96 protein-coding genes and 1 pseudogene (1 of these 97 running past the window's edge) are annotated in these 115,343 nt (G+C 66.0%); 55 read left to right on the top strand and 42 right to left on the bottom strand.

From position 1 onward, the window contains the following. The first annotated feature begins 108 nt into the window (after nucleotides 1-108). The 3 genes from LGM56_RS04015 (at nucleotide 109) to LGM56_RS04005 (ending at nucleotide 3,133) form a co-directional block, all read left to right on the top strand. Nucleotides 109-522: a MarR family winged helix-turn-helix transcriptional regulator gene (locus LGM56_RS04015; RefSeq protein ID WP_089442277.1), complete on the top strand. Its 414-nt coding sequence runs from the start codon at nucleotides 109-111 to the stop codon at nucleotides 520-522. Nucleotides 523-542: 20 nt separating this feature from the next. After that, nucleotides 543-2,330: a chloride channel protein gene (locus LGM56_RS04010; protein ID WP_226202958.1), complete on the top strand. Its 1,788-nt coding sequence runs from the start codon at nucleotides 543-545 to the stop codon at nucleotides 2,328-2,330. Between the two features lie 467 nt (nucleotides 2,331-2,797). Then, a complete protein-coding gene (locus LGM56_RS04005) occupies nucleotides 2,798-3,133 on the top strand; it encodes a hypothetical protein (protein WP_046196524.1) in 336 nt (111 codons plus the stop codon). A gap of 90 nt (nucleotides 3,134-3,223) precedes the next feature. On the opposite strand, the gene LGM56_RS04000 is transcribed toward LGM56_RS04005, so the two are convergent. Together LGM56_RS04000 and LGM56_RS03995 are read right to left on the bottom strand one after the other, a co-directional pair. Beyond that, nucleotides 3,224-3,544, bottom strand: a complete 321-nt coding sequence (locus LGM56_RS04000) for a pyrimidine/purine nucleoside phosphorylase (RefSeq protein ID WP_006478890.1) — start codon at nucleotides 3,542-3,544, stop codon at nucleotides 3,224-3,226. 209 nt (nucleotides 3,545-3,753) lie between these two features. Further along, on the bottom strand, nucleotides 3,754-4,656 hold the full coding sequence (locus LGM56_RS03995; RefSeq protein ID WP_089496759.1) for a LysR substrate-binding domain-containing protein: 903 nt from the start codon (nucleotides 4,654-4,656) through the stop codon (nucleotides 3,754-3,756). Between the two features lie 181 nt (nucleotides 4,657-4,837). Here LGM56_RS03995 and LGM56_RS03990 point away from each other — a divergent pair, with 181 nt between their 5' ends. From LGM56_RS03990 to LGM56_RS03980, 3 genes are all read left to right on the top strand, one after another. Continuing rightward, nucleotides 4,838-6,022: a M20 aminoacylase family protein gene (locus LGM56_RS03990; protein ID WP_226202956.1), complete on the top strand. Its 1,185-nt coding sequence runs from the start codon at nucleotides 4,838-4,840 to the stop codon at nucleotides 6,020-6,022. 43 nt (nucleotides 6,023-6,065) lie between these two features. Then, nucleotides 6,066-7,385 carry an MFS transporter gene (locus tag LGM56_RS03985; protein WP_089496757.1) on the top strand — a complete coding sequence of 440 codons (1,320 nt, stop codon included), beginning with the start codon at nucleotides 6,066-6,068 and terminating at the stop codon, nucleotides 7,383-7,385. A 229-nt stretch (nucleotides 7,386-7,614) separates the two neighbouring features. After that, nucleotides 7,615-8,157, top strand: coding sequence for a cysteine hydrolase family protein (locus LGM56_RS03980; protein WP_226202954.1), 543 nt, complete (start codon nucleotides 7,615-7,617; stop codon nucleotides 8,155-8,157). 84 nt (nucleotides 8,158-8,241) lie between these two features. On the opposite strand, the gene LGM56_RS03975 is transcribed toward LGM56_RS03980, so the two are convergent. The 5 genes from LGM56_RS03975 to LGM56_RS03955 form a co-directional block, all read right to left on the bottom strand. Beyond that, nucleotides 8,242-9,348 carry a porin gene (locus tag LGM56_RS03975; RefSeq protein ID WP_046548031.1) on the bottom strand — a complete coding sequence of 369 codons (1,107 nt, stop codon included), beginning with the start codon at nucleotides 9,346-9,348 and terminating at the stop codon, nucleotides 8,242-8,244. Between the two features lie 63 nt (nucleotides 9,349-9,411). Next, nucleotides 9,412-9,831 carry a DoxX family protein gene (locus LGM56_RS03970; protein ID WP_089429075.1) on the bottom strand — a complete coding sequence of 140 codons (420 nt, stop codon included), beginning with the start codon at nucleotides 9,829-9,831 and terminating at the stop codon, nucleotides 9,412-9,414. A gap of 185 nt (nucleotides 9,832-10,016) precedes the next feature. Beyond that, nucleotides 10,017-11,294: a cytochrome c gene (locus LGM56_RS03965; protein WP_089496755.1), complete on the bottom strand. Its 1,278-nt coding sequence runs from the start codon at nucleotides 11,292-11,294 to the stop codon at nucleotides 10,017-10,019. Between the two features lie 2 nt (nucleotides 11,295-11,296). Continuing rightward, entirely contained in the window at nucleotides 11,297-12,916 is a 1,620-nt protein-coding gene (locus LGM56_RS03960; protein WP_226202952.1) for a GMC family oxidoreductase, read from the bottom strand. Further along, complete coding sequence (locus LGM56_RS03955) at nucleotides 12,916-13,422, bottom strand: sugar dehydrogenase complex small subunit (protein ID WP_089442267.1); 507 nt, start codon at nucleotides 13,420-13,422, stop codon at nucleotides 12,916-12,918. Before LGM56_RS03955 ends, LGM56_RS03960 begins: the two co-directional genes overlap by 1 nt. Nucleotides 13,423-13,726: 304 nt before the next feature. Between LGM56_RS03955 and LGM56_RS03950 the strand changes: the two genes are divergently transcribed. Both LGM56_RS03950 and pbpC read left to right on the top strand, forming a co-directional pair. Further along, nucleotides 13,727-19,789, top strand: coding sequence for an alpha-2-macroglobulin family protein (locus LGM56_RS03950; protein ID WP_226202949.1), 6,063 nt, complete (start codon nucleotides 13,727-13,729; stop codon nucleotides 19,787-19,789). A gap of 10 nt (nucleotides 19,790-19,799) precedes the next feature. Further along, nucleotides 19,800-22,046: a penicillin-binding protein 1C gene (pbpC, locus tag LGM56_RS03945; RefSeq protein WP_226202947.1), complete on the top strand. Its 2,247-nt coding sequence runs from the start codon at nucleotides 19,800-19,802 to the stop codon at nucleotides 22,044-22,046. 23 nt (nucleotides 22,047-22,069) lie between these two features. Here the strand turns inward: pbpC and LGM56_RS03940 are convergent, their stop codons facing one another. Both LGM56_RS03940 and LGM56_RS03935 read right to left on the bottom strand, forming a co-directional pair. Further along, entirely contained in the window at nucleotides 22,070-22,696 is a 627-nt protein-coding gene (locus LGM56_RS03940; protein WP_089496751.1) for a LemA family protein, read from the bottom strand. Between the two features lie 81 nt (nucleotides 22,697-22,777). Beyond that, nucleotides 22,778-23,857 (bottom strand): TPM domain-containing protein, encoded by a 1,080-nt coding sequence (locus LGM56_RS03935; protein ID WP_226202945.1) that lies wholly within the window; start codon nucleotides 23,855-23,857, stop codon nucleotides 22,778-22,780. 70 nt (nucleotides 23,858-23,927) lie between these two features. On the opposite strand from LGM56_RS03935, the gene LGM56_RS36910 reads away from it, so the two are divergent. Then, complete coding sequence (locus LGM56_RS36910; RefSeq protein WP_226202943.1) at nucleotides 23,928-24,116, top strand: hypothetical protein; 189 nt, start codon at nucleotides 23,928-23,930, stop codon at nucleotides 24,114-24,116. Nucleotides 24,117-24,515: 399 nt separating this feature from the next. Continuing rightward, a complete protein-coding gene (locus LGM56_RS03925) occupies nucleotides 24,516-25,217 on the top strand; it encodes a hypothetical protein (RefSeq protein WP_226202941.1) in 702 nt (233 codons plus the stop codon). Nucleotides 25,218-25,256: 39 nt separating this feature from the next. Here the strand turns inward: LGM56_RS03925 and LGM56_RS03920 are convergent, their stop codons facing one another. Together LGM56_RS03920 and LGM56_RS03915 are read right to left on the bottom strand one after the other, a co-directional pair. Next, the gene (locus LGM56_RS03920) at nucleotides 25,257-25,778 is read right to left on the bottom strand and encodes a GNAT family N-acetyltransferase (protein ID WP_226202939.1); all 522 of its coding nucleotides are present in this window, start codon (nucleotides 25,776-25,778) and stop codon (nucleotides 25,257-25,259) included. Between the two features lie 21 nt (nucleotides 25,779-25,799). Continuing rightward, entirely contained in the window at nucleotides 25,800-27,053 is a 1,254-nt protein-coding gene (locus LGM56_RS03915; RefSeq protein ID WP_047849804.1) for a multidrug effflux MFS transporter, read from the bottom strand. A 301-nt stretch (nucleotides 27,054-27,354) separates the two neighbouring features. Between LGM56_RS03915 and LGM56_RS03910 the strand changes: the two genes are divergently transcribed. Continuing rightward, nucleotides 27,355-27,894: a hypothetical protein gene (locus tag LGM56_RS03910; protein WP_226202937.1), complete on the top strand. Its 540-nt coding sequence runs from the start codon at nucleotides 27,355-27,357 to the stop codon at nucleotides 27,892-27,894. 75 nt (nucleotides 27,895-27,969) lie between these two features. Here LGM56_RS03910 and LGM56_RS03905 read toward each other — a convergent pair whose 3' ends face one another. Beyond that, entirely contained in the window at nucleotides 27,970-28,866 is an 897-nt protein-coding gene (locus tag LGM56_RS03905) for a glutamate/aspartate ABC transporter substrate-binding protein (RefSeq protein ID WP_226202935.1), read from the bottom strand. A 421-nt stretch (nucleotides 28,867-29,287) separates the two neighbouring features. Between LGM56_RS03905 and LGM56_RS03900 the strand changes: the two genes are divergently transcribed. The 3 genes from LGM56_RS03900 (at nucleotide 29,288) to LGM56_RS03890 (ending at nucleotide 35,251) form a co-directional block, all read left to right on the top strand. Further along, complete coding sequence (locus tag LGM56_RS03900; protein WP_226202933.1) at nucleotides 29,288-30,940, top strand: S8 family peptidase; 1,653 nt, start codon at nucleotides 29,288-29,290, stop codon at nucleotides 30,938-30,940. Between the two features lie 719 nt (nucleotides 30,941-31,659). Continuing rightward, nucleotides 31,660-34,425 (top strand): magnesium-translocating P-type ATPase, encoded by a 2,766-nt coding sequence (mgtA, locus tag LGM56_RS03895; protein ID WP_226202932.1) that lies wholly within the window; start codon nucleotides 31,660-31,662, stop codon nucleotides 34,423-34,425. Nucleotides 34,426-34,507: 82 nt separating this feature from the next. Further along, nucleotides 34,508-35,251, top strand: coding sequence for a transporter (locus LGM56_RS03890; RefSeq protein WP_226202929.1), 744 nt, complete (start codon nucleotides 34,508-34,510; stop codon nucleotides 35,249-35,251). Between the two features lie 58 nt (nucleotides 35,252-35,309). Here LGM56_RS03890 and LGM56_RS03885 read toward each other — a convergent pair whose 3' ends face one another. After that, a complete protein-coding gene (locus LGM56_RS03885) occupies nucleotides 35,310-35,594 on the bottom strand; it encodes a transcriptional regulator (RefSeq protein WP_089496740.1) in 285 nt (94 codons plus the stop codon). A 79-nt stretch (nucleotides 35,595-35,673) separates the two neighbouring features. Further along, a complete protein-coding gene (locus LGM56_RS03880) occupies nucleotides 35,674-36,549 on the bottom strand; it encodes a LysR family transcriptional regulator (RefSeq protein WP_089496739.1) in 876 nt (291 codons plus the stop codon). 51 nt (nucleotides 36,550-36,600) lie between these two features. Between LGM56_RS03880 and LGM56_RS03875 the strand changes: the two genes are divergently transcribed. From LGM56_RS03875 to LGM56_RS03850, 6 genes are all read left to right on the top strand, one after another. Beyond that, the gene (locus LGM56_RS03875) at nucleotides 36,601-36,900 is read left to right on the top strand and encodes a hypothetical protein (RefSeq protein ID WP_226202927.1); all 300 of its coding nucleotides are present in this window, start codon (nucleotides 36,601-36,603) and stop codon (nucleotides 36,898-36,900) included. A gap of 241 nt (nucleotides 36,901-37,141) precedes the next feature. Beyond that, nucleotides 37,142-38,242 (top strand): serine hydrolase, encoded by a 1,101-nt coding sequence (locus LGM56_RS03870; protein ID WP_089496737.1) that lies wholly within the window; start codon nucleotides 37,142-37,144, stop codon nucleotides 38,240-38,242. 44 nt (nucleotides 38,243-38,286) lie between these two features. Then, on the top strand, nucleotides 38,287-38,520 hold the full coding sequence (locus tag LGM56_RS03865; RefSeq protein ID WP_089496736.1) for a hypothetical protein: 234 nt from the start codon (nucleotides 38,287-38,289) through the stop codon (nucleotides 38,518-38,520). 73 nt (nucleotides 38,521-38,593) lie between these two features. Then, nucleotides 38,594-39,049 carry a MarR family winged helix-turn-helix transcriptional regulator gene (locus LGM56_RS03860; protein ID WP_226202925.1) on the top strand — a complete coding sequence of 152 codons (456 nt, stop codon included), beginning with the start codon at nucleotides 38,594-38,596 and terminating at the stop codon, nucleotides 39,047-39,049. A 67-nt stretch (nucleotides 39,050-39,116) separates the two neighbouring features. Then, on the top strand, nucleotides 39,117-39,680 hold the full coding sequence (locus LGM56_RS03855; protein ID WP_226202923.1) for an isochorismatase family protein: 564 nt from the start codon (nucleotides 39,117-39,119) through the stop codon (nucleotides 39,678-39,680). Further along, nucleotides 39,677-41,131, top strand: a complete 1,455-nt coding sequence (locus tag LGM56_RS03850; RefSeq protein WP_089496733.1) for a DHA2 family efflux MFS transporter permease subunit — start codon at nucleotides 39,677-39,679, stop codon at nucleotides 41,129-41,131. Before LGM56_RS03855 ends, LGM56_RS03850 begins: the two co-directional genes overlap by 4 nt. Nucleotides 41,132-41,182: 51 nt before the next feature. Here LGM56_RS03850 and LGM56_RS03845 read toward each other — a convergent pair whose 3' ends face one another. Next, nucleotides 41,183-41,782 carry a LysE family translocator gene (locus LGM56_RS03845; RefSeq protein ID WP_089496732.1) on the bottom strand — a complete coding sequence of 200 codons (600 nt, stop codon included), beginning with the start codon at nucleotides 41,780-41,782 and terminating at the stop codon, nucleotides 41,183-41,185. A gap of 95 nt (nucleotides 41,783-41,877) precedes the next feature. Here LGM56_RS03845 and LGM56_RS03840 point away from each other — a divergent pair, with 95 nt between their 5' ends. Further along, complete coding sequence (locus LGM56_RS03840) at nucleotides 41,878-42,753, top strand: LysR substrate-binding domain-containing protein (protein ID WP_226202921.1); 876 nt, start codon at nucleotides 41,878-41,880, stop codon at nucleotides 42,751-42,753. A gap of 12 nt (nucleotides 42,754-42,765) precedes the next feature. On the opposite strand, the pseudogene LGM56_RS03835 reads toward LGM56_RS03840, so the two are convergent. Then, nucleotides 42,766-44,485: pseudogene (locus tag LGM56_RS03835) on the bottom strand (SulP family inorganic anion transporter). A gap of 492 nt (nucleotides 44,486-44,977) precedes the next feature. On the opposite strand from LGM56_RS03835, the gene LGM56_RS03830 reads away from it, so the two are divergent. Next, nucleotides 44,978-46,228, top strand: a complete 1,251-nt coding sequence (locus LGM56_RS03830; RefSeq protein ID WP_175237610.1) for a mechanosensitive ion channel family protein — start codon at nucleotides 44,978-44,980, stop codon at nucleotides 46,226-46,228. A 54-nt stretch (nucleotides 46,229-46,282) separates the two neighbouring features. Here LGM56_RS03830 and LGM56_RS03825 read toward each other — a convergent pair whose 3' ends face one another. After that, nucleotides 46,283-47,704 carry a PLP-dependent aminotransferase family protein gene (locus LGM56_RS03825; RefSeq protein WP_226202919.1) on the bottom strand — a complete coding sequence of 474 codons (1,422 nt, stop codon included), beginning with the start codon at nucleotides 47,702-47,704 and terminating at the stop codon, nucleotides 46,283-46,285. Between the two features lie 155 nt (nucleotides 47,705-47,859). Here LGM56_RS03825 and LGM56_RS03820 point away from each other — a divergent pair, with 155 nt between their 5' ends. The 4 genes from LGM56_RS03820 (at nucleotide 47,860) to LGM56_RS03805 (ending at nucleotide 52,463) form a co-directional block, all read left to right on the top strand. Continuing rightward, entirely contained in the window at nucleotides 47,860-50,184 is a 2,325-nt protein-coding gene (locus LGM56_RS03820) for an FdhF/YdeP family oxidoreductase (protein ID WP_226202917.1), read from the top strand. Between the two features lie 12 nt (nucleotides 50,185-50,196). Further along, entirely contained in the window at nucleotides 50,197-51,117 is a 921-nt protein-coding gene (locus LGM56_RS03815) for a bestrophin family protein (RefSeq protein ID WP_226202916.1), read from the top strand. Nucleotides 51,118-51,468: 351 nt separating this feature from the next. Continuing rightward, nucleotides 51,469-52,002, top strand: a complete 534-nt coding sequence (locus LGM56_RS03810; protein ID WP_226202914.1) for a hypothetical protein — start codon at nucleotides 51,469-51,471, stop codon at nucleotides 52,000-52,002. A 206-nt stretch (nucleotides 52,003-52,208) separates the two neighbouring features. Next, the gene (locus tag LGM56_RS03805; RefSeq protein ID WP_226202912.1) at nucleotides 52,209-52,463 is read left to right on the top strand and encodes a hypothetical protein; all 255 of its coding nucleotides are present in this window, start codon (nucleotides 52,209-52,211) and stop codon (nucleotides 52,461-52,463) included. A 352-nt stretch (nucleotides 52,464-52,815) separates the two neighbouring features. Here LGM56_RS03805 and LGM56_RS03800 read toward each other — a convergent pair whose 3' ends face one another. Then, nucleotides 52,816-53,667, bottom strand: a complete 852-nt coding sequence (locus LGM56_RS03800; RefSeq protein WP_144023097.1) for a hypothetical protein — start codon at nucleotides 53,665-53,667, stop codon at nucleotides 52,816-52,818. A gap of 317 nt (nucleotides 53,668-53,984) precedes the next feature. Continuing rightward, entirely contained in the window at nucleotides 53,985-56,015 is a 2,031-nt protein-coding gene (locus tag LGM56_RS03795; protein WP_089496726.1) for an FUSC family protein, read from the bottom strand. 145 nt (nucleotides 56,016-56,160) lie between these two features. On the opposite strand from LGM56_RS03795, the gene LGM56_RS03790 reads away from it, so the two are divergent. The 7 genes from LGM56_RS03790 to LGM56_RS03760 all read left to right on the top strand — a co-directional run bounded on the left by LGM56_RS03790 (nucleotide 56,161) and on the right by LGM56_RS03760 (nucleotide 63,841). Beyond that, the gene (locus LGM56_RS03790) at nucleotides 56,161-57,063 is read left to right on the top strand and encodes a LysR family transcriptional regulator (protein WP_226202910.1); all 903 of its coding nucleotides are present in this window, start codon (nucleotides 56,161-56,163) and stop codon (nucleotides 57,061-57,063) included. Between the two features lie 395 nt (nucleotides 57,064-57,458). Beyond that, nucleotides 57,459-59,018: a DHA2 family efflux MFS transporter permease subunit gene (locus LGM56_RS03785; protein WP_226202908.1), complete on the top strand. Its 1,560-nt coding sequence runs from the start codon at nucleotides 57,459-57,461 to the stop codon at nucleotides 59,016-59,018. Nucleotides 59,019-59,192: 174 nt separating this feature from the next. After that, a complete protein-coding gene (locus LGM56_RS03780; RefSeq protein WP_089496724.1) occupies nucleotides 59,193-59,522 on the top strand; it encodes a hypothetical protein in 330 nt (109 codons plus the stop codon). A gap of 257 nt (nucleotides 59,523-59,779) precedes the next feature. Beyond that, nucleotides 59,780-60,121: a sugar ABC transporter ATPase gene (locus LGM56_RS03775; RefSeq protein WP_089496723.1), complete on the top strand. Its 342-nt coding sequence runs from the start codon at nucleotides 59,780-59,782 to the stop codon at nucleotides 60,119-60,121. 136 nt (nucleotides 60,122-60,257) lie between these two features. Then, nucleotides 60,258-61,847, top strand: coding sequence for an ABC transporter substrate-binding protein (locus LGM56_RS03770; RefSeq protein ID WP_226202906.1), 1,590 nt, complete (start codon nucleotides 60,258-60,260; stop codon nucleotides 61,845-61,847). Nucleotides 61,848-62,017: 170 nt separating this feature from the next. After that, complete coding sequence (locus LGM56_RS03765) at nucleotides 62,018-62,560, top strand: class I SAM-dependent methyltransferase (RefSeq protein WP_089496721.1); 543 nt, start codon at nucleotides 62,018-62,020, stop codon at nucleotides 62,558-62,560. A gap of 27 nt (nucleotides 62,561-62,587) precedes the next feature. Further along, a complete protein-coding gene (locus tag LGM56_RS03760; RefSeq protein WP_226202904.1) occupies nucleotides 62,588-63,841 on the top strand; it encodes a hypothetical protein in 1,254 nt (417 codons plus the stop codon). Between the two features lie 19 nt (nucleotides 63,842-63,860). Here the strand turns inward: LGM56_RS03760 and LGM56_RS03755 are convergent, their stop codons facing one another. Together LGM56_RS03755 and LGM56_RS03750 are read right to left on the bottom strand one after the other, a co-directional pair. Next, entirely contained in the window at nucleotides 63,861-65,168 is a 1,308-nt protein-coding gene (locus LGM56_RS03755) for an Nramp family divalent metal transporter (RefSeq protein WP_226202902.1), read from the bottom strand. An 84-nt stretch (nucleotides 65,169-65,252) separates the two neighbouring features. Beyond that, entirely contained in the window at nucleotides 65,253-66,509 is a 1,257-nt protein-coding gene (locus LGM56_RS03750; protein ID WP_089496718.1) for an oxalate decarboxylase family bicupin, read from the bottom strand. A gap of 432 nt (nucleotides 66,510-66,941) precedes the next feature. Between LGM56_RS03750 and sapR the strand changes: the two genes are divergently transcribed. From sapR to LGM56_RS03705, 9 genes are all read left to right on the top strand, one after another. Next, a complete protein-coding gene (gene sapR / locus LGM56_RS03745; RefSeq protein WP_226202900.1) occupies nucleotides 66,942-67,823 on the top strand; it encodes a sap1 transcriptional regulator SapR in 882 nt (293 codons plus the stop codon). A gap of 24 nt (nucleotides 67,824-67,847) precedes the next feature. Beyond that, a complete protein-coding gene (gene ddpX / locus LGM56_RS03740; RefSeq protein WP_226202899.1) occupies nucleotides 67,848-68,411 on the top strand; it encodes a D-alanyl-D-alanine dipeptidase in 564 nt (187 codons plus the stop codon). 46 nt (nucleotides 68,412-68,457) lie between these two features. Beyond that, entirely contained in the window at nucleotides 68,458-70,059 is a 1,602-nt protein-coding gene (locus LGM56_RS03735) for an ABC transporter substrate-binding protein (protein WP_226202897.1), read from the top strand. Between the two features lie 10 nt (nucleotides 70,060-70,069). Next, the gene (locus tag LGM56_RS03730) at nucleotides 70,070-71,140 is read left to right on the top strand and encodes an ABC transporter permease (protein ID WP_089496715.1); all 1,071 of its coding nucleotides are present in this window, start codon (nucleotides 70,070-70,072) and stop codon (nucleotides 71,138-71,140) included. A gap of 66 nt (nucleotides 71,141-71,206) precedes the next feature. After that, on the top strand, nucleotides 71,207-72,121 hold the full coding sequence (gene nikC, locus LGM56_RS03725) for a nickel transporter permease (RefSeq protein ID WP_089496714.1): 915 nt from the start codon (nucleotides 71,207-71,209) through the stop codon (nucleotides 72,119-72,121). A gap of 1 nt (nucleotide 72,122) precedes the next feature. Continuing rightward, nucleotides 72,123-73,037 carry an ABC transporter ATP-binding protein gene (locus LGM56_RS03720; protein ID WP_089427230.1) on the top strand — a complete coding sequence of 305 codons (915 nt, stop codon included), beginning with the start codon at nucleotides 72,123-72,125 and terminating at the stop codon, nucleotides 73,035-73,037. Further along, complete coding sequence (locus tag LGM56_RS03715) at nucleotides 73,034-73,810, top strand: ABC transporter ATP-binding protein (RefSeq protein ID WP_089496713.1); 777 nt, start codon at nucleotides 73,034-73,036, stop codon at nucleotides 73,808-73,810. The genes LGM56_RS03720 and LGM56_RS03715 overlap by 4 nt, the downstream gene beginning before the upstream one ends. A gap of 128 nt (nucleotides 73,811-73,938) precedes the next feature. After that, nucleotides 73,939-74,193: a GlsB/YeaQ/YmgE family stress response membrane protein gene (locus LGM56_RS03710; protein ID WP_089496712.1), complete on the top strand. Its 255-nt coding sequence runs from the start codon at nucleotides 73,939-73,941 to the stop codon at nucleotides 74,191-74,193. A 379-nt stretch (nucleotides 74,194-74,572) separates the two neighbouring features. Further along, nucleotides 74,573-74,908 (top strand): type 1 fimbrial protein, encoded by a 336-nt coding sequence (locus tag LGM56_RS03705; RefSeq protein ID WP_089496711.1) that lies wholly within the window; start codon nucleotides 74,573-74,575, stop codon nucleotides 74,906-74,908. Nucleotides 74,909-74,977: 69 nt separating this feature from the next. Here the strand turns inward: LGM56_RS03705 and LGM56_RS03700 are convergent, their stop codons facing one another. The 3 genes from LGM56_RS03700 to LGM56_RS03690 all read right to left on the bottom strand — a co-directional run bounded on the left by LGM56_RS03700 (nucleotide 74,978) and on the right by LGM56_RS03690 (nucleotide 77,927). After that, a complete protein-coding gene (locus LGM56_RS03700) occupies nucleotides 74,978-75,850 on the bottom strand; it encodes a LysR substrate-binding domain-containing protein (protein ID WP_089442238.1) in 873 nt (290 codons plus the stop codon). A 106-nt stretch (nucleotides 75,851-75,956) separates the two neighbouring features. Then, nucleotides 75,957-76,856 carry a class A beta-lactamase gene (gene bla / locus LGM56_RS03695; protein ID WP_226202895.1) on the bottom strand — a complete coding sequence of 300 codons (900 nt, stop codon included), beginning with the start codon at nucleotides 76,854-76,856 and terminating at the stop codon, nucleotides 75,957-75,959. A 210-nt stretch (nucleotides 76,857-77,066) separates the two neighbouring features. After that, nucleotides 77,067-77,927 (bottom strand): peptidoglycan DD-metalloendopeptidase family protein, encoded by an 861-nt coding sequence (locus LGM56_RS03690; protein ID WP_226202892.1) that lies wholly within the window; start codon nucleotides 77,925-77,927, stop codon nucleotides 77,067-77,069. Nucleotides 77,928-78,438: 511 nt separating this feature from the next. On the opposite strand from LGM56_RS03690, the gene LGM56_RS03685 reads away from it, so the two are divergent. From LGM56_RS03685 to LGM56_RS03675, 3 genes are all read left to right on the top strand, one after another. Further along, nucleotides 78,439-79,335, top strand: a complete 897-nt coding sequence (locus LGM56_RS03685; RefSeq protein ID WP_226202890.1) for a LysR family transcriptional regulator — start codon at nucleotides 78,439-78,441, stop codon at nucleotides 79,333-79,335. A gap of 46 nt (nucleotides 79,336-79,381) precedes the next feature. Next, complete coding sequence (locus tag LGM56_RS03680; protein ID WP_226202887.1) at nucleotides 79,382-79,768, top strand: ester cyclase; 387 nt, start codon at nucleotides 79,382-79,384, stop codon at nucleotides 79,766-79,768. A gap of 496 nt (nucleotides 79,769-80,264) precedes the next feature. Next, nucleotides 80,265-82,439: a hypothetical protein gene (locus LGM56_RS03675; protein WP_226202885.1), complete on the top strand. Its 2,175-nt coding sequence runs from the start codon at nucleotides 80,265-80,267 to the stop codon at nucleotides 82,437-82,439. A 112-nt stretch (nucleotides 82,440-82,551) separates the two neighbouring features. Here the strand turns inward: LGM56_RS03675 and LGM56_RS03670 are convergent, their stop codons facing one another. The 3 genes from LGM56_RS03670 to LGM56_RS03660 form a co-directional block, all read right to left on the bottom strand. Continuing rightward, on the bottom strand, nucleotides 82,552-83,292 hold the full coding sequence (locus tag LGM56_RS03670) for a sulfite exporter TauE/SafE family protein (RefSeq protein WP_226202883.1): 741 nt from the start codon (nucleotides 83,290-83,292) through the stop codon (nucleotides 82,552-82,554). A 204-nt stretch (nucleotides 83,293-83,496) separates the two neighbouring features. Continuing rightward, nucleotides 83,497-83,670, bottom strand: coding sequence for a hypothetical protein (locus tag LGM56_RS03665; RefSeq protein WP_226202881.1), 174 nt, complete (start codon nucleotides 83,668-83,670; stop codon nucleotides 83,497-83,499). Nucleotides 83,671-83,686: 16 nt separating this feature from the next. Continuing rightward, a complete protein-coding gene (locus tag LGM56_RS03660; protein WP_226202879.1) occupies nucleotides 83,687-84,703 on the bottom strand; it encodes an aldo/keto reductase in 1,017 nt (338 codons plus the stop codon). Between the two features lie 137 nt (nucleotides 84,704-84,840). On the opposite strand from LGM56_RS03660, the gene LGM56_RS03655 reads away from it, so the two are divergent. Next, nucleotides 84,841-85,752: a LysR family transcriptional regulator gene (locus LGM56_RS03655; protein WP_226202877.1), complete on the top strand. Its 912-nt coding sequence runs from the start codon at nucleotides 84,841-84,843 to the stop codon at nucleotides 85,750-85,752. 48 nt (nucleotides 85,753-85,800) lie between these two features. Here LGM56_RS03655 and LGM56_RS03650 read toward each other — a convergent pair whose 3' ends face one another. Beyond that, the gene (locus LGM56_RS03650) at nucleotides 85,801-86,955 is read right to left on the bottom strand and encodes a porin (protein WP_226202875.1); all 1,155 of its coding nucleotides are present in this window, start codon (nucleotides 86,953-86,955) and stop codon (nucleotides 85,801-85,803) included. A 383-nt stretch (nucleotides 86,956-87,338) separates the two neighbouring features. Between LGM56_RS03650 and LGM56_RS03645 the strand changes: the two genes are divergently transcribed. Together LGM56_RS03645 and LGM56_RS03640 are read left to right on the top strand one after the other, a co-directional pair. Next, nucleotides 87,339-88,436 (top strand): OpgC domain-containing protein, encoded by a 1,098-nt coding sequence (locus LGM56_RS03645; RefSeq protein WP_089498106.1) that lies wholly within the window; start codon nucleotides 87,339-87,341, stop codon nucleotides 88,434-88,436. 61 nt (nucleotides 88,437-88,497) lie between these two features. Beyond that, entirely contained in the window at nucleotides 88,498-89,430 is a 933-nt protein-coding gene (locus LGM56_RS03640) for an alpha/beta hydrolase (RefSeq protein WP_226202873.1), read from the top strand. Nucleotides 89,431-89,598: 168 nt separating this feature from the next. Here LGM56_RS03640 and LGM56_RS03635 read toward each other — a convergent pair whose 3' ends face one another. Continuing rightward, nucleotides 89,599-90,813 (bottom strand): FAD-dependent monooxygenase, encoded by a 1,215-nt coding sequence (locus tag LGM56_RS03635; RefSeq protein WP_089496700.1) that lies wholly within the window; start codon nucleotides 90,811-90,813, stop codon nucleotides 89,599-89,601. A 166-nt stretch (nucleotides 90,814-90,979) separates the two neighbouring features. Here LGM56_RS03635 and LGM56_RS03630 point away from each other — a divergent pair, with 166 nt between their 5' ends. Both LGM56_RS03630 and LGM56_RS03625 read left to right on the top strand, forming a co-directional pair. Continuing rightward, nucleotides 90,980-91,924 carry a LysR family transcriptional regulator gene (locus tag LGM56_RS03630; protein WP_226203245.1) on the top strand — a complete coding sequence of 315 codons (945 nt, stop codon included), beginning with the start codon at nucleotides 90,980-90,982 and terminating at the stop codon, nucleotides 91,922-91,924. 140 nt (nucleotides 91,925-92,064) lie between these two features. After that, on the top strand, nucleotides 92,065-92,823 hold the full coding sequence (locus LGM56_RS03625; RefSeq protein ID WP_226202871.1) for an SDR family oxidoreductase: 759 nt from the start codon (nucleotides 92,065-92,067) through the stop codon (nucleotides 92,821-92,823). Nucleotides 92,824-93,102: 279 nt separating this feature from the next. Here LGM56_RS03625 and LGM56_RS03620 read toward each other — a convergent pair whose 3' ends face one another. Beyond that, nucleotides 93,103-93,438, bottom strand: coding sequence for an H-NS family nucleoid-associated regulatory protein (locus tag LGM56_RS03620; RefSeq protein ID WP_226202869.1), 336 nt, complete (start codon nucleotides 93,436-93,438; stop codon nucleotides 93,103-93,105). Nucleotides 93,439-93,770: 332 nt separating this feature from the next. Here LGM56_RS03620 and LGM56_RS03615 point away from each other — a divergent pair, with 332 nt between their 5' ends. Continuing rightward, entirely contained in the window at nucleotides 93,771-94,397 is a 627-nt protein-coding gene (locus LGM56_RS03615) for a TetR/AcrR family transcriptional regulator (protein ID WP_089496696.1), read from the top strand. A gap of 435 nt (nucleotides 94,398-94,832) precedes the next feature. On the opposite strand, the gene LGM56_RS03610 is transcribed toward LGM56_RS03615, so the two are convergent. From LGM56_RS03610 to LGM56_RS03560, 11 genes are all read right to left on the bottom strand, one after another. Next, nucleotides 94,833-95,732 (bottom strand): fumarylacetoacetate hydrolase family protein, encoded by a 900-nt coding sequence (locus LGM56_RS03610; protein WP_226203243.1) that lies wholly within the window; start codon nucleotides 95,730-95,732, stop codon nucleotides 94,833-94,835. 118 nt (nucleotides 95,733-95,850) lie between these two features. Beyond that, on the bottom strand, nucleotides 95,851-97,179 hold the full coding sequence (gene glcF / locus LGM56_RS03605) for a glycolate oxidase subunit GlcF (protein WP_226202867.1): 1,329 nt from the start codon (nucleotides 97,177-97,179) through the stop codon (nucleotides 95,851-95,853). A gap of 1 nt (nucleotide 97,180) precedes the next feature. Beyond that, complete coding sequence (locus tag LGM56_RS03600; RefSeq protein ID WP_226202865.1) at nucleotides 97,181-98,398, bottom strand: FAD-binding protein; 1,218 nt, start codon at nucleotides 98,396-98,398, stop codon at nucleotides 97,181-97,183. A 9-nt stretch (nucleotides 98,399-98,407) separates the two neighbouring features. After that, nucleotides 98,408-99,895 carry an FAD-linked oxidase C-terminal domain-containing protein gene (locus tag LGM56_RS03595; RefSeq protein ID WP_179254938.1) on the bottom strand — a complete coding sequence of 496 codons (1,488 nt, stop codon included), beginning with the start codon at nucleotides 99,893-99,895 and terminating at the stop codon, nucleotides 98,408-98,410. Between the two features lie 352 nt (nucleotides 99,896-100,247). Next, a complete protein-coding gene (locus LGM56_RS03590) occupies nucleotides 100,248-101,546 on the bottom strand; it encodes a c-type cytochrome (RefSeq protein WP_226202863.1) in 1,299 nt (432 codons plus the stop codon). After that, the gene (locus tag LGM56_RS03585) at nucleotides 101,543-103,846 is read right to left on the bottom strand and encodes a xanthine dehydrogenase family protein molybdopterin-binding subunit (protein ID WP_226202861.1); all 2,304 of its coding nucleotides are present in this window, start codon (nucleotides 103,844-103,846) and stop codon (nucleotides 101,543-101,545) included. Before LGM56_RS03585 ends, LGM56_RS03590 begins: the two co-directional genes overlap by 4 nt. Then, nucleotides 103,798-104,292, bottom strand: a complete 495-nt coding sequence (locus LGM56_RS03580; RefSeq protein ID WP_226202859.1) for a (2Fe-2S)-binding protein — start codon at nucleotides 104,290-104,292, stop codon at nucleotides 103,798-103,800. Before LGM56_RS03580 ends, LGM56_RS03585 begins: the two co-directional genes overlap by 49 nt. Before the next feature lie 368 nt (nucleotides 104,293-104,660). Continuing rightward, on the bottom strand, nucleotides 104,661-105,638 hold the full coding sequence (locus LGM56_RS03575) for a quinone oxidoreductase family protein (protein WP_226202857.1): 978 nt from the start codon (nucleotides 105,636-105,638) through the stop codon (nucleotides 104,661-104,663). A 352-nt stretch (nucleotides 105,639-105,990) separates the two neighbouring features. Next, nucleotides 105,991-106,371 carry a BON domain-containing protein gene (locus LGM56_RS03570; protein ID WP_226202855.1) on the bottom strand — a complete coding sequence of 127 codons (381 nt, stop codon included), beginning with the start codon at nucleotides 106,369-106,371 and terminating at the stop codon, nucleotides 105,991-105,993. A gap of 163 nt (nucleotides 106,372-106,534) precedes the next feature. Beyond that, nucleotides 106,535-107,362, bottom strand: coding sequence for an alpha/beta fold hydrolase (locus LGM56_RS03565; protein ID WP_226202853.1), 828 nt, complete (start codon nucleotides 107,360-107,362; stop codon nucleotides 106,535-106,537). A gap of 55 nt (nucleotides 107,363-107,417) precedes the next feature. Continuing rightward, nucleotides 107,418-107,840 (bottom strand): DUF3331 domain-containing protein, encoded by a 423-nt coding sequence (locus LGM56_RS03560; RefSeq protein WP_082138633.1) that lies wholly within the window; start codon nucleotides 107,838-107,840, stop codon nucleotides 107,418-107,420. 555 nt (nucleotides 107,841-108,395) lie between these two features. On the opposite strand from LGM56_RS03560, the gene LGM56_RS03555 reads away from it, so the two are divergent. From LGM56_RS03555 to LGM56_RS03540, 4 genes are all read left to right on the top strand, one after another. Continuing rightward, nucleotides 108,396-109,217: an alpha/beta fold hydrolase gene (locus LGM56_RS03555; RefSeq protein ID WP_226203241.1), complete on the top strand. Its 822-nt coding sequence runs from the start codon at nucleotides 108,396-108,398 to the stop codon at nucleotides 109,215-109,217. Nucleotides 109,218-110,116: 899 nt separating this feature from the next. After that, nucleotides 110,117-111,544, top strand: a complete 1,428-nt coding sequence (locus LGM56_RS03550) for a winged helix-turn-helix domain-containing protein (RefSeq protein WP_226202850.1) — start codon at nucleotides 110,117-110,119, stop codon at nucleotides 111,542-111,544. 135 nt (nucleotides 111,545-111,679) lie between these two features. Further along, the gene (locus LGM56_RS03545; RefSeq protein WP_089496684.1) at nucleotides 111,680-112,057 is read left to right on the top strand and encodes a response regulator transcription factor; all 378 of its coding nucleotides are present in this window, start codon (nucleotides 111,680-111,682) and stop codon (nucleotides 112,055-112,057) included. A gap of 97 nt (nucleotides 112,058-112,154) precedes the next feature. After that, nucleotides 112,155-112,820: a response regulator transcription factor gene (locus LGM56_RS03540; protein ID WP_089496683.1), complete on the top strand. Its 666-nt coding sequence runs from the start codon at nucleotides 112,155-112,157 to the stop codon at nucleotides 112,818-112,820. Nucleotides 112,821-112,847: 27 nt separating this feature from the next. Here LGM56_RS03540 and LGM56_RS03535 read toward each other — a convergent pair whose 3' ends face one another. Continuing rightward, nucleotides 112,848-115,343: the 3' portion of an ATP-binding sensor histidine kinase gene (locus LGM56_RS03535; protein WP_226202848.1), read on the bottom strand. It continues 2,646 nt past the right edge of the window; only the last 2,496 of its 5,142 coding nucleotides appear in the window; its start codon lies off the right edge, out of view — the gene reads right to left on this strand; the stop codon is at nucleotides 112,848-112,850.

Below are 115,343 nucleotides of genomic sequence, written 5' to 3'. Positions count from 1 at the left end.
GTAACGCGCCGGCACAACACGGAGGGCATTTTATTCGCCTCCATTCGACCATTTATATCATGTTGTGATATATTCATCGCTACCGAAACTGACTGTCCGACCGCCCCGATGAACGATACCCGACGCGCGCTGACGAAAGGCGATTTCCAGCAACTGTCCGAGTTCCGCTATCAGATGCGCCGCTTCGAGCGCTTCTCCGAACGCGCCGCGCAAAGCGAAGGCGTGACGCCGCTGCAATACCTGCTGCTGCTGCACATCAAGGGCTATCCGCATCGCGAATGGGCGACCATCGGCGAGCTCGCGGAACGCCTGCAGGCGCAGCATCACGGCGTCGTCGCGCTGGTCACGCGCTGCGAAGCGCTCGGCCTCGTGAAGCGCAAGACGAGCGAAGCGGATCGGCGCCAGGTCGAGGTCCACCTCGAGCCAGCCGGCGAAACGCTGCTCGCGCGTCTCGCGGCCATGCATCGCGCCGAGCTGAAGTCGCTCAAGGACGCGTTCCAGGTTCCCCAGATCGATTACTGACCCCTGCTCTTTCCACTCCGATGAACGCACCCCACAAACGCGATTTCGCGACCAACGACCGCCTGCCCAGGATCGCGTTGCTCGCCGCCGGGATCGGCCTGCTCAGCACGCTGGCCGCATTCGTGCTGTTGAGCCTGATCCACCTGTTCACGAACCTGTTCTTCTACCAGCAGTTCTCGTTCGCCGACCGCTCGCCGGCGAACAGCACGCTGGGCGCATGGGTGATCGTCGTGCCGGTGATCGGCGGGTTGATCGTGGGGTTGATGGCGCGCTTCGGTTCGGAAAAGATCCGCGGCCACGGCATTCCGGAAGCGATCGAGGCGATCCTGTTCGGCAAGAGCCGCATGTCGCCGAAGGTCGCGATCCTCAAGCCGCTGTCGTCGGGCGTCGTGATCGGCAGCGGCGGCCCGTTCGGTGCGGAAGGCCCGATCATCATGACGGGCGGCGCGCTCGGCTCGCTGATCGCGCAGTGCGTGCACGTCACCGCCGCCGAGCGCAAGACGCTGCTCGTCGCCGGTGCGGCCGCCGGCATGACGGCCGTGTTCGGCACGCCGGTCGCCGCCGTGCTGCTCGCGGTCGAACTGCTGCTGTTCGAATGGCGCCCGCGCAGTTTCCTGCCGGTCGCGCTCGCCTGCGCGGTGGCCGGTTTTGCCCGCGCCGTGTTCTTCGGCGTCGATCCGCTGTTTCCGTTGACCACCGCCGCACCGACGCCCGTCGCGCTGCTGTCGTGCATCGTCGCGGGCCTGCTGTCGGGCATGCTCGCGTGCGGCCTGTCGGCGGCACTGTATCGCGTCGAGGACACCTTCGCGAAGCTGCCGGTGCACTGGATGTGGTGGCCCGCGCTCGGCGCGATCGTGATCGGCATCGGTGGCTGGCTCGAGCCGCGCGCGCTCGGTGTCGGCTACGACGTGATCGGCGACCTGCTGCATCAGCACATCGCCTTGAAGATCGCGCTCGCGCTGCTGATCGTGAAGGCCGTGATGTGGGTGATCGCGCTCGGCTCGGGCACGTCGGGCGGCGTGCTCGCCCCGCTGCTGATGCTCGGCGCCGGCCTCGGCACCGTGTTGTCGCCGATGCTGCCGGGCGGCGACCCGGCGCTGTGGCCGCTGGTGTGCATGGCCGCGACGCTGGGCGCCACGCTCGGCGCCCCGCTGACCGCGATCGTGTTCGCGTTCGGCCTCACGCACGACGCGAACGCACTGCTGCCGCTGCTCGCGGCGACGCTCGTCGCGCACGGCTTCGCGACCATCGTGATGAAGCGCTCGATCATGACGGAAAAGATCGCGCGCCGCGGCTATCACATCTATCGCGAATACGGCGTCGATCCGCTCGAGCGGCACGACATCGGCGAAGTGATGACGTCGGCCGACCGGCTCGTCGCGATCGACGGCGCAGCAACGCTCGAGGCCGTCGAGTCGCAATACTTCGGCGCGAAGCAGACGCACCGTGCGTACCCGGTCGTGCAGAACGGCCGCCTGCTCGGTCTCGTCGATCGCGCGACGCTCGACGCGCAGCGCGCCCAGGCCGCGGCCGACACGCCGATCGCGGGCGCATTCGCCGACCGCGCGCCGGCGGTCGCGCAGGCGCACGAAACCTGCCGCGTCGTCGCGTCGCGACTCGCGATGCTCGGCCTCGAACGCCTGCCGGTCGTCGACGACGAACAATCGATGCGCATCACGGGCATCGTGTCGCGCAGCGACCTGATCAAGCCCGCCCTCCAGCACTTCGACGACGAACAGAAGCGCGAACGCTTCCGCCCGATCGTCCCGGCCAACCTGCGCGACATCGGCACGCGCAAGGCCGGCTGACCCACTGCACTGCGCGGCACGCTCGCCGCGCACGCTCCGCTCGATGCGGCACGCCCCTCGCGTGCCGCATCGTATTCCGTCGCTTCCCGTGTTTAAAGTTGGTTAACAATTCGACGGGCGAAAGTTTGTCATCATGGTGCTCATGCGACGGGGCCATCCATCTAGCCATTCCACTTCGCGATCCAATAAAGAGTCACGGCACGGCATGCAGACACATGCCGTTCGCCGCGGCCGTCACGTCACCACACGACCGGGCAGCGCGCCGACCACGCAGCGCATGACGTCGTGCCGCACACGATGCATGCCGCGCCGCAGCAACGCTGCAGAGCATCGGAGCCGCCATTTGGCAAGCGCGTTAACAACTTGTTTCGGAATAGCCGGAACCGTGCTCCGCCGATGCAATCTCACTTGTACGCAGTCCTGTGCTGCGCATCCCACTCAATCAATCACGACTCGAGGGAGATAACGTGAACGCGAAATACTTACCGCTCATCGCATTGACCGTGGCATTTTCTGCTCATGCAGCCGATTCTGCCCTGCAGAACGTGGGACAAAGCCAGAAACCCGCCGACGAGGTCGCGCAGTGCATCGCGAAGACCTGGGCCGACAAGTCGCAGCAGCAAGTGACGTCGCAGTATGAACTCGCGAACGGCCTCGCCATGGCCGTGTATGCGCCGGGCCAGCAGCCGCCGAATGGCGCTGCCGCCGTCGTGCGCCCGGCCAACGCCGCGAATGCGAAAACCTGGGTGGGTTTCCGCGGCGGCGATGCATCGTCGGCCGGCGACATCAACGCCTGCCTGTAACGAGAACAGGCGCTTCGGATGGCCTGTGCGCCATCCGCTTGCGACACGCCCCGCTTCGGCGGGGCTTTTCTTTTGCAGCGCGGCTGCGTGTTACAGGTAGCTGCAGACGTAATCGAGCGTCTCGAGCACTTCGATGTCGAAGCGGCTCTTGCCCGGCACCGAGAACGATTCGCCGGCGCCGTAGGTCTGCCATTCGCTGCTGCCGTCGAGCTTCACGCGGCACTTGCCGGCCTGCACTTCCATCAATTCGGGGGCGTCCGTGCCGAAGTTGAGCGCGCACGGCAGGATCACGCCGAGCGTCTTGCGCGTGCCGTCCGGGAAGAGCACGGTATGCGACACGCACTTGCCGTCGAAATAGACGTTCGCGCGCTTGACGACCGATACGTTGTCGAATTGGGTTGCACTGGTCATGAAATGCCTCTGATTGCTGGATGCCGGATGGCGATGTTGTTGGAGGCCGGCCGGAGCGGCGGGCCGGCCGCTATGATACCGGCTCGCGCGGCATGCGCCGGATTGGCGTGCCCGCTGCGCAAGCCGCGTGCCCGTCAAACGACGACAACGCCGCACGGATAATCGTCAGGATGACGATGCATTGAAGATCGCCCGCCGCGGGCGCCGGCTCACCGCAGCCCCTTGCGCCGCGCGGAATCACGCAGGCAGTCGAGCAGCATCGCCGCTGCCGGTGTCAGCGGGCTGTCGCGACGCGTGATGACCTGCATCGAGACGCCCGGCAGGCGCTCGCGGATCGGCAGCACCGCGAGCTGGTCGCGCGCCCATTCGGCCTGCAACAATTGCTCGGGCATCGACGCGATCAGGTCGCATTCCATCATCAGACTGCGCGCGAGCCCGAAGCTCGGGCACTCGACGACACGCGCCGGCACCGGCAGCCCGTAGGCGACGAACGAATTGAACAGTACCTGCGTCGAGCTTTCCGGCGACGGGTTCATCAGCCAGTCGGCTTCGACGAGCTCGGCGAGCGACGTGGCCGACGCGAGCGGATGCCCCTTGCGGGCGACGATCAGCGACCGGCTCGCATAGAGTTCCGCGTGATCGAATTCGGCCGCCAGCAGTTCGGGCACGACAACGGCCACCGCGAAATCGAGCGAACCATCGTGCAGGCGCGGCAGCGCGACCCCCGGAAACCCTTCGATCAGGTTGACGCGCGCCACCGGAAAGCGGCGCCGGAATGCGCGAAACGCATCGGGCAGGATCGTCACCGCGGCGGCCGGCGTGATCGCCGCCGCGACGGAGCCCGTCATCGCGCCCTGCGCCTGCTCGATGTCGTCGCGGGCGCGCTGCATTTCGGCGACGATCAGCCGCGCGCGCACCTGCAACTGCTGGCCGAACGCGGTGAGCTGCACGCCGCGCGCGGTGCGCACGACGAGCGACACGCCGAGCGCGATCTCCAGTTCCTTGACCGCCTTCGTCAACGCCGCCGGCGACACGTTCAGGCGCCGCGCGGCCGCGCGAATGCTCCCCTCTTCCGCGACGGTGACGAACGCTTTCAGCTGATGGTATTTCATGGCGGCGACGCGTGATCCGTGGAAACCCTGTGCTGCGCGGCACACGCCGGCTCAGGGTATTCCCGAGCGGCAACCGGTGGTGAGCACCAAAGCAATTTATCAGCTTCTGGTACACAAAAGAAATTTATATGCTTGCTCGTCATATGTGCGTCAAACGCCCACCTGCCCCCCAGGAGATACCATGCTGCAAGCCGTGAACCCCGTCATCCCCGGTATCGCCGCGATCGCACCCGAGCTGGTCGAAGTGCGCCGCCGCATTCACGCTCATCCCGAGCTCGCGTTCGAGGAAACGCTCACGAGCGATCTCGTCGCCGAACTGCTCGCCGGCTGGGGTTATGAAGTGCATCGCGGCATCGGCAAGACGGGCGTGGTCGGCGTGCTGCGCGAAGGGCAAGGCACGCGCACGGTCGGGCTGCGCGCCGACATGGACGCGCTGCCGCTCGCGGAAGCCACGGGCCTGCCGTACGCGAGCCGCCACGCGAACAAGATGCATGCATGCGGCCACGACGGCCACACCGCGATGCTGCTGTGCGCGGCGCGCCACCTCGCGGCCACGCGCCAGTTCTCCGGCACGCTGAACCTGATCTTCCAGCCGGCCGAGGAAAACTTCGGCGGCGCGAAGGCGATGATGGACGACGGCCTGTTCGACCGCTTCCCGTGCGACGCGATCTTCGCGATCCACAACATGCCGGGCCGCGCGGCCGGCGACATGGCCTTCCGCACCGGCGCCGCGATGGCGTCGGCCGACCGCGTGACGATCACGCTGCGCGGTGTCGGCGGCCACGGCGCGATGCCGCATTTCGCGCGCGATCCGATGTCGGCCGCGGGCAGCATCATGGTCGCGCTGCAGACGATCGTCGCACGCGAGGTCGATGCGCAGCATGCGGCCGTGATCACGGTCGGCAGCGTGCAGGCCGGCGAGACGTTCAACATCATTCCCGAAACCGTCACGATGAAGCTGTCGGTGCGCGCGTTGAACGCCGACGTGCGCGCGCTGCTCGCGCGCCGCATCGAAGCGCTCGCGAAAGGCCAGGCGGAAAGCTTCGGCGTCACGGCGGAAGTCGACTACGACTACGGCTACCCGGTACTCGTCAATCACGCGGAGCCGACCGCGTTCGCGGCCGACATCGCGCGCCAGATGCTCGGCGCCGAACGCGTCGAAACCGACGCCGCGCCGCTGATGGGCAGCGAGGATTTCGCGTTCATGCTCGAAGCGCGCCCCGGCTGCTACGCGTTCATCGGCAACGGGATCGGCAGCAAGGGCGGCTGCATGGTGCACAACCCCGGCTACGACTTCAACGACGACATCCTCGCGATCGGCGCGAGCTACTGGGTTCGCATCGCCGAAGCCTGGCTCGCGGCCTGACGGCCCTTCACCCCATCGTTTCGCGCCCAACGGGGAGCCCCACATGGAAACGTCCGCCCTTTCGTTCGCCGGCACGCCGGTCGATGCACGCGCCGCCGCGAAGAAACGCCGGCTGATCGCGGCCGCCGCCGTCGGCAACGCGCTCGAGTTCTACGACTTCACGGTCTACAGCTTCTTCGCCATCCTGATCGGCAAGCTGTTCTTTCCCGTGCATTCGCCGTTCGGGCAATTGATGCTCGCGGTGGCGAGCTTCGGCGTCGGCTTCGTCACGCGTCCGCTCGGCGGGCTCGTGATCGGCATGTATGCCGACCGCGCCGGCCGCAAGAAGGCGATGATCCTCACGCTGCTGCTGATGGCGCTGGGCACCGCGACGATCGCGGTCGCGCCGACCTTCGCGCAGATCGGGCTCGCCGCACCGCTGCTGCTCGTGCTCGCGCGCCTGCTGCAGGGGTTCGCGTCGGGCGGCGAAGTTGGCGCGTCGACCACGCTGCTGCTCGAACAGGCGCCGCAGCAGCGTCGCGGCTTCTACGCGTCGTTCCAGTTCTCGAGCCAGGGGCTCGCCGCGCTCGCCGGCGCGCTGACCGGCGTCGCACTGACGTCGACGCTGAATGCCGCGCAACTCGAAAGCTGGGGCTGGCGCGTGCCGTTCATCATCGGCACGCTGTTCGTGCCGCTCGGCTATTGGCTGCGCCGCACCGTCGAGGAAGTGCCGGCCGCCGCGCCTGCCGCCGCGCACGACGAGCCGGTTGCATCGCTGCCGCTCGCCGACGTGCTGCGCCATCACGGCAAGGCCGTGTTCGCAGGCCTCGGCGTGACGATCGGCGGCACGTCGATCCACTACATCATCGTGTTCTACATGGCGATCTACGGCGTGCAGGTGCTGCACCTGCCGACGTGGCTGTCGATGACGGCCGGCTGCGTCGCGGGCGCGATCCTGATGCTCGTGACGCCGATCGGCGGCCACCTGTCCGACGTCTACGGGCGCAACCGGATCGTCTGGTGGACGCGCATCGTGCTGATGGCCGCGATCTACCCGGCGTTCATCGCACTGAACCGCTGGCCGGGCGCCGCATCGCTGCTGTCGATCATCGCCGCGCTGTCGATCGTGCATGCGATCAACATCGGCGCGACGGGCGCGATGCTCGGCGAGCTGTTCCCGCGTGCGGTGCGCGCCACCGGCGGCGCGCTCGTGTATAGCGTCGGCGTCGCGATCTTCGGCGGTTTCGCGCAATTCTTCGTCACGTGGCTGATCGCGGCGACCGGCAATCCGAATGCGCCCGCGTGGTATGCAATCGGCTGTGGCGCAATGACGTTGCTCGCGATTCGCTGCATGGACGAGAAGGCCGGAAAGGCGCTCGACTGACTAGTGGCTGATGCACGATGCGCGATTGACGTGGCGCGCGCGCATCGTGCATGATCGCTTCATGCGCCACATCACGACCACCGCTTCGACCACGACGCGCACGACCGCCTTCGGCGGGCTCGTGCGGCGAGTGCGCGCAAGGTCGTAGCGCCATTCCTCACAGGCCCCGCCGGTTCCGGACGGGGTCTTGTCGTTTCTCCGTCCGTATCGGCCACTCAGGAGAAACGCAATGCCAGAAATCTGTTCCCCGAAACGCGCACTGCTCGTCATCGACATGCAGGTTGGCCTGTTTCACGGCCCCGAGCATCCTTACGACGGCGAACGCGTGCTCGCGAACATCAACCGGTTGATCGGTCGCGCGCATGAAGCCGATGCACCGGTGTTCGCCGTGCGCCACACCGGGCTTGCCGGTTCGCCGATTGCGGCGGGAACGCCGCTGACCGCGCTGGTGCCGGAACTCGAGATCGATATGAAGCGTGACATCGTGTTCGACAAGGCGCAGTCGAGCAGCTTCGCCGGTACGCGGCTCGCCGAATGGCTGCGCGAAGCCGGCATCGGCGAGATCGTCATCGCGGGAATGAAGACCCAGTACTGCGTCGATACGGCCTGCCGTGCGGCCGCCGATCACGGCTTTCGTGCGGTGCTCGTGACCGATGCACATACCTGCATGGACACACCGGAGCTGCCGGCCGAGCGGATCGTCGCGCATCACAACGCAACGCTTGGGGGGCCGTTCGCGACGCTGACGACGACCGAGCTGTGCGGGTTTTGATCGACACCGTTCATACCCCGTAAACACAACAACGGACGGGCAGCCACCGCCCGTGCGTTGCGTACCGGTCGCGTAACCGCCTGCTCAGAACGTATGCATCATCCCCACATACGCCCCCGTCTGCGACTCGCCCGTCATCGGGCTCGTCCCCGACGTCGCGTCGCGCGGCGTCGCGAGCAGCGAGAAATTCGAGTTGCCGCCGTTTCGCACATACGCAACCGTACCATACAGGAACGTCCGCTTCGAAAGGTTGTACGTCGTGCCGAGCACATACATCATCGCGTGCCCCGACGGATCGTGCGACGCATCGCCGCCGCCATCGCCCACCTTCACGTAGTACCCGCCGCCCGTCACCGCCCACTGCGGCGTCGCGGTGTAAGTCGCGCCGAGCCAGTAGTGATCGGCCCGATCGGCAACACCGGCCGGACTATCCGGCGCCTGGTAATGCGTATACGCGCCCTGGATCTTGAACTTCGACACCTTCACGTTCGCGCCGACGAAATACTCGCGCGACGCGGTGAAGATGTTGCTGAACTTGCCGTTGTTGTCGCGCAGTTCGTCGTAGATGCCGCGCACGTCGAGCAACGGCGAGTGGTACGAGATCATGATCCCGTCCGAGCGGCCAAAATCGTCGGCCGCACCGTAGTTGAAGCCGCGTGATTGATTGCCGAACGCGTATTGCGCCTGCACGTCGAAGCCGCCGATCACCGGGCTGTGATACTCGATGTTGTTGCTGGTCTGCTGCCAGTTGCGACCGCGCACGAGCGAGGCCGACGAAAACGCCTGCTGCACGAACGGGTCGAATTCCCACACGCCGTCGCTGTCGATGAACAGGTTCCGGCCGGCCTGCAGCTGGCCCCACGTGTTGCTCTTCAGCCCGACGTACGCACGCCGCGACCACATGCGGCCGCCGCCCGTCTGGCCGTTCATCACCTGGAACGCGGTTTCCAGGTTGAAGACCGTCGACAGCCCGCCGCCGAGATCCTCGATGCCCTTCAGCCCGAACATGCTGGTGCCCCAGTCGCCGCTTTCGGCGCTCCAGCGGGTCCCGCTGCCGCCATTCGGCTTCGCGATGTGGTTCAGGTATTCGATGCCGCCGTCGACGCGGCCGTACAGCGTCACGCTCGTCTGCGCAAAAGCGGCCGCCGGTGTGGCAGCCGCGATCAGCCATGCGAAATGTTTGAGTCGCAAAATGATGCCCCCTCGGAGTCTCGACCTTCCAGCGCGTGCCCCATGCGCGCGCCCCGGGTCCGTTTATCCGCGATCGATCGAAAAACGACCGGGGCCCGCCGCGCAAAGCGCGAGCAGGCCGCCGGCGATCGCGATGTTCTTGTAGAAATGAATCATGTTGTTGATCTGCTCGCCGCCCGTCATCGTCCAGTAGTGGTGGCCGATGATGCCGGTGCCGATCGTATAGAGCGCCAGCAGCAGCGCGAGCGCCCGCGTCTGAAAACCGACCAGGATCGCGATCCCGACGAACAGCTCCATCACGACGGAAATCGCGGCGGAGATGATCGGCGCGGGCGCGCCTTCGGAACCCATGAACGCGATGGTCCCGGGGAAGTCGACGATCTTCTTCCAGCCGAACATGACGAACAGGATCACGAGCAGGATCCGGGCAAGCAGCAGCAGCACATCGCGCTGGGACGCGAGAAACGGTTGGTTCGGTGTCATGGTGTCGATCAACGAAAGCGATGCGCATGGCGAAAACACGCCCGGCGCACCGGATTGCGAATGAACCAGGACGGGCGGCCGCCTGCGCCGCCCGCCCCGCTCTGCAACAACCGGCATCGGGCAACAACCCGATGTGCTGTGCTCCTCCTCTTGTCAGTTATCGCCCTGCTTCGTCACGCGCCGCCTCAACGCAGCTTCGCGACGTCCTGCTCGGTCACCTTCGCGGCCGGATTGCCGAACTGCCCGGTCAGGTAGTTCGTCAGCGCGGCGATCTGCGCATCCGACAGCTCGTGGCGGAACGCCGGCATCCCGACGTCCTCGCTGCCGGCCTTGCGCTGCACGCCGTTCAGGATCACCTGCACGAGGTTGGTCGGATTCGATGCGCCGACCGTCGAGTTGTGGAACAGCGGCGGGTAATAGCCGTCCGGCGTGCCCTTGCCCTGCATCTGGTGACAGGTCGCGCAGTTGCCGAGATAGAGCCGGGCCGGATCGATGCCCGACGACGCGAGCGCGACGCCGCGCAGCGTCAGGCCATCTTCGGCCGGCTTGCCCCACGACGCGCGCGACTGCTTCGCATCGCCGCTGGCGACGGCCGGCACCGTGCGAATGTACGTCGAGATCGCGCCGATGTCGGCTTCCGTCATCTTCGAGAAGCTGTGCTCGATCGCCTCGGCCATCGGGCCGGCCGCCTGCGCGAGACCCGGCACGCTGCCGGTGCGCAGGTACTGGACGAGCTGCTGCTGGGTCCAGCCGCCGATCCCCGCGTTGGCGTCGGACGTGATGTTGTAGCCGTCCCAGCCCGCGAGCACCGAGCCCGACAGGAAGCTGCCGCCCGTCTCGTCGAGCGACTTCTCCTGCATCGCGATGCCGCGCGGCGTGTGGCACGTGCTGCAGTGCGCGAGGCCCTGCACGAGATACGCGCCGCGGTTCCATTCGGCGCTCTGCGCCGGCTTCGGCTGGTAGACACCGTCCTTCAGGAACAGCCAGTTCCAGATCTTCAGCGGCCAGCGCATGCTCAGCAGCGCGGGGATCTCGTTCTTCGGCGGCGCCTGCTTGACCGGCTCGACGCCGTGCATGAAGTACGCGTACAGCGCCTGCACGTCGTCGTCGTTGATCTTCGCGTACGACACGTACGGCATCGCCGGATACAGGTTGTCGCCGTTCTTCGACACGCCGTGGCGCACCGCGCGCTCGAAGTCCTCGGCCGACCAGTTGCCGATGCCCGTGTCGGGATCGGGCGTGATGTTGCTCGTGTAGATCTTGCCGAGCATCGGGACCGGCATGCCGAGACCGCCCGCGAACGGCTTGCCGCCCTTCGCGGTGTGGCACGCCATGCAGTCGCCCGCGACCGCGAGATATTCGCCGCGCTTGACCAGCGCCGGATCGGCCGCATCGGCCGCGCGTACGAGACCCGGCAGCGCGAGACAGCCGGCGAGGAGGAAGGTGAGAGTAGATTTCCGCACGGTCAGACTTCCTTCTTCAGCGTGTCCGACATCCGCAGCGCCAGCGCCGCGATCGTCAGCGTCACGTTCACCGTACCGACGGTCGGCATCGTCGAGCTGCTCGAGATGAACAGGTTCGGATGGTCGAACGTGCGGCAGTCCTTGTCGACGACCGAGTCGCGTGCATCCGCGCCCATGATCGTCGCGCCCGTGATGTGGTTGTTCGGCGCGAACTCGTCGTTGAAGACGACTTCGGTGCCGCCCAGCACCTTCGCGGCCGTCGCGTAGACCTCGCGCGTGTGCACGGCGCCGCGCTTCACGTAGTCGTCGATCGCATACGTGATCTCGGGGCGCGGGATGCCGACCGCGTCGGTGGCCGTCTTGCTCGGCACGATGCGGTTCTCGGGTTGCGGCAGGATTTCGTGGAAGCAGTCGAACTGCACGTAGCGCGCGGAACGGTCGCGGATCTGCGCGTCGAGCTCCTCGGGCTTCATCAGCTTGCCGGCCTTGAAGATCTTCTGCGTTTCCTGGTTGATGCGCGACATGTTCGACAGGTGGATCTTCTTCGCGGCTTCGGTCGCGCGGAACGGGCCGTCGCGGAAACCGATCAGCGACGTCATCTCCTGCGGGCCGCGGCCCGGCCACAGCTTCTCGTTCGCGTAGAACGACACGCCGGTGCCCGGGTGGTCCATCAGGTTGCGGCCGACCATGTCCGAGCTGTTCGCGACACCGTTCGGGAAATCGCGGTTCGCGGACATCAGCAGGATCTTCGGCGTCTCGATGCCATTCGCGGCGATCACGAAGTACTTGCCTTCGACGCGATGGTCGGCGCCCGTCTTGTCCTTGTAGACCGCGGCGGTGATGCGCTTGTCCGGCCCGGTCTCGAGCTTGTAGACGACCGCGCTGTCGATCAGCTTCGCGCCGGCCTGCTCGGCCTTCTCGACGTGCACGATGCCGTTGTACATCGCGCCGATCGGGCAGATCGGCATGCAGTTGTTGTTCCCGCAACACGTCGGCCGGCCGTCGTACGGGCGGCTGTTGCGCGCGACCGGCTCGGTCACCACGTGGAACTTCGGGTCATAGCCGTTGAGCGCGCTCTTGATCGTCTGCTCGTTGAACGACAACGGCAGCGGCGGCATCGGGTACGGCTCCTTGCGCGGCGAGTACAGGTCTTCCTCGGGGCCCGGGCCCCACACGCCGAGTTCCTCTTCGGCGCGCTGGTAGTAATGCTCGATGTCGTCGTACTGGATCGGCCAGTCGCGGCCGACGCCGTACACGGTCTTCATCTTGAAGTCGCTCGGGATGAAGCGCCATGCCGACGCGGCCCAGTGCCACGTCGTGCCGCCCACCGCACGGATGTACTGCGAGTTGAACTTGTGCTCGCCCTTCAGGATCAGGTAGTCGTTCGGCGGGCCGTATTCCGGATGCGGCGCCCACGCGCTCGACGGGTACGGCGCCATGAAATCGGTCTTGTCCACCTGGTTGCGGAAGCGCTCGACGATTTCCCAGCGCGGCATGCGCGGGCCGGCTTCCAGCAGGATCACGGATTTACCCGCCATCGCGAGCTGGTGTGCAACGATCGCGCCTGCGACACCCGATCCGACGACGACGACGTCGGCCTTTTGCGTATCGGTATCGGCCATCAGGCTTGCCTCTCGATCGGTTTTTCGGCCCAGAAGCCGGGTTTGTTGGGGCAATACGAAGGGATCACGAGCGTATCGGATACGACGCTGAACATTAATGCTTCTTCGTAGGTAATCACGACGTTGTCGACGATGCCGAGATACCACGCTTCAAGAATCTTCAGCGCGAGTGCTTCCTGGTCGGGATTCAGCGAACCGGACGCGAGTGCGCCGGCGAGTTGCGACAGGCTGTCGGCCGTCTTGAACGAACCCTTCTGCAACGCCTGCAGGAAGCGCTGGCCGAGCACGCGGCTCAACCCCTTCTTGCCTGTCACTGCTTCGGAGAGCGTCATGAACGTATCGAGCGGCGCGGTGCCGGGATCGTCGGCCAGGGCCCGCAACGCCAGCGAGCCCGTGAGGCCCGCCGCCGTCAGCGCCAGTGCGCCCTGCAGCCATTGACGCCGTGTGATGCCTGTTACGGCTGCGTCGCCCGAGCGACGCGAGTGGGGAGTGTTGTCGTTGTGCATGTTTCCTTCTCTCGAACACCGGATTCGGGAAAACCACGCTTGATATTTCTCAAACATTGGCGCGGACCTGAAATGTACGCGCACAAATCGGATCGAACAATCTTTTTATAGTCCATTAAATGTTCCGCAATCCGAGACAATCGACATTTCGCTGCATTTTTGTGTCGTTGACGCGACAAATCTGCGGCACGCACCCCAGTGTCGCACGCCGACGACACACTGTGCAGCGCGATGCGCGCGCAGGTCGGTCGGTTAGAATCGCGTGCAATCAAACAGAAAGCTTCCCTCCGAGGGCGATCGAGCGATGAAGCAGCACGACAAACAGAACAAAGCAAACCGAACCCACCCCACCACCCGGCTGCTCTGGCGCATCGGCGCCGTCGCGGCGCTCGGCGGCGCCACCGCACTGTCGCTGCATGCGGGCGCGGCGCGCACGGTGAGCGTGTCGCCGCAAGGCACCGTCACCGAGGTCCGACAGACCGTCGTCAAGTTCGACGAACCGATGGTCGCGTTCGGCTCGGCCTCCGCGCCGAATCCCGCACGCGTGACCTGCAACGATTCCACGGCCGCGCGCGGCCAGGGCCACTGGCTCGACGACAAGACCTGGGTTTACGATTTCGAAAACGACCTGCCGCCCGGCGTGCGCTGCTCGGTCGCGCTCAACGACACGTTGCGCTCGGTCGCCGGCAACGCGGCCAGCGGCCCGCGCCGCTTCACGTTCCAGACGGGCGGCCCGTTCCCGGTGAACGTGCGCCCCGGCTCGCGCGAGATCGAGGAACGGCAGATGTTCGTGCTGAAGCTGAACGGCCCGGCCGAACCGCGCTCGGCGCTCGCGAACATCTGGTGCGAAGCGGCCGGCATCGGCAACCGCATTCCCGTCACGGCCGCCGACGACGATGCGCGCAACGCGCTGCTCGATCACTTCGGCCTGAAGAAGGATGCCGCGCGCGTGCTGACGCTGTCGTGCGCGCAGGCACTGCCGGCGAGCGCGAAGATGCAGCTCGTGTACGGCAAGGGCGTCACGAGCCCGAGCGGCATTCCGAACGAAACGGAGCGCCGCTTCGACTTCACCGTGCGCGCCCCGTTCGCCGCGAGCTTCTCGTGCGAACGCGAGAACGCGAAGGCGCCCTGCACGCCGCTGCGCCCGCTGACGCTGTCGTTCAACGCGCCGATCTCGCGCAAGCACGCCGAGGCGATCAAGCTGCGCGGCCCTGACGGAACGCTCGCGCCGACCTTCGCGGCCGACGACAAGAGCGAGGAAGTCACCACCGTCACGTTCAACCCGCCGCTGCCCGAACAGGCCGCCCTGACGATCGAATTGCCGTCGGGCCTGCGCGACGTGACCGACCGGCCGCTGTCGAACGCCGACTTGTTCCCGCTCGCGACGCGCACCGCGCCGATGCCGCCGCTCGCGAAATTCTCGTCGGGCACCTTCGGGATCGTCGAGCGTTTCGCCGAACCCGATTCGCCCGCGCTCGTGCCCGTCACGCTGCGCAACGTCGAGGCCGACCTGCATATCGACGGTCTCAACACCCAGGGCGCGCAGTTCTCGAACCTGAAGGTCGACGACGACACCGCGATCCGCCAGTGGATGCGCACGGTCGACCGCTTCGACAACTGGTCGATGACGGCCGGCGCGATCGACCGCCAGATTCCCGGCCTGCTCGAACGCAAGGGCCAGCATCCCGTGTACGTGCCGCGCGAAGCCGGCGAAAAGGCGCCCGCGCCGAAGGATCGCCGCATCGACGTGCGCTCGCTGACGCTGCTCAAGGGCCAGCCCGGCGTGCAGGCACTGACGCTGCCGAAGGCGGACCCGAAGGCGCTGCGCCCGTTCGAAGTCGTCGGCGTGCCGATCGACAAGCCCGGCTTCTACGTGCTCGAACTCGCGTCGCCCGCGCTCGGCCGCTCGCTGCTCGCGAAGCCGTCGAGCATGTACGTGCGCACCACGGTGCTCGTCACCAACCTCGGCGTGCACCTGAAACAGGGCCGCGAAAACAACCTCGTGTGGGTCACGACGCTCGACAAGGGCAAGCCCGTGCCGAACGCGCAGATCCGCGTGTCGGACTGCAACGGCGACGAGATCGCGTCCGGCAAGACCGATGCGCAGGGCCTGCTGAAGATCGACGGCGCGTTCGAATCGAAGCGCGCCTGCAGCTCGTCCGATTCGGAGCAACGCTTCGACGACTACTTCGTGTCGGCCCGCGTGAACGATCCGAATACGGGCCCCGACATGGCGTTCGTCAGCTCGGGCTGGAACCGCGGAATCGAATCGTGGCGCTTCAACGTGCCGACCGACACGGACAGCGCACGCACCGTGCGCGCGCACACGGTCTTCGACCGCACGCTGCTGCGCGCCGGCGAAACCGTGTCGATGAAGCATTTCATCCGTGCCGAGACGCTGCAAAGCCTCGCGTTCCCGTCGCAATACCCGACGCGCGTGACGATCCGCCATCTCGGCACGGGCCAGACCTACAAGCTGCCGCTCACGTGGGCAGCCGATCACAGCGCGGACACGCAGTTCACGCTGCCGGCCGCCGCGAAGCTCGGCGAATACAGCGTCGAGCTCGAAGGCGGCCCGGAAGACGCACCGACCGCCACCTACTACAGCGGCAGCTTCCGCGTCGAGGCGTTCCGCCTGCCGGTGCTGAAGGGCTCGATCGGCGCGCGCGACGCGCAGAAGAGCCCGCTCGTCGCCGTGAAGGAAGCGCCGCTCGCGGTGCAGATCGATTACGTATCGGGCGGCGGCGCATCGAACCTGCCGGTGCAGGTATCGGCGCTGATGAAGTGGGCGTCGCCGCCGTTCGCCGATCGCTTCGAGGATTTCAGCTTCACGCCGTATCGCCCCGAAGCGAGCGACGGCAATGCCGACGACGATTCGCAGGACGGCGACAACGCATCGACGTCGAACAACGATCCCGACGCGACGAAGCTGATCGCCGACAAGCTGCCGCTGACGCTCGACCGCAACGGTGCCGGCTCGGTCACGCTCAAGGGCCTGCCCGACGTCGACGCGCCGAAGCGCATCGCACTCGAAGCGACGTTCGCCGACCCGAACGGCGAAGTGCAGACGATTCGCGGCGACGCGATCCTGTGGCCGGCTGCCGTCGTGGCCGGCATCAAGGCAGGCCGCTGGGTATCGGTCGGCCAGCGCGTGCCCGTGCAAGCCCTGGCGGTCGACCTGCAAGGCAAGCCGCGCGCGTCGGTGCCGATCGAGATCAAGGGCATCGCGCGCATCACGACGTCGTCGCGCAAGCGGATGGTCGGCGGCTTCTATGCGTACGACAACAAGAGCGACACGCGCGACCTCGGCGTGCTGTGCTCGGGCAAGACCGACGACAAGGGCCGCATGGCCTGCGACGCGACCCTCGAACAGGCCGGCAACGTGCAGCTGATCGCGGTCGCCAAGGACGGCGACGGCCACACGTCGAACGCGTCGACGTCGGTGTGGGTCACGCGCGAGGACGAACTCTGGTTCGGCGGCGACAACACCGACCGGATCGACGTGATCCCCGAGAAAACCGCATACGAGCCAGGCGAAACCGCCCGCTTCCAGGTACGCATGCCGTTCCGCTACGCGACCGCGCTGGTCGCGGTCGAACGCGGCGGCGTGATGGAAACGCACATCGTCGAGCTGAACGGCAAGAATCCGACGGTCGACCTGAAGGTCGGCGAATCGTGGGGGCCGAACGTCTACGTATCGGTGCTCGCGCTGCGCGGCCGGATTCGCGAAGTGCCGTGGTACTCGTTCTTCACGTGGGGCTGGAAGGCGCCGGTCGAATGGGCGCGCGCGTTCTGGCGCGAAGGCCGTCACTATGAAGCGCCGACCGCGTTCGTCGACCTGTCGAAACCGGCGTTCCGCTATGGTCTCGGCGAGATCAAGGTCGGCACGGGCGTGCACCGTCTCGGCGTGACCGTGACGACCGACGCGACGCGCTACACGGTGCGCAGCAAGGCGCAGGCGCACGTGAAGGTCACGCTGCCGAACGGCCAACCGGCGCCTGCCGGCACGCAGATCGCGGTCGCGGCCGTCGACGAGGCATTGCTCGAACTGATGCCGAACAACAGCTGGGACCTGCTCGACGCGATGCTGCGCCGACGCGCGTACGGCGTCGAGACATCCACGGCACAGATGGAAATCGTCGGCCGCCGCCACTTCGGCCGCAAGGCCGTGCCCGCGGGCGGCGGCGGCGGCAGCGCGCCGACGCGCGAGCTGTTCGACACGCTGCTGCTGTGGAATCCGCGCGTGACGCTGGATGCCAATGGCAGCGCGACCGTCGAGGTGCCGCTGAACGACGCGCTCACACGCTTCCGGATCGTCGCGATCGCGGCAGTCGGCCCCGACCGCTTCGGCACCGGCAGCACGTCGATCCGCAGCACGCAGGATCTGCAGCTGATTTCCGGCCTGCCGCCGCTCGTGCGCGAAGGCGACGCGTTCCGCGCGCAGGTCACGCTGCGCAACACGACCGACCGCGCGATGCAGGTCGTCGTGACGCCGCGCGTGACGGGCCTCGACGTCGCGCCGCAAACCGTCTCGCTCGCGGCCAACACGGCCACCGAGGTCGCGTGGACGATCACCGTGCCCGAGCAGGCGCTCGACGCGGCCGGTGCGCTGAACTGGCGCATCGAAGCGGCCGAGCAAGGCGGCAAGCGCGCGTCCGACGCGCTGGCGGTCGCGCAGAAGGTCGTGCCCGCGCTGCCGGTCACGGTGCAGCAGGCGACCCTCGCGCAAGTCGACGGCACGCTGACGGTGCCGATCGCCTCCCCGGCCGGCGCCGCGAACAACGCGCAAGGCCTGCCGCGCGGCGGCATCGCGGTGTCGCTGCAGTCGAAGCTTGCCGACGGGCTGCCCGGCGTGAAACGCTGGTTCGAGCGCTATCCGTACCGTTGCCTCGAACAGCAGACCTCGCGCGCGATCGGCCTGCGCGACCCCGCGCAATGGCAGGCGCTGATCGCACGCATGCCCGTCTATCTCGACAGCGACGGGCTCGCGAGCTACTTCCCGCCGTCGTCCGACGATTCGCATGCCGGCAGCGCGACGCTGTCGTCGTACCTGCTCGTGGTGTCCGACGAGGCGAGCCGTCTCGACCCGCGCTTCGCGCTGCCGGAAGACCTGCGCTCGCAGCTCGAGGCCGGGCTTGCGCGCTTCGTCGACGGCCGCCTCGAGCGCAACCCGTGGGCGCCGCGCCAGGATCGCGACCTGCGCAAGCTGGCCGCGATCGAGGCGCTGTCGCGCTACGGCGCCGCGCAGGGCCGCATGCTCGGCTCGATCGAGATCGCGCCGAACCAGTGGCCGACTTCCGCGGTGATCGACTATCACGCGATCCTGACGCGCGTGAAGGACATCCCGCAACGCGACGAGAAACGCGCGCAGGTCGAACAGATCCTGCGGGCCCGCCTGACGTACCAGGGCACGCAGCTCGTGTTCTCGACCGCCCGCGACGACGACTTGTGGTGGCTGATGACCAGCAACGAGACCAACGCGGCACGGCTCGCGCTGGAATTCGCCGGCGACCCGGGGTGGAAGGACGAGATGCCGCGCGTAACGGCCGGCCTGCTCGCGTTGCAGCGCCAGGGCGCATGGCAGACCACGACGTCGAACGCGCTCGGCCTGCTCGCGGTCGAGCGCTTCTCGCGCACCTACGAGAGCACGCCGGTGGCCGGCGCGACGAAGGTCGCGCTCGGCGGCGACGCGCGCACGATCTCGTGGTCGCAGGCGTCGGCCCCCGCGTCCACGCCCGCCGACACGCCGGCGTCGGCCACCCCGGCCACCCCGGCCACCCGCGCCGCCGCGGCCCGCAGCGTGATGCTGCCGTGGCCGCGTGCGTCGCAGGCGCCGGCCACGCTGTCCGTCACGCAGGACGGCACGGGCCGCCCGTGGGCCACGATCGAAAGCCTCGCGGCGGTGCCGCTGCGTGCGCCGTTCGCGGCCGGCTACCGGATCACGAAGACCGTCACGCCCGTGTCGCCTGCTGTCAAGGGCGTGCTGACGCGCGGCGACGTCGTGCGCGTGCATCTCGACATCGATGCGCAGAGCGACATGACGTGGGTCGTCGTCAACGATCCGGTGCCGGCCGGTTCGACGATCCTCGGTTCGGGCCTCGGCCGCGACTCCGAAGCCGCGACCCAGGGCGAGAAGACGCCGGACGGTGCGTGGCCGGCGTTCATCGAGCGCGACTTCGACGGCTATCGCGCGTACTACGACTACCTGCCGAAGGGCAAATTCTCGGTCGAGTACACGGTGCGGCTGAACAACGTCGGCACGTTCGGGCTGCCGCCCACGCGTGTCGAGGCGCTGTACGCGCCGTCCGTGTACGGCCTGTGGCCGAACCCGCCGATGACCGTGAAGCCGGCTGAAGCGGGCAAGTAACGAGTAAGCGATGATCGATCTGGTATTGCCGCGGCCGGCGCGTTTCGCCGGCCGCGTATTCGTCGCCATCGTGCTGGCCGCCCCGCTCGTCGCGCATGCGCTGCCGAGCTACGACGACGTGCGTCGCAACTGGCGCAGCTCCGACTGGGTGCTGCTCGCGCGCGACGGCACGCCGCTGCAGCGCACGCGCGTGGACCTCACCGAACGGCGCGGCGACTGGGTGTCGCTCGCCGACGTGTCGCCCGCGTTTCGCGAGGCGATCGTCGTGTCCGAAGACAAGCGCTTTTTTGACCACAGCGGCGTCGACTGGCGCGGCATCGCCGGCGCCGCGTGGGGCAATCTGTGGAACGAGCGCACGCGCGGAGCATCGACCGTCACGATGCAGCTCGCCGGGCTGCTCAGCGATTCGCCGCGCCGCTCGGGCCAGCGCTCGCTGCCGCAGAAGGCGTCGCAGGCGGTCAACGCGCTGCTGCTCGAACGCGGCTGGCGCAAGGACCAGGTGCTCGAGGCATACCTGAACCTCGTGCCGTTCCGCGGCGAGACGATCGGCCTTGCCGCGCTGTCGCAAGTGCTGTTCGGCAAGGCGCCGTCGGGCCTCGATGCCCGCGAAGCCGCGATCGCCGCCGCGCTCGTGCGCGCACCCAACGCAACCTCCGCGAAAGTCGCCGAACGGGCATGCCGGATCCTGCGCGACATGCATGCCGAGCAGGGCTGCGCGTCGCTCGACGGCTACGTGCAGCTCGTCATCGCGCGTCCGTCCGGCGCCGCGCGCGACGACGGCGCCGCCCTCGCCCCGCACTTCGCGCGACGCATCGCGGCCGAGGTCCGGCCAACGGCCGGCGCGCAGATACGCACGACCCTCGATGCGCCGCTGCAGCGCTTCGCGCGCGACACGCTGGTGCGCGCGCTGACCGAACTCAACGCGCCCGCGCACCGGCGCAACGTGCAGGACGGCGCGGTCGTCGTGATCGACAACGCGACCGGCGAGATTCGCGCGTGGGTCGGCTCGTCCGGTGCGCTGTCGGGCGCACGCGACGTCGATGCCGTGCTCGCGCCGCGCCAGGCCGGCTCGACGCTCAAGCCATTCCTGTATGCGCAGGCGATCGACGAGAAACGGCTGACGGCCGCGTCGCTGCTCGACGATGCGCCGATCAACCTCGCCGCCGGGGGCGGACTGTACATTCCGCAAAACTACGACAAGGATTTCAAGGGCTGGGTGAGCGTGCGCAGCGCGCTCGGCGGCTCGCTGAACGTGCCGGCCGTGCGCACGCTCGTGCTCGTCACGCCGCACCGCTTCGCGCGCACGCTGACCGCGCTCGGCCTGCCGCTCGCGCAGGAAGGCGACTACTACGGCTTCAGCCTCGCGCTCGGCAGCGCGGACGTCACGCTGCTGTCGCTGACCAACGCGTACCGCGCGCTCGCGAACGGCGGCGTGGCGCGCAAGGTCGTCGATGTGCCGGCGCCGGCGGCCGGTGCGGCCGGCGCATCGGCCGCGTCACCCGCCCGCGCGGCCGACGGTACGCGCGTGTTCAGCGAGGCAGCCAGCTTCGTCGTGACCGACATCCTCGCCGACAACAACGCACGGGTGCGCACGTTCGGCTTCGACAATCCGCTCGCGACGCGCTTCTTCTCGGCGGTCAAGACCGGCACCAGCAAGGACATGCGCGACAACTGGACCGTCGGCTTCACGTCGCGCTATACGGTCGGCGTGTGGGTCGGCAATGCGGACGGCTCGCCGATGTGGGACGTGTCGGGCGTCACGGGTGCGTCGCCGGTGTGGTCGGCGGTCGTCGGCTACCTGCACCGCGACCAGCCGAGCCGTGCGCCGCGCGCGCCGGCCGGCGTCGAGACGCGCCGCATCACGTTCGAACGCGATATCGAACCGTCGCGCAACGAGTGGTTCATCGCGGGAACGGCGGTCGACACGATCCGGCTCGCCGCCCCCGTCACGCCGGGCAAGGACGGCGCGCGCGCGCCGCTGACGATCGGCACGCCGACCGACGGCACGATCTTCGCGATCGATCCGGACATTCCGCCGAAGAACCAGCGGATCTGGTTCGAGCGCTCGGCCGGACGCGCGACGAAGTTCGCATGGCGGCTCGACGACAAGGTGATCGGGCATGCCGATCGCGTCGCGTGGATGCCATGGCCGGGCCGCCACCGGCTCGAACTCGTCGATGCGCGCGGCAATGTGGCCGATACGATCCGCTTCGAGGTGCGCGGCGCGTTCGCGAAGGCGGCCGCGCGCAAGCCCTGAATACGTGAATGCGTGAGCCGGCCTTACTCGCCGGCCACCTTCGCCTTCGGCGACTGCGGCTGCGCGGAGAAATCGAGCGCCGGCGCGGTCGAGATCGCCGCTTCGTTCGCGACGCCGAAATTCGGGCGCGGCTGGTAGCCGAAGATCTTCGCGATCACGACGCCCGGGAACTGGCGGATCTGCACGTTGTAATGCTGCACGGTCTTGATGTAGCGGCCGCGCGCGACCGCGATGCGGTTTTCCGTACCTTCGAGCTGCGTCTGCAGATCACGAAACGCTTCGTTCGCCTTCAGTTCCGGGTAGCGTTCGGACACCACCATCAACCGGCTCAGCGCCCCCGACAGCTCGCCCTGTCGCTGGTCGAACGCCGCGAGCGCGGCCGGATCCTTCGCCATCTCCGGCGTCATCTGCACGCTACCCACGCGCGCTCGGGCCGACGCCACCTCGGTCAGCACGCGCTCCTCGTGCGACGCGTAGCCCTTCACCGACGCGGCGAGGTTCGGCACGAGATCGGCCCGTCGCTGGTACTGGTTCAGCACTTCGGACCACGCGGCATTGATGTCCTCGTCAGACGACTGGATCGCGTTGTAGCCGCACCCCGCGAGCGGAGCGAGCACGCAGCACACGAGCAGGATTCGAAACCATTTCATCGTCGGTTGTGTCCGGTTGAACGCTCCAGACGGAGCGGTAGTTGAAAAGAATCGGGTGCGCGGACAAGCCGCACGGCGTGGCTACCAGCGGCCCGATGCGCCGCCACCGCCGCTCGAACCGCCCCCGCCGCGGAACGAATCGGAGCTAGAGCCCGACCGGGAGCCTGACGACGATGACGACGACGAGCCGATGCCCATCAGCTTCGCCCAGATCGCGGCGAGCACGCACAGCACGCCGAAAATACCGGACAGCACTTCCCCGACCGAATAGTCCATCTCGCGCCCGATCGCGATGATCATGAACAGCGTTCCGCCCACGATCGCCGTGGTTTTGCGCACGCGCGCCGACAGGAACAGGTGGATGCCGAGCAGGCACGGCGCGACACCGGCCGCCGCAGGAACGAACGCCGCGGCACCCAGCATGGCTTCGAAATTGCCGTCGAAGATCGCGCCGACCGGCAGCATCACGATCGGCACGACGGCCGCCACGAGCCAGGCGGCCAGCAGCGCCACCCTGCGGCGCAGCTGGCGCCACTGCGCGATCACGCCCAGCACCACATTGGCCACCCCGAGCAGGAACCAGAACCGCACGCCGCCGGCGTTCGCGCGTTTCCGCACGGGCAAGCCGTTCGACTGGTACTGTTCGCCGCCGGCCCGTGCGGCACGAGTTGGCTCGGTCGCGGCATCCGTCGTGGTCGCCGCGGCCGTTTCGTATGCGTCGTCGCGCCCGCCGGGCGTTGCCGCGGGTGCGGCCTGATCCGGCGTAACGACGTCCGTCGGCAACATGTTGCGTATCAGTGCGTCGACCGCATCGCTGATGCCGGCTTCAATGCGGTTCTCGCGGAATGCCGGCACGATCCGCTCGCGGATGATCCGGCCCGCGACGATGTCCGGAATCGTGCCTTCGAGCCCGTAGCCGACTTCGATCCGTACGGTGCGGTCGTTGAGCGCGGCGACGAGCAGCAGGCCGTTGTTGACCTCGGCCTTGCCGAGTTTCCATTGGTCGAATACGGTGGTCGCGAACTGTTCGATCGTCGACTGCCCGGTCGACCCGACCAGCAGGATCGCGATCTGCACGCCGAGTTGCTGTTCGAGCGCAGCAAGGCGGTCGGTCAGCTCGGATGCGCACGCGGCGCCGAGCACGCCCGTCGTGTCCGTCACGCGGCCTTTCAACGGTGGGGCGGCTTCGGGCTTTGCGGCGACCGGATAGGCCGCAGCAGCAGCCACGTGCGTGCAGGCCGACTGGGTCGGGGTGAAAAGCGTGGCGGCCGGCGAAGCCGCGACGGTGGTGCTGCCGTCTTCGGCGGACGCTGCCGTGGCCGCGCCGCCGAACAGAACGACCGCGCTTGCCAGCAAGGCCGTGGTGGCCCTCCAGATGCCGCGCGCCTTCGTACTGCCTGTGTGCCGAATACCGCGCTGATTCGTGCCTGCCGACGATGCCGGATCGCCCTCGCCACCCGGCGGGCACGGCCGGCCCGTCTGTCGTTTCAAGTTCATGTCGGAAACGGCGCGCCGGCTTCATTGGAAGCGGCGCGATCTCTCATCGTTTTAATCGTCCCGCAGCATAACCAATTGCGAAGGGAACTGAAAGGTTTCCGACCGGCTTCCGGACTTCGTCATTTCAGTCTGTCGTCGTCACGTCGCGATGCCGGCAAAGCCGTGCAGCGCATGACACGCTCGGTGGCGGCCTGCCCCTGGCCACAACCGGGCCAACCGGGCCAATCGGGCAAGCAACCCTCCCGATTCGAGACATAGAATATGAACGGCACCCTCTCTGCGGTGCCCACCGGTTGCCCCACTCTCCTCAAGGCCCGCGACCATGAACATTCGCCCCACGCGTTTCATCCGCCCCGCGCTGGGCACGCTCTGCGTCGCCACCCTCGCGACGCTCCAGGCATGCAACGGCGACGCCTGCTTCGGCGTCGATGCCTGCTTCAACAACAACAACAACAACAACACGCAGACGGTCGCGCTTTCCGGCACGGCCGCGACTGGCGGCGCGCTCGCCAGCGCGCAGGTAACCGTCAGTTGCGCGGCAGGGTCGGCAACAACGCTGACGGATGGCGGCGGCAACTACAACGTGACGGTCAATGCGGCGCTGCCGTGCGTGATCACGGTGACGTCGGGCGGCACGAGCCTGCATTCGCTCGCATACGCGGGCGGCACGTTCAACACGACGCCCGAGACCGAGCTGATGCTGGTCTATCTCGCCGCCCAGCTCGGCACGAACGCGGCCACGTTGATCGGCAATTTCCAGGGGAATTCGCGCTATCAGCAGGCGATGAACAGCGCGAACACCGTCCAGGCCGCGCAATCGGCCGTGGTGACGAACCTGCAGCAGCGCTATTCGGTGGCGCTCACCGCGCCGGCGTTCCTGACCACATCGTTCACGGTCGGGCAACCGGGTGTCGACAGCGATCTCGCCGCACTCGCGAAAGCCGGTGCAATCGACTCGAACGGGATGCCGGATCCGGCGGCCGTTTCGCTGCTGACGCAGGCCGGCACGGCGCATCCGCTATAGACGGCCGGTGGCGGGAAGAAGATCGCCCGGTATCGGGCGTTAGGCGCGCGCTTGGGGCTCACTGTCGGCCAGCAGCGCCCACCGTTCGTGGTCGCGCCATTCGCCGCCGATGCGCAGATAGCGCGGCGAAAAACCCTCTTTCGTGAAACCGAGCCGCCGAACCAGCGCAATCGACGCGTGGTTGCCGGGCTGGATGTTCGCTTCGAGCCGATGCAGCCCGAGTTCGCCGAACGCGACGCAGATCGCCGCGCGCAGGGCTTCGGTCATCAGCCCCGTACGGCTGAACGCCGCCATCCCGTAGTACCCGAGATACGCGCTCTGGAACACGCCGCCGACGATCTCGTTGAGGTTCACCACACCGACCACCGCCCCGGACGTGCGTTCGCGCGCGACGAGGCCGACGTTCGGCCCCGTCAGGCAGCGGCCGAACCACTGGTCGAATCCCGCCTGGTCGGTGAACGAATCGACCCACGGCAGATGGTGGCTCCGGCTCGCGCGGTTGGCGGCGAGCAGATCGGCGGCGTCGGTCAGGGCGACGCGGTTCAGCAGGATCGGGCTCACGGCCCGGTCGACAGGCGGCACTTACGCGGCCTCTTCGCGCCCGCACGCAACGGGCGCGGCCTGGGCCTGCTGCTGCGACAGGTACCGCAACAGCTTGGTGACCATCCACACGACGATGCACGACAGCACGACGAAGAACACCGCGAGCGGCGTCAGCACGTGAATCGACACGAAGCCGGCCAGCCCCATCATCGCGGACGACACCAGCAGCAGCGCGCATCCGAGGATCGCGCTCGTCAGGCCGGCGATATGCGGAAACAGCGAATTGCCCTTGGCCATCAGCGTCGGATACATCGCGCCCGCGCAGAAACCCATCACGAGCACCGGCGTCGCGAGCGTCCATACGCGCAACCCGACGGTCAGTGCCAGCACCAGCATCGCGACCGACGCGCCGGCCATCACGCGCGCGCCGATGCGCAACCGTTGCTCGGCGCTCGGCAGCCCGGGCCGGTGAATCCGGTTCGACAGGCCGCCGAGGAAATACATCAGCCCGATCCCGAGCGCGAGATAGCCGAAGAAGGTCGGCGGCTTGTGCAGCGTGGTCTGCACCATGAACGGCCCGACGATGTTGAACACGAGCAGGATGCTGTAGCACAGCCCCTGTGCGAGGAAGCAGCTCTGGAACACCGGGCTCGCCAGCACCTTGCCCGCGTTCGTCATCAGCGTGCGCGGCTCGAGATGCACCGGTTTCGGCAAGGTTTCGCGGTATCGCCACAGCAGCGCCCACATCACCAGCGAGTACACGAGCAGGAACACGAGGCACGCGCGCCAGCCGAACCATTCCTGCAGGTGCGCGCCGATCACCGGCGCGACGATCGGCGCGAGCCCCCACGCGATCGACATGTACGTGAACGCGTGCATCAGCGCCTGGCCGGAGAACGAATCGGTGATGATCGCCTTCGCGAGCAGGTTGGTGGTCGCGATCCCGAAGCCCTGCAGGCAGCGCGCGAGCACGAACGTCTCCAGGTTCTGCGCGCCGAGCGACAGCAGGCAGCCGATCGTGTAGATCACGAGCCCGAACGCGAGCACGCGCTTGCGCCCGTAGGCATCGGCGACCGGTCCGAAAATCAGCTGGCCGAGCGCGTAGGCCGCCATGTAGCCGGACACGCTCGACTGGATCGCCTGCGGCGTGGTGGCGAACGAACGTGCCATGTCGGGCAGCGCGGGCACGTAGATGTCGATCGCGAGCTGGCCGGCGGACGCGAACAGGCAGATCAGGAACAGCAGGAAACGCGGCGAATTCGACTCGCGCGCGGGAGTGAGCGTGGCGTTCATGACGACGGGGAAGGATGTCGGACAGCAGCGGCGCAGCCGTGCGATGTTCGAATGACGAACACGCGTGCGTGTCGTGGCGAATTCCGTATTGTGCCTGTTGTTGCATCGGGCGACAGGATTCCCCTGGCACGGGCGAGGTTGAATGCCGATTGCGGAGCGTGTCCTGACATACGCCGACCGGGCCGGCCGGCGGCGGTTTTAATGTTGATTTAAGCCGACGGCTGCATTGTCCCGGATGGCTCACTCGGTGAGCCGCACGTCATTGTTGATTCGATCAGTCTCGTTTGATGGAGATACGAAGATGCGATTCCGTTCGTATATGGCGGTGGGCGCGCTGGCGCTGGCGCCCGTGTTCGCCCTGGCCGGGCAGGCCGGCGCGGCGGCCGCCCAACCGATGTTCGTCAACGTCGACGGGCAGGCCGTGCCCGTGAAAGCCGAAACGCGCGTCGTCCAGACGGCCGTCGGCCCGATGAAGGTCAGCACATGGAGCTGGCACAGCCCGCAAGGCGGCGCGAGCTTCGAGATGCAGACGTCGTCGTCGGACGGCCTGCCGCCCGCCGCAGCGCTGCGGCACATGCAGGCCGCGCAGTACCGGATGCAGGCGGCCCAGGCGCAGATGGTCGCGATGCAGCAGCAGATGATGGCGCTCCAGCACATCGCGCTCGCCCATGCATTCGCGATGCCGGTGCCGCAGCCCGTCGGCTTCGCGATGGCGCCGTGGGCCATGCCCGAGCCGGTGCTCGTCATCGTGCCGGCGCAGCCGTCGGTGCGTTCGACGGCCCCGGCAACGCCGGCCGCCCCTGCCGCCCCCGCCGCGCGCGGCCCGGAAATCAAGGCCTGACACGCTTCGCGCCGCTCGGCGCGGCACGCGCGAACCGCCGGCATACGCCGGCGGTTTTTCATTGCGACGGCAGAATCAATACTGCGCCTGATCCGTCGGATTCCTGAACAGCTGCTTCATCTCCGCCGACAGCGGATAGTTCAGGCTCACGCCCTTGGGCGGAATCGGTTGCGTGAACCACTGGTTGTAGAGCTTCTCGGCCGCGCCCGACGTCTGCATCTTCGCGATCACGCCGTCGACGACATGCTTGAACGCCGGATCGTCCCTGCGCATCATGCACGCGTAGTTCTCGTGGACGAGCGGCGTGCCGGTCACCGTGTACGCGCCCGGGTTGCGGTCCTTCGCGATCTCGCCGTACAGCAGCGGCTCGTCCATCACGAACGCCACCGCGCGCCCGGTCGTGACGTTCATGAACGCTTCGGCATGATCCTTCGCGCTGATGATCGTCATGTTCATCGCCTTCTCTTCGTTGAGCTTGCGCAGCAGGCGCTCGTCCGACGTGCCGGCCGTCGTCGCGACCGTCTTGCCGGCCAGGTCCGCGAAGTCCTTCACGCCGGAATCCTTGCGCGTGCTGAAGCGGATGCCATAAAGAAAGATGCTGTTCGAGAACGCGGCCTGCTTCTGCCGTTCGAGCGTGTTCGTCGTCGATCCGCATTCGAAATCGATCGTCCCGTTCTGCAACAGCGGAATCCGGTTCTGCGACGTGATCGGGATTTCCTTCACGGCGAGGTTCGGCGCGTTCAGTTCCGTCTTCAACTGGTCGATGATGCGCGACGCGATGTCCCGCGAATAGCCGATGTTCTTCTGCTGGTTGTCCGAATACGAGAACGGCACCGACGATTCGCGAATGCCCAGCGACACGACGCCCGTGTCCTTGATCTTCTTCAGCGTGCCGGTGAGGGCCTGCGCGTGCGCGGCGCCCGCCAGCGCACAGGACAGCGTAACGGCCAGCCAGCGTAAGCGGCGATCCATGCCTTTCTCCCGACGAAACGTTGATCGAATCGCGATCGTACGCCCGACAAAATTCGCGTCGCATCAGGGAAAGCGTAATCAACCTTCCACGGCGACCGGGCCGTGAAAGATGTTTTCCGTGCCGCGCAAATGTACCTGCGCCGCACGTGTCGCCCGACCAACCGCGCACGGACTCGCCCCACCTTCTGTGCCATGCGTTCCAAACACGCGTTCATGCTGCAACGCAGCAACGTAATCGTTTGCGCCCGCCCCGGTTTTTCTCGTGAAACGCACTCAAGAAGCCGCCGCGCTGGCCGTTACCCAGTGCATGGCGCGTCGCAGCAACCTGGCTGCAACCGTCAGACAAAAAAGACAAGGTCCGGGTCAGCCGGACCAGCGCCACCGCCGGCACGACGGTTATCTACGAGGATCGAGTTTCAACATGAGAACCAAGCGTTTCAATTTCGCGCTGGCGCGCTCCGCACATGCGCGCATGCTCGCCGGCATGCTGTCCGCCGCCGCCCTCCTGCCCCTCGCCGGTTGCGGCGGTGGAGGCGGCGGCGACGGCAGCAACCCGTCTTCTTCCAACGCAGCGCCTGCCCCTGCCCCCGCGCCGTCTCCCGCGCCCTCCAATCCCACGGCCCCGCCCGCGTCTTCCGGCAGCAATGCGTGCACGACGCAGCAGGCCGCCGTGCAGATGGCCGCGCAGACCGCGCCGACCGAACCGCCGATCGATCACCTGATCGTCAAGCTGAAGACGCTGACGGCCACGCGTGCGATGGCGGCCATCGACAACGGGACGCGGCTCGACGCGGTGATCCAGCGCTCGCTGACGCGCTGGACGGCGCCGGTCGCCGGCAGCGCACGTGCGTATGCGAGCACGGTCGGGCAAACGCCGGTGAACGTGCAGGTCGAGCGGACGATCTCGAACGGTGCGACCGTGCTGTCGCTCGGCCAGCGCATGGCCGCCACCGACGCAGCCGCGCTCGCGCAGGCATTCGCGGCCGATTCCGACGTCGACTACGCGGAACCGGATCATCCGATGCAGATCCGCGACACGCCGAGCGACCCGCTCTACAGCCAGCAGTGGTACCTGTCCGACCCGACCGCCGGGATCAACCTGCCGCCCGCGTGGAGCGTGACCAAGGGTTCGCCGACCGTCGTCACGGCCGTGCTCGACACGGGCTACCGGCCGCACGCCGACCTCGTCGGCAACCTCCTGTCCGGCTACAGCTTCATCAGCAACGTCAACACCAGCAACAACGGCCTGACCCGCAGCCCTGACGCAACCGACCCGGGTGACTGGGTCACGCAGCAGGAACTCGACAACGCAAACGGTCCGTACTATCACTGCGCGAGCCAGCCGAGCGACAGCAGCTGGCACGGCACCCGTGTGATGGGCGTGATCGGCGCGACCGCCAACAACGGCACCGGCATCGCCGGCGTGTCGTGGCTCGGCCAGATCCTGCCGGTGCGCGTGCTCGGCAAGTGCGGCGGCACGACGAGCGACATCGCCGACGGGATGCGCTGGGCTGCCGGCATCGCGGTGAACGGCGTGCCGAACAACCCGCGTCCCGCGAAGGTCATCAACCTGAGCCTCGGTGGGGTCGGCGCGTGCAGCTCGACGTTCCAGCAGGCCATCGACGACGTGACCGCGAAGGGCGTGACCGTCATCGTCGCCGCCGGCAACGACGGCCTGTCGACCGGGCTCGACCAGCCCGCGAACTGCCGCGGCGTGATCAGCGTCGGCGCCACCGACGCGACCGGCCGCCGCGCGTCGTTCAGCAACTTCGGCCCCGATGTCTCGCTGAGCGCACCGGGCGTCAACATCCTGTCGACGTCGAATACCGGCACGACGACCCCGGGCTCGGACACCTACGGCCTCGCGAACGGCACCAGCCTCGCCACGCCGCAAGTGACGGGGGTTGCCGCGCTGATGTTGTCGGTGAACGGCAACCTCACGCCCGCGCAGATCCAGCAGAAGCTGCAGGGCGGCACGCGCACGGCCAAGCTCGCGGCCGGCACGTCGTGCACCGCGATGCCGGCGGGCTCGGGCATCCTCGATGCAGGGGCCGCCGTCGCATCGGCTCACTGATACGCCACCCTGCTTCGACGCGGCCGCGCGCATGCCGATATCGCATGCGCGCGGCTGTTTCATTGGCGTCGATCCGACGGCGCGCCGCGCACCCATCACCCCGATTACGTTTCTCGAAATAACGACTGACAAAAGGGTTGACGCTTCGCACAGCGACCCATTACCATCGCTCCCGTCTAATTACATGGAGTGTTCTGTGAACACCGATGCGAGTTGTAGTTGGTCCTCGACCAACTTGACTGCTGCCTGAGGAAAACGCGCAGAGCCTCGTCTTCTGCCGCATCCCGGGAAGCAGGATGCGGCGTCCTTCCGGCCTGACTTGACTGGCCAGATCTCCCGCCGAATTTTCATGGTTGTCGAATGCACGCGATGCGCCGTCGCGCGCGTGCGTTCGTGTTGCGCGCAGCGTCAGCCGCGTGCGTTTTCCGTTCGCGTGCCGTCCGGCCGCGCGCCTTCGTGCGTGCGTCGCCGTCGATCGCCCGTGCCGACTATCCGCAACCGACAGGAGTGCAGATGAACTCAGACGACAGTAGTCGATTACCGCTCGCCGGTGCGACGCTGCGCATCGCCCCTCTGGCCGCACCGCACGCGCCGGCGAGCATTCCCGCCTTCACCGATTCACAGCCGATCGCGCCTGACGCGACGCGGCGGGGAGCGCTCGTGCGTCGATAACGTCACGGTCGCTCCCCGCCCGCCGCCTCGTGCGCAAGGAGCGACTCATGACGACACGACACAACACATCGCACAAGAAACAGCGCGGCTTCATCAAGGCCGGCGGCGCCCAGCAGAACGATCCGCGCATCATGCGCGCCGCGCAGGAAGCGGCCCGCCCGCTCGAAGAGACGCTGAAGTCGCTGAACACCAGCACGCGCGGCCTCACCTACGACCAGGCCGCCGACCGCCTGCAGCACTACGGCCCGAACGAAATCGCGCACGACAAGCCGCCGCACTGGACCCGCCAGTTGCTGCTCTCGTTCCACAACCCGTTCGTCTACGTGCTGCTGGTACTCGCCGCCATCAGCTTCTTCACCGACGTCTACTTCGCCGCGCCCGACGATCGCGACTACGTCGGCATGACGATCCTGCTGACGATGGTCACGATCAGCGCGCTACTGCGCTTCGTGCAGGAATTCCGTTCGCTGCGCGCGGCCGAGAAGCTGAAGGCGATGGTCCGCACGACGGCCACCGTGCAGCGCGCCATGACCGACACGTCCGAGCCGACACGCCGCGACGTGCCGATGCGCGAAGTCGTGGCCGGAGACATCGTGCACCTGTCGGCCGGCGACATGATCCCGGCGGACGTGCGCCTGCTCGCGTCGCGCGACCTGTTCATCAGCCAGGCCGTGCTGACCGGCGAGGCGCTGCCCGTCGAGAAGTACGACACGCTCGGTGCGGTCGCCGGCAAATCCGCCAGCACGCGCGCGGCCGACTCCGCGACCGATACGTCGGCATCGCTGCTCGATCTCGAGAACGTCTGCTTCATGGGCACCAACGTCGTCAGCGGCACGGCGACGGCCGTCGTCGTCGCGACCGGCGAGGACACCTACTTCGGCTCGCTCGCGCGCAACGTCGTGAGCCACAAGCGCATCGAGACGAGCTTCGACCGCGGCGTCGCGAGCGTGAGCTGGCTGCTGATCAAGTTCATGTTCGTGATGGTGCCGATCGTGTTCATGATCAACGGGCTGACCAAGGGCGACTGGCTGAGCGCGCTCACGTTCGCCCTCGCGGTGGCCGTGGGCCTCACGCCGGAGATGCTGCCGATGATCGTCAGCGCGAACCTCGCGCGCGGCGCGGTGGCGATGGCGCGCCGCAAGGTCGTCGTCAAGCGGCTGAACTCGGTGCAGAACTTCGGCGCGATGGACGTGCTGTGCACCGACAAGACCGGCACGCTCACGCAGGACAAGATCATCCTCGAGCATCACCTCGACCTGTCAGGCTACAAGGACGAGGAGATCCTGCGGCTCGGCTGGCTGAACAGCTTCCACCAGAGCGGCCAGAAGAACCTGATCGACATCGCGGTCGTCGCGCGTGCCGACGAGATCGGCGAGCGCGTGAAGCCGCAGGGCTACAAGAAGATCGACGAACTGCCGTTCGACTTCGTGCGGCGCCGCCTGTCGGTCGTCGTCGAGGACACGCGCGGCACGCACCTGCTGATCTGCAAGGGCGCGGTCGAGGAAATGCTGGCCGTCTCCACGCACGTGCAGGATGAGGACGGCGTGCGCCCGCTCGACTTCGTCGCGCGCAAGCGGCTGCTCGAACAGGCCAGCGCCTACAACGAGGACGGCTTCCGCGTGCTCGTGCTCGCCACGCGCACGATCCCGCGCGGCGACGAGCGCCAGCAGTACCGCACCGCCGACGAACGCGACCTCGTCGTGCGCGGCTTCCTGACCTTCCTCGATCCGCCGAAGGAATCGGCCGCGCCGGCGCTCGCCGCGCTGCGCGAAAACGGCGTCGCGGTGAAGGTGCTGACGGGCGACAACCCGGTCGTCACGATGAAGGTGTGCCGCCAGGTCGGCCTCGAACCCGGCAAGCCGATGCTCGGCACGGAAATCGAAGCGCTCGACGATGCGACGCTCGCGGAAGTCGTTGAACGCACGACCGTGTTCGCGAAGCTCACGCCGCTGCAGAAGGCGCGCATCGTCAAGGCGCTGCAGGCGAACGGCCACACGGTCGGCTTCCTCGGCGACGGCATCAACGATGCGCCCGCGCTGCGCGATGCCGACGTCGGCATCTCGGTCGACAGCGGCGCCGACATCGCGAAGGAAACCGCCGACATCATCCTGCTCGAAAAGAGCCTGATGGTGCTCGAGGAAGGCGTGATCAAGGGCCGCGAGACGTTCGGCAACATCCTGAAGTACCTGAACATGACGGCCAGCTCGAACTTCGGTAACGTGTTTTCGGTGCTCGTCGCCAGCGCGTTCCTGCCGTGGGAGCCGATGCTCGCGACGCAGCTGCTCGTGCTGAACCTGATCTACGACACGTCGCAGATGCTGCTGCCGTGGGACAAGATGGATCCCGAGTTCCTGAAGAAGCCGCGCAAGTGGGAAGCCGGCAACATCAGCCGCTTCATGCTGTGGGTCGGGCCAACGTCGTCGGTATTCGACATCACGACGTACATCCTGATGTGGACCGTGTTCGGCGCGGGGGCGATGTATCACCTGAACGGCGGCACCGGCGGCCAGATCGTGATGAACTCGGGCTGGTTCATCGAGAGCCTGGTCTCGCAGACGCTCGTCGTGCACCTGCTGCGCACGCAGAAGATCCCGTTCCTGCAGAGCACGGCCGCGCTGCCGGTGCTGCTGTCGACGTTCACCGCGATCGCGATCGGCTGCTGGCTGCCGTTCTCGCCATTCGCCGAATCGCTCGGCTTCATGCACCTGCCGGGCACCTTCTGGCTGTGGCTCGCCGCGACGATGGTCGGCTACATCCTGCTCGCGCAGATCGTCAAGACGATCTACGTGCGCCGCTACAAGCAGTGGTTCTGAGCGTCCCCGCTTGAAGGCATCGTGCCGGCCCGCGCCATCCGCGCGGGCCGGCAGGCACGCCACGCACGACAGGTGATCTCCCATGAAAAGAATGCTTCCGCTCGCAGCCGCGAGCGCCTTCCTCGCGCCGTTCGACGCGTTCGCCACCCACCCGCTCGTCAGCGACGATACGGGCACGCAGGGCAACGCGAACTGGCAGTTCGAGTTCAACGCCGAGGAAACCTCGAAACAGGAAGAAAACGGCCGCCACCAGCTGTGGAACGCGACGCTCACGCGCGGATTCGGCGAGCACGTCGATCTCTACGTGAATGCGCCTTACACGCATCTGCAAACGCGCACCGACCAGAATGGCGCCGGCGTCGGCGATGTCGAGATCGGCATGAAATGGCGGTTCGTCGAGCGCGGCCCGCTGTCGATCGCGCTGAAGCCGAAAGTGACGACGCCGACCGGCAACGACCGGCGCGGGCTCGGCACCGGCCGCGTGGGCGCCGGCGCAACGCTGCTCGCGCAGCTCGACGTCGCACGGTTTTCGTTCCTCGCGAATGCGGGCATGACGTATCAGCCGAATCGCCAGGGCGACCGGACGTCGATCTGGGCCGTGTCCGGCGCGGCGATCTACAAAGCGACCGACACGCTGCAGATCGTGGCCGACATCGGCACGTCGCGCCACACGGCAAGTGGTGCCGGCACGAATCCCGCCTTCGTGATCGCGGGCGCGATCTATTCGCCGAAGCCGTGGCTCGATCTCGACCTCGGCTACCGGCGCGGGCTGAACGACCAGACCTACGATCATTCGGTGATGGGCGGCGTGACGGTGCGGTGGTAACGCATCGACGCCGCGCGTCGAACCGCAAGACGACGGGCCGCTTCCAGCGGCCCGTTTTTCATTGCGCGTCGTTCGCGCCGAACAGTTGCGCGCACACCGCGCGCCCTTCGTCGGTCAGCGCGGCGCTGCCGGTACCGTCCTCGTTCAGCGTCGTCGCGCTCAGGCCCGCGGCATCGAGCTGCGTGAGCACGCGGCGCAGCGTGCTCATCGGCAGCTGCGTGCGTTTCGCGATCTTCGGCAGCGACCAGGCCTTGCCGGCCGGATCGCTGGCGGCGTCGTTCAGCGTCGCGAGCGTCGCGACGAGTGCGGGATCGAGCGGGGCGTCGTCGGATTCTGAAGTCATGGGTGGCAGTTGGTGAGCGAGACTGGGGCTTGCGATCGGGCGACCGCTGCCGGCTGAGGACACTATACCGCTTCGTCCCTCATGCATTCCTGATCGCGGCACGCATGAACGACACGAAGCGTGTGGTGACGGGATCGTCGCGATCCGACAGCCACGCGAGCCCGACGCGCCACTTCGCGTCCCGGCCGTCGAGCGGCAATACCGTCGCGTCGCGCAGCAGATATTGCGCACGCGACGGAATGAACGCGACGCCCGCGCCGGCCGCGACCGACGCGAGCACCGACTGCACGTCCTCGGCCTGCTGCGTCACGTGCGGCACGAAGCGGCGCTCGACGCACCACCGGTCGACCTGCGCGGCCAACCCTTGGCCGCGTGCGCGCTGCAACGCGATGAAGCCAATCTCGTTGAGCGTGCCGAGATCGGCCGGCACGCGCTTCAGGCCGAGATGCGGCGGCACCGCCAGCGCCAGCGCCTCGTCGATCACCTTGAACGACGACAAACCTTCGTCCGACGGCAGACGCAGAAATCCCGCATCGAGCTTGCCCGCGCGCAACCGGCGCGTCTGCTCCGCGGACGACAGGTCGCTCAACGTAACGGCAATGCCGGGATTCCGGCTGCGAAATTCCGCGACGAGCTTCGGGACGAGCGTCAGCACCGACAGGCAGATGCCCAGCCGCAAATGGCCGCGCTGCCCGCTCGACAGCTCACGCGCGCGGGTGAGAATCTCGTCCGCATCGCGCACCAGCGCCTGTGCATCGGGCAGGAAGCGCTCGCCGAACGCGGTGAGTTCCGCGCCGTGCCGGCCGCGCTCGAACAGCTTGCCGCCGAGGCTCGCCTCGAGCGCGCCGATCTGCTTGCTCAGTGCCGGCTGGCTCATGTGCAGCGCATCGGCCGCGCGGCTGAAATGGCTCAGCTCGGTGACCGTCAGGAAGGTTCGCAGCAGTTTCAATTCCATTCTTAAAAGGAATCGTAACGATCGAAACATTCATTTTACCGATCGAATGCGATGACGTTCAATACGGACATGCCCTTTCAGGAATCGACCGCCATGTCTGTAGATCTCGTCTGTGAATGTCCGCCCGACGACACGTCGTGCGCACCGACCGCCCTCGATGAGCGCGCCGCAACGGCCGATCCGCGCGCGCCGAAACGTAGTGCCGTACGCGCCGACGGCCGCGGCCGCCGTTTTCGTTTCGGCGATGCGGTGGATGCGATGACCGCAACGAACGACGCGCCGCCGCGCCCCGTGACCGGCTCGATCGCGATCAGCTTCGCGGTGGTGTCGCGGCGTAACTGGCCGCGTTGAGCATCGGCGCTATCGATCCACGATCGCGCCGCGTATCGCGTCATATATCGAGCGACCTCAAGCGCGCAGGCCACTGCGCCCTCCTCGAATCACCGATCAGCGTCTCCCGATTTCACCGAATCGCGCATCTTTTCCCGCCTTCAATCGTCATCGCCCCGCGATCGACCGTATAATTTTCCGCATCCCGCCGACCACCACGCATTTCACGCAGCCTCGCCACGCGTGAAAAGGAGACTTTCGCTTGACCGGCCTCATCGCGCGCCTGCCTCTCGCCCGGACCATCCTGCTCGTCGCCCTGTCGATGCTGATGTTCGCCTTCTCGACGAACGCGTCGTCCGCACAACGTCACGCGCCGCAGCGCGTCGCGCATGGGCAGCCGCATGCAAAAAAGGTCGTCAAGAAAGCCGTCAAGAAAAAACCCGCGCAGCGTAAGCAGAAGGCCGTCAAGCACCGCCGCCCGCGTGTGAAGCACCAGGCGGTCAAGCGTCACGCGGCACCGGCGCCGCAGCAGCGTCGCGCCAAGCGCACGACCGCCGTGCGCCCGCGCCCGGCGGCCGCCAGGCCGCGCCTGATGGCGAGCTGCGGCTACACCCCGCGCGCAGTCAACTCGCTCCACTCACGCGCCGCCTACGTGCTCGACGTCGACTCGGGCACGCCGCTGCTGGCCCGCAACGCACGCACGGTGCGGCCGATCGCGTCGATCTCGAAGCTGATGACGGCCGTCGTCGCGCGCGACGCGGATCGCCCGCTGAACGGCGTGCTGCGCGTCACCGCGCACGACCGCGACACGATCAAGTTCACCGGGTCGCGCCTGCAGGTCGGCTCGGAACTGTCGCGCCGCGAGATGTTCCATATCGCGCTGATGTCGTCGGAAAACCGTGCGGCCGCCGCGCTGAGCCGCGACTATCCGGGCGGACGCGCCGCGTTCGTCAAGGCGATGAACCGCGAAGCGCGCCGCCTCGGCATGCGCCATACGCACTTCCGCGAGCCCACCGGCCTGTCGCCGCACAACGTGTCGACGGCCGAGGATCTCGCGAAGCTCGTCGGTGCAGCGGCACAGGATCCGCTGATCCGCTATTTCTCGACGGATACGTCCACCACCGTGCGCCCGGGCGACGGCGAGCTGCTGTACGTGAATTCCGACCCGCTCGTCCGCTATCGCCGCCTGCCGATCCGGCTGCAGAAGACCGGCTTCATCAACGAGTCGGGGCACGGCGTCGTGATGCGCATGCGCGTGAAGGGCCGCCGCGAAACGGTCGTGCTGCTCGGTGCGCCGACACGCGCGGGCGTCTCGAGCGATGCCATCAAGATCCACCGCTGGCTGTCCTGCTCGATCCAGTAAGCGCGCACGGGCGGCCGGCGCGTCCATCCTCACGGAGCGATGCCATGCAGGACGAATACCGCTTCAACGCATTTGGCCGGCTACTCGCCGTCGTCCGCAAGGACGACCGCTGGATCGTGTTCGCGCTCGGGGCCGAAGGCAAGCGGCGCCCGGCAGACCTGCACATTCCGGCCGCGCTTGCCGCCGACGAACTCGCGCAATACCTCGGTGACCTGCTGCACGAGAACGCGACCCCGCGATACAGCGAAGTCGTACCGGTCCCGCTCCCCGGCGCGTAACCACCCACCCGGCCACACCGCGATCCGGCGATCAATTCAACAGTTAAACTTGCAAGTTTAACTGTCGTGTCCTATGATCCGCCGCATGAACCCGCCACGCAAATCCGGCGTTTCCGCCGATATCGTCGCCGCCGATCTGACCCTCGCGGTCGGCCAGTTGATCCGCCGGCTCCGCTCCGAAATCGAATCCGGCGGGCTCGGCATGTCGCAGACGAGTGCGCTCGCGCGGCTCCAGCGACACGGGCCGATGACGACCGCCGACCTCGCGCGCGCCGAAGCGATGAAGCCGCAGTCGATGAAGGCAACGCTTGCGAGCCTCGAGGAAGACAGTCTCGTCGAACGCGAACCGCATCCGACCGATGGTCGGCAGATCCTGTTCCGACTGACCGCGGCCGGCCTCGACGCACGGCTCAAACGCAACGCCGCGAAACACCAGTGGCTCGGCGCCGCGATCGCGCAGCTCGATCCCGAAGACATCGCCACGCTCGCCGCCGCGATCCCGCTGATCCGCCGCATCGGCGAGCAATGAATCCGGCCGGCGCGCCCGGCGGCATTCGCGCGCACGGCTTCCTTCGTCCCTTTCACGGAGTCCCATCATGAGCGCAACCCGTCTCGACACGAACACGGCACTCGTCGTCATCGACCTGCAGAAAGGCATCGTCGCCCTCCCCACCGCGCACCCGGTCGAACCGGTGATCGCGCACACCCGCACGCTGCTCGACGCATTCCGCAGCCGCGGCCTGCCGGTCGTGCTGGTCAACGTCGCGGGCGGCGCACCGGGCCGCACCGAGCAACCGCCGCGCACGGCACAGCTCCCGGCCGACTGGGCAGAGCTCGTGCCCGAACTGGACCGGCAGCCGGGCGACCACCTCGTGACGAAAAAGACCTGGGGCGCCTTCACCGGCACCGACCTCGACGCGCACCTGAAGGCCGCCGGCGTCACGCAGATCGTGCTGACCGGCGTCGCGACGAGCATCGGCGTCGAATCGACCGCACGGCACGCGCATGAACTCGGCTACAACGTCACGCTCGCCATTGACGCGATGACCGACCTCAACGCCGACGCGCACGTGAACAGCATCGAGCGTCTGTTCCCGCGCCTCGGCGAGACGGGCACGACGCAGGACATCGTCGCGCTGCTCGACCGGCGCGGCGCGTGAGCGATCCACGCACTCGGCCGGCGCGGGCCCCCGCGGCCGGCCGGCTCGATCCGTCGATCTGGAAGGTCAGCGCGGTCGCGGTGCTGGGCTCGTTGCTGTCGCAACTCGACGCGACGATCGTCAACGTGTCGCTGTCGAGTCTCGCGACCGACCTGCACGCGAACCTCGCGACGATCCAGTGGGTGACGAGCGGCTACCTGCTCGCGCTCACGCTGGTGCTGCCGCTGAACGGCTGGCTCGTCGACCGGATCGGCGCGAAGGCGCTCTATCTGTGGTGCTTCTCGGCGTTCACGCTCACGTCGGCGCTGTGCGGGCTCGCGTGGTCCGCGCCGTCGCTGATCGCGTTCCGCGTGCTGCAAGGCGTGAGCGGCGGGCTGCTCGCGCCGATGGCGCAGATGATGATCGCGCGCGTCGCCGGCCAGCAGATGGCGCGCGTGATCGGCTACGCGGCCGTGCCGGTGCTGCTCGCGCCGATCCTCGGCCCGGTCGTTGCCGGCGCGATCCTGCAGCACACGTCGTGGCGCTGGCTGTTTCTCGTGAACCTGCCCGTCGGCGTGCTGGCGCTCGCGCTGGCCGCGCGGTTCCTGCCCGGCGACCGCGACGACACGCAGCCGCGCGAACTCGACTGGGTTGGCCTCGCGCTGCTGTCGCCGGGGCTCGTGCTGTTCCTGTACGGGATCGAGCGGATCAACGAAGCGCTCGGCATCGCGGCGATCGTCGCGGCCGCGCTGTTGCTCGCGGCGTTCCTGCGGGTCGAAACGCGCAAGGGCGACCACGCGCTGATCGACCTGGCGCTGTTTCGCCGGAAGGTGTTCGGCGCGGCCGCGTCCACGCAGTTCCTGTCGAACGGCGCGCTGTTCGCGGGCCAGATGCTGATCCCGGTGTTCCTGATCCAAGCGTGCGGCCGCACGCCCGGCGAAATGGGCTGGCTGCTCGCGCCGATGGGGCTCGGCATGCTGGTTACCTACCCGTCGATGGGCACGCTCACGAGCCGGTTCGGCGTGCGCCGGCTGGCCGCCGCAGGCGCCCTGCTCGCGCTGTTCGCGACGCTGCCGTTCGTGTTTCTCGCGCTGACCGGCTACGATCCGATCCTGCTCGTGCCCGCGCTGTTCCTGCGCGGCATGGGCCAGAGCGCGATCGGCGCGCCGTCGATTTCCGCCGCGTATGCATCGGTCGAGCGCCGCAACCTGCCGATGGCGACGACCTCGCTCAATATCGTGCAGCGTCTCGGCGGCCCGACGTTCACGACGATCTGCTCGCTGTTCCTCGCGTGGCGGCTGCAGGCCGAATCGGTGGCGAGCGGCGGCACGCAGGCAAACGCGTATGCGTGGGCGTTCGGCCTGCTTTGCGTGCTGCACGCGGCAAGCTTCGTCACGACGCTGCGGCTGCCGTTGTGGTCGGCCGGTGCAGGCGGCAAACCTGCCGGCGTCGCGCGCGCCGGTTCGCGCTGACCGCGGGCGCCGCACCGCGCTACGTCACGCCGCGCCCCGCGCGCGGCGTGGCTACGGCAGCCACATCGGCACGATCGACGCCACCAGCAGCGCGCCGAGCCCGGCATTCAGCCAGCGCCACTGCCGCTCCGTACGCAGCACGCGCGCGAACAGCAGCCCGGCGAAACACCAGAGCGACAGCGACACCATCGCGGCCACGCCGAACGCCAGCCCGAGCAACACGCCGAGCCGCGCCGGGCCGGATGCAAGCGCGGCGAACGACGCGGCCGCGCCGAGCGTCATCGCCCAGCCTTTCGGGTTGTGCCAGAGCATCCAGACACCGCTGACGAACCCCTGCGGCCGGTGCACCGCGGCATCAAGCCGCGGCTTGCCGCCACGCCCGATACGGACAGCCAGCCACACGAGGTACACCGACCCGACCGCCTTCATCGCGAGCTGCAACGCGGGCCACGCCAGCAGCACGCCACCGAGCCCGGCGGCGGCAGCGGCCGCCATCGACGCCAGGCCGGCCGCGATGCCCGCCATCAGCGGCAGCGAACGCCGATAACCGAAATGCGCGCCCGAGGCAGTCGCGAGCGTCGTCGCGCCGCCCGGCGTCACGGTGGATACGATCACGAACAGCATCAACGGCAGGTAGTCGCGGAACGGCACGGAAGCTCCCGGTTGTCGTCGTCGAAGCCTCGTTTTACCCGCGACCTTCCCATTACGACAGCGAAATCTTTTTATGCCTGCCATTAGCGCTCATAATGCGTTGCATGGTACGCAATCTCGACATCGCGCTGCTGCGCGCCTTCGTCACGGTCGCCGAGCATCGCAGCATGACGGCGGCCAGCCGAGCGCTGCACCTGACGCAAGGCGCGATCAGCCAGCAGGTCGCACGGCTCGAAACGCTGTCCGGCCCGCTGTTCGTCCGCGAGCATCGCAACCTGCTGCTCACGGCGGACGGCGAGCGGCTGCTCGGGCAGGCGCGCCGGCTGCTCGCCGTGCACGATGCGCTGCTGACCGACCTGACGGCCGGCGCGGTCGAGGGCACAGTTCGCCTCGGTGCGCCGCAGGATCTCGTCGGCAGTTGCCTCGCGCCGATTCTCAAAGGCTATGCGCAGGCGCATCCGCGGGTCGCCCTCTCGCTCGTGTGCGCTGCGTCGCCGGAGCTGCGCCGCGGACTCACGCAGGGTGAACTCGACGTCGCGCTGATCGAGGCGCCGGTCGGGCCGTCACGCGGCGAGTGCATCGCCATCGACCGCCTGGCCTGGGTCGGCGCGAAAGGCGGCACCGCGTACCGGAACACGCCGCTGCCCGTGTCGATGGTCGCGCAGACCTGCGCGTTCCGCCCGACGGTGCTCGACGCGCTGCGCGGCTGCGATCGCGCGTGGCGCACCGTGTTCGAGAACGGCAGCATCGATGCGACAGCCGCGACCGTGCGCTCCGACCTCGCGGTGACGGCCTGGCTCGCGTCGACCGTACCGGCCGACCTCGACATCCTGCCGGCCGACAGCGGCCTGCCCGCGCTGCCGAACTTCGCGATCAACCTGCATCTGCCGCGCGGCCAGCGCACGCCGGCCGCGACGGAACTCGCCCGCCATCTGCGCAACGGCTTCGCGCGCGTCCGGGCGGCGGCCTAGCGCCCGCTCCCGCTACACGGTGCCCGGCTCCTGCGGCGCCGGCGTCGTGCCTGCAGCCTCCAGTGCCTGGTGCAGTGTCGGGAAGATGCACGACGCGCCGACGATCTCCGTGATCCGGTGACGATCCATGTCCGCGCGCAGGTAACGGTTGACGCGCCCGAACAGAACGCCGACCCCGCGGGCCTGCAGCATCTTGATGAGATCGGTCAGCGTCCGCGCGGCCGAGTAGTCGATATCGGTGATCGCGCCCGCATCGACGACGAACCAGCGCGTCGGCGCCGGCGCCGCCTCGACGAGCTCGGTCACTTCGGCGGTGAACAGATGATCGTTCGCGAAGAACAGGTCGGAGCCGAACCGGTAGACGATCAGCCCGGGCGCCGTCATCGCGCCTGGCCGCGTGGGCACCGGCTGCCACCGCCCGTTGCCGTCGACCGGTTCGAGCACCATCGTGTGCGGCTGGTAGCTGTGGCGCACGTGTCGCATCAGCGACAGCGCGACGGCCAGCAGGATGCCGTGCTCGACGCCGACCGTCACGACGGCCAGTGCCGTCACCAGCGCGAGCGTGAACTCGCCGGGGCTTTCCTTGCGGATCGCGGCGAGACTGCGCACGTTGATCAGCCCGAGCGCGATCGTGAACACGATGCCGGCCAGCACCGCATGCGGCAGGTACTGCAGAGTGGTGCTGAAGAACAGCAGGACCACCGCCACCACGGCCGCGAATGCGAGGTGCCCGATCTGGCTGCGCACGCCCGCGCCGTCGGCCATCGCCGTCTGCGTCGGGCTGCCGTTGACGACGAACGCGCCGCCCACCGCCGCCGCCGCATTCGCGGCCGCGAGGCCGAGGATGTCGGCGTTGGTGTCGACCTCCTCGTCGTACTGCTGCGCGAATACGCGTGCGGCGGCCGCACTCTGCGCGATGATCATCACGAAGCAGGAAGCCGCGACCGGCACGAGATCGAGGCACTGCTGCCACGTGACGGACGGCCAGCGCAACGGCGGCAGCCCGCCGGCGACCGGCCCGAGCACCGCGATGCCGCGCGCGGCGAACCCGAACGCGTAGCTCGCGGCGATGCTGCCCACGACCACGATCATCGGCATCGGCACGCGCGGCAGGAACCGCTTGCACGCGAGAATCGCGACGACGACGAGCACCGCGAGCGCGAACGTCGGCCGGTTCGTGTGGACGAGATGCGTGACGACGTAGTCGAGCTGTGCCAGGCTGCGCGACGCCGGGTACGGCACGGCCAACCCGAGCATGTCGCCGAGCATCGCGATCGACACCTGCACGCCGACGCCGGCGAGAAAGCCGACCAGCACCGTGCGCGACAGGAAATCGGCGAGAAAGCCGAGTTTGAAGAGGCGTGCGAGCAGCAGCATCGCGGCGGTCAGCAGCGCTGACCATGCCGGCCAGCGCCGCATACTCGGCGCTGCCGGCCGGCGCCATCGACGACAGCCGGCTCGCGAAGATCGTCGCGGTCGCGGAATCGGCGGCCACCACCAGATGCCGCGACGCGCCGAAGCACGCGAACGCGACGAGCGGCAGGAACACCGTGTAGAGGCCCGTGACGGCCGGCATGCCGGCGATGCGCGCATAGCCGAGCACCTGCGGGATATCCATCGACGCGAGCGACATGCCCGCGAACACGTCGCGGATGGCCCCGCCACGGCGGATCGGGAGGATGCCTTTCAGCAGCCGCACGCCTGGCGGGCGGCTTTCGTTGGAATATTGCATGCGTGGAATGCGTGAATACGGGGTGGCGGGGTTCGCGAAGTCGTTCGTGCATCGTGCCCCGGGCAGGCGTCACATGGCAAGTGCGCAAAGGTGGCACGTGTCGCTCACCGTCGGCGATGAGCCGCACGCGAAGGCGAGCGTCACACGCGCCGGCACGGGCGACGCCCGCATGATTGCATGGATCGCCGTTCACGCGCATCGAAGCGCGAAGGCCCGCTGGAGCGGGCCGCAGCCGATCCCCGGCCAGTGCGCAACGCATCCGGCCACGCGCGCGCGGCGGCTCGCGGTGATGCGCTTTCACCACCCGCCCTCACCCGATTGCAGAGGAAGCCTATGCAATGGTGAGGAGGTTCGGGAGCCGCGCACCATGCACTCGCGGTAACGCACCCGGAACCCGATGGCACAATCACGGTCCCTTTCATGTGCCCTTCACCGGGCGCGCGCCGCGCCGCGGCGCCGATTCAACGCACGAGAAGGCCCCTGTTTGCCCCTATGACCCTGAACGAATCCTGGTTTGCGCCGCTCGTCGGCACCCTCATCCTGCTCGCCGCCGCCGGTGCGATCACCGCCGTCGTCCATTTCCTGCTGTTCCGCGTGGTCGCGCGGCTCGCCCGGCTGTCCGCCACGCGCGTCGACGACGCGCTGTTCGAGTTCGGCGCATTCAAGTGGCTGAACCGCATCGTCCCGTTCGTCGTGATCAAGTTCGGGCTCGGCGCGGTGCCCGGCATCCCCGAGACGGCCGCGGAGGTCGCCGACAAGGTGCTGTTCGCGCTGATCGTGTTCCTCGTGACGATGACCGTCAGCGCGACGCTGTCGGCGCTCGAACACACGCATCGCACGTACCAGCGCGATCAGCGCGGCCAGCCGCACCTGTCGCTGAAAGGCGCGATGCAGCTCGTCAAGCTCGTGATGTTCATCACGGCCGCGCTGGTCGTGATCGGCGACGCGACCGGCAAGCAGATCGGCCTGCTGCTGTCGGGCATCGGCGCGATGTCCGCGGTGCTGATGCTGATCTTCAAGGACACGCTGCTCGGCCTCGTCGCGGGCGTGCAGCTGTCGTCGAACGACATGCTGCGGATCGGCGACTGGATCACGATGCCGTCGGCCGGCGCGGACGGCACCGTGATCGACATCACGCTGAACACCGTCAAGGTCGCGAACTTCGATCACACGATCATCACCGTACCGACGTGGAAGCTGATCACCGAGAGCTACCAGAACTGGCGCGGGATGACCGAAGCGGGTGGGCGCCGCATCAAGCGCGCGCTGTTCGTCGACGCGACGAGCGTGCGCTTTCTCTCCCACGACGAGATCGAACGGCTCGAACGCCTGACGCTGCTGAAGGACTATCTCGAGGACAAGGTCGACGCGATCGAGCAATGGAACGGCACGCTCGGCGCGGCCGGCGACTGCCCGGCGAACCGCCGCCAGCTGACGAACCTCGGCACGTTCCGCGCGTATGTCGCGAACTACCTGAAGGGCCATCCGCGCATCCGCCGCGACATGACCTGCATGGCGCGGCAACTGCCGCTCACGGCCGAAGGCATTCCGCTCGAACTGTACTGCTTCACCGACACGACGACGTGGGTCGACTACGAGGCCATCCAGTCCGACCTGTTCGATCACCTGATCGCGGTGCTGCCGGAGTTCGGGCTGCGCGTGTACCAGCACCCGTCGGGCTTCGACATGCGGCAGATGGTCAGCGCCGCGCAAGCCGGGCTGCAGGCGCCGCACGCGGGGTGATGCATGCGGTGGCGGCCGATCGTCGGCCGCCGCTTGCCGCGCGGCCCCCGGTACTCAGCGCGCCGCGCACTCCGACGCGAGCCGCCCGAGTACCTTCAGCGCATCCTCGATCTGCCGCGACCACGGATAGCTGTAGTTGAGCCGGATGAAATGCCGGTAATCGGTGCTCGCCGAGAACATGTGCCCGGGGCCGACCGTGATCCCTTGCGCGAGCGCGGCCGCATACAGCTTCATCGCATCGACCTGCCGCGGCAGCTCGACCCACAGCACGTACCCGCCCTGCGGCTGTGACAGCCGCGTGCCTTCCGGGAAGAAACGCCGCACCATCGCGCTCATCAGGCTCGCCTGCTGCGCGTACTGCTTGCGCATGCGCCGCAGATGGAAATCGTAGCCGTCGTATTTCAGGTACTCGGCAATCGCGAGCTGCTCGATCGCGGGCGTGGCCAGCGTGTTCAGGAATTTCAGCTTCTCGACCTGATCGCGGTAGCGGCCCGGCATCGCCCAGCCGATCCGGTAGCGCGGCGACAGGCTCTTCGTGAACGACGCGCAATGCAGCACGAGCCCGTCGCGGTCGAACGACTTCAGCGCGCTCGGCGTCGTGTCGCCGAAGTGCAGCTCGTGATAGACGTCGCTTTCGATCGCCGGCACGCGGTGCTTCGCCAGCAGTTCGACGAGCGCGCGCTTGCGCGAGTCGGGCATCTGGAAACCGAGCGGATTCTGGAAGTTCGGCATCACCATGCACGCGGCGATGCGCTCGCGTTCCAGGACCCGTTCGAGCGCGTCGAGATCGATGCCGTCGACCGGGTGCGTCGCGACTTCCAGCGCGCGCATGCCCATCCGCTCGATCGCGTGCAGCATCGCGTAGAACGTCGGCGACTCCACGGCGATCGTGTCGCCCGGCTTCGCGACGGCCTGCAGGCACAGGTTGATCGCCTCGGTCGCGCCGATCGTCACCACGATCTCGCCGGGTTCGACCACGATCCCGCGCTCCGCGTAGCGCCGCACGATCTGGCGGATCAGCTCCTGGTTGCCGGGCGGCAGATCGTCGATCACGCCCCAGCGCGTGCGGCGGCGGCCGATCGTCTGTGCATAGCGCGCAAGACGCTGCACCGGAAACTGCGACGCATCGGGATACGGCGAACCGAGCGGCACCGCATCGTCGCGCGAGATCGAGCGCAGCGTCGACAGCACGAGCCGGCTCACGTCCACGGCCGACGGCTCGGCGGCCGGCGCCGACATGTGCAGCTCGGCCTCGGCCGGCGCCGACGCGCGCGCACGGACGAAATAACCCGATTGCGGCCGGCTCTCGATCAGGCCGCGGCTTTCCAGCACGAGGTACGCGCGCAGCACGGTCGTGACGCTGAGTTGCTGCTGCCGGCTCGCCTGCCGCACCGACGGAATCCGCTCGCCGGGCCGGTACACGCCACGCTCGATCTGCGCCTGGAGATCGTCGGCCAGTTGTTCGTAACGCTTCACGCGCCTCCCTTTCAACTTCCCTTCAACAATACAGTTGCGATCCGCACTGTCTGAATGGCCGAAACTGTACTCTTTTTTGGAGTGAACAGGTGTACACACAGCCGGACGGGGGCCGCGCGTACTCTGCACCCATCGACCCCGACACCCGCTGCATCATGAAAAAGAAATCCGCCACCGCGCGCATCGAACCGTACACCCACCCGGCCGCCGGCTGGGGCGCGCTGAAAGCCGTCACGATCAACCTGATCAAGGAAAAGGTCGCGGGCGGCAATTACCGTACGCTGCTGCGCCAGAACCAGCCCGACGGCTTCGACTGCCCGGGCTGCGCGTGGCCCGACCGCCAGCACGCCTCGACGTTCGAATTCTGCGAAAACGGCGTGAAGGCCGTGGCCGCGGAAGCGACGAGCAAGCGCGTGACGCCCGAATTCTTCGCCGCGCACACGGTCACCGAGCTGCTCGAACAGTCGGATTTCGAACTCGAGCAGCACGGCCGGCTCACCGACCCGATGGTGTACGACGCGCAGACGGACCGCTACGTGCCGATCGCATGGGACGACGCGTTCGCGCTGATCGCGCGCCACCTGCGGGCGCTGCCCGACCCGAACCAGGCCGCGTTCTACACGTCCGGCCGCGCGAGCAACGAAGCGGCGTTCCTGTACCAGCTGCTCGTGCGCCTGTACGGCACGAACAACTTCCCCGACTGCTCGAACATGTGCCACGAGGCGACGAGCCGCGGGCTGCCGGCGTCGGTCGGCGTCGGCAAGGGCACGGTCACGCTCGACGATTTCGAGCATGCGGACACGCTGCTGATCTTCGGCCAGAACCCGGCCACCAACCACCCGCGGATGATGGGCGAGCTGCGCGAGTGCGCGAAGCGCGGCGCGACGATCGTGTCGATCAACCCGCTGAAGGAGCGCGGCCTCGAACGCTTCGCCGATCCGCAAAGCCCGATCGAAATGCTGACGATGTCGGGCACCAGGATCGCATCGACGTTCATCCAGCCGACGATCGGCGGCGATTTCGCGCTGATCAAGGGGATGGCGAAGCGCGTGCTCGAACTCGACGACGCCGCGCGCGCCGCCGGTGCGCCGCGCGTGCTCGACACCGCGTTCATCGGCGAGCACACGGCCGGCTTCGACGCATTCGCCGACGATCTGCGCAACGAAAGCTGGTCGGCGCTGACGGCCGAAAGCGGCGTGCCGTACGAACAGATCGACAGCCTCGCGCGGCTCTATGCGCGCAGCGAGCGCGTGATCGCGACGTGGGGCATGGGCATCACGCAGCACAAGCATTCGGTCGCGACCGTGCAGATGCTGACGAACCTGATGCTGATGCGCGGCAACATCGGCCGCCCGGGCGCGGGCCTGTGCCCGGTGCGCGGCCACTCGAACGTGCAGGGCAACCGCACGGTCGGCATCGAGGAAAAGCCGTCGCAGGCATTCCTCGACCGGCTCGGCCAGGTGTTCGACTTCGAACCGCCGCGCCATCACGGCCTCGATGTCGTCGAGACGATCGAAGGGATGCTCGAGGGCCACGTGAAGGTGTTGATCGGCCTCGGCGGCAACTTCGCGATGGCGACGCCCGACACGCCGCGCACGTGGGAAGGCATGCGCCGCTGCGACCTCTCCGTGCACATCACGACGAAGCTGAACCGCAGCCACCTGATCCACGGCCGAGACGCGCTGATCCTGCCGACGCTCGGCCGCACCGAGATCGACCTGCAGGACAACGTCGCGCAAGGCGTGACGGTCGAGGATTCGATGAGCATGGTCCACGTGTCGTACGGGATGAACAAGCCGGCGTCGCCGAACCTGATGTCGGAGCCCGCGATCGTCGCGCACATGGGTCATGCGCTGTTCGGCAGCGGCAAGATCGACTGGCTTGCCTACAAGGACGACTACGCGAAGATCCGCGACGCGATCGAGGCGACGCTCGACGGCTTCTACGACTACAACACGCGCATCGCGCGGCCGGGCGGCTTCCACCTGCGCGTCGCGTCGCGCGACCGCGAATGGCTCACGCCGACGGGCAAGGCGAACTTCATCGCGCACGCGCTGCCGGCCGACACGCCGATCCAGCGTGCCCGCGCGCTGCACGGCGAGCGCCTGATGACGTTGATGACGACGCGCTCGCACGACCAGTACAACACGACCGTCTACGGGCTCGACGACCGCTATCGCGGCGTGTTCGGCCAGCGCCGCGTGGTGTTCGCCAACTGTGACGACCTCGCGATGCTCGGCCTGAAGGCTGGCGACTGGGTCGACATGGAAACCGTGTGGCACGACGGCATCGAGCGGCGCGCGGACGGCTTCCTGCTCGTCGAGTACGACATCCCGCGCGGCTGCATCGGCGCGTACTACCCGGAAACGAACCCGCTCGTGCCGCTCGACAGCGTCGGCGACGTGTGCAACACGCCGACGTCGAAGTCGATTCCGGTGCTGCTGCATCGCGCGGCCGCGCCGGCGTCGATCGCCGCCTGACGGAGCGCCGCGATGATCGTTCGTCCGCGCGAGCACTGGCTGCGGATGCTGCTCGTCTGGAACGGCTCGGTGCTGCCGACCATCCTGCCGCAGCTCGTGCTGACGCTCGCGATCAGCCTCGTCGCGGTCTGGGGCGGCGGCCGCGTGCTTGGCGAGAAGGTACCGCTGAACCCGACGCCGTTCACGCTGATCGGCCTCACGCTCGCGATCTTCGCGGGGTTCCGCAACAACGCGAGCTACGAACGCTACCGCGAGGGCCGACAGCTGTGGGGCGGCGTGCTGACCGCCACGCGCACGCTGGTGTCGCAGGCGCTCTGCTACGGTGCGATCGACCGTGACGACGCATCGCGGCGCGCGTTCGTGCGGACGGTCGTCGCGTTCGTCTATGCGCTCAAGCATCAACTGCGCGACACCGATCCGGCCGCGGACCTGCGCGGGCTGCTCGACGGCGCCGCTTACGCGCGCGTTGCCGCTGCGCGCTTTCGCCCGGTCGTCATCGTGCACGCACTGCGCGAAGCGTTCGCCGCACGCGCCGATGCGGGCCATCTCTCCGACACGCGACTGTGGATGCTCGACGCGCGCCTCGACGATCTCGTCGCGATGGTGAGCGGCTGCGAACGGATTGCGTCCACGCCGATCCCGTTTTCATACGACGTGCTGCTGCACCGGACCATCTACGCGTACTGCGTGCTGCTGCCGTTCGGTCTCGTCGATTCGATCGGCGCGGCGACGCCGTTCGTCAGCGTATTCGTCGCCTATACGCTGATCGCGCTCGACGCGATCGCGCATGCGATCGCCGAGCCGTTCGGCGACGGGCCGAACCATCTCGCACTCGATGCGATGACGCGGCAGATCGAGCGCACGCTGCTCGAACTGAACCGCGAGCCGCTGCCGGCGGAGGTGACGCCGGGCAAGGCCTATCGGCTCAGTTGATCCGGCCGACTCAACTCGACAGTGGCGCCCGTGACGGCTTCCGCATCGGCTGCCCCACGGCGAAGTCCTGCATAGCGCACGCGGATGATGCAGCAGTACCTGCGCCTTGTTTGACAAGGGTCAGCGCATAAACCTACGCCGCAACCAACGCCAACCTTCTCGGAATCGGCAATTATCGACGCCGAAGCGTACCCGGCACTTCCGGTCGGGAGCGTTTGCCACGACCCTGTGATCTCAGTGCGAATCGCCCCGCCTGCCCTGAAAGAGTTGATAAAGGCACTGGTGGTGGAGTATTAATATCGCCGTGGTAAGACGCTAAACGAGGCGCATCACGCCAAGGGGGCGAGCACCATGAGCGAGACCAACAACAAGAGAAAAATGCTATCGGTTCCGCGCACATCAGGCGGAACGTTCTTTTTGATTGTGATGTTGTCCGGGGGAATCATGGTGACCATGGCGCTCCGAAAAGGCCATCTTATTGATGCCGCGGGAACCATTGCCGCCGTCGGATTGTGTGGAACGATGAGTTTGCTCTACCTCTTGTCGAAAGAAGTCTGCGTATTCACAGGCGACCCACGATCGATGCAAATCGAGAGACGGATTATCGGGAGACTGCTACAAAAAGAACAGGTGGACATCCATGCGGTAACGTGGATCCGGTCTCGTTGGACGATCCAAGGCATAACGTTGGAACTCGGAAGCGAAAAATCCTGGGAAACGATCGAGGTGCAAACAACGTACATGCGCCTACAGCAACTATCACTCGCGTCTGCCCGCGACCAGCAGGAATCACGGGTGACTGAAATTCGCGCTTCTATCGCTGGGCTGCTCAACATAAGAGACGCAGGATGGGAAAAGTATCCATCCCAACGGAGTCTTACTTAGTGCGTAGCGCTTCGGGGGACGGAAACGGCAAAGCCTGCCTAACGCAGACTTGTAGATTTCCTTCGTCAGTTCTTTCCACGCCCTTCAAACGACCATTCAAATCCGCCTTTCATGCTAACAGGATGCTTCAGTCTAGGTGATGGATCTGGGTTCGGGGCAATATATGCGCTCAACACTTGGTTAGTCGCGAAACAATGGAGACGGAGATGGTGTTTTTTGCATGCTCGAAGATCGGGGTTGCCGCATTCGAGAGTTTATGGCGCGATAACACTGACCACCAATTATGGGTGGACGCGGGCATCCTAACTGAAGAAGAAATTGCGGTGCTTCGCTCTACAGGAGCACGCATCACGAATTTTACGGGCCATGCTCGCGCGGGAGACGCCCACGAAATGGCGTGCGCAATTGCCGTAATTCAAGAGCACCATCCTGCGGAACAGATTTGGGTCGAGGCCGCGTGAACTGAAGGAGGCGTTTTCTCGTTCAAGGTGTTCCGCATGCGTTTTTACACAGTCTCGGCCGATAGCTGCCGGGCACCATCGCCGACAACTGGCCGGATGGCGAACTTCAACCGATCCCGTGCAGGCCACTGGTAACCTCGGGTAGCCAAAGCAACTTTTCCTGGTCACATGAGCATGAGCATGCAACCCACCGCAGCACCTGCACCCGTCACCTCAATGATGCAGCAGTACCTGCGTCAGGCCTGACAAGACTATAGAGAAAAAGCTGCGCTAAAGCCCACGCCGCCGAATTGACGGAGGCACCTTTCCCTCTCCATGCCTGCAAGGTGTCGGTGTGCCTTCGGTCACTGGATCAGAGCCGCTCGAGAAATTCGAGGAAGAGCAATACGACGATGAGGGCGCCGAGCCATTTCACCGTTACATTGAGGTTGGCAAGCTTGAGGCCCAGCGTGACCATGGAATCCGCGACGAGTTTCGTCGCACCATTGTCTTTCTGGTCTACGCCCTGCTCGGTGCCACGTAATGATGTTGTCGCAAAGTCGATCCGAAGGCCGGTGACATAGCCCGTGGCAATAGTCGGCCACTCGATCGTGTCGTCGCTGTCGTTGGGTTTGAGAAAAAGTCGAGACTGCCGTACGACGGCAGCGGTCGGGCGTTCGGCCAAATACAAATGCCGCATGGTCAATCCCAACTCTACCGCGCCAAGCTGGCCATCCGAGCTTGCCTTCGCGAGCACCTGCAGGCAGGCGTCGGGAATATGGCAGGCGAGCCACCATTGATCGGGCTCGTCGACTTCGTCGTCGGCACGATTGAAGCCTAGCCGGGCACTGCCGAGCGCGACGTCGGACAACGAGGTACCCAGCTCGTCTTCCAACGCACGCAGACCCAGCCGGTCGGCCGTGGTGACGTCGCGCGCCTCAAAAGTCACCTGAAGCGTGCGCGTCGAACCTTGCGTGTCGCCCAAGATCGACAACTCCTGCCCCTCGATACTCGCCACGCCGTGTAGCGAGGTGGAAAGTGTCGGCTGCTTGCCCATGTCCAGCGGCTCGACGAGCTGTTGCACGATCTGAAGCTGCTCCAGCTTCAACCACATGGACGTCGCCGCGTAGTACGTCTGTTTCTGGTTGTCGGACCCGACATGTTCAACGGTGTGAGCCCTCTGCCCAATGGGACTCACCGCAACCCCTTTTTCCAGAGAATCCATGACATGCCCCCGCTGCCGCCTATTGCATCAAACCCCTCGCCGGCGAAAAAAGACGCGAGTGTTATCCGTCTGACCACGTGATTGGATCATCCGTGGTTTCATGGCGCTTCGCATTAGGGGAATACGTGGCATTTTTCCCGCCCCCCGCCTTCGCCAATCGTGTACTGAATTGGCACGATTTTGAGGCTGGCCCAATTTCCGTCCCAGTCTTAGCTGGAAAATTCCGGCTCTTCGGGGCGGGCCGAATCGGCCCGATCGGTGCACTGGCGGGCGAAGCACGCCGGCCACGACAGCCGCGCCGCGCGTCGAGCGCTCCGTCAATCCTGGCGGCCTCGCAGGAAGCCATCGTGCGCGGCTGCCGTCTCCGCGATCGTTCTCAGCAGCACCGCACCGCGCAGCAGTGCGCGGCCGTCGTCGCTGTCGACTTCGGTCACGCGCCGCAGCAGCACGCGCGCTGCCGCGTTGCTGGTGCGCGCAAGCCGCGCGAAATCCGCCTGCCCGACCCGCCCCCGCACGACCGCGACCGCACGGCGCGCCGCCGGCTCGCGTGCCGCCAATTCCGCCAGCGCCAGCAGGCTGTCGCCGATCGTCCAGGTCGCGAGCAAATCGCGCAGGTCGCGCTCGATGAGCGTGGGCGACAGACGGCCCGCGAAACCGAGTTCGCGCCCGAGACGGTCGGCCGTGCGGCTCAGCCACGCACTCGCCCGCCACGCGCGTGGATTGCGTGCGATGCGCACCAGATCGTCGCGCACCGCGCGATGCAGGCGCCGCCGGCTCGTGCCGGGATCGCCGGGAAACACGAGCGCGAACACCAGCGCCCCGAACGCGATGCCGAGCAGCGTGGCGAGCGCCGAATTGAGAAAGGCGGCATCGCCGATGCGCGCCGTATTGTCCGGCGACGTGAAATTCCAGAAGAAGATCGAGAAGCCGCTGCCGATGCCGGCCGTGCGCGGATTGCGCATCGCGATGCCCGTGCCGATCATGAACACGCCGAGGATATACGCGAGCATCTCGAAGCCCGACACCGCCGGCAGCAGCACGAAATTGCAAAGGGCACCCGCGACCGCCGCGCAGGCCGCCCCTTTCAGGAAGCCGACGGTGGCGCCGACCGAGTTCGGGCGCGTCGAGAACAGCGCGCAGACCACGCCCGTGATCGCGACGAACCCGGCGCCCGACGGCCACGCGGTGACGATCCAGAGCGCCGAGGCGACCAGCACGGCGACGAACGCGCGAATGCCGTTGTGCCATGCGAGCACCGGATCGTGGTGGAACGCATAGCGCACGCGCGACGCCGGCGGATTCGGTCGATCCAGCTGCGCCTTGCCCGCAAAGGCGGCGTCGAACCCGGCAAGCAGCGCCGCCAGCCGGTCGAGCGTGAGCAGGCGCGACGGATCCGAGCCGGCCGGCTCCGCGGCCTCGGCACGCACCGCGTCGTCCACGCGCGCACGCAATGCGGTCAGCGCAGGCCCCGCTTCGCCCGACGCCGCCACGCCATCGAGCACCTGCGCGGCATCGGCGACCAGCGGGTCCGGCGTGCCGCCGCTGCGCGCCGCGTGCTCGTGCAGCGCCTGCCCGGCGGCTTGCGCGGACAGCACGCCCAGCACCGCCGCGCGTAGATGGCCGATCGCGTTGCGCACCGGCGGATCGCCGGCGGCCGCATATTCGGCCGCCGTGTCGAGTTCGAGCGCGTCCGCGAACAGCCGGTGCACGGCGGCGCCGTTCGGCTCGCGGCGCAGCGCGCCCGCACCGACGGCCACCGCGCGGTCGAGATAGCGCGCGAGCCGCGTGCGGACGTCGGCCAGCGGCGAACCGGGCGCGAACACCGTCTCGAACGCCGCGCCGCAGAGAATGCCGACCACCACGTACAGAAAGCGCGCGGTCGCGATGTCGAAGGCGTGCAGCGGCGCGGCGACGGCGTCCATCGCGATGATCGCCGCCGTATAGCCCGCGAGCACCGCCGCATACGCGCGGAAATTGCGCAGGAAGGTCGCGACGCCCGCGCACAGGCCGATCCACGCGGCGAGCGCCGGCAGGAACAGCTCGGGCGTCTGCGCGAAGGCGCCGGTCAGCACGAGCGCGACGGCCGCGCCGATCGCGGTGCCGAGGATCCGGTACTGGCTCTTCGACAAGCCCATCCCGCGGCTGCCCTGCGCGACGATCCACACCGTCGACGCGGCCCATTTCGGGTCGTCGAGATTCATCCGGAACGCGAGGTAGAGCGCGAGGAGCGACGCGGCCGTGTTGCGCAACGCGAAGCCGAGGGCGCCGGGCGGCAGCGTGGGCCGGGCGTCGCGCAGCGCGGTGCGCACGGCAGCGAGCGGCGGTAGAGGGGGCAAGACGAATTTCATGCGGCGAGCATACGGGGGCACGCCGCCGCCACTAAGCAGCGCGGACAGGATGCGTTATTGCACCGGGCAGGATAATCGCCACCGCGCGAAGCAATTCGGCCGGCAAAGGTAAGATGCGCGCAGGTCGAACACTGAAGCACCTCGTATGGACTTCGAAAGCATCCGGATATTCCTGCGCGTGGTCGAGCGCGGCAACTTCACCGCCGCCGCCACGCACCTCGACATGCCGCTCAGCCGCGTGAGCCGCAAGGTCAAGCAACTCGAGGACGATCTCGGCGTCCAGCTGCTGTACCGCACCACGCGCCGTGTGTCCGTCACCGAAGCCGGACGCGACTACTACGAGCGCTGCCTGCGCGCCGAGGACATCCTGCTCGACGCCGACCGCCAGGCCCGCGCGCTGCGCACGGCGCCGGAGGGCATGCTGCGCGTGCTGGTGCCCTATTCGATCGGCCTGTTCGAGCTGGAGCCGGCGCTCGCCGAGTTTCGGCGGCGCTATCCGCTGGTCCAGCTCGTGCTGATCTACGACAACAACCCGCTCGATCTGGTCGAGCACGGCTTCGACGTGGCGCTGCGCGCGGGCGTGCTGACCGACTCCAGCTACATCGCGCGCTCGCTCGGCTGGTCGCAGGCGAAACTCGCCGCGAGCCCCGCGTATCTCGACCGCGTCGGCCGGCCCGCCACGCCGCAGGATCTCGCGCAGCACGACCTGCTGCTCGTCGGCCGCGACGCGCCCGGCCTGACGCTGCGACTCACCAATGCGGCGGGCGACGTGGCCGACGTGCCGGTGCGGCCGGTGCTGATCACCAACGAATCGGTGACGGTGCTGCGCCAGGCCGCGAGCGGCGGCGGCATCGCGCTGGTCTCGACCCACTACACGGCCCGCCGGCTCGAGCGGAACGAACTCGAAGTCGTGCTGCCCGACTGGCACCGGACCGACGACGTTGAGCTGCACGTGCTGTATCCGCGGCGCGCGACGCTCGACAGCAAGGTGCGCGCATTCGTCGAATTCCTCGCGGAAGTGTTCGACGATTGGCGCACCGCCCCGTAACCGGCACGGTTCGCCCAGCGATTGTTGCAGCAAGCGAAATCGATTAATGAGCCGGCACGTGTTGATGGCGGCTCGCCACATCGTTAGCCTGTCGCGATGCAAAACCATTCCACACGCGACGGCAGCCGCCTGACCGCTGCCCGCAGGCGCGTCACGCGCGTCCCGCCTTCCTGACCGCAGCATTCCGCCCCCGAAGCCCGCCACGGCTTCGTGCATTCGATCGAGCAGCACGTCGCACGCGTCGGCCCCCTCTACCGGGCCGCGTCGCGCGCGCCGTGCTTCCTTCCGTTCAGCAGCCGCGCCGTCCGTGCGTCGCCTCCGCGCGCGGGGCCGCGCGTGCCCGCCGCAACGGGTCGCATCCGTTCCGCCCCTTACGTCCCTTACGCAGGAAACCCATGTCCTCTCCGTCCACTCCAGCCCCGCTATCGGGCGGCCGTCTCGCGATCGGCACGATCGCGGTATCGCTTGCGATGTTCATGAACGTGCTCGACTCGTCGATCGCGAACGTCGCCATTCCGACGATCTCGGGCGACCTCGGCGTGTCGGTCGACGAAGGCACGTGGGTGATCACGATCTTCGCGGCCGCGAACGCGGTGTCGATTCCGTTGACCGGCTGGCTCACGCAGCGCTTCGGCCAGGTGCGCCTGTTCGTCACGTCGATCCTGCTGTTCGTGTTCGCGTCGTGGCTGTGCGGGATCGCGCCGAACCTGCCGACGCTGCTCGCCGCGCGGATCCTGCAGGGCGCGGTCGCCGGGCCGCTCGCGCCGCTGTCGCAGGCGCTGCTGCTCGGCGCGTGGCCGCGGCAGAAATCGTCGAGCGCGCTGGCGCTGTGGTCGATGACGGCGCTCGTCGGCCCGATCGCGGGGCCGTCGCTCGGCGGCTGGATCACGTACGACTACAACTGGTCGTGGATCTTCTACATCAACATCCCGGTCGGCTTCTTCGCGGCCGCCGTCACGTGGATCGTGTTCCGCGACCGCGAATCGGCCACGAAACGCATGCCGATCGATACGATCGGCCTGTTGCTGCTCGTGCTGTGGGTCGCGTCGCTGCAGATCATGCTCGACAAGGGCAAGGATCTCGACTGGTTCAACTCGCCCGTCGTGGTCGCGCTCGGCATCGTCGCGCTGATCGGCTTCGCGTTCTTCCTCGTGTGGGAGCTTCACGAGGCGAACCCGATCGTCGACCTGCGGCTGTTCACGCAGCGCAATTTCGCGGGCGGCACGATCGCGATCTCGGTCGCGTACGGGATGTTCTTCGGCACGCTGGTGCTGCTGCCGCAGTGGATGCAGGGCTATCTCGGCTACCGCGCGGTCGATTCCGGGCTCGCCACCGCGCCGCTCGGCGTGTTCGCGATCCTGCTCACCCCGGTCATGGGACGCCTGCTGCCGCGCACCGATCCGCGCTACATCGCGACGCTCGCGTTCGTCGGCTTCGCGGTCGTGTTCATGATGCGCACGACCTTCTACACCGACGTGTCGCGCTGGGATCTCGTGCTGCCGACGCTGCTGCAGGGCATCCCGATGGCGATGTTCTTCGTGCCGCTGACGTCGATCATCCTGTCCGGGCTGCCGCCGGAGAAGATCCCGGCCGCCGCCGGCCTGTCGAATTTCGGCCGCACGTTCTGCGGCGCGGTGGGCACGTCGCTGATCAGCAACGCATGGAACGACCGCACGATCCTGCATCACGTGCGGCTCACCGAACAGGCGAGCGTCACCAATCCGGTCTTCACGCAGCAGGTCGACACGACGCGCTCGCTGCTGCACCTCGGCCCCGATTCGGCACTCGCGTTCTTCAACGCGTCGGTCGATTCGCAGGCGGCCGTGATGGGATTGAACGACATCTTCTACGTGTCGGCGATCATCTTCATCGCGATCATTCCGCTCATCTGGATCACGAAGCCGAAGCGTTCCGGCGGCGGCGATGCCGATGCGGCGGCGGCCGGCGCGCATTGATCCGCGTGCGCGACGGCCGGGCCCTGCGCCACGCACGCCGGGGCCCGCGCCGTCACACGCCGACGTAATAAAGACTTGCAATCGATACAGGCGGAAACGTCAACAGCCGGTGCCCGCTCCGCGTTTTTTGGACAAGCGCCCACGATCCGGAGCGCAACGACAGGAGAAAACGCCATGCGAGCCCTGACCCGCCATCTCGCGATTGCCGCGACCCTGATGTCGGTGCTGACCGGTACCGCGTTCGCCGATACGCCGTGGCAACAGGCGCATCCGCGCCGCGAAGCGGTCAACCAGCGCCTCGCCAACCAGAATCGCCGGATCCATCACGAAGTGAAGGAAGGCGAAATGTCGCACGCCGAGGCCGCGCGCCTGCGCCGTGACGACCGCAAGATCCGCCGGGAAGAGCGGGACATGGCTGCGCAGGATCACAGCCACATCACGAAGAGCGAAAAGCACGTGCTGAACCAGCAGGAAAATGCGGTCAGCCACCAGATCGGCCAATAAGATCGACAACACCGGCAAGTGCCCATTCGCCATCACCTGAAACGCCCGCTGCCGCGATGCGGTAGCGGGTGCTTGTTGTGTATCGAATCGTTTCAACGCGCCGACGGCTTCAAACGCTGCGGGTATACTCCGTCGTCAGCCGCCTGTCGCATCGTCGTCCGTCAAAAACGGCCCGATTCCGGGCGGTTTCGTCGCGAAGCTTCGCGTTTCGCCTACCCCGCGCCCCAGCCTCGATACGAGACCCACGACGACCCATCATGAAACGATTCCTGCTGCTCCTTCCCGCCGCCCTGCTCGCCGCCTGCGGTTCCGCGCCCTCGTCCGACCCGGGCTCCGCCTCCGCCTCCGGTGCAGCGCCGATGATCTACGTGTCGTCGCAACGTCCGGCCTACGCGGTCGCCAACTGCCTCGACAGCCGCCTGTCGGGCACCGAGCAATCGCAGCACAACGGCGTGACCGACATCGCCATCGGCTCGAACTCCTACTTCGTCACGCTGACGCCGTCGGGCAACGGTTCGGTCATCAAGGTCGTGCGCGGCTCGGGCAACGAGCCGGCCGAGGAAGCGATGCGCTTCGCGATCGCGCGCTGCGCGATCTGATTCGAACCCGCCGACGCCGGGCGCCCGCCTGGCTCGCGGCTGCGCGCCACCCCGCCGGCGCGCACGCCGAATATTTTCATCCGGGCAGCCGTCGATGAGAGAATCGCACCCACGATTCCCTTTCAACGGAGCCCGCATGAAGCACCTGCTGTCCCGCCTGTTCGTCAGCGCCGCGCTCGTCGCGCTTGTTCCGGCACTCCCGGCGCAGGCGGCCACGCCGCCCGGCATCTTCGTCGTCGCCACGCAGCTCGGCGAATTCACGACCCTCGACCCGAGCGGGATCTACGAGCTGGTGCCGTCCGAATACGTCGCGAACACCTACGAACGCCTGGTGCGGGTCGACCTGAAGGACCCGACGCGCTTCGACGGGCAGATCGCGCAATCGTGGACGGTCGGCGCCGACGGCGTGACCTACACGTTCAAGCTGCGCCCCGGCCTCACGTTCCACTCCGGCAACCCGGTGACCGCCGACGACGTCGCGTGGTCGCTGCAGCGTACCATCCTGCTCGACAAGGGGCCGGCCGGCGTGCTCGCCGATCTCGGCCTCACGAAGGCGAACGTGATGCAGAAGGTGCGCGTGGTCGATCCGCAGACCGTCGTGCTCGAAACCGATCGCAAGTACGCACCGAGCTTCGTGCTCAACGTGCTGAGCGCGTGCCCGGCGTCGGTCTTCGACAAGAAGCTGCTGCTGTCGCATCAGCAAGGCAACGATTTCGGCAGCGCCTGGCTGCGGACCAACGACGCGGGCTCGGGCCCGTACCAGCTCGTCAAGTGGACGCCCAACGAGACCATCGTGCTGCAGCGTTTCGAGAAATACCGCACCCCGTACCCGATGAAGCGCGTCGTGCTGCGCCACGTGCCCGAGGCATCCGCGCAACGGCTGCTGCTGGAGAACGGCGACGCCGACGCCGCGCGCAACCTGAGCCCCGACAGCCTCGCCGCGCTGACGAAGGCCGGCAAGATCAAGGTCACGTCGTGGCCGGTGTCCGCGCTGCTGTACCTGAGCCTGAACACGAAGAACCCGAACCTCGCGAAACCCGAGGTGCAGCAGGCGATGAAATGGCTCGTCGACTACGACGGCATCCAGCGCAATATCGTCAGCACGACCTACAAGGTGCATGAAACCTTCCTGCCCGAAGGTTTCCTCGGTGCGTCGAACGCGCGGCCGAACAAGCAGGACGTCGCGAAGGCGAAGGCGCTGCTCGCCAAGGCCGGCTTGCCGAACGGCTTCGACGTGACGATGGACATGCCGAACGACTATCCGTACCTCGAGATCGCGCAGGCGTTGCAGGCGAACTTCGCGCAGGGCGGCATCCGCGTGAAGCTGATTCCGGGCGATGCGAAGCAGGCGATCGGCAAGTATCGCGCGCGCCAGCACGACATCTTCGTCGGCGAGTGGTCGCCCGACTACATGGACCCGAACAGCAATGCGCGCGGCTTCGCGTGGAATCCGGACAACTCCGACCAGTCGCCGACCAAGATGCTCGCGTGGCGCAACAGCTGGGACATTCCGCAACTGACGAAGGACACCGAGGCCGCGCTCGTCGAGCCGTCGCCGGCGAAGCGCGCGCAGCGTTACGAAGCGCTGCAGAAGGCCGTGCTCGCGAACTCGCCGTTCATCATCATGTTCGAGAAGGTCGTGCAGGTCGCGACGCGCCCCGGCGCGACCGGGCCGGAAATCGGGCCGATCAACGACCTCGTGTCATACCGCACGCTCGCGAAGTAATCGGGGCTGCCCGCGCGGCCGGCCCTGCCGGTGCGCGGGTAATCGCCGCCACCGCCGCGCCGGCGCTAGGGCGTGGGGCGGCCGGCGATCTACAATGGCCGGCACTGCCGGGGCCAGCCGATCCCGGCGATGGCACCCACCACCGAATCCGGTTCGCGAAGGAAAACAGGATGCGCACGCTACAACAACTGAGACTGGAATTCCTGCAGTACCAGATCGAACCGATCGGCTGGCTCGGCGACAGCCCTTCCCGCTTCGACTTCTATACGGAAACGGCGATCGGGTGCGACACCATCCTCGAGCTCGGCGTGTTCACCGGGTTGACCACGACGGCCTTCATGCTCGCGCAACCGAAGCGCCTCGTGTCGGTCGACATCTCCGACGAGCACTTCCGCATCCGGCACGAACTGGAGCAGGCCGCGAAAGACCTGTCGGTCGACTTCGAATTCAGGATCGCCGACGATCTGGCGATGGAACCGCTGGCATCCGACCTGCTGTTCATCGACACCACGCATACGTACGAGCAGACGCTCGCCGAACTGAACCGCTTCGGCCCGCTGGCGCGCAAGAAGATCGTGCTGCACGACATGACCACGGCCGGCGTATATCAAGCCGTGTTCCAGTGGCTGTGGGACAACAAGCAGTTTCATATTACGTATCACGACAGCCGCGGCTGCGGCGCGGTCGTCTGCGAGCGCCACGTCGGCTACTGAGCCGGGCACGCCCACCGGGGAAAGAACATGCATTCGAGCGAGCACGCGGTCTGCGTGGCGATCAACGACAACAATCGCGCCTGGTACGAAATGCTCGTGCCGTTCCTGCTGTCGCTGCGGCACACCGGCTACGACGGCCGGATCGCCGTGATCGGCTACGGCCTCACCGAACGCAAGCGGCAGATCCTGGCGAGCCAGTCGGTCGACGTGATCGAGGCATCGGGCGCGTATGCGCTGCCGGTCGGCCGCTTCATCGAGGCCGCCGAGTATTGCGCGCGCCACCCGCAGATTCGCAAGCTCGCGCTGTACGACGCCGACATCTGGTTCTGCGCGCCGGGGTTCGACCTGTTCTCGCAGATCGGCGACGACCGGATCCACGCGTGCCCCGACCCGCTGTTCTGCACGTTCGTCGTCACGCCGCTGATCGGCGAGCGGCGCGACCATCACTGGCGTCTCGTCGTCGACGAAGTCTCCGCGCGCCACGGCGGCGCCTTGCAGGCCGGGCTCGTGGCCGGGACCGCCGATGCCTGGACACGCTACGCCAGCCACCTGCGCGACTGCATCGCCCGCATCGGCACCGATTTCCAGGAATGCTTCGGAATCGATACGACCTTCCTGCACCTGTGGAGCGCACAGGGTGAAACCGCGCTGCTCGATCCGGTCCAGAACTTCGTCAGCAAGTACGGCATTCACGAAGCGTTCGATGCGAGCACCGGCACGACGACGCTCCGGTATCACGGCGAGCCGATCCGCGCGCTGCACATGACCGGCGATATCCGCTTCCTGGACCGGTGGCGCTACTACGCGAACCACACCGACGCCGCGCTGCGCGACGGCATGCCGTTCGCGCTGTCGGACGGCACGCCGGCGCAATCCGGCACGGTTGCCGCGCGCATCGCGGCGACCGGCTACGTCCGCTCGGCCGGGCTGGCCGTCACGGCCGCGGCGATCGAGGAAAGCACCGGCGCCTACCTGCAGGCGATCGACGAACCCGGCGGCACGATGCTGATCGGCAGCGGAAACCACGAAATCGTGCTCACCGCGACCCGCGACATCGCGCGGTTGAACGTCTACGTCACGCATCCATCCGGCTCGCCGTCGCCGCTGCTGTGCGAGGTGCTGGTCGACGGGCAGCCCCAGCGCAAGGGCACCGAGCTGATGGCGCATTTCTCGTATCGGATCGTGGCCGGCACCGTCATCACGCTGCGCTCGACGAGCCTCGGCGGCCAGCAGTGCAACGTGATCTGGCGGCTTCGCGAGGCGCCGGACATGCAGCAGTAGGCCGCCGGCCCGCGGCCGTTCAATTGAAGGCCGCCCACACCAGGTACGCATTCAACCCGACGATCACGACCGTCGTCGCGCCGGCGACGATCCGTAGCGGCAGCCGCATCGCGTAGGCGCCCATCACGTCCGCGCGCGCCGACAGCAACAGCAGCGCGATCATCGGCAGCGGCAGCACGAAACTCAGCACGACCTGGCTCGCGACCATCGCGCGCGTGACGTCGCAGCCGAGCGCGACCACCGCGAACGCGGGCACGACCGTCACCGCGCGCCGCACCCAGACCGGCACGCGGCGATGGATGAAACCCTGCATCACGACCTGCCCGGCCATCGTGCCGACCACCGAACTCGATACGCCCGACGTCAGCAGCGCGACGAGAAACAGCGCGCCGGCCGCCGGCCCGAGCACCGGGATCAGCGTGTGATACGCGTCGCCGATGTCGGTCATGCCCGGCGCGCTCGCGTGAAACGCCGACGATGCCATCATCACCATCGCGAGATTCACGAACCCGGCCAGCCCGAGCGCGACGACGACCTCGCGGTTCGAGAAGCGCACGAGCCGCCGCCGCTCCGTGTCGTCGCGCGGCGCGGTGCGATCCTGGGTGAGACCCGAATGCAGATACAGCGTGTGCGGCATGATCGTCGCGCCGATGATCCCCACCGCGATCGTCAGCGCCGCGTGATCCGGAATCTGCGGGACGACCAGGTGGAACGCGGCCGCACGCCAGTCCTGCGGCGCGATCAGCAGCTCGCCGAGATAGCACGCGCCGATCACGCCGACCAGCGCCGCGATCGCGGCTTCCAGCGGCCGGAAGCCGCGCTTTTCGAGCGCGAGGATCGCGCCGGTCGCAAGCGCCGTCGCGATCATTCCCGCGAACAGCGACAGGTGGAACAGCAACCCGAATGCGAGCGCGCCGCCGAGGAATTCGGCGAGGTCGGTCGCCATCGCGGCGATCTCGGACGCGATCCACATGCCCCACACGACCGGCGCGGGAAAACGGTCCCGGCACAACTCGGCGAGATTGCGGCCGGTCACGATGCCCAGCTTCGCGGACATCGCCTGGAACAGCATCGCGATCGCGTTCGCGGCCAGCACGACCCACAGCAGCCGGTAGCCGTATGCGGCGCCGGCCTGGATGTTGGTCGCGAAGTTGCCGGGATCCATGTAGCCGATCGACGCGATCACGGCCGGGCCGACGAACGGCAGCAGCGCGGCGACGCCGGTGCGGCGCCCTTCCAGCGCGGCGCGCGCCGCGCCGTCGGGGTGCGCGGTGGACAGGTCGGGCAGCGCGAAGCCGCCGGCACGTTTGCTCGTGACGGGAATCATGGTGAGGTTCCGTTCGAATGAGGAAGGATTCCTGAAGTTCGGGCGCCGTGGCCGGCATGCCGCCTGCCGGCCGAGGCGGCGGCTTTACAGCGGCACGACGTCGGGACGGTTGCGCGGAAACTGCGCGATCACGTCCGGCGCGACGTTCAGGTGCGCTTCGACGAGCTGCGGCGGCGTATGCGCGAGCCAGTCGGACAGCGACACTTCCGCATAGCGGTCGGTCTTGAAGATCTCGAGGAACACCAGATCGGTGCTGCCGGTGTTCTGCACGTAGTGCCCCAGGCTCTTCTTCACGTAGCCGACGTCGCCCGCGCGGAAGTCGGCCGTCTGCGCCTTCGGCCCGGTGTCGAACACGGTCATCCGTGCGTCGCCCTGCAGGTAGTACTGCCATTCGTCCGCGTTCGGGTGCCAGTGCAGCTCGCGCATGCCGCCCGGATGCACGGTGACGAGCGCCGCCGCGACCGTGGTCGACACGTTGAAGTTCGTGCTGTCCGCGATCCGCACTTCGCCGCCGCGGGTCTTCCTGACCGGCTTCATGTCGCCGAGCGAGAAGATGAACGGATGCGGCGGCGCCCCGGCCGACGACGCCGATGCGCGCTGCGCTTGTGCGAGCGGGCCCGGTTCGTCGCCCTGGAAGATCCACAGGTTGTCGAGCGGAATGTTCTTGAACGCGTCGGCCGGCACGCCGAAGTTGAGCGCAAGCACGTCGGGCGGCGTGTGCGCGATCCAGTCGGTCAGCAGCAGCGTGTTGAATTCGGACGCGCGGCCGTTATCGAACGCGAGCAGGAATTCGGCGCCGTCGGTGCCGAGGCCCTGCAGCGAATGCGGCAGGCCGGGCGGGAAATACCAGAGATCGCCGGTTTTCACGTCCTGCACCGATGGCCTGCCGAGTTCGTCGAGTACCGTGATCCGGCAGCGGCCGTCGAGCATGATGGCCCACTCGGCCTGCTGGTGCCAGTGCATCTCGCGAATGCCGCCGCGTGTGAGGCGCATGTTGACGCCGGAAATGGTTTCGGAAATCGCAAAATCGTCCTGCGTGACTTCACGCGCCCATCCGCCATTTTGAATGCGTTTATGGGCGTTATTGAATGACGCCCAGAATAACGGCATCCCATTGATATCGGTGGCCGGCGGATCCTGAAAGGACGGGAATTGATTGGCGATTGCCGGGTTTTGGGGCCCCGGGTCGGTCAGGCTCTGGCGGTTGCGCGCATTCACCGCGCCTTCCGGCGGGCGGTCCGGATTACCGAACGAAGCAGCCTTGGCCGATACGGCGATACCCGCCGCTGCAATGGCGCCGGCCGTTCCAGCCAGCATCTTGCGTCGAGAAAGATTCGTCATGATTTCCTCTTCATGCCTGCGATTGAGCGAATTTTCATTTACGGAACACATGCCGTTTTTCGGATTATCGAAAATCGAACATCCCGTGACGCAAGTTAAATCCATATTCATCTAAAAATTAAATGAATTATTAACCTGAATTGATGAGTTAATCTGATTCTCTTTAGTTTTGTAATGATTGAGGGATGTGGGACGCAGGCGAACCGGTCGGATCAAGTAAGGGTGGAAATTCAACCGTCGGTGGCTGCTCAAATATTCCTGTCAGGCATAAACGCAAAATATGCCTGTCAGGAATAATCCACCGCCCTGCTCACGTCCCCTTCGCCCCTATCACCTATCCTCACACCATAGTTTTTATCCGCTGGCGCGGATGATTTTGGCTTTGTTAGATGGATGACATTCGATGACCCGACGACAACGATCTAACAGCCGATGACCTGCGCGTTTGCCCGTACCGTCGAATCCCGCTATGCCGAGCTGACGCCGACCGCCAAGCGCATCGCGAGCTACATGCTCGCGAACCTCGACCGGCTCGGGCTCGAGACGGCCGACCAGATCGCGCAGCAGGCCGGTACCAGCGGGATCTCGGTCGGGCGCTTCCTGCGCAGCGTCGGCTACCGCAACCTCGACGACCTGAAGCGCGAACTGCGCGGCGGCGGCGACCGCCCGTGGATGATCACCGACCGGCTCGACGAATACCGCCGCGTCGCCGGCACGCAACCGGCCGAACCCGACGGCAACGGCCGCGAGGGTCCGCTCGCGTCGTCGCTCGAGCGCGAGCTCGATGCGATCCGCCACGTGTACCGGCTCGCCGAAGGCGCGGTGTTCGCGCAGGTGGCCGACCGGATCGCGCAGGCGGACGCCGTGTTCATCCTCGGCATCCAGTCGACGCGCGGGATCAGCAATGCGTTCAGCAGCTACCTCGAATACCTGCGCCCGCGCGTGTTCTATTCGGACGGCCAGTCGGGCTCGTACGTCGATTCGCTGAACTCCGAATTCGAGCGGCCGTACTGCATCGTCACCGATACACGCGCGTATTCGCGCAGCGCGCGCCGCTATTGCCAGGCGGCCGCCGAGCGCGGGCAGCCGTTCGCGCTGGTCACCGATCTCTCGTGCCCGTGGGCGCGCGACTGGCCGGCCGACCTGCTGCAGGTGAAGACCGACGTCGGCCAGTTCAGGGATTCGCTCGCGCCGCTCACCTGCCTGTTCAACCTGCTGATCACGGCCGTGGTCGACCGCCTCGGCCCCGCGATCGACCGGCGCGTCGCGCGCAACCGCGAACTGCAGCGCACGTTCGATCAATTCGAATCCTGAATGCGAGTGCCTGCCGAACCGCCGATGAACGCTCCCCGTCTCGTTGAAATCACGTCCGCCACGCATCGCGTCGACATCGATCTCGTCTACGCGACCGACCGCAACCTGACGGGCAAGCCGATCTACCGCCGCGCGCACTGCCTGCTGCTGGCGCCGGCCGAAGCCGCGCTGCGCCGCGCGGTGACCATCGCGGCGCAAGCCGGCTTCACGCTGCGCCTCTACGACGCGTACCGGCCGCCGCAGGCGCAGCAGGTGCTGTGGGACTTCCTGCCCGATCCGAACTTCATCGCCGATCTCGGCCGCGGCTCGAATCACAGCCGCGGCACCGCGCTCGACCTGACGCTCGTCGGCGCGGACGGCGCGCCGCTCGACATGGGCACCGGCTTCGACGAGATGGTCGCCGAGTCGGGCCACTTCCACGCGGGGCTGCCGACAGCCGTGCAGCATAACCGCCTGCTGCTGCTCGGCGTGATGCACGCGGCCGGCTTCGTGCACATCGACAGCGAGTGGTGGCACTACGAATTGCCGGGCTCGCGCGCGCTGCCGCAGATCGACAATGCCGACAGCGGCCCGTGGCACCTGATGTGATGCACGTCCCCCTTCCCGTTCACGTTCGACAACCGATGGAGCGTCCATGAATTTCCTGACATCCCGGCTCGTCGCGGCGCTGGCCGCCGCGTCCGTTCTCGCCGCCGTTCCGCTTTCCGCCGCGCGCGCGGAAACGCCGAAGGACATGTTCGTGATGGCCACGCTGCTCGACGAATTCACGACGCTGGACCCGGGCGAGATCTACGAGCTGGTGCCGGAGGAATACGTCGCGAACACGTACGACCGGCTCGTGCGCGTCGATCTGCGCGATCCGTCGAAATTCAACGGCGACGTCGCGCAGTCGTGGACGGTGAGCGCCGACGGCCTGACCTACACGTTCAAGCTGCGCCCCGGCCTCAAGTTCCACTCGGGCAACCCGCTGACAGCCGACGATGTCGCGTGGTCGATCCAGCGCGCCGTGCTGCTCGACAAGGGCCCGGCGGCCGTGCTGACCGGCATCGGGCTCACGAAGGCGAACGTCGTCGCCAACGTGAAGAAGCTCGACGACCTGACGGTGTCGGTCACCACCGACCAGAAGTACGCCCCGACCTTCGTGCTGAACGTGCTCGGCTCGTGGCCCGCATCGGTGGTCGACAAGAAGCTGCTGCTGTCGCACCAGCAGGGCAACGACTTCGGCAATGCATGGCTGAAGACCAACGAGGCAGGCTCCGGCGGCTACAAGCTCGTGAAATGGACGGCCGGCGACAGCGTCGTGCTGCAGCGCTTCGATGGCTACCGTCTGCCGCTCGCGATGAAGCGCATCGTGCTGCGCCACGTGCCCGAAGCCGCCAGCCAGCGCCTGCTGCTGGAAAACGGCGACGTCGACGCGGCGCGCGACCTGAGCCCCGACGATCTGGCGTCGGTCGTGAAATCCGGCAAGGCGAAGGCGTCGGCCTCGCCGCAGGCGACGCTGCTGTATCTCGGCCTCAACACGAAGAACCCGACGCTCGCGAAACCCGACGTGCAGGAAGCGCTGAAATGGCTGGTCGACTATGCGGGCATCCAGGGCAACGTGGTGAAGACGACCTACAAGGTGCACCAGACCTTCCTGCCCGAAGGCTTCCTCGGCACGCTGAACGCGAACCCGTACAAGCTCGACGTCGCGAAGGCGAAGGCGCTGCTCGCGAAGGCCGGCGTGCCGAACGGCTTTTCGGTGACGATGGACGTGCGCAACGACTATCCGTACACCGAAATCGCGCAGGCCGTGCAGGCGAACTTCGCGCAGGCCGGCATCAAGGTGCAGCTGATCCCCGGCGACAACAAGCAGACGCTCGCGAAATACCGTGCGCGCCAGCACGACATCTACATCGGCGAATGGTCGGCCGACTACATCGACCCGCACAGCAACGCGCAGGGTTTTGCATGGAACCCGGACAATTCCGACAAGTCGAGCTATAAAATGCTGGCCTGGCGCAACAGCTGGGACATCCCGCAACTGACGAAGGAAACCGACACCGCGCTCGCCGAACCGACCGCCGCGAAACGCGCGCAACGGTATCAGGCGATGCAGAAGGACATGCTCGCGCATTCGCCGTTCGTGATCATGTTCGAGAAAGTCGCGCAGGTCGCGACGCGGCCCGGCGTGAGCGGGCTCGACGTCGGGCCGATCAACGATCTCGTGTCGTACCGCAACCTGAAGAAGCCATAAGATTCGCCGCATGTCGACTCCCGCCTCCTCCCTCGAAGCACTGCGCACGCTGCCCGCGCGGCGCCCGGCCGTGCGCTGGGCCCTGCGCGTGCTGCGCTGGGCGCTCACGCTCGCCGTCACGTTCGCGGGGCTGCTCGCGCTGACGTTCGTGATCGGCCGCAAGGTGCCGATCGACCCCGTGCTCGCGATCCTCGGCGATCGCGCGTCGGCCGACGCGTACGCGGCCGAGCGCATCGCGCTCGGCCTCGACAAGCCGCTCGCCACGCAATTCCTGATCTATGCGCGCGACGTGCTGCACGGCAATCTCGGCGTGTCGCTGCTGACCGCGAACCCGGTGCTCGACGACATCAGGCGCGTGTTCCCGGCCACGCTCGAACTGGCGACGATCGCGACGCTGATCGGCATCGCGATCGGCGTGCCGCTCGGCGTCGCGGCCGCCGTGAAGCACAACCGGCCGATCGACCACGTCGCGCGCTTCGTCGGGTTGATCGGCAATTCGGTACCGGTGTTCTGGCTCGGGCTGATGGGGCTGCTGCTGTTCTACGCGCGGCTGCACTGGGTTGGCGGGCCCGGCCGGCTCGATCCCGTGTACGACGGGATGGTCGACACGCGCACGGGCAGCCTGCTGATCGACGCAGCGCTCGCGGGCGAGTGGGACGTGTTCCGCAACGCGGTGTCGCACATCGCGCTGCCGGCCGCGATCCTCGGCTACTACTCGGTCGCGTACCTGAGCCGGATGACGCGCTCGTTCATGCTCGACCAGCTGAGCCAGGAATACATCGTCACCGCACGCGCAAAGGGCTTGTCGGAACGGCGCGTGATCTGGCGGCATGCATTCGGCAACATCATGGTGCCGCTGCTCACCGTGATCGCGCTCACGTACAGCAACCTGCTCGAAGGCTCGGTGCTGACCGAGATCGTGTTCGCGTGGCCCGGGCTCGGCTCGTACCTGACCGGCGCGCTGCTGAACGCCGACATGAACGCGGTGCTCGGCGCGACGCTCGTGATCGGCGCGATGTTCATCACCGTCAACCTGCTGACCGACGCGCTGTACCGCGTGTTCGATCCGCGTGCGCGCTGAGGGCCGACCCGACATGACCGCTTCCACTCTGCTTCTCTCATCGCCCATGCCGAAGGTCGTCCAGTCATGAATGCCGAGCGTCTCACCCTGCGTGCGTGGCTGCTCTCCGACGCGCCCGCATCGCGCTCGCAGGCCGCACTCGGCCTCGCGTACCGGCGCTGGCGTCGTTTCGCCGCGAATCCGCTCAACCTGTTCGGGCTCGCGATTCTCGTCGCGCTGATCGTCGTCGCGATCGTCGGCCCGCTGATCATGCCGCACGATCCGCTGCGCCAGGTGCTGTCCGACCGGCTGCTGCCGCCCGGCTCGCCGTCGCACTGGCTCGGCACCGACCAGCTCGGCCGCGACATCCTTTCGCGGCTGATCGCCGGTTCGCGCCTCACGCTCGGCATCGCCATCCTCGTCGTCGTGATCGTCGTGCCGATCGGCCTGCTGATCGGCACGACGGCCGGCTATTGCGGCGGCTTCGTCGACAGCGTGCTGATGCGCATCACCGACATCGCACTCGCGTTCCCGAAGATCGTGCTCGCACTCGCGTTCGCCGCCGCGCTCGGGCCGGGCGTGATCAACGCGGTCGTCGCGATCTCGATCACCGCGTGGCCCGCGTATGCGCGGCTCGCGCGGGCGGAGACGATCCGCATCGCGCAGGCCGACTTCATTCACGCCGCGCGCCTGCAGGGCGCGTCGGGCCCGCGCATCCTGCTGCGCTACATCGTGCCGCTGTGCATGTCGTCGGTGATCGTGCGCGCGACGCTCGACATGGCCGGCATCATCCTGACCGTCGCGGGCCTCGGCTTCCTCGGCCTCGGCGCGCAGCCGCCGAGCCCCGAATGGGGCTTCATGGTCGCGTCGGGCCGCAACGTGCTGCTCGACGCATGGTGGGTCGCGACGCTGCCCGGCTGCGCGATCCTGCTCGTGAGCCTCGCGTTCAACCTGCTCGGCGACGGGCTGCGCGACGTCTTCGATCCCCGCCATGGAGCATGACATGCCGATGAATCCCGCCCCCTCGCCCGCGCCGCTCTGCGAGATCGACGGCCTGAAGATCGGCTTTCGCGGCCACGACGGCACCGTCACCGACGCGGTGCGCGACCTGTCGCTGACGCTCGCGCCCGGCGAACGGCTCGGCATCGTCGGCGAATCGGGCTCCGGCAAGTCGCTGACGGGCCGCGCGCTGCTCGGCCTGCTGCCCGACGCCGCGCGCTGGTCGGCTCGCACGATGCGCTTCGCGGGCCACGACCTGCTCGCGATGCCGCCGGGCGAACGCCGGCGGCTGTGCGGCAGCCAGATGGGCATGATCCTGCAGGATCCGAAATATTCGCTGAACCCGGTGATGACGGTCGCGAAGCAGATGGGCGAGGCGTTCCGGCTGCACGAGCCGGGCCTGCGCGGCCGCGCGCTGCGCGAACGGATCGTCGACGCGCTCGCGGCCGTGCAGATCCGCGACCCGGCGCGCGTCGCCGATGCGTATCCGCACGAACTGTCGGGCGGCATGGGCCAGCGCGTGATGATCGCGATGATGGTGTCGACCGGCCCGCGCCTGCTGATCGCCGACGAGCCGACTTCCGCGCTCGACGTCGCCGTGTCGATGCAGGTGCTCGCCGTGCTCGACGCGATGATCGCGCGACACGACACGGGCCTGATGTTCATCAGCCACGACCTGCCGCTCGTGATGTCGTTCTGCGATCGCGTCGCGGTGATGTACGCGGGCCGCGTGGTCGAAACCTGCGCCGCGCGCGACCTGCGCGACGCATCCCATCCCTATACGCGCGGGCTGCTCGCGGCGAACCCGCCGCTCGCGAACCCGCCGGACGAACTGCCCGTGCTGCGGCGCGATCCGGCGTGGCTCGAACCCGCGTCGCCTGCCGGCACGCCCGCCGATCGACAGGAGGCCGCACGATGATCGACGTCGATCACGCATCGATCCGTTTCCCGACCCGCACGGGTCACGTCGACGCCGTGCGCGACGCGAGCTTCGCGGTGCGCGACGGCGAGGTGTTCGGGCTCGTCGGCGAATCGGGTTCCGGCAAGTCGACGCTGCTGCGCGCGCTGACGGGCCTCGTGCCGCTCGCGTCCGGCAGCCTGTCGATCGACGGCCGGCCGGTGGGCGGCACCCCCGATCGCGCCTTTCGCCGTCACGTGCAGATGGTGTTCCAGGATCCGTACGCATCGCTGCATCCGCGCTTCACGGTCGACCAGACGCTGCGCGAGCCGCTGTCGATCCATCGCATCGGCGACACCGATGCGCGCATCGCCCGCGCGCTGTCCGAGGTCGGCCTCGGCCCCGCGTTCCGGTTCCGCTATCCGCACCAGTTGTCGGGCGGCCAGCGGCAGCGCGTCGCGATCGCGCGCGCGCTGATCGTCGAGCCGCGCGTGCTGCTGCTCGACGAACCGACGTCGGCGCTCGACGTGTCGGTGCAGGCGGAGATCCTGAACCTGCTGCGCCGCCTGCATCGCGAACGCAACCTGACGATGATCCTCGTCAGCCACAACCTCGCGGTGATCGGCTTCCTGTGCCAGCGCGTCGCGGTGATGCAGCATGGCCAGATCGTCGAGCAGCTCCGGATCGAGGACGTACGCGCCGGGCAAGTGGCACGCGACTACACGCGCACGCTGCTGAACGCGACCGAAGGCTATCGCCGTCTCGACCCGGTGGCGGGCGCGCCGGCGGCCTGACATCTGCGCGCCGAGCCGGCGTGCGATACTCCGCACGCCACGCGGCGCCCTGCCGCGCATGGAACCCTTGTGCGCCGCACGGGTCAACTTTCTTTCGTCAACAGCTCAACCGCAATAGGGAGGCGTTCATGCTGCAATTCATCGAAACCCTGGTCGTCGGGCTCATCGTCGGCCTCCTCGCCCGCGCGCTCAAGCCCGGCGACGACAAGATGGGCATCCTGATGACCACCGTGCTCGGCATCGTCGGCTCGCTGGTCGCCGGCTACGTCGGCCGCGCCGCCGGCTGGTACGCACCGGGCCAGGGCGCGGGCTGGATCGCGTCGATCATCGGCGCGATCGTGCTGCTCGTGGTCGTCGGCGCGGTACGCAAGCGCACGGCCTGAACGACGCACCTTCCGCTTCAACGCAAAACGGCCGCCCGGAAACGAGCGGCCGTTTTCTTTTGTATCGCCGATATTCACCTGCGCATCATTTCCACGATCCGTAAACTCGTTGACTTCGCAACGACCTGTCGTGACGACCGGCACTGGGCGTCCGCTTTCCGGTCGAGCGTACACCACCGGCATTACCCTGATTTGATATCTCGCAAATCAGGCATAGATTGAATTCAGCAATACGAAATCGTTTGCTCCTATCCCAAATTGGTAATTTTCCACTCAAGAGTTTCGATGGTTTTGCCGTTTACGCATACAGCATCGCAGCGTTAGACGGACTGCCACCCGAGCGGCCCCGCTGCGATGCGCTTCCTCTCTGGAGCCTGTCATGAAGCATCGCCCTATCGCCGCCTCGTTCGTCCTGGCTGCTTCGCTTCTGGCCACTTCCTCGTCCTTCGCCGCCGGCGCGTCCGGCACCATCTATTTTTCCGGCATGATCGTCGAGCCGCCCTGCTCGTTCGCGGTCGATACGGCCGATGTCGCCCGCGGGCAGGTCCGTCCTGACTGTCCGCGCCCGGCCTCCGGCCAGATCGCGTTCGTCGACGCGGCGAGCCAGCAGGCCATCAAGACCACGACCTTTACTCAGGCCTCGCGCGCAATCGTTTTACCGAACCGTTCGGGCAACAACCAGGCGCCGATGATCGCCGTCGTGACGTACCAGTAAAGCCGTCCGCCGGCGCGCGGGATCCCACGGATTCCGCGCGCCGGTTCGGCGTACCTGCGTGATCGCCGGTCAATCGCGATGGCGCGCGATCCAGTCGCTGAACGCGCGGATCTTCTGCTGGTTGCCGAGGTTCTCGGGATAGACGAAGAAATAGCGCGCGCCCGTCTCGAGCACGATGTCGAACGGGCGCTCCAGCCGGCGCGCGCTGACGTCGTCGTCGACGAGCGTCACGTCGCCGATCGCGACGCCGAAGCCCTGCATCGCCGCGTTCGTCGCGAGATCGAGCGTGTCGAACGTCGGCCCGCGTGCCGGATCGACGCCGCGCTCGCCGGCGTGATCGAGCCACGCGCGCCAGTCGCGGTGGTCACGCGTCGGATGCAGCAACGTATGGCGCGCGAGATCGCCGACCGCATCGAGCGGCGACGTCTGCCGCAATTCGGGCGCGCAGACGGGCGTCAGCCGCTCGTCGAACAGCGGCAGCGCGAACACGCCGGCGCCCGGCGACGTGCCGTAGACGACAGCCGCATCGAACGGCTCGGTCGAGAAATCGACGACGTGCTGCCACGCGGTGGTGATCTGCACATGGAGATCGGGATGCTCGCCCTGGAAGCGCATGATGCGCGGCAGCATCCAGCGCATCACGCAGGTCGGCACCTTCAGCGCGAGATCGGTGCGCTGCCGCGTGAGCCGCATCGAGATGTCCTCGATCCGCGCGAAGCTCTCGTTGACCACCGGCAGCAACTGCTCGCCCTCCGCCGTCAGCGTGAGGCCCTTCGCATGCCGCTTGAACAACGGGAAACCGTAATGCGCCTCGAGCGTCTGGATCTGCCGGCTTACCGCGCCCTGCGTGATGCACAACTGCTCGGCCGCGCGCGTGAAGCTGCGGTGGCGGGCCACCGTCGAGAAGATCTGCAACGCGTGCAGGGGCGGAAGTCGGCGCATGAAGAAGGCAAACGGAAAAACGGCGCGGAAGGACCGCGCGCCGACCCCGGCGCGCACTGTCCGACACGATAAGCCAAACGCCGGCTTTGCGCGAGGCGCGGGACGCTCAGGCCGTCGCGGTGAGCGCGCCCGCCACGATGCGCGCCGCCGACGCGACGACGTCCGCGCGGGCCGCCGCGGCGGCCTGCGGCTGCGTGAACGACACGGCCATCACGATCGGCGCACGCGACGGCGGCCACAGCACCGCGACGTCGGTCGTCGTGCCGTAGCCGCCCGTGCCGGCCTTGTCGGCGATGCGCCAGCCGGGCGGCACGCCCGCCGCGATGCCGGTCGCGCCGCGCGCGGCGCCGACCATCCATTCCGTCAGTCGCGCGCGCTGCGGCTCCTGCAGCGTGTTGCCGAGCAGCAGCCGCTGCAGCGTGTCGACCATCTCGACCGGCGTGGATGTATCGCGTTCGTCGCCGGGCGCGGCATTGTTCAGTTCGGGTTCCCAGTGATCGAGGCGGAACGACATGTCGCCGCTTGTGCGCGCGAACGCCGTGACGGCCTGCGGGCCGCCGAGCACGCCCATCAGCAGGTTGCCGGCGCCCTTGTCGCCCGACTGCAGCATCGCCGCGCACAGCTGCTCGATCGTCATGCCGGTGTCGACGTGGCTTTCCGTGATCGGCGAGCCCGCAACGATTTCGTAGCGGCGGTACAGGATGCGGCGCGGCAGCAGCGACGCGTCGAGCGAGCCGCGCGCGAGCATCGCGGCCGCCGCGGCGACCGCATACGTGCCGCACAGCGGGAAGCGCTCGCGCGCATGGTGCGCGATGCGCACGCCGTTCGACGTATCGAGCGCGGCGACGCCGAGCCGGCCATTCGAGGCCTTCTCGAGCGCGGTCAATTCAGCCTGGGCGGTGTGGGCGCGCCCCTGGTCGGCGACCGGCGCGGACGTGCACGCGGCAACGAACGGCGCGGCAACGGCGGCAAGCAACAGCGAGCGGCGTGTCGGAGAGTGTTCCATGAATGTCGTGAGTTCTGTCGGTATCGGTGGCACGAAGCAGCTCGGGCACGCGTCGAAGCAGCGTGCCCGTTCACGCCGGCGGCCGGCCCGCGACGGCCTACGCCGCGCATCCCCGAAAGACGACCGCCGGCCCCGCGAAGCGCGGGACTTGCATGAACAGACCCTAGCGTAGCAGCGACCGCCGCGCCGTTCCAGCGAAACGGCCCGGCGTCACCCTTGCGACGAAGGCAGATACGGCATCGGATTGACCGGCTTGCCGTCGCGTCGCACTTCGAACAGCAGCGCGACACGCGAGTTGTCGAGGTCGCCCATCTCGGCGATCTCGTCGCCCTGACGCACGATGTCGCCCGTCTTCACGAGCAGCTTGCGGTTGTGCGCATAGGCAGTCAGGAAATCCGCGTTGTGCTGGACGATGATCAGGCTGCCGTAGTCGTTCAGGCCGGTGCCCGCGTACATCACGCGGCCGTCGGCCGCGGCGCGGACCGGGTCGCCCGGCCGGCCGGCGATCTGGATGCCGCGGTTCTGCCCCGGCCGGAAGCCGTCGACGATCTTGCCGCTCGCGGGCCACTTGAGCGCGACGCCGCCCGCATGCCGCTTCGTTTCCTTGACGACCTGACGGTCGCTCGCATTCGACGCGATGGTCTGCGTAGCTGCCGGGTTGCTCGCCGCGCCATTGCCCGACGCCGACGATGCGGCTACCTGCGTGCCGGCCGCGCCCGGCGCCGGCAACGGCTGCTGCTTGACGATGCGCAGCACCTGCCCCATGCGCAGCCTGCCGTTTGCGCCCAGCTTGTTCCAGGTGCGCAGGTCGGCCATGCTGCAGCCGTTTGCGGACGCGATGCCCGTCAGCGTGTCGCCGCGCTTCACGACGTACTTCTGCGCGACGAGAATCGGCGCCGGCGGCGGTGTATTGGCCGATGGCGCAGCGGCGGGCTGGCTCGACGGCGAAGGCATTCCCGCCAGCGTGTCGCTCGGCGGAACGGACTGCGTGCTTGCACAACCGGCCATGACGAGCACGGCTGCCAAGCCTGGCAGCCACGCCGCGTTGCGGTGAATCTCGCGCGTTTTCATGGACGATCCGACTCCGGTTTGACAATCTTTCAAGCATCTCAAAAACGGAACGGCCGACGTGTAACCGGATGCAAACAATGATGACAAACGATCACGAACCGGATGCCGGCCGGCATTCGCTACCGGTAATACGGTCCGATTCAGGAAAACTTGATGGTCTTTTTGCAGGAAAACGGAAGAATTTTCGCCTCGGGAAACTATGACGGATTTGTTTCAATAGGCACGAGGCGGCGATCGCCGCGACGTTCAACGCAACCACGCGGCGAGTTCGGAACAGGCCCACGCGATGCCGATGCACAGGAACAGCACGTGCAACGCGATCTTGAACGACACGCCCCACGACGGATCGATCTGCATGACAGGCTCCCCGGTTGATGTGCGGCCATGATCCGCCATCGATCGCGCCCCGAAAATGCGGAACCGGCGAATCGGGCCTCAAGCTGTGCCTGAGACCCGGGCCGCGGTTCCCTGCTAACTTATCGGCCATTCCAATACGATCGCCCCACCCATCATGCGCTTCGACCTGACCGACCTGCGGCTCTTCCTGAACATCTGCGAGGCCGGCACGATCACGAGCGGCGCCGAGCGGACCCACATCACGCTGCAGGCCGCGAGCGAGCGCATCCGCGGCATGGAGGACGAGCTCGGCGTGCCGCTGCTGCACCGGACCAAGTCGGGCGCGCAGGCCACCGATGCCGGCCGCGCGCTCGAACACCACGCGCGCACCGTGCTGCAGCAGATCGACCACATGCGCGGCGAGCTGCAGCAATACGGCCAGGGGCTGCGCGGGCATATCCGGCTGCTGTGCAACACGGCGTCGCTGAGCGAATACCTGCCCGACGCGCTGGCCGACTACCTGCCGCATCATCCGAAGCTGTCGATCAGCGTCGAGGAGCGCTCGAGCCAGGAGATCGTGCATGCGATCCGCAACAAGACGGCCGAGGTCGGTATCGTCGCCGATTCGGTCGGGCTCGGCGGGCTCGAACAGAAGCCGTTCCGCGAGGACTGGCTGATCGTCGTCGTGCCGGCCGCGCATCCGCTCGCGTCGCAGGAGAAGGTCGCGTTCGACTCGATCGCCGATGCCGACTTCATCGGCCTCACCGACGGCAGCGCGCTGCAGGTGCATCTCGCCGACCAGGCGCGCGCGCTCGGCAAGCGGATCCGCTATCGCGTGCAGCTGAAGAGCTTCGATGCGATCTGCCGCGTGATCGCGAGCGGGGTGGGCATCGGCATCGTGTCGCGTCATGCGGCCGAGCGCGCGATGCAGACGATGGACGTGCGGCTCGTCGAGCTGTCCGATACGTGGAGCCATCGTCGGCTGAAGCTGTGCGCGCGGTCGTTCGATGCGCTGCCGAAGTACACGCGGGAGTTCGTCGCGTTCCTGTCGGGCGAAACCACGCCGCGGTGACGCGCGCTGCATCCGACTCATCCCGTCGACACACGGAGGCACGGCCATGACCGACACCGATCTTGCAACCCGCTACCGCGCGTACATCGACTGCCTGAACCGGCAGGACTGGCCGGCGCTCGGCGAATACGTCTCCGATAACGTGATTCACAACGACCGGCCGCTCGGCCTCGCCGGTTACCGCGCGATGCTGGAACAGGACTTCCGCGACATTCCCGATCTCCGTTTCGACATCCGGCTGCTCGTGTGCGAGCCGCCGCGCATCGCCTGCCGGCTGCGCTTCGCCTGTTCGCCGAGCGGGACGTTCATGGGGCTCGCCGTCGACGGCCGGAAGGTCACGTTCTGCGAGAACGTGTTCTACGAGTTTCATGACGGCAAGATCCGCCAGGTCTGGTCGGTGATCGACAAGACGGCGATCGAGGCACAGCTTTAGGCTCGACGAAACGGCGTGGCTGCCCGTCGCCATCGCGCCCCGATGTCGGTCGAATTCGTCTCGACCCTTATGGATAACGTTTTCTCTCTCGATCCAGCGAGCTGGCATCGACGGACATTCCTTCCGGCCGTCATTTCCGCATTGATATCCTTCGCCGCCCGCTGCCTTATCAAGAAGAAATCCCGGTAAATTCTGCAAGATTTCGCCCTCCCCCTTCACTCCCGCCTTCCCACCCTACGGGTTTTTCCCGCCCCTTCCGACGTGAAAGTTCATTGACATCACGCCGATGGCTGCCTAAATTTGGAAAACGTTTTCCAATACATCCGCACGACGCCGGTCACGGCCCGTGCAGGGAGAGCGCTTGCCCGCTCGACAAGTGAATCAGGCCGTCCGTCTTCAGGGATCAGGGTTGCAAGACGGCGGCCGGGTACGGGCATCGAGCGCGGCAACGGCCACACCCGCCCGTGCTTCATCACTATTCAAAACTGGAGACACAATGCATCCGCGCAGCAGATTCGCGCTCGGCGCCGCGCTCAGCGCCCTTTCCGTCCTGTTCGTCAGCGCCTGCGGCGGCAACGACGTGACCGACACGCCGCCACCGTCGTCATCTTCGCCGCCCCCGTCCACGACACCGACGCTCGCAGCGAACTCGCTGCAGGCGCTCGTCTACGGCGCGCCCGACACCAGCGTGCCGGCCGGCGCGAACATTCCGGTCACGATGATGGGCCAGATGCGCGCACTGTTCGACCTGATCCGGAAATCGTCCGACTTCACGCAGGTCGTGATGGATCTCGGCGACGGCACGCCGGTCCACGTGCTCGACACGAACACCGGCGACAAATTCCTGCCGGGCAAGCTCGCGCTCGGCCTGTCGTACATCCTGATCGACATGAAGTCGAAGAACGATCCGCAATACGCCAGCTACCTCGCGACGTACCAGACGATCACGACCGCGATGATGGCGCAGTCGGGCAGCAACTACACGTATGCGAATACGTCCTGGGGCGAGTACTACTACCTCGTCGCGCTGAACAACCTGAAGGCGCACGGGATGCTCAACGAAGTCTTCAGCGACGCGATGCTCGCGACGCTGCAGCGGCGGCTCACCTTCTGCGACATGTTCGGCCCCGATGCGAGCGGCAAGACCGATACGTGCCCCGCGGCCGGCACGCCGATCGACATCGCATCGCTCAACACCGCGCAGAACTACTATGCGGTGTCCTACGGAATTGCCGGGCTGCGCCAGAAGCTCGGCTGGAGCAGCCCGTCGTTTGCATCGAAGACCGATCCCTCGGTCGCGACGATGGGTGCGCGCGACGCGCTGCTGTACACGCTGACGAACCATATCCGCAACGACTCGTCGGGCGGGTTCTCGGACGAAGCGTCGAACACGCACACGACCTACTACGACCAGGCGCGCTTCGACCGCTACAGCACGCTGCTGATCGGTGAAGTGACCGAGCGCACGTTCGAGATGGGCAACGAGGCGAACCTCACGCCCGAGCTGAAGGGCTATCTGCGCAAGTCGGTCGACCTGATCCTGCCGCAGTTGAACGCGAACGGCCAGGGCTTCAACTACGGCCGCTCGATCGGCCCGTACGGCGATTCGGCGTTCATGGAAGTGCTGACGGCCGCGGCCAATGCCGGCGTGCTGTCCGACCAGGAGAAGCAGGTTGCATACAAGTTCATCTATCAGGCCGCGCAGCGTTTCGACACGTACTGGTACGACCCGTCGCTGCCGACGCCGTCGGTGAACATGTGGGTCAAGGGCCGCGGCACGGACGCGTATCGCGGCAAGCCGCGCGTGATGGGCGAAAACTTCAGCCTGCTGCACCAGTACCTGTACGTGAACGCGTGGTGGAACAAGCTCGGCTTCGGCGGCAAGGCGCCGATAGCCGATACGGACTACAACGCGTGGCTCGACGCGCTGCCGCACTACACGCTCACCTGGTACAACCAGCCGGGCGACGCCGCGCATCCGTACAGTGCGGCGCTCGTCACCGTGCGCGACGGCCGGCGCGTGATCAACCTGAACCTCAGCCAGGCGCCCGACTACAACTCGTACACGCCGTACTACCCGGTACCGTTCTCGGACAAGCTGATCTACGGCACGACCGATCTCGGCTACGCGCTGCTGGTGCCGCAGGTGTCGTACAACGGGAAGACCTACATTCCCGTCACGTACTACAAGAACCTGAACGTCCAGCAAAACAACGGGCAGGTGATCGTGTCGTTCGATACCGCGAAGTTCCGGCTCGCGTCGAAGAACGCGGCGTACACGACGGATCTCGACCTGCAGGTGCATACGGTGCTGACGTTCGCGCACGGCTCGGTCGCCCGCAGCGACACGCTGAGCACGGGCTCGCTCACCGGCAACCTGTCGATCGAGACGGACTTCACGTCGTTCGCGGATTTCGCGTCGACGCAGGCGAACGGCGACGGCGTGTCGGTAACCTACGCGAACAGCGCCGCGACCGGCTATGCGGCGTCCGGGTTCGACACCTGCGCGCTGTCGGCCTTCGACACGGCGAACGGCACGACGAATCCGCTGTCGACGACGCCGATCGGCCAGCTGCATTCGAACTTCGCGTGTACGACGAAGCCGTTTGCCCTCGGCGCGGGCGCGACCCGCACGTTCGGTTGGACGCTGAAGTACGCCGACCCGGCCTGAGCGAGGTGACCTGCGCCCGGTGAACGCGCCTGAAGCCGGCTGATGTCGAAACCGGCTTCGGGCGCGTCACGGACAGCGGACCGCGGGCATCGCGCTCGTCAGCGAGGCTCGCTTACAGCCATCCCGAAGCCGCCATGTATGCGCCGAGCGCGATCAGCCCGACGAAGAAGCAGTGCTTGAACGCCTTCTCGCTCATCACACGCCGAGCATATTGCCCGCCGGCCATGCCCGCCAGCGCCGGCACGAGCGCAAGCGCCGACACGCCGAGATCGACCGTCTCCAGTGTGCCCGTCACACGCAACTGCAGGCCGAGCACGATCGTCGATGCGGTAAACGACAGCCCGAGCGCCTGGATCAGGTCGTCCTTCGACAGCCGCAGCGCCTGCAAGTACGGCACGGCCGGCACGACGAACACGCCGGTCGCGGCCGTCACGACACCCGTCAGGTAGCCGACCACGGCCGACAGCCATGTTTCATGGCGACCCGGCGCGGGCAGCCGCGCGGCGGCCAGCCCCCACAGCCCGTAGAGGATCAGCACCACGCCGAGCGCCGCATGCGTCCAGGTGCTGCCGGCCGCGAGCGCGGGCAGCCCGCCTGTCAGCGTGCCGATCGCCAGGCCGGCGAGCAGCGGCCACAGCCGGCGCAGCAACGGCCCGAACGACGGGCCGAGCCACAACTGCCACACATTGGTGACGAACGACGGCACGAGCAGCAGGCTCGCGGCGGCCGACGGCGGCATCGCAAGCGTCAGCAGCCCCATCGCGATCGTCGGCAACCCGAGCCCGATCATCCCCTTGACCGCGCCGGCCAGCAGGAAGACCACCGCGATGATCGTCAGCGTATGAAGGTGCATGAAAGGCATTCCGTCCGGTTGAGTACGGCGCCGATGGTGAACTCCGATCGCGCCGCTCGCCATCTGGTTTTGCCTGAGGCTGGCTAGGGCTTGCCGGATGGGGCGGCGGCGCGGTTGTGCCGATGGGCTGGCGCGCCGTGGGCCGGCGAAACCTGCGCCGCCGACGTCAAGTCGGGCCAGGCCAGCCATGCACCGCAATCGGGGTTACCAGCCCGGCCTCAGCCTCAGCACCAGCCTCAGCACCAGCACCAGCACCAGCACCAGCACCAGCCTCAGCCTCAGCACCAGCACCAGCACCAGCACCAGCACCAGCCCCAGCACCAGCCCCAGCCCCAGCCCCCAGATTCGAGCCGAATGCAGAGGCTGTTCCGAAACCATTGCCGATCCGCGCCGATCAGTCCCCGTGAGATGACCCCCGGCCTTGCTCGCTGTCGAGGTGCGCCATCTGTGCGGCCGGATAACGCTCACCGGCAGCCGCCCCGGCGGGAACCGCCGCTTCGATGCGAGCGATCTCATTGACCGTTAGTTGCATCCCAATCGCCTTCAGCGCGTCCTGAAGCTGCGTGCGCTTGCGCGCGCCGATCAGCGGCACGATATCGCCGCCGCGCGACAGCGCCCACGCGATCGCGACCTGCGCCGGATTGCTGCCCTTCTCGTCGGCGATGGCGCGCAGCGCATCGACGAGCGCGAGGTTGTGCGCGAGGTTCTCTCCCTGGAACCGCGGGCTCGCCGCACGGAAATCGCGCTCGCCTTGCCGCGCCGTGCTCCAGCGTCCGCCCAGCAGCCCGCGCGACAGCACGCCGTAGGCCGTGACGCCGATCCCGAGTTCGCGGCACGCGGGCAGGATCCCGGCCTCGATGCCGCGCGACAGCAGCGAATACTCGATCTGCAGGTCGGAGATCGGCGCGACGGCCGCCGCGCGGCGGATCGTGTCGACGCCGGCTTCCGACAGGCCGATATGGCGCACGTACCCGGCCTTCACGAGATCGGCGATCGCGCCGATCGTCTCCTCGATCGGCACCGCCGGATCGACGCGCGCCGGCCGGTAGATGTCGATGTAGTCGGTGCCGAGCCGTTTCAGCGAGTACGCGACGAAGTTGCGGATCGCCACCGGCCGCGCGTCGTAGCCGGCAAACCCGCCGGCCGGATCGCGCAGCGCGCCGAATTTCACGCTGATCAGCACCTGGTCGCGTGCCCGGCCGCGCAGCGCGTCGCGGATCAGCATCTCGTTGTCGCCCATCCCGTAGAAATCGCCGGTGTCGAGCATCGTGATGCCGTGGTCGAGCGCCGCGTGCAGCGTCGCGATGCTTTCGTCGCGGTCGGCCGGGCCGTAGAAGTCCGACATCCCCATGCAGCCAAGTGCAATTGCCGACACCCGCGGGCCGGTCCGGCCCAGTTCACGCGTTTCCATATCCGTTTCCTCGAGTGATGAATGAACAGGCCGGATTCTGGGCGCATCGCGGCGCGCGATAAACGCGAAACACTCAACCAAACCATTCGACGCTGATTAACAATGGAGCCTGCTCTCCACCCACGCACCCGCCCCGCATGGATCATCTGCAAGCAATGCGCATCTTCGCGCGCGTCGCCCATCTCGGCAGCTTCACGAAAGCGGCCGAGCAGTTGCAACTGCCGCGCCCGACGGTCAGCAACGCCGTCCAGTATCTGGAAAGGCACCTGAAGGTCCGCCTGCTGCAGCGCACGACGCGGCGCGTCGCGCTGACGGCCGAAGGCGCGACCTATTACGAGCGCTGCATGCGGCTGCTGGCCGATCTGGACGATGCGGAAACGCTGTTCGAGGACGCCGGCACGACGCCGCGCGGCGCGATCCGCGTCGACCTGCCCGAACGCTTCGCGCTGAACCAGGTGATTCCGGCGCTGCCGGGTTTCCACGCGCGCTACCCCGACCTGCGCGTCGTGATCGGCACGACCGACCGCTTCGTCGACCTCGTCGCCGACGGCATCGACTGCGCGGTGCGGGTCGGCGCGATGTCCGATACGTCGCTCGTCGCACGGCGCATCGGCGAACTGGCGCAGATCAACTGCGCGGCGCCCGCGTATCTCGAGCGGCACGGCACGCCGCGCTCGCCGGACGAGCTGCCGGACCACGTCGCGGTCGGCTATTTCTCGAGCCGCACGGGCCGCGAGCTGGACTGGGAATATGCGGATATGGATTCGGGCCAGCTGCACGCGGTCAAGATGCGCAGCGTCGTGTCGGTCAACAGCTCGCAGGCGTATCTCGCGTGCTGTCTGGCGGGCCTCGGGCTGATCCAGGCGCCGCGCGAAGGGCTCGGGCCGCTGCTCGCCGACGGCTCGCTGGTCGAGGTGCTGCCGGAATGGAACGCCAGGCCGCTGCCCGTGTCGGTGGTGTTTCCGACCGGCCGGCATCTCGCGCCGCGCGTGCGGATCTTCGTCGACTGGCTCGCGGATACGCTCGGGGGCAACCCCCGGGCAGACTGACGGCAGCGGGCGCCGAGGCGCTCGGCCTCGGCACTCCCCGCCCCCCGATCAGAACTTGTGGCGGATCGCGGCGCGCACCGCGAACTGGTTCGACGACGCCGACGGGCCGTCCGTGCCGACCACGTAGCCGCCGTCGGCCGCCGTGCCGGTCTTGTCGCCGCCCACCTTCTGCCACGCGCCCTGCAGGTACACGTCGGTGCGCTTCGACAGGCTGTAGTCGGCCATCAGGCCGACCGTGTGGTATTTCGGCTTGAACGTCCCGGCCGCGGCATCGTACTTGCCGTCCGTGTACACGTACTGCGCGCCGAGATAGAAATCGGGGGTGAGCTGGTACTTGCCGTTGATCTCGAAGTTCTGGAACTTCGTCGCGGTCAGCCCGAGGCCGGCGAACGTCGAAGCCGGCAGGTAGACGGTCGACACCGGGTTCTTCACGTCCGTCTTCGTGTAGACGAAGCCGACCGTGGCCGGGCCGAACGTGTAGTTGACGCCGCCGCCGAAGATCCGCAGGCGGTCGGCGACGAAGTTCGCATCGTCGGCCGAGATCGCGCCCGCGCTGCCGATGCCCGGGTTGTTCGCCTGCAGGTACGCCGCCGCGACCTGCAGCCCGGCCAGCGAGTACTGCGCGCCGAGGCTGTATTGACGGTTGTTCGAGAAGCCGGTGCTGTTGCTGAAGCTGTACGTGCCGCCGAACGTCAGGCCGTTCCAGTCGGCGCTCGCATACTTGACCGTGTTGTTGACGCGGAACGAGTTGTCCGTGTTGTCGTTGTCGAACGGGTGCGAGAACAGCGTGCCGCCCCAGTTGCCGTTGGCGGTGAGCGGCGCGAGATAGTCGACGACGGAATCGTACTGACGGCCGAAGGTCAGCGTGCCGAAGCGCGGTGCGCTCAGCCCGACGAACGCCTGTCGGCCGAACATGCGGCCGCCCTGGCCGAGCCGGCCGTTGTTCACGTCAAAACCGTTTTCCAGCGTGAAGATCGCCTTCAGCCCGCCGCCGAGATCCTCGCTGCCCTTCAGGCCCCAGCGGCTGCCCTGCGCGTAGCCGCTCGCGAGCTGGTAATTCGTTTTTCCGACCCCATTGACGTTCACGTTGTTCGTGTAATTGAAGCCTTCATCGATCACACCGTACAGCGTCACGCTGTTCTGGGCGAAGACCGGCGCGGCGAAAGCGGCCAGCGCGGCGGTAAAAAAGATGTGCTTCTTCATGACGGTTCTCCGGAGCCGGGTGGCCGGGCATGGTCGAGCGCCCGGCGAATGTTTGGTCTGTTATAGGTATGGCCCGCAGGGCGGACGACGCGGTGTGCGGCCGCGTGAGGTCAAAATGGTGTCACGTCGGAAACCGTCCGTCCATCGGGGTAGATGAACCCTGCGCAAACCGTTGCGCTCGTCCAACTGCCCCGTTGCGTGGGCTGCCTGACCCGGCTTATCGGCAGCAGCACGACGGCCGACCATTCGCGTAAACCCGATATGCACCGCATCGGTGGCACAATGCGCATCCGTTCGTCATTTCTTCACGAAGTCATGCTTCCCCCCGATTCATGCGCGGCGCGTGCCGGCCGCGCCCGCGGCCCGCGCCGGGAGGCGGTTCGATGACCGCACCGGCCCGGGCCGGCCGCTACGCCGAGCTCGATTTCTTCCGCGGTCTCGTGCTGCTCGTCATCGTCGTCGACCACATCGGCGGCAGCATCCTGTCGCGCGTGACGCTGCACGCTTACGCGCTGTGCGACGCGGCCGAGGTCTTCGTGTTCCTCGGCGGCTTCGCCACCGCGATCGCGTACAACTCGCTCGCCGAACGGCACGACGAGGCTGCCGCGCGCCAGCGCTTCATCAGGCGCGCGTTCGAGATCTACCGTGCGTTCCTCGTGACGGCCGGCCTGATGCTGCTGATCACGGCCGCGCTGAACGCGTTCGCGATCGACGGCCCGAACATGCCGACCAACGATCTCGACGGCCTGCTCCACAAGCCGCTCGCCGCGCTACGCGACATCCTGCTGTTCCGCCGCCAGCCGTACCTCGCGTCGGTGCTGCCGATGTACGCGTTCTTCGCGCTGCTCGTGCCGCTCACGCTGCCGCTCGCGCGCACGCAGCCGTGGCTGCTGCTCGCGTTCAGCGGGTCGCTGTGGGTCGCCGCGCCGCACGTCGCGCGCTTTTTGCCGACCGTGGAAGGCGCGCCGTGGGACTTCAATCCGTTCGCATGGCAGTTCCTGTTCGTGCTCGGCGTGATCGCGCGCTGCCAGCCCGTCTACCAGACGCTCGCGCCGAAGCCGCAGGGCTGGCTGCTGACGGCCGCGGCGCTCGCGATCGTCGCGGCCGGCGCGTACTACCGGCTGCGCATCGAGCCGTTCCCGACCGATCCGTCGATCAAGCAGAACCTCGGCGCGCTGCGGCTCGCGAACTTTCTCGCGATCGCGTGGCTCGCGGCCAAGCTGGTCCACCTCGGCTGGATGAAGAAGGTTGCGCACGCGATGCCGTGGATCGGCACGATCGGCCGGCAGGGGCTGCTGTGCTTCGTCGCGGGCACCGCCATCTCGCTCGCGGTCGATTCGGTGCTCTACCAGGCGACCGAAGGCTATCTCGACGTGAAGCTCGGCCTGATTGCCGACGTCGTCGCAATGGGCCTGCTGTATCTCGTCGCCAAACTCTACGGGCCGCTCGTCGCGCGGTTGCCGTTCCGTTCGCGGCGATGACGCGCCGCGCCGTCATGCGCCGCTGCTACGATAGCCGGCGCCTCTCCTGAAACGATTCGACATGCGCCGACTCGCCCTTCCGCTCGCCCTCGCCCTGATCGCCGGCTCCATCGCCACCGCCCGAGCCACGCCGCCCGCGCCGGTGGCAGCGCCCGCGCCGCCGCCGACCGTCCAGACCGCGACGACCCCGTCGGCCGCCCAGGAGAGCGCGCTCAATCCGGGCAGCAGCGTCGTGCTGCGCACGTTCCGGTCGGCGTCGCTGAAGCGCGACTGGTCGTACACGGTCTACCTGCCGCCCGGCTACAACCCGGAAGGCGCGCGCTACCCGGTGATGTACCTGCTGCACGGCAACGCCGGCAACGCGAACGACTGGGTCACGCAGGGCCGGCTGCAGGCCACCGCCGACACGCTGATCGAGCGCCGCGAGATCCCGCCGGTCGTGATCGTGATGCCGCAGGGCGGCACCGACTGGTACGTCGACCGCAAGGAAAAGATGCAGAGCGCGTTCCTCAACGACCTGCTGCCCGAGGTCGAAGCGCACTTCGCGGTGTCGAACCAGCGCGCGGGCCGCGCGATCGGCGGCGTGTCGATGGGCGGCTTCGGCGCGCTGCGCTTCTCGCTGCTCGAACCCGGGCTGTTCTGCGGCGCGATGCTGCTGAGCCCCGCGATCTACGCGAACGAGCCGCCGCTCAATTCCGCCGCGCGCTACGTCGGCGTGTTCGGCGAACGGCAGTTCGACCCGCGCGTGTGGCACGAGCTCAACTACCCGGCGCTGATGCGCGGCTATTTCGCGCGCAGCTGGCGGATCCCGATGTTCATCGCGGCCGGCGACGACGACCTGACCATCCAGGCCGAATCGAGCGTGCTGTACACGCAGCTGCGCCGTGCGCAGAACCCGGCCGAGTTGCGCATCGTCGACGGCGGGCATACGTGGGATGTATGGCGCGGCCTGCTCGGCCAGGGGTTGAAGTACGCGCTCGAATGCGTGAAGTGACGGCGGGCGGGCGTTGCCCCGCCCGTTTTCGTCAGGCTGGCCGGTGACCGGCGGGCCGACGGCCGTCGACCCATGTCATGCCCGGCGCATGCAATCCCGGCGAGCCGGTCGCGCCTGAGGGCGCACGCGTGGCGCTGGCCGCCGCACCCCTGCTCCAGATTGGCAGACTCAAAGCCAAGTGCCGCCCTGCCGCTCGCTCGGCTCCCCCGCCAGCGCGTCGAAACCGTGAATCCAGTCCAGGTGATGCAGCACGCTGTCGCGCTCGGCCAGACGCGCATTGCGCGCCTGCGCGGCCGGCCCGTCGGGCAGGTGCAACACATCGGCCACGGAGATCGACGCGTACTGCACCTTGCGCGTGCGGCCGCGACGCAGCCGTTCATACGCTTCCTGTGCTTCGCGCCAGTTGCCCGGCCCGGCCTGCGCCAGTTGCGCGGCCAGCACCACCGCATCCTCGATCGACTGGTTCGCGCCCTGCCCGTGATGCGGCACCAGCGCATGCGCGGCGTCGCCGATCAGCGTCACGCGCCCGCGGCTCCAGCGGCCGAGCGGCGGCCGGTGGAACAGCCCCCAGCGCTGGCTGATCGGCACGGCGGTGATCATCTGCACCACCGCCGGATGCCAGTCCCTGAACACGCGCAGTTGCTCGCCCTCTTCCGACGGCATCACCCAGTCGCGTGACGGCCACGGTGACGGATGGCGCTCGACCAGCAGGAAATTCTGGTCGCCGTCGTCGCCGATCGGATAGTGCAGCAGGTGCCCGTGCGGCCCGATCCAGTACTGCAGCGTCTCGGGATCGGGCAACAGGTTCAGCCGCGCGGCCGGCACCACGCCGCGAAACCCCGAACACCCCGAATACAGCGCATCGTCGTAGCCGAGCATCCAGCGCCGCGTGATCGAGCGCGCGCCGTCCGCGCCGATCACGAGATCGGCGTCGACGCGCACCCCGTTGTCGAACGACAGCGTGACGCGATCGGGATGCTGCGCGAGATCGGTCAGCCGATGGCCGAGATGGATGGCGTCGAGGCCGACCGCCTGCGACAGCACGGCCTGAAGATCCGCGCGATGCACGCCCCAGTACGCGCCGCCGAATTGCCGGCGATAGTCGGGGTCGCCGCGATGATGGCCGATCACCGCGCCGCTGCGGCCGTCGCGATAGACGAGCCCCGGGATGTCCGCGCACACCGCATCGAAGGCCGCCCGCAATCCCATCCGTTCGTAGAAGCGCGTCGCATTGGCCGACAACGCGACGGCCGCGCCGACTTCGCGCAACACCTCCGTCTGTTCGTAGAGCTGCGCGTCGATGCCGTGCTCGCGCAGGGCAAGCGCGAGCGTCAGGCCGCCGATCCCGGCGCCGACGATCGCAATCTTCAGGTTCGTCTGCATGATGAAGGTGTCTCCGATGTTCCGATGTTGGGTCTGCGGCGTGCGCAGCGGTCATGTCGAATGCATGGACCGTATCGGTATTCTCGGGAGCGGACTTTCATCCCGCAATAAAATGACCGGAATCTGCTTCATCACTGGATGCAATGAACCCGGCGAGGCCCAACCCATGGAACTGAGCGATATCGACCTCAACCTGCTGCTGCTTTTCCAGCGGCTGATGCAGGAACGGCGCGTGTCGAGCGTCGCCGAGCAGATGAACATGAGCCAGCCGGGCGTGAGCAATGCGCTCGCGAAGCTGCGCCGCCGGCTCGGCGATCCGCTGTTCGTGCGCGGGCCCGGCGGCGTGGTGCCGACGCCGTTCGCGCTGCGCCTCGCGGAACCCGTGTCGCACGCGCTCGCGACGCTGCACGCCGCGCTCAACCCCGAGACCGGTTTCGATCCGCAGCGCGCCGCGCGCACGCTGACGATCGGCATGACCGACATCGGCGAAGTCGTGTTCCTGCCCGCGCTGCTCGAACACCTGTCGCAAGCGGCGCCGGGCATCGCGCTCAATACCGTGCGCGACACGAGCGTCAATCTCGGCGACGAAATGGCCGATGGCCGCGTCGATCTCGCGATCGGCCTGCTGCCGCAGCTCAAGGGCGGCTTCTATCAGCGCAGGCTGTTCGATCAGCGTTATGTGTGCCTGTTCCGGCGCGGCCATCCGCTCGAGGATGCGCCGCTGACGGTCGACGCATGGCGCAATGCCGAACATCTGGTCGTGGTGTCGGCCGGCACCGGTCACGGGCAGGTGGACGAATGGCTGAAGCGCCGCCGCGTGGCGCGCCAGGTGCGGCTCACGGTGCCGCACTTCATGAGCGTCGGCTACATCCTGCAGCGCACCGACCTGATCGCGACGGTGCCCGAGCATCTCGCGCAGCAGCTTGCCGCACCGTTTTCGCTGAGCTGGCGCGCGTTGCCCGTCACGGTGCCGGGCGCGCCGATTCACATGCTCTGGCATACGCGGGTCAATCAGGACGAAGGGAACAAGTGGCTGCGCGACGTGGTGGTCGATCTGTTCGCGGAGTCAGGCACGCGGGCGCGGAAGGCCATACCTGGCCGCAAGAAGTAGCCGAGGTCATCACGTTGTCGAGCGTGCCTGACGGTGTCGCTTGAACATGGGCACCGCGCATTTCGACTACATTGCCGAAGTGGCGATGATCCCGGTCGTCGGCCACCTCGCCCCTCTTTCAACCCGCAGGAAATCAAGCCATGTCTGTTTCGAAGAAATTCGCAGCCGTCACCGGCGCCGGCTCCGGCATCGGTCGCGCGGCGGCCATCGCGCTCGCCCAGGCCGGTTTCACCGTCGCGCTGCTCGGACGCACCGAGGCATCGTTGCGCGACACGCAGGACGCGATCCGCACCGCCGGCGGCGACGCGCACGTGTTTCCTGCGGACGTCACCGACGAAGCCTCGGTCGACCACGCGTTCGCCCGGATCGCGCAGCAGTTCGGCCGGCTCGACGTGCTGTTCAACAATGCCGGCCGCAACGCGCCGCCGGTATCCCTCGACGAATACGAATTCGACGTGTGGAACAGCGTCGTCGCGACCAACCTGACCGGCGTCTTCCTGTGTGCGCGGGCCGCGTGGCGCCTGATGAAAGCGCAAACGCCGCAGGGCGGCCGGATCATCAACAACGGCTCGATCTCGGCCCATGCGCCGCGCCCCGACACGATCGCGTACACGGCCACCAAGCATGCGGTGACCGGGATCACCAAGTCGCTGGCGCTCGACGGCCGCCGGTACAACATCGCGTGCAGCCAGATCGACATCGGCAACGCGGCGACGTCGCTCACGGACCGCATGACGCAAGGCGTCCCGCAGGCCGACGGCAGCCTCGCGCCCGAGGCGCGCATGGACGTCACGCATGTCGCGAACGCGATCGTCCAGATGGCGAACCTGCCGCTCGACACGAACATCCTGAACATGACGATCATGGCGACCGCGATGCCGTTCGTCGGCCGGGGCTGAACGAAACGCACGCGACGCCCGATCCAGTCCGGCCCGCATCGCGAGACGTCACCCGCGCCATGATTGCGGACGACATCACGTGCTGTCGGGCGAACGCGAATTGCACGTCGAGCATGGCGAGCCGACGCGATTGCGCGCCGGTGTGAACGCGCTCTTCTAGTCGCCTCGGCCGCATGCGTACGTGGCGCCGTCGCCGGCAGGCGCGACGCTGCGCGTGGTGCTCACGCCGCCCGGTCAGGCATCGGCGAAGCCGCTGTCGCCGTAGCCCGACGCCCGCGGTCAGCTGCGCCTGCTTTTCTTGCCGGCGGACGGCGGCTTGACGACGACGAACTGACGACGATCCTTGCCCCTGATCCAGAGCGGCGCATTGCCGCGCCCGCTCCACTCCTTTCCGCTCACCGGATCGCGATAGCGCGCCGGCAGCACTTTCACGACGTACGAACCCCGGCTGCCGTTGCGGCCGACCAGGTCGCGATGCTTGATCGCATAGGTATCCATGAGCGAGTGAACCTCCGCGATCGCATCGACGCGTTCGCGCGCGCGTGCGCGCTCGATTTCCTCGTCCAGTTCGGCCAGCTCGACGACGAGCTGTGCATAGGTCTTGCTCGCGTTCATCTTCTGCTTCCTGCCCCGCATCCGCATCTGCATGCGAACCGGCATGATTCGCATGACTAACCGACTGTTTCACGACGTCCCGTGACGGCCACATTCACTCGATCGGCAAGCAGCTCGCGCCGGCGCATCGAAGCACGCGACAAGAGAACAGCGACACGCCGCCACGCACCGGCACACCGTGCGCGCCCCCGCGTCGACCCGATCGCCCGCCCGGGGCCCCCGCTGCAGACGTTCGGCGACACAATCGCGCCCGGCATTTCAAATATCGAGTGATATCTGAAATGCGATCGTAATGGTATCCATCTCAAATATCAACTGATATCCTGCCGGCCATGAACATGGTTCCCCCTCCCCCGCGGCTGAGCCGCGAAGAAAGCCGACAACAGACCCGCGCTCATTTGCTCGCCGCGGCGAAGCGGCTGTTCGTCGACCGCGGGTTCGGCGGCACGTCGCTCAGGGATATCGCGGCCGAGGCCGGCTATACGCAAGGCGCGTTCTATTCGAATTTCGCGAGCAAGGAGGCATTGTTCGTCGAGCTGATGCGGGAGCGCTCGCAGACGCAAGTGGCCGACATCGCCCGGGTGCTGAGCGACCCCGCGGCGTCCGGGGAGGACATCCTGAATGCGCTGGATGTCTGGTCGCGGACCGTCGATGCCGAGCCCGAGTGGTCGGTGCTGGGTGTCGAATTCAAGCTTCAGGGGCGGCGCAACCCCGCTTTCGCCATCGCGTCGCAGGCGTTGCTGGACGCCCACCGCGATGGCCTCGCCTATTGCATCGAACAGATTTTCGCGCGGCTGAAGAAGGTGCCGCCCGAACCGCCGGCCGTCCTGGCCGTTGCGTTCATGGGGCTCTCGCAGGGCCTGTCGCTGCAGCAGTCGATCCTGTCCGAGGTGCCGATCGGGCACATGATCATGGTGTTCCTGCGCAGCCTGCTGGCCACGGCCGAGCCGGTGCGTTGACCGGGGAAGGTCGCCGCTTTCGCACGGGCGCCGATCCGGCGCGAGCGCACGCGTGACGATCCTGCGTACGGGTCACCGCGCCGGCAGATCGCGCGGGAAATGAAACCTGTGCGCGCGACCGCTCACGCCACAGGGAAATCATCATGCTCGGGCACGAGGACAAGGTGCGCGAGGAGTACGGGACGGCGGACGACGACCTGAACCAGTTCGTCTGCGAGTAGCTTGCCGCTCCCGTCGCGACGCCCCCCCGGCAGCGGGCCTGGCACTTCGGCACGGCAACCATGACGACCGACATCTTGGGTTGTCAAGTTGATGTTGTCGTCCGACGCGGCGTCGCTTCGGCATTTCTCGGCAAGAGCATCATCGCCGCTCTCCAAATGTTCTACTCCACCGCCGTGCGCTTCAGGAACCCGCTCTCGCCCCGGGAGCGGCTGGTCATCGAGGTGCGACGGTCAGATACCGCGAAGGCTCCGTTCGTTCATCGCCAGCCGACGCAACCGGGTTTCGCAACACGCCAAGCCGTTCAATTTCGACTTCGCATACGTCACCAGACTTCATCCAAAGCTGAGGATCGCGCGCCATCCCGATCCCGGCCGGTGTCCCGGTGACGATCACGTCGCCGGGTTGCAGTGTCATCACGTCGCTTAACAATGCGACCAGCGTCGCGACATCAAATATCATGTCGGACGTCGACGCGTCCTGGACGACTTCCCCGTTCAGGCGTGTCTGGATACGTAGTCCATCACAGCCTGCCGGCAATTCGTCCGCAGTAACGAACCAAGGCCCGAATGCTCCTGTTCCATCGAAGTTCTTGCCCATCGTCCACTGCGGCGTACGAAACTGATAGTCACGCAGTGTCGCATCGTTGAAGATTGAATATCCGGCAACGTGATCGAGTGCCCGCTCACGCGAAATTCCGCGGCCACCTTTCCCGATCACTGCTGCCAGCTCGCCCTCGTAGTCAAGTTGAGTGGACTGCGCCGGCAGCGCTATTGGTTCGCCGTGTCCGATCAGGCTCGACGTAAACCGGGCGAATACGGTCGGATATGTCTGCTTCGCAAAACCTGTTTCGTTCGAATGGTCAAGGTAGTTCAAACCCACGCACAAGATCTTGTTGGGATGCGTGAATGGCGGCAGCAGACGCACCGAGTCGAGATCGATTCGCGCTCCGCGCGCAAGGCGATCAGCCACCTCGACAAGATCGACACCCTGAGCCAGCATCGTGTCCAGATCCCAGGGAGCGTCCGACTCCTCGGCCGATGAGCCAAACCATTCTCCATTTCGTTCGACGGCCAAACCACGAAAGCCATTCATTTCATACGCTGCAAATCGCATAGCTTGCTCCTTGTTCGACATCTGAAAAGATGTCGGTGACCTCGTCAACATCCTGTCCGGGCATATCACTGGCGCAGCCGACGGTATGCCCCCGCATTCCCGACATGTCGGGATATCATTATTCGGCGTGGCACGAGCCCCGCGACTTGATCACGTCTTGCAATGCGCCGGGCAACGGCCCGCCAGTCGCCCAGTCGAGCAACTGCACGGTATGCACGAACGGGATGCTGACCGCGCTAGCGAGCTGGGTCATGCAACCGATGTTGCCGCTCGCTGCAATTGTGGCGCCCGTTGCCGCGATCGCCGCGACCTTGCGCTGCTTCAACTCGTCCGCGATCTCGGGTTGCAGCAGGTTGTATACACCGGCCGACCCGCAGCACATGAAGTTGTCCGACGGTTGGACGACGTCGAACCCTGCGGCATTCAGCAAGTCGATCGGCTGATGCACTATCCGCTGGCCGTGTTGCATCGAGCACGCGGCGTGATAGACAACTCGCAACCCAGGCACGATCACCGGCATCCGAAGTCCCAGCTGCGTCATGAACTCCGAAATGTCCCTGGCAAGTGCACTGATGCGCGCGGCCTTATCCTTCCACGCAGGATCGAGCCGCAATGCATGACCGTAAGCCTTGAGCGAGGTACCGCATCCAGACGTGTTGACGATGATGGCGTCGAGCCCCTCCGGCCCGTCGGCCTCACGCAGCCACGCATCGATATTCGACTTTGCCAGCTGCAGTGCCTGCGCTTCATGTCCCATGTGCTCGGCCGGTGCCCCACAGCACCCAGCCCCACGCGCGATAACGACTTCGACACCATGCCGCTGCAACAGCCTGATCGTCGCTTCGTTGATGGCAGGATCCAGTACAGTTTGCACACAACCATTCAGCAAGCTCACGCGCGCACGCCGCGGCCCTTGCGCGGGAAACACCTGCGGCCGGTCGACTGGGCTTGCCTTCGGAAGCGGCTTGCGGGGGATCGTCTCCAACATCGCACGCGGCGCGCCGCCGAACACCGACCGCAGCGGCCAGAACAGCCGACCGACAGCCAGTGCGGCACGAAACATTCCGCGCCTCGGAATCAGTGCGGCCAGTGCGCGACGGATCGCACGCTGCACGAGCGGCCGACGATAATGGTTCTCAACGTATTCGCGGCCATGTGCGATCAACTTCGAATACTGTACGTCGGACGGACAGATCGCCTCGCACGCGAGACAAGTAAGGCAGCGATCGAGGTGCTCGACTGTCTTCGGGTCCGGTGCACCGCCCGACTCGTACATGTTCCTCATCAAGACAATGCGCCCGCGCGGGCTGTCGTTCTCGTCGTGGCGAACTTGATAGGTTGGGCAGTGCGAAAGGCAAGTACCGCAATGTACGCAACTACGGATGATGTCGTTCGACAGTGCGATATCAGGGTCGATCAGTGCAGTGTCGGGAATGCGGGTTCTCATGTCACGCCACTCCCGCAGCGAAGGGTACGAGCCGGCCTGGATTAAGCACTCGGTTCGGATCGAAGATTCCGCGCACCCGTTCACCGAGCACACGCAGCGCTGCGGGATGACGATGAAACGCGCCGACCGTACGCCGCAGCGTCGCAGGCGCTCGCAACAAACAGGCACGTCCGCCTACTGCATCAGCAGCGCGCCTGAGCGCCTCCGCTTGGACCGCAGCATCTGCCTCGCCGGTTCGCAGGAACACAAGGCTACCGCCCCAATCGTAGATCGCGTCACCCCCCATTGATTCGACGATTCTCGCGGCTTGTGTGCCAGGTAGCATGAGTCGCCATATGCATGCGTTCGGGTCGTCAGCGAACTCCTGCAGATTGCGCAACGCACGCCAAAATTCACGACTCGCGTCGGTGCCTATCGATTGAATTGTGAAGGATCGCCCCAGGTGCTTCACGAGCGCCTTCGCACGCGCCGCTAACGACACACCGAAACCTTCCAGCCTTAAAGCCGTGGTCCGGGCCTCACGACGCGCGCCGCCGATATGAGCTGCGGCACTAACGTCGAAAGGCAACTGCAGCGCATCGGTCAACAGTTCGATCGCCGCCCCGTCGTCGAGCCCGTCGACCAGCAAAGTGATCTCGTCCAACCATGCCGGCTGCAGTTTCAAGGTGACAGTCGTCAGCACAGCCAGCGTTCCGAACGAGCCGGCCATCAACCGAGGCAAATCGTAGCCGGTCACATTCTTGACGGTGCGCCCGCCCGCCTTGAACGCCTCCCCTCGACCGTTCACGCCCTCCACGCCAAGCACCGCGTCGCGCACCCCACCCGAAGATACCCGGCGCGGTCCGGAAAGATTGGTGGCGACAATACCGCCAATCGTGCTGCGTCCCGCCTGCTCCCCAAACAACGCGCCGTAATCCGGGGGCTCGAACGCGAGCTGTTGCCGGTGTGCGGCCAGAGTCTCGTGTACCACCTCGATAGGCGTGCCAGCCCGCACTTTGATCACAAGTTCCTCGGGTTCGTAGAAGTCGATCCCGGAAACTGCAGACAAATCCAGCAGCGCGTCGGCGCTGATCGGCTCGCCGAATCCGCGCTTTGTCCCACCTCCGACGATCTCGAAGGAGCGGCCATGAGTATCCGCGTCGACGACGATGTCGACCAGATCTTCCGCATCACGCGGGCGGATTCGATCTAGTGTTAGGGGATTGTCGGTCGGTATCATTTGCATATCCTAGAAGCGGGGAACATCGGCAAAGCGCACGTTGCCGTCGCGCATACGGGTGCGGCCCAATTCGACGCAACGGCAAGCTGTCGGGAACACCTTGCCAGGGTTGAGCAACTCATTCGGATCGAATGCACACTTGAGCCGTTGCTGCTGCGCAATGTCGTTCGGGTCGAATTGGTAATGCAGCAAATCACGCTTCTCGACACCAATGCCATGTTCACCGCTCAGCACACCACCGAGATCGACGCAGGCTCGAAGAATGTCCGCGCCGAATGCTTCTGCCTTCTCGAGATCACCTGGAATGGCAGCATCGAACAACACCATCGGATGCAAGTTGCCATCGCCCGCGTGAAAGCAGTTCGCGTACTCGAGCCCATGCCGTTTCGACAACGCCTCAATCCGATTCAATATCTCCGCGAGACGGCGACGGGGAATCGTTCCGTCCGTTACGTAGACATCCCGCGCGATCTTTCCCATCGCACCGAATGCAAGCTTGCGGGCACGCCACAGACGTTCGCGTTCAGCTTCTGTCCGGCTGACCTTCAGGTCGACAGCACCAGCGTTGCGGGCGATGCGCTCCACCTGCTCGACCAGCGCATCCACCTCGCTTTCGGTGCCATCCAGTTCGCACAGCAACAACGCCTCGACACCGGGGGACGGCATCTCACCGAGCAACGACGCCACCGCTCCGATCACCCTGCGGTCGACGAATTCGAGTCCGGCCGGCACAATGCCGCTCCCAATGATGTCGCCGACACAACGGCTCGCGTGGGCGACATCGACGAAACCCAGCGACACGACGCGCGCTAGCGGTGGTTCAGGCGTCAGCCGCACCGCGATTTCAGTCACGACGGCCAACAGACCTTCGGAGCCGATCAATGCACCACAGAGGTCGAACTCGCCGTCCGCGCCACCAACAAACGCACCGCCCAGCCTGAGTATTTCGCCCGTCATCAACACGATTTCCATTCCGGTAACGTGATTCGACGTGACACCATATTTCAGGCAATGCACTCCTCCTGAGTTCTCGGCGACGTTTCCCCCGATCGTCGAAATTGCCTGACTGGATGGGTCCGGCATGTAGCAGAGGCCAAGCGAACGAACCGCCTCGGTCACCCGGATGTTCTGCACACCAGGCTGAACACGCGCGACACGATTTGCGGCGTCGATATCGACGATACGGTTCATGCGGGCTGTGCCGAGCAAGATGCCATCCTCAAGCGGCAACGCGCCGCCAGACAGCGACGTACCCGATCCTCGCGGCACAACCTTGATGCGCGCGGCGTGGCAGTACGTGAGTATTCGGCTAACCTGCTCCGTCGTGTCGGGGAGAACTACAAGTAACGGCAATGCCGTATATGCGGTCAGACCATCGCACTCGTACGGGCGTCGCTCCGCCTCGCTATCGAGCACCCATTCTTCTCCAACGATCTCTCGCAAGTCTTCCGCAATCGTGGCGCGGCGATCGATAACGGACGAATCGACAACAGGCATTTTCACGTTGGAAGCTCCTTCGGCGACTGGTTGTCCAGACATGCGGGCACGACCAACTTCGGGCGCACCGTCCATTCAATAACTTACCTGCCAATTAGATAACTCAACCCAATCAAAAACAACTTAATCTTTATTAATTCATTGACGAACTTGTCGAATACAAACTGGCTCGAATCGATGAAAAATCGCAACCAACCTTTCAGTTGATAGAATTTCTTTGGCGAAAAATAATTTTTTGCACAGATCTATAACCCATCAACCAGCGATCATCTTCTAAAAACGAAGAATATTCGACCGCATAACAGGCGGATACTTTTTTGATCGAGACAGAATACGAATCAATCAATCCGATTTATTTTCTGAATTCCGCCACTCGATCTGGCGTAACTTGCCCTCTCTTTCCGCTGAATTGAGCGATCGTGTAGTTTGCGACTGCAGCAATCTCGACATCACTGTATGCGGCACCGAACGCAGGCATTGATGTGGAAGGGGCGTCGTCGCGGCTGTGCGACCCATCGAGCAGCAAGCCTATGAGGTTGTCGCCGGCCGGGTCGCTCAGGGCATGGGCCCCGGCTAGACTGGCACGCTTCATTTGCTGCCCATTTCCATCGTAATCGTGACAACTCACGCAGGCAGCTTCGAATATGCGCTTGCCGACACCGTCACCTCCAGGTACGGTTGCCCATCGCCCCGATCGCGCGAGTGTTGACGATGCCACGGAAATGGCCGCCTCCGGATCGCTACGCTGTGATGGGACGGTCCGCAGGTATGTCACCATATCCTCAATGTCGCGCCGTGGTAGTCGACCAAGACTCATCTCGACCGCCTCTCGCATACTGCCCGACGCCGCGCCATGGCCGACTGCATATCCGCTTGACAAATACTCGACGAGATCCGAATCGCTCCATCCACCGATTCCGGTGTCGGGATCAGAAGTAATGTTCCACGCTTTCCAACCATCCACGACACCACCCGACAACATTTTCGCGGTCTTCGTGGCGAACAACATATTTCGCGGTGTGTGACATTCCCCGCAATGGGCAAGGCCATTGACGAGATAGTTTCCACGGTTCCAGGAGATGCTGCGCGTCGGATCGGGAGTGAATACCTTGTTATCGAAGAAAAGTAACTTCCAGGCCCGCATCAATCGACGCTGATCAAAAGGGAAGGCGAGGTCATTCGACGGTGCCGGCGTATGGACCGGCTCCATCGTTGCGAGAAACGCTCGGATCGCCAATGCGTCATCATTGGAGAGCTTTGAATACGACGTATATGGAAACGCAGGATAGAGATCTTCGCCATGCCGCCCCACGCCTTCGCGCAAGGCTCGTACGAACTCCGCGTCGCTCCACGCTCCGATGCCGTAGGTTCTGTCTGGCGTTATATTGGGTGCGTATATTTTGCCGAATGGGAGCTTGAAGCTCGTACCGCCCGCGAACGGCCGACCGTTCGGTACCGTGTGACATGCAGCACAGTCTGCAGCGGTAGCAAGATAACGACCTCGAGCTATTAACGCATCGCCTCGTGGCAACACCGTACTTGTCGAGACTGGCTCAAGGCGATGCGGCCAGAAAAAGACCGACGCCAGGCCGGCGAACGCCGCACTTCCCAGGGCGATCGCGACCACCCATTTTTTTTGACGGAGCATCATGCGCGTCTCCCGTCGAATGCAGAAATCGATGGTGGACGTCGATTTTCCCCTTTGATCGCCAACGCCGGCCTGTTGATAGGCAGACTACGCTGCCGCACCCCGGTCGCCGCGAATATGGCATTCGCCAGCGCTGGGGCAGCCGAGACCGTTCCGACTTCACCGAGTCCGCCCGGCGACTCCTCGCTCGGCATGACGATTACCTCGAATGGAGGCACTTCGTTCATGCGGATCTGACGATAGTCATGGAAGTTGCTCTGCTGGACCACACCATTTTCTATCGTGATCGCGTTATAGAGCGCAGCCGAGAGCCCGAACAACACGCCACCCTGGACTTGCGCCACAACGCTGTCTGGATTGACGGCGATGCCACAGTCAACGACCGCCGTAGCTCGCCGCAACCGAATATCTCCTTGTGGATCCACCTCGATCTCCACCACGAGTGCAGCGTGCGTGCCGAAACTGTCATGCAGTGAGACACCTCGGCCGCAGCGTGGTGGTAGCGGGTCTCCCCAACCGGCAGCCTTTGCCGCTCGATCGAGCACGGCTAGCGAACGGGGGTTTTGGCGCAGGAGCGCACGGCGGTATTCGATCGGATCGCGTTTCGCGGCATGCGCGAGCTCGTCCAAAAAGGATTCGACAACAAATACGTTATGAGTCTCCCCGACCCCGCGCCACCAATTCAGTGCGACAGGCCCATCCTGCCTCACCCAATCGGAGCGCATCGCGGCAATTTCATAAGGCAGGTCTGCCGCACCGGCCACGGCATCATGATCGAGTTGACCCTGTGGCCACGGCTTGCGATCGTAGTATGGACGGACGGTCGAGCATCTCGTGCGGTGTATCCAAGCTGCCGGCATACCGTCCGCTCCGAGCGTCGCGGAGATGGTGTCGTGATACGCAGGACGAAAGCGATCGTGCTGGATATCCTGTTCACGCGTCCAGATCACCTTGAGCGGATACGTGACTTGGCGCGCAAAGCGCACCGCTTGCTCAATCGTATCGACAGCCAGTCGGCGGCCAAATCCGCCACCAATCAGGTGATTGCGAACAACGACCTGTTCCATCGATAGACCGGTGATCTGTGCAGCAACAATACGTGCTGTCTGCGGCACCTGCGTGCCAACCCAGATATCGCACCCGTCTGGCCGCACGTGAACCGTCGTGTTGATCGGCTCGAGTGCTGCATGCGCCAAGTATGGCAGCGTATAAACGGAATCGATCCGGTGATTGCCGGCCTCATTCAACTTGCGTTCCGGCTCGCCGACCTGCTTGCCGAGTATAGGTGTACCCCGCGCATCTCGTAGCTCGTTCGCGAGCGCGCTCGAGGTCAGCGCAGCATTGGGCCCGGCTTCCCATTCGACCTGCAATTGCGCCAGCGCACGACGCGCTATCCAATAGTTTTCACCGACCACTGCTACGGCATCGTCAATTCGCAACACGTCAATCACGCCTGGCATTGCACGAGCGGCCCGGTCGTCGACGCGGTGGACCTTGCCGCCGATGGTCGGACTCATCACCAGTGCTGCAACACGCATTCCTGCGACATGTACATCGATCCCGAACGTAGCGGTCCCGTTAACCTTGGCCGGCGTATCGACCCGCTTGGTTGATTTGCCGATGAGCCGGAAACGTGAAGGTGGCTTCAACGCGACACGCGTCGGCATTGGCTGCCGGCGTGCGGCCGACGCGACTGCTCCAAAAGACAGCGTTCGCCCGGTCGGATCGTGGGTGATGATCGCGCGCGATACGGAACATTCCGTTGCAGGAACATGCCACCGCTCGGCCGCGGCCCCTACCAACATTGTGCGCGCGGCCGCACCGGCACTTCTTAGCGGACCGAAATAAGCCCGAACCGATGTAGAGCCCCCTGTGGCCTGTGCTTTCAGGAGCGACTGAGTATAGGCATGAGCATCGGCGGGCGCCATCACGACCTCGACCTGGTCGAGTTCCACCTCGAGTTCCTCGGCCAGCATCATCGCCTCGCCGGTAGCGATACCCTGCCCCATTTCGACGCTCGGCACCACAAGCACGATTCGCCCATCGACACCGATGCGAATGAAACCATTTGGGACAAAACCATCAAAACCCGTACCCGACGCGTCGAGGGCACCGACAGCAGCAAGATCCGGTTCTCTCATAAACGCACGCGCCGGCGCCGCAAGGGAAAAGCCAACCAGCAACGCGCCTGCCGTCAAGAACCGACGGCGTGCGATGTCAGGTAAGGTAGCTTCGTCAACAGGCCCATACGTTTTCATGTTGCCACCTTGATTGCTGCACGAATGCGCGGGTACGTACAGCATCGGCACAGATTTCCTGACATCGCTGCGTCGATGGCCGCATCGTCGGGATGGGGGTCGCGCATCAGCAGGCCAGCAGCCGACATGATCTGCCCAGACTGGCAGTAACCGCACTGGACTACTTCAAGCTTGAGCCAGGCCGCCTGGACCCGCTTGCCGATATCGGTTTTACCGATTGCTTCGATTGTCGTCACTGGCCCGTTGACGTCAGACACCGGCAAAACGCACGAGCGCACCGGATTTCCGTCCAGGTGCACCGTGCAGGCACCGCACTGTCCGATGCCGCAGCCGAATTTCGTACCGCACAAACCGACGATCTCGCGCAACGCCCACAGGAGCGGCATGTCAGGGGGAACGCGAAGTTCAGTGCGCTGCCCGTTGATGACCAGTGACGTAACCGGCCACGGTGAATTCGTCTGTTGCTCCAGTATTGGCACTTGCTTTCCCATTGGCAGTCGTCCTTGATCAGCGGATGCGGTTAATCGCACGCCTTTGTCACCATGTCCCGCGAGTCATGGAAATTGACACTCACAGATTAGGGGATTCCATAACGAGACTCCTGAATCTGCCTGAATCGTTCTTGGAGAATGAAACGAATCGACTGGACGAGGAAGAAGGTCCGGCAATTGGGCATTGATCTTCGAGTACCGTCGGACACGCCATCGTCGACCGTACGCCAATTGCAAACCGATCGGTTCGCCGGCAGACAGACCTGTAGCGCCTCGACACAACAGACCTACAAGTGGCAACCGCATGCGGCTCATCTGAAATGCGGATTGGGGATGTACCGCGATAACGCGCGATTCGAGGACAACGCTCAGGGTTTTAGCAGCGTCCGATAAGCTGCGCCGGCACATGCAGTCCGATACGCGCGCACCGCGTCATCGAGGTCAAACATGTAATCGTCGTGAATTGGAAAAGGTCTCAACGCGCCACGCTCAAATGCGGGAAGCAGCTTGTCCAGGATGACCGCACTTTTGCGTGCATCGAGACCGAGCGTGTTGGCTCCAACATAGCTGTGCTGGTCACGATAGAACGTGGAGATATCGAACGGCACCGTCCCCTCGGCCGTCGAAATGAAGATCTGTGCACCACCGGCCGCCATTACCAAATTGGCTTGCTCGAAGTACGGGCTGCCGATCGCGTTAAATACGATGTCCGCACCATGTCCATGTGTGACATCACGCACCATCGCTTCGAAATCGCTCGAAGACGCATCGATCATACGTACCTTGTTGTTCGCATGACCAAGGTAGGCCGGTGCTGCACGCTCGGCAGCTACCGTGGTGGCGCCCACCATCGTCGCGAGTTGAATCGCAGCTTGTCCGACAATTCCGTTGGCACCGATGACCAGCACCACATCCCCTTTATTGACCCCACCAGCCCGACGAAAACCCTCGAAGGCCGTAACAAACGGCACACCGACTGTCCCGGCTTCGTCCAACGTCAAGTTAGCAGGCTTTTCGCGCACGCTATGGAGCGGAATTGCAAGATAGCGCGCGTGCGTGCCGTCACGCCGGATTCCCAGATCGGCGCCGCTGCCCCAAACCGACCGTCCAACAAGCGCCGGTGGCCCATCGATTACTCGACCGGCATAATCGCGACCTGGTGTGCGCGGCCACACGGCGTGTTGCATTAGGCCAAGCAATGCGTTCACGTCGCTTGGATCAACGCCGGCACTTACAATTTCGACAATGCATTCCGAATCATTCGTTTCGGGAAGCGATTGCGTCTCAACTTCCAGGCGCAAAGTGTTTACATCGTTGCTGCTCTCAAGGACGCGAACTCGCCTCATTCGTCTGCCTCTCCAGGAAGCTCCAACTGCCGAAATGACGTTCCGAGTACAGCCGCATGCGATTGGTCACGAACTCGTGGATAGTCGCTTACGACGGGGCTAGCATCAGAACCTGCGATGACCGTGGGAGCGCCGCCCGGCACCTCGCACCAATGAAACTCCCGAGATGTCGACCCGACCACTGACTGTGCGACAGTCGCACTTGCGGTGTTCAGCTGCTCACTCATGCAGCAGCTTCGAGAAGCTCACGGTGTGCGTGACATTGCTCATCCAGGCCGTTGCGCTCGAACGCAACGGCCATCCTGGCTATCAATACTCCGAGTTCTCGTCGCCATCAGGTCTGGCACAACGCTCAGCTGCCGCCTTCGGTAAGCGTCAGTCGGTTGCTCACCGATGTCACGCCCGGTACCGCACTCGCGCGCTTTTCTGCAAGCTGGATCTGCGCGTCGTCCGCAGTCTCACCGGTCAACGTCACTGCGCCGCCTTTGGCAAACACGACAATGCGTGCCGAATCCAGCGCGTGATCCTGCTCGAAACTTTTCCGCACGCGCTTTGCAAGAGCCCGATCGGCGGCTTTCGCTTTCTTGCGCGAGGCGACAACAGCAGGATCCTTATGTTTCCGGGCAATGGCGGAAGATCCTGGCTCGGCAGGTGCATACGCAACCGATGCGGACGCTATCGAAGGAGCCGCAACGACTGCAGCAATAAAAACGGAAAGAAGGCTAGATTTCATGTGATTTCCTCAGGGCTATGATGAACCTTGCAGAGCCTGCTACGCGACGCAGAAATCGAATTCCACTGAGCGATCACCGTCGTCAAGTGCACTTACATGCGGCTGGAGTGTTCGTTCGGATTCGACACAGATCGCGCTATTTTTGCGGCCCAACCGAGTGCGGTTATTCGTGCGCTCGCACGAAAGCAAGCAGATCTTCATTCAGTTGCTCGGCATGCGTCAGGTACAGTGCGTGTGGACCACCTTCGTATTCGCGTAGAGTCGCGTGAGGCACGCGATTGGCTGTCGCTCTTGCCGTAAGCCCGATCGGTGCGGTCTGGTCATCATCGCCGTGCACGATCAACGTCGGTACATCGAGCTTGTCCAGATCTGCACGGAAATCCGTTTCCGAGAACGCATGCACACAATCGAGCGTTGCGTTCAGTCCTGCCTGCAGCGCCATGTACGTCGTTGCGTCAAGCGCCGCGCGTGAGACTGTCGAACCGGCTCGGTTGGAACCGGTGAACAACGGCCAGAAATTCTCGAGAAAGGTGGCGCGGTCGGCGAGTATTGCCGTGCGCATGCCATCGAACACTTCGACCGCGACGCCCTCCTGATAATCGTCGCGCTGCGCAATCAAAGGCGTGACCGCTCCGATCAGCACGGCCTTCGCCACGCGGGCGGTGCCGTGTCGAGCGATGTAGCGCGCAACCTCGCCGCTCCCCATCGAGAAGCCGACGAGCGTAACCTCGCGCAGATCGAGCTGATCGAGCAAGGCGGCGAGATCGTCAGCCAGCGTATCGTAGTCGTAACCTTGCCACGGCTGGCTGGACCGACCGAACCCGCGCCGGTCGTATGCGATGCATCGAAACCCCCGCGATGCGAGGTGATGCATCTGAACATCCCACATATCAGCATTCAACGGCCAGCCGTGAATGAAAACAACCGGCTTACCGGAACCCCAGTCCTTGTAGTAAAGCGAAACGCCATCGTGGGTGGTGAACAGACTCATAGTTATTTCCCGACAGGTTGGCGGTCGGCGGATTGGCCCGCGACCTGAATAAATATCAATGGCGACTCAGTTCGACGATCAGCCGTTCTAGTTCGGTCGTCAGAATCATCTCCGCACCGTTCGCCGGTCTTCTTGCGCCACGCCACTGCGGCTTGTAAACAGGATCGCCCGGGCGAATGACGCGTCCACTCAACGCGCAGAGCGCTCGCATTCGGGACTTCGCGTTGATCCAGCGTTGCTCGTCGTAGCGACAGCACGTCGGATCACTCCAAGATACGAGAACGGACGACTCGGTCTGGCGCTCGACGGAAACGATTGAGCTCCGCGCTCGCACGTTGCCGAGCGATTGCATAGATGCGACATCGCGTCGGCATCGTCCGGCGACATCGACACTTTGACAAACCGGCAGATGACTGTCCGTGCCGAACAACGGGGCGAACTGCGTAATCATCCGCTCCCAGCGACTGATCTCATTCATGGCAAGGCATCCTCGCAAATGACGTGGGTGACGCGTCCCCGTGTCTGACCGCTGCGTCAGTCGTGACGCCTCCTGGCGTGAAGCGATACGGGTAGGGGGGACGATTCGGGACCAACGATAGCGAGACTCCGTTGAAGCGTCCTTTATCGTTTCTGAAACTTTCTTGCCGGCGCGCTCGCACGGCGTGACCGTGGCGCTTTCATGAAGATTGAGACAGCTTTCAGTACTTGCCGCCTCAACACGATCTAGGCTGCCTACCGCGCTTGTCAGTACTCGGACGAGGTCCGATTTCGACGGCGCATCACTGCCGACCCGGTGCCACCGCCTCGCGCCGGCAGCCTTACCCGCTCGTTCAACGCGGCATCATCCGCCGCACGCACCTGGAGCCCTTGGATGCGCATTCCGCAAACTGAAGTTCCGCCCTCGCCACGGCGACGCGACATGATGCTCGCCGGCGCCACAGCCCTGGCGGCGGCAGCCCTGCCCGCCGCCGCGTCGGCCGTCAGTCCGACGAAACATTCTTCTGCCACCTCGGCCCATCACGGAGTCAACGCAATGAACACGATCACCACGAAAGACGGCACCCTGATTTACTACAAGGACTGGGGCACCGGCCGTCCGGTTGTTTTCTCCCATGGCTGGCCGCTTTCCGCGGATGCGTGGGACGCGCAGATGCTGTTCCTCGTCCAGCGCGGCTTTCGGGTCATTGCGCATGATCGGCGCGGTCATGGACGGTCGAGCCAGCCGTCCCAAGGCAACGACATGAACACCTATGCCGATGACCTCGCTGCGCTGATAAACGCCCTCGATTTGCGCGAAGCGACGCTCGTCGGCCACTCCACGGGCGGCGGCGAGATCGCGCGCTACATCGGTCGCCACGGTACGGAGCGGGTCGCCAAGACCGTCCTCATCGGCGCGGTGCCTCCGCAAATGGTGAAGTCGGCGAGCAACCCCGGTGGCTTGTCGATGGAGGTGTTCGACGGCATCCGCAAGAACGTCGCCGAGAACCGCTCACAGTTTTACAAGGAACTCGCAGTGCCGTTCTTCGGCTTCAACCGGCCGAATGCGAAAGTCTCGCAAGGGACGATCGACGCATTCTGGAGCCAGGGCATGATGGGCGGCGCATACGGTCAGTATCTGTGTGTCAAGGAATTCTCGGAGATCGACTACACCGAAGACCTCAAGAAGATCGACGTGCCGTCGCTGATCTTGCATGGCGATGACGACCAGATCGTGCCGATCGGTGACTCGGCCGAGCTATCGGCCAGGATCGTCAAGGACGCCCGGCTCAAGGTCATCGCCGGAGCGTCGCACGGGATGTGCGTCGTCAACGCGGACCAGATCAACGCCGAACTGCTGGCGTTCCTGCAAGCCTAATCGTGCGATACCGCGCAAGGGGCCGCTGGAGCCGGCGCGCGCGGCTGCAGCAGCCTCGGGCCCCGCTTTTGCGTGGCGACATTGCCGGGTTGCGCGCTGACGCCGCTCCAACTGGAGCGGACAACCCATAATCCAGTCGGCATGCATGACGCGCGATGCGCAGACCGGAACGCACACGTTACCGACCCGCGCACCGCGGCCATCCGATCACGGCTCCACTGGCAGTGGTGCGTACGATGCTCTACGTTCAGCGAACCCTTATGTCGGTAGGTTCGACTTCGGTTGCGGCCCGAGGTCATGCGCCAAACTCACCGATGACTCCCTGCACGCTCGCGCTCTGTCGGGGCGCGGTCGTTGCCACCTGTACTAAGCTCAACGGCGACCGGAACGATAGCGCCATGTCTTCACATGTCGGGTGACACGGCAAGCCTCGCCGTGTCGCTCACACAGATCGGCCGTGCGTTTCACCTGTTCGTCAGAGAATCGCTCGGCGATCCGCTCCAAAACCGCAAGCTGACGATAGCGACAGCGCTCGGCGCGAGCGTGAGCCGGGTGGCGGCTTTCGTGCCAACGCCTTGATCTCTCCTCGACATTTCGCTGCCTGTCGGCTTCGGTTCTATGGCCGTGCAGTTCCTGATCCAGCTCGTCGTGCATTTTCGATCGGACGATGCGCGTGGACGCGTGGTTGCCGCAATCATGACCGGTCGATCGGTCATCGGGTGACAGTGCGACATTGGCTGGTCGATGTTCGGCAGGTGTAGCCAACTTAGACACATGGATAATAGCGACATACCGGCTCCCGAAATACGATGGCGACAAGTTCTCGGACCGCCTGCCACGCGTCCGGGCGAGTGCTCAACAGACGGCGCGCCTGCGCTATTTCATTGAATGAGCAAAACATGCATACATTCGACCGGGTAGCGGTATCCCTCGAAAGCCGCGAAATTTTCGTGAACGGCGACGTACACCATATCAGCATGCGGGCATTCGACATCCTCGAGTTGCTGATCAAGGCGGACGGACGACTCGTCACGAAGGACGAGATCATGGACACGGTCTGGCCGAATACCTTCGTCGTTGAGAACAATATCCAGGTTCATATCTCGGCGCTACGCAAGATTTTTGGGGGTGGTAAGCATGGCATCATCAAGACGTGTGCCGGACGCGGCTACCGGCTCGCCCGCCCGGTAGAAGCACCGTCTGGCGGCGGTTCGATCGATAGGCCAAGCCGCATCGCGGTCGTGCCGTCCGTCCTCGTCGGTCGTGATTCCGTGATCGCCGGCGTGCTCGATTCCATCACGTCCGAGAACATCGTGACGCTCTGCGGCCCAGGCGGGATTGGAAAAACTACCATCGCCCACGAATGCGCCCGGCAGTTCTCGGCCGGCTCAGGCATGGCCGCTTGCTTGGTCGACCTGTCCGACGGTCACCCGTACGAATCGGTGTTGCATGCCACCGGACGCGCCTTGAAGGTGACGCCGACCGATCTCGACCACTTGCTTGCGACGCTCGACGCGCGGCCGACTTTGCTGTTCTTCGACGGCTGCGAGCACGTCGCCGACGAAGTCGCGGAACTCTGCACTACCCTTCATGCTCATCTCCCTGACACCCGTATTCTTGTGACAAGCCGCGAGCCGCTGCGGATCGCACGCGAACGGGTGTACCGGATTCCTCCGCTGGATTCACCGGCCGCGGGCGCCTCCGGCGAGGACGTACTAGCCTGTAGTTCGGTCCAGATGTTCCTGAAGCGCGCGACTGCGACTGGTTCGGACATTTCGCTCGATCCGTGTACGCTGCAACTCGTCGCATCGATGTGCCGCGCGCTCGACGGCATACCGCTCGCGCTGGAACTGGCAGCTTCATGTGTCGCTTCGCTCGGGATTCCGACATTGAGCGCCGAACTCGATACACGACTCCTGGAGTTGCCCAACCTGTTGCGCGCCGCCCCGCCGCGACATAAGACGATGGGAGCGGCGCTTGACTGGAGTTATCGGTTGCTGGACGATGACGAACGCACGCTACTGGGACGCTTGTCGGTCATCGATGGCCCATTCGAACTGGCAACCGCCCACGCAGTCGCCAGTTGTGAGCGCTTTGGCTCATCGCGAATGCTGAGTGGTATCGTCGGGCTGGTGGAGAAGTCGCTGATCCTGACCAGCCCGACCGCCAAATCGCAGCGCTACCGGCTGCCGGGGCCGACACGGGCCTACGCTCTGAAAAGACGGATGGAAGCGGGCGAACGCGGCGAACTCGAACATCATCGCCCGTATCGCGAACCCGCAACCTACGCCCCTGCCTCCGCATCGGCGTCGCAGGCCACAAATTGACGTTGCCGCAAGTCGCGAACCCGGTCGATTCAGGGCTAGCCCGGTTTGTCCGTTCGGTGCAATTATACGAACGACTAATCGCGGCGAGCCGAATCTGTCTTTATTATTACAGCCTGCCTCGTAAAGTTCGCGCTCATGGCCTTCGTTTGCATTATCGATGATGACGCGTCGGTACGGAAAAGTCTCGAAAGCCTTCTCAAGGCGGCTGGACATACAGCCTTGTCGTTTGCGTCGGGCGAGGACTTTCTGCTTTCCGACCAACGATTTCACGCCGCCTGCATTCTTCTCGACTTCAAGATGAAAGGAATGAACGGCCTGGAAGTCCAGCGCGCGCTCAAAGAAAAAGGGGCGCGTACGCCGGTCATCATCATGTCCGCCCAACGCGACGAAGATGTCGTCAAGCGTGCACTGGATCAAGGTGCGTTAGATTTTCTGCGCAAGCCCTTTTCGGATGACGATCTATTGAATCTGGTCGACCAAGCGACGTCCTCGGGCCCCGCCGGGTCCTGCTGATTCCGCGTCGAATCGCTGTGATATTTCAACTGCATAGAATGTCGGGAGCCGTGGCGACATGATGCACGCCGGTTTAATCACCCCGAAGGAATCCAGAATGACAAGCGAAACAAGCACGATATCGCCGCACGTGCCAAACCATCCGCCTGTCGTTTATATCGTCGACGACGACGAAACTTTGCGTCGCTCGCTCGACTCTCTGCTGCGCTCGGTCGGACTGCACGTCGAAACGTTTGCGTCGTCGCGTGACTTTCTCGCCTTCGATCGACCGGACGCTCCGAGCTGCCTGCTACTCGATGTGCGCCTCCGCGGAGAAAGTGGTCTCACCTTTCAGGAAGACGCCACGCGAAACGGGTTGAACATTCCAATCCTGTTCATGACAGGTTTCGGCGATGTCCCGATGTCGGTCAAGGCAATGAAAAGCGGTGCAGTCGACTTCCTGACCAAACCGTTTCGCGAGCAAGATCTTGTCGACGCCGTCACGCACGCCCTCGCGGTCGATGCCGCGAGGCTCGATGCAGCGCGCTCACTGACCGGCCTACGCGCCGCATACGCTTCTCTGACGCCGCGCGAACGCGAAGTCATGGGATACGTCATCACCGGCCTGATGAACAAGCAGATCGCGGGGCACCTGAACCTGCACGAAATCACCGTGAAGGTCCATCGCGGTCAGGTGATGCGCAAGATGGGCGCACGCACGCTGCCCGATCTCGTCCGCATGGCGCAGGCGCTCGGCGTCGAACCGCACGACATCCGGAAATAATAACGAGCTGCTGCCACGACAGTCTGTTCAGTGCGCGATGTCGGCAAGCGGCAGCCGGAACACGAATGCCGCTCCTCCGGACGGTCCGGGCGTGGCGGTCAACATTCCGCGGTGCACCTCCATGATCGATTTGCAGATGGCGAGCCCCATGCCCATTCCGTGAGACTTGGTCGTAAAGAAGGGGTCGAAGATGCGCTCCATCAGCGACTCGTCGATCCCTGGGCCGCTATCGAGCAAGCTGACAACAACATAGCCAGCCTCGATCGTCGACGCCACATCGAGCAGGCGTGGGTGTTCGACACCGTCCATCGCGTCCAGCGCATTGGTAATCAGATTCAGAACGACTTGCTGGATCTGGATCCGGTCGGCCAGGACCTCGGCGCTGCCGCTTTCCAGCCGGACCCGCAGCCGGACACGCTTCGAGTCGATCTCCATCGCCGTCAGCTTCAGCATCTCTTCGACGAGGTCATCGATTACGACCGGCGCGAGCGCGACGGGTGTCTGCTTCGCCAGCGACCTCAGCGCTCGCACGATCTCCGCCGCGCGAACGCCCGACGAACGGATATCTTCGAGGTTGGACAGCGCCTCGGCAATGTTCGGCTGCGCACCGCCCAGCCAGCGCAGGCTCGCACCGGCACTCGACACGATGCTGGTGAGCGGCTGGTTGATCTCATGAGCGATTGATGCGGCGAGCTCCCCCATCACCGTGACGTGGGCCGCATGAGCCAACTCCGTCCGGGCGCGTCGCAACGCCTCTTCCATTTCCTGGCGGCGCGCATTCTCCTCGATGAGTTCGGTATAGAGCCGTGCGGTTTCAAGGGAATTCGCGGCCTGAGGCGCGAGCACCTCGAGCATCGCGGTACGCTTAGGCGTGAATACGCCGTGCACCAACGCGTTCTCAAGATAAAGCACGCCGATCAGGTCTCCCTGCTTGAGCAACGGCAAGCAGAAGGCGGATCGGGTCGGGCGAACGGCGAGGCTCGCCGCATGCTCGGGCATACCCTGCGTCGACGCGTCGTCAAACACGAGCGGCTTGCGCGATCGCATGACGCGATTCAGCATCGATGTCGGTATGTCCTTGTCGACTGGCCGTGTCCGCGTGAAATCGACGACCACGTCGTCGCCATGGACACGGGCCGATGCCTCGATCCTCGGCACGCCGTTGCGCACCAGGATCAGTACGCCGTACTGTGCGCCGGCATGTACGACCATGTTAATCATGAGCGACTGGACGAGGCGCTCCAGGTCGAGCTCTTCGGATAGCGACTGCGCGGTACGCATCGCGACCATGAAATCGAGGTCCGTGCTGCCTTGGATCTCCAGCGGCGTCGCTGCCGGTAAAGCGTCGGTCGCGACAAACGAATGCTGTGCCTCGATCCGCGCCGCCTTGCCAAGCGCGCCCCACCGCCGATAGCACGCGTGGGCGATGCGCAAATGATGGCGTGCAACGCCAGAAAGGGACGATTCGGTCGCGTGACGACTCGCCAATTCGTGGGCAAGCGCCTGTTCGTGCACAAAGCCTTGTGCAGCTGCCATGTTGGCCGACGCCTCGTACAGCTGCATCGCGCGCAGATCGTTGCCTCGCACACGCTCGAACTCTGCCTCGATCAACATCAGCTTGTTCCGGAACGTACCCGGGTTCAGAGCCGACCAAGTCACCATCTGTTCTCGATGAATACTGACTTTCGCGAGCAGTTGCTCCGGCTCCAGCCGCCCCCGATTCGCATGGATCGCGGTCAAAGTCGCGAACAAACGAAAATCTGACAGCATGATATGCGCTGGTGTGGACCAGCTCAGCGGCACAGCCGCTTCGAACGCGGACTCGGCAGTAACCAGATCGCCAAGCAAGAACGCGGATTGTCCGCGCAGAACGAGCGTCCAAAACGACAACACAGCCATGGGGGGGTTCTCACAGCATTCGGTGTGCCCGCTTTCCCTGCCCCGGGATTGCCATGTCCCGATCGTCCGCCCGCTGTCTGTCTGGAGCGATTCGATGAACTCGGCCTGAGTCGTCACCAAGTCGACTATATCGTGGTAGCCGGCACCGCGCGCGATCGTCAACAGCGATTCGATTTCGTCACGGATTCGGGGCAACGTCTCGCCCATCGCGATCAAGTCCGACACGATGTGGTTACAGCTATAGCACTGCCACCGCAATTCCGCACTTTCGTTTCCGGCCGCCCTTGCCTGACGTGCATAACCGAGCGCAGACGCGAGCGGTTGGGTCCACACGCTGACCTGGTCGAGCGCGACCAGGGTTGCCGTTCGATAGCGCTCGAAGCCATGCTTGTCGACGAGCGCAAGCGCGACTTTCGCGAATGCGAACCCCTCTTCGTACGCATCGTAGGCATCCGCAATATAGACGCCGTACCACGCGAGGCCTTGCACGGAGGCACCCGTGACGCCGTATTGCAATGTCAGCCGTACCATGGTCGCCAACTGCAGCAATGTCAGCCCCGCACTCGGATAGAACATCGCCGCCTCAAGGGCGGTCAGCAAACCCATCGCCGCCTCGATGCGAGC

Origin of the sequence: Burkholderia sp. AU38729 (genome assembly GCF_020419725.1) — a bacterium.
In the GTDB taxonomy this organism is placed as follows: domain Bacteria; phylum Pseudomonadota; class Gammaproteobacteria; order Burkholderiales; family Burkholderiaceae; genus Burkholderia.
This window is presented reverse-complemented; position numbering and strand designations above follow the sequence as displayed.

What these genes read in the sequence shown, in the direction of transcription:
- LGM56_RS03615 (WP_089496696.1), top strand. Translation starts at nt 93,771, where the DNA reads ATGAACATGGTTCCCCCTCCCCCGCGGCTGAGCCGCGAAGAAAGCCGA.
- mgtA (WP_226202932.1), top strand. Translation starts at nt 31,660, where the DNA reads ATGACGACACGACACAACACATCGCACAAGAAACAGCGCGGCTTCATC.
- LGM56_RS03770 (WP_226202906.1), top strand. Translation starts at nt 60,258, where the DNA reads ATGAAGCACCTGCTGTCCCGCCTGTTCGTCAGCGCCGCGCTCGTCGCG.
- LGM56_RS03610 (WP_226203243.1), bottom strand. Translation starts at nt 95,732, where the DNA reads ATGCGATTTGCAGCGTATGAAATGAATGGCTTTCGTGGTTTGGCCGTC.
- LGM56_RS03675 (WP_226202885.1), top strand. Translation starts at nt 80,265, where the DNA reads ATGCATCCGCGCAGCAGATTCGCGCTCGGCGCCGCGCTCAGCGCCCTT.
- LGM56_RS03880 (WP_089496739.1), bottom strand. Translation starts at nt 36,549, where the DNA reads ATGGAATTGAAACTGCTGCGAACCTTCCTGACGGTCACCGAGCTGAGC.
- LGM56_RS03715 (WP_089496713.1), top strand. Translation starts at nt 73,034, where the DNA reads ATGATCGACGTCGATCACGCATCGATCCGTTTCCCGACCCGCACGGGT.
- LGM56_RS03670 (WP_226202883.1), bottom strand. Translation starts at nt 83,292, where the DNA reads ATGCACCTTCATACGCTGACGATCATCGCGGTGGTCTTCCTGCTGGCC.
- LGM56_RS03555 (WP_226203241.1), top strand. Translation starts at nt 108,396, where the DNA reads ATGAACACGATCACCACGAAAGACGGCACCCTGATTTACTACAAGGAC.
- LGM56_RS03955 (WP_089442267.1), bottom strand. Translation starts at nt 13,422, where the DNA reads ATGCACAACGACAACACTCCCCACTCGCGTCGCTCGGGCGACGCAGCC.
- LGM56_RS03560 (WP_082138633.1), bottom strand. Translation starts at nt 107,840, where the DNA reads ATGAATGAGATCAGTCGCTGGGAGCGGATGATTACGCAGTTCGCCCCG.
- LGM56_RS03775 (WP_089496723.1), top strand. Translation starts at nt 59,780, where the DNA reads ATGAAACGATTCCTGCTGCTCCTTCCCGCCGCCCTGCTCGCCGCCTGC.
- LGM56_RS03795 (WP_089496726.1), bottom strand. Translation starts at nt 56,015, where the DNA reads ATGAAATTCGTCTTGCCCCCTCTACCGCCGCTCGCTGCCGTGCGCACC.
- LGM56_RS03730 (WP_089496715.1), top strand. Translation starts at nt 70,070, where the DNA reads ATGTCGACTCCCGCCTCCTCCCTCGAAGCACTGCGCACGCTGCCCGCG.
- LGM56_RS03830 (WP_175237610.1), top strand. Translation starts at nt 44,978, where the DNA reads ATGACCCTGAACGAATCCTGGTTTGCGCCGCTCGTCGGCACCCTCATC.
- LGM56_RS03595 (WP_179254938.1), bottom strand. Translation starts at nt 99,895, where the DNA reads ATGCCTGTTGTCGATTCGTCCGTTATCGATCGCCGCGCCACGATTGCG.
- LGM56_RS03735 (WP_226202897.1), top strand. Translation starts at nt 68,458, where the DNA reads ATGAATTTCCTGACATCCCGGCTCGTCGCGGCGCTGGCCGCCGCGTCC.
- LGM56_RS03680 (WP_226202887.1), top strand. Translation starts at nt 79,382, where the DNA reads ATGACCGACACCGATCTTGCAACCCGCTACCGCGCGTACATCGACTGC.
- LGM56_RS03570 (WP_226202855.1), bottom strand. Translation starts at nt 106,371, where the DNA reads ATGAAATCTAGCCTTCTTTCCGTTTTTATTGCTGCAGTCGTTGCGGCT.
- LGM56_RS04010 (WP_226202958.1), top strand. Translation starts at nt 543, where the DNA reads ATGAACGCACCCCACAAACGCGATTTCGCGACCAACGACCGCCTGCCC.
- LGM56_RS03540 (WP_089496683.1), top strand. Translation starts at nt 112,155, where the DNA reads ATGACAAGCGAAACAAGCACGATATCGCCGCACGTGCCAAACCATCCG.
- LGM56_RS03910 (WP_226202937.1), top strand. Translation starts at nt 27,355, where the DNA reads ATGCGATTCCGTTCGTATATGGCGGTGGGCGCGCTGGCGCTGGCGCCC.
- LGM56_RS03645 (WP_089498106.1), top strand. Translation starts at nt 87,339, where the DNA reads ATGACCGCACCGGCCCGGGCCGGCCGCTACGCCGAGCTCGATTTCTTC.
- LGM56_RS03750 (WP_089496718.1), bottom strand. Translation starts at nt 66,509, where the DNA reads ATGACGAATCTTTCTCGACGCAAGATGCTGGCTGGAACGGCCGGCGCC.
- nikC (WP_089496714.1), top strand. Translation starts at nt 71,207, where the DNA reads ATGAATGCCGAGCGTCTCACCCTGCGTGCGTGGCTGCTCTCCGACGCG.
- LGM56_RS03625 (WP_226202871.1), top strand. Translation starts at nt 92,065, where the DNA reads ATGTCTGTTTCGAAGAAATTCGCAGCCGTCACCGGCGCCGGCTCCGGC.
- LGM56_RS03810 (WP_226202914.1), top strand. Translation starts at nt 51,469, where the DNA reads ATGAGCGAGACCAACAACAAGAGAAAAATGCTATCGGTTCCGCGCACA.
- pbpC (WP_226202947.1), top strand. Translation starts at nt 19,800, where the DNA reads ATGATCGATCTGGTATTGCCGCGGCCGGCGCGTTTCGCCGGCCGCGTA.
- LGM56_RS03720 (WP_089427230.1), top strand. Translation starts at nt 72,123, where the DNA reads ATGCCGATGAATCCCGCCCCCTCGCCCGCGCCGCTCTGCGAGATCGAC.
- LGM56_RS03805 (WP_226202912.1), top strand. Translation starts at nt 52,209, where the DNA reads ATGGTGTTTTTTGCATGCTCGAAGATCGGGGTTGCCGCATTCGAGAGT.
- bla (WP_226202895.1), bottom strand. Translation starts at nt 76,856, where the DNA reads ATGGAACACTCTCCGACACGCCGCTCGCTGTTGCTTGCCGCCGTTGCC.
- LGM56_RS03705 (WP_089496711.1), top strand. Translation starts at nt 74,573, where the DNA reads ATGAAGCATCGCCCTATCGCCGCCTCGTTCGTCCTGGCTGCTTCGCTT.
- LGM56_RS03755 (WP_226202902.1), bottom strand. Translation starts at nt 65,168, where the DNA reads ATGATTCCCGTCACGAGCAAACGTGCCGGCGGCTTCGCGCTGCCCGAC.
- LGM56_RS03710 (WP_089496712.1), top strand. Translation starts at nt 73,939, where the DNA reads ATGCTGCAATTCATCGAAACCCTGGTCGTCGGGCTCATCGTCGGCCTC.
- LGM56_RS03890 (WP_226202929.1), top strand. Translation starts at nt 34,508, where the DNA reads ATGAAAAGAATGCTTCCGCTCGCAGCCGCGAGCGCCTTCCTCGCGCCG.
- LGM56_RS03970 (WP_089429075.1), bottom strand. Translation starts at nt 9,831, where the DNA reads ATGACACCGAACCAACCGTTTCTCGCGTCCCAGCGCGATGTGCTGCTG.
- LGM56_RS03640 (WP_226202873.1), top strand. Translation starts at nt 88,498, where the DNA reads ATGCGCCGACTCGCCCTTCCGCTCGCCCTCGCCCTGATCGCCGGCTCC.
- LGM56_RS03990 (WP_226202956.1), top strand. Translation starts at nt 4,838, where the DNA reads ATGCTGCAAGCCGTGAACCCCGTCATCCCCGGTATCGCCGCGATCGCA.
- LGM56_RS03875 (WP_226202927.1), top strand. Translation starts at nt 36,601, where the DNA reads ATGACGTTCAATACGGACATGCCCTTTCAGGAATCGACCGCCATGTCT.
- LGM56_RS03700 (WP_089442238.1), bottom strand. Translation starts at nt 75,850, where the DNA reads ATGCGCCGACTTCCGCCCCTGCACGCGTTGCAGATCTTCTCGACGGTG.
- LGM56_RS03650 (WP_226202875.1), bottom strand. Translation starts at nt 86,955, where the DNA reads ATGAAGAAGCACATCTTTTTTACCGCCGCGCTGGCCGCTTTCGCCGCG.
- LGM56_RS03760 (WP_226202904.1), top strand. Translation starts at nt 62,588, where the DNA reads ATGCATTCGAGCGAGCACGCGGTCTGCGTGGCGATCAACGACAACAAT.
- LGM56_RS03940 (WP_089496751.1), bottom strand. Translation starts at nt 22,696, where the DNA reads ATGAAATGGTTTCGAATCCTGCTCGTGTGCTGCGTGCTCGCTCCGCTC.
- LGM56_RS03915 (WP_047849804.1), bottom strand. Translation starts at nt 27,053, where the DNA reads ATGAACGCCACGCTCACTCCCGCGCGCGAGTCGAATTCGCCGCGTTTC.
- sapR (WP_226202900.1), top strand. Translation starts at nt 66,942, where the DNA reads ATGACCTGCGCGTTTGCCCGTACCGTCGAATCCCGCTATGCCGAGCTG.
- LGM56_RS03585 (WP_226202861.1), bottom strand. Translation starts at nt 103,846, where the DNA reads ATGCTGTACGTACCCGCGCATTCGTGCAGCAATCAAGGTGGCAACATG.
- LGM56_RS04015 (WP_089442277.1), top strand. Translation starts at nt 109, where the DNA reads ATGAACGATACCCGACGCGCGCTGACGAAAGGCGATTTCCAGCAACTG.
- LGM56_RS03690 (WP_226202892.1), bottom strand. Translation starts at nt 77,927, where the DNA reads ATGAAAACGCGCGAGATTCACCGCAACGCGGCGTGGCTGCCAGGCTTG.
- LGM56_RS03995 (WP_089496759.1), bottom strand. Translation starts at nt 4,656, where the DNA reads ATGAAATACCATCAGCTGAAAGCGTTCGTCACCGTCGCGGAAGAGGGG.
- LGM56_RS03655 (WP_226202877.1), top strand. Translation starts at nt 84,841, where the DNA reads ATGGATCATCTGCAAGCAATGCGCATCTTCGCGCGCGTCGCCCATCTC.
- LGM56_RS03855 (WP_226202923.1), top strand. Translation starts at nt 39,117, where the DNA reads ATGAGCGCAACCCGTCTCGACACGAACACGGCACTCGTCGTCATCGAC.
- LGM56_RS03620 (WP_226202869.1), bottom strand. Translation starts at nt 93,438, where the DNA reads ATGAACGCGAGCAAGACCTATGCACAGCTCGTCGTCGAGCTGGCCGAA.
- LGM56_RS03635 (WP_089496700.1), bottom strand. Translation starts at nt 90,813, where the DNA reads ATGCAGACGAACCTGAAGATTGCGATCGTCGGCGCCGGGATCGGCGGC.
- LGM56_RS03575 (WP_226202857.1), bottom strand. Translation starts at nt 105,638, where the DNA reads ATGAGGCGAGTTCGCGTCCTTGAGAGCAGCAACGATGTAAACACTTTG.
- LGM56_RS04000 (WP_006478890.1), bottom strand. Translation starts at nt 3,544, where the DNA reads ATGACCAGTGCAACCCAATTCGACAACGTATCGGTCGTCAAGCGCGCG.
- glcF (WP_226202867.1), bottom strand. Translation starts at nt 97,179, where the DNA reads ATGAGAACCCGCATTCCCGACACTGCACTGATCGACCCTGATATCGCA.
- LGM56_RS03950 (WP_226202949.1), top strand. Translation starts at nt 13,727, where the DNA reads ATGAAGCAGCACGACAAACAGAACAAAGCAAACCGAACCCACCCCACC.
- LGM56_RS03800 (WP_144023097.1), bottom strand. Translation starts at nt 53,667, where the DNA reads ATGGATTCTCTGGAAAAAGGGGTTGCGGTGAGTCCCATTGGGCAGAGG.
- LGM56_RS03980 (WP_226202954.1), top strand. Translation starts at nt 7,615, where the DNA reads ATGCCAGAAATCTGTTCCCCGAAACGCGCACTGCTCGTCATCGACATG.
- LGM56_RS03780 (WP_089496724.1), top strand. Translation starts at nt 59,193, where the DNA reads ATGCGAGCCCTGACCCGCCATCTCGCGATTGCCGCGACCCTGATGTCG.
- LGM56_RS03665 (WP_226202881.1), bottom strand. Translation starts at nt 83,670, where the DNA reads ATGGTTTCGGAACAGCCTCTGCATTCGGCTCGAATCTGGGGGCTGGGG.
- LGM56_RS03545 (WP_089496684.1), top strand. Translation starts at nt 111,680, where the DNA reads ATGGCCTTCGTTTGCATTATCGATGATGACGCGTCGGTACGGAAAAGT.
- LGM56_RS03630 (WP_226203245.1), top strand. Translation starts at nt 90,980, where the DNA reads ATGGAACTGAGCGATATCGACCTCAACCTGCTGCTGCTTTTCCAGCGG.
- LGM56_RS03550 (WP_226202850.1), top strand. Translation starts at nt 110,117, where the DNA reads ATGCATACATTCGACCGGGTAGCGGTATCCCTCGAAAGCCGCGAAATT.
- LGM56_RS03960 (WP_226202952.1), bottom strand. Translation starts at nt 12,916, where the DNA reads ATGGCCGATACCGATACGCAAAAGGCCGACGTCGTCGTCGTCGGATCG.
- LGM56_RS03565 (WP_226202853.1), bottom strand. Translation starts at nt 107,362, where the DNA reads ATGAGTCTGTTCACCACCCACGATGGCGTTTCGCTTTACTACAAGGAC.
- LGM56_RS03860 (WP_226202925.1), top strand. Translation starts at nt 38,594, where the DNA reads ATGATCCGCCGCATGAACCCGCCACGCAAATCCGGCGTTTCCGCCGAT.
- LGM56_RS03925 (WP_226202941.1), top strand. Translation starts at nt 24,516, where the DNA reads ATGAACATTCGCCCCACGCGTTTCATCCGCCCCGCGCTGGGCACGCTC.
- LGM56_RS03865 (WP_089496736.1), top strand. Translation starts at nt 38,287, where the DNA reads ATGCAGGACGAATACCGCTTCAACGCATTTGGCCGGCTACTCGCCGTC.
- LGM56_RS03590 (WP_226202863.1), bottom strand. Translation starts at nt 101,546, where the DNA reads ATGATGCTCCGTCAAAAAAAATGGGTGGTCGCGATCGCCCTGGGAAGT.
- LGM56_RS03885 (WP_089496740.1), bottom strand. Translation starts at nt 35,594, where the DNA reads ATGACTTCAGAATCCGACGACGCCCCGCTCGATCCCGCACTCGTCGCG.
- LGM56_RS03900 (WP_226202933.1), top strand. Translation starts at nt 29,288, where the DNA reads ATGAGAACCAAGCGTTTCAATTTCGCGCTGGCGCGCTCCGCACATGCG.
- LGM56_RS03840 (WP_226202921.1), top strand. Translation starts at nt 41,878, where the DNA reads ATGCGTTGCATGGTACGCAATCTCGACATCGCGCTGCTGCGCGCCTTC.
- LGM56_RS03820 (WP_226202917.1), top strand. Translation starts at nt 47,860, where the DNA reads ATGAAAAAGAAATCCGCCACCGCGCGCATCGAACCGTACACCCACCCG.
- LGM56_RS03600 (WP_226202865.1), bottom strand. Translation starts at nt 98,398, where the DNA reads ATGATACCGACCGACAATCCCCTAACACTAGATCGAATCCGCCCGCGT.
- LGM56_RS03660 (WP_226202879.1), bottom strand. Translation starts at nt 84,703, where the DNA reads ATGGAAACGCGTGAACTGGGCCGGACCGGCCCGCGGGTGTCGGCAATT.
- LGM56_RS03685 (WP_226202890.1), top strand. Translation starts at nt 78,439, where the DNA reads ATGCGCTTCGACCTGACCGACCTGCGGCTCTTCCTGAACATCTGCGAG.
- LGM56_RS03580 (WP_226202859.1), bottom strand. Translation starts at nt 104,292, where the DNA reads ATGGGAAAGCAAGTGCCAATACTGGAGCAACAGACGAATTCACCGTGG.
- LGM56_RS03785 (WP_226202908.1), top strand. Translation starts at nt 57,459, where the DNA reads ATGTCCTCTCCGTCCACTCCAGCCCCGCTATCGGGCGGCCGTCTCGCG.
- LGM56_RS03790 (WP_226202910.1), top strand. Translation starts at nt 56,161, where the DNA reads ATGGACTTCGAAAGCATCCGGATATTCCTGCGCGTGGTCGAGCGCGGC.
- ddpX (WP_226202899.1), top strand. Translation starts at nt 67,848, where the DNA reads ATGAACGCTCCCCGTCTCGTTGAAATCACGTCCGCCACGCATCGCGTC.
- LGM56_RS03985 (WP_089496757.1), top strand. Translation starts at nt 6,066, where the DNA reads ATGGAAACGTCCGCCCTTTCGTTCGCCGGCACGCCGGTCGATGCACGC.
- LGM56_RS03905 (WP_226202935.1), bottom strand. Translation starts at nt 28,866, where the DNA reads ATGGATCGCCGCTTACGCTGGCTGGCCGTTACGCTGTCCTGTGCGCTG.
- LGM56_RS03765 (WP_089496721.1), top strand. Translation starts at nt 62,018, where the DNA reads ATGCGCACGCTACAACAACTGAGACTGGAATTCCTGCAGTACCAGATC.
- LGM56_RS03815 (WP_226202916.1), top strand. Translation starts at nt 50,197, where the DNA reads ATGATCGTTCGTCCGCGCGAGCACTGGCTGCGGATGCTGCTCGTCTGG.